Source organism: Rothia sp. HMSC076D04, from assembly GCF_001814645.1.
Classification (GTDB): Bacteria; Actinomycetota; Actinomycetes; order Actinomycetales; family Micrococcaceae; genus Rothia; species Rothia mucilaginosa.
In genome coordinates, this window is the sequence record NZ_KV817365.1 from 295,324 (window position 1) to 410,666 (window position 115,343).

78 protein-coding genes, 1 pseudogene and 1 riboswitch (1 of these 80 running past the window's edge) are annotated in these 115,343 nt (G+C 60.1%); of the genes and pseudogenes, 47 read left to right on the forward strand and 32 right to left on the reverse strand.

Annotated features, from left to right (window positions below; genetic code table 11):
* Positions 1–583 precede the first annotated feature (583 nt).
* A complete protein-coding gene (locus HMPREF2980_RS03585; RefSeq protein WP_070690194.1) occupies positions 584–2,005 on the forward strand; it encodes a hypothetical protein in 1,422 nt (473 codons plus the stop codon).
* Between the two features lie 310 nt (positions 2,006–2,315).
* Positions 2,316–3,749, forward strand: a complete 1,434-nt coding sequence (locus HMPREF2980_RS03590) for a hypothetical protein (protein WP_168165849.1) — start codon at positions 2,316–2,318, stop codon at positions 3,747–3,749.
* An 83-nt stretch (positions 3,750–3,832) separates the two neighbouring features.
* Here the strand turns inward: HMPREF2980_RS03590 and HMPREF2980_RS03595 are convergent, their stop codons facing one another.
* Positions 3,833–5,251 carry an MFS transporter gene (locus HMPREF2980_RS03595; protein ID WP_049357068.1) on the reverse strand — a complete coding sequence of 473 codons (1,419 nt, stop codon included), beginning with the start codon at positions 5,249–5,251 and terminating at the stop codon, positions 3,833–3,835.
* Positions 5,252–5,431: 180 nt separating this feature from the next.
* Here HMPREF2980_RS03595 and ftsY point away from each other — a divergent pair, with 180 nt between their 5' ends.
* A complete protein-coding gene (gene ftsY / locus HMPREF2980_RS03600) occupies positions 5,432–6,541 on the forward strand; it encodes a signal recognition particle-docking protein FtsY (RefSeq protein WP_070688822.1) in 1,110 nt (369 codons plus the stop codon).
* Positions 6,542–6,679: 138 nt separating this feature from the next.
* Here ftsY and HMPREF2980_RS03605 read toward each other — a convergent pair whose 3' ends face one another.
* The 3 genes and pseudogenes from HMPREF2980_RS03605 to HMPREF2980_RS03610 form a co-directional block, all read right to left on the reverse strand.
* Complete coding sequence (locus tag HMPREF2980_RS03605; RefSeq protein ID WP_246823662.1) at positions 6,680–7,438, reverse strand: ImmA/IrrE family metallo-endopeptidase; 759 nt, start codon at positions 7,436–7,438, stop codon at positions 6,680–6,682.
* A 141-nt stretch (positions 7,439–7,579) separates the two neighbouring features.
* Positions 7,580–7,780 (reverse strand): annotated as a pseudogene (locus HMPREF2980_RS09720) (helix-turn-helix domain-containing protein); the annotation flags it as partial.
* Positions 7,781–7,826: 46 nt separating this feature from the next.
* Complete coding sequence (locus HMPREF2980_RS03610) at positions 7,827–8,618, reverse strand: hypothetical protein (RefSeq protein WP_070634355.1); 792 nt, start codon at positions 8,616–8,618, stop codon at positions 7,827–7,829.
* A gap of 284 nt (positions 8,619–8,902) precedes the next feature.
* Here HMPREF2980_RS03610 and HMPREF2980_RS03615 point away from each other — a divergent pair, with 284 nt between their 5' ends.
* Entirely contained in the window at positions 8,903–9,952 is a 1,050-nt protein-coding gene (locus tag HMPREF2980_RS03615; RefSeq protein ID WP_070690197.1) for a glycosyltransferase, read from the forward strand.
* Positions 9,953–10,090: 138 nt separating this feature from the next.
* Here HMPREF2980_RS03615 and HMPREF2980_RS03620 read toward each other — a convergent pair whose 3' ends face one another.
* A complete protein-coding gene (locus HMPREF2980_RS03620) occupies positions 10,091–10,993 on the reverse strand; it encodes a PIN-like domain-containing protein (protein ID WP_070688819.1) in 903 nt (300 codons plus the stop codon).
* A gap of 439 nt (positions 10,994–11,432) precedes the next feature.
* Here HMPREF2980_RS03620 and HMPREF2980_RS03625 point away from each other — a divergent pair, with 439 nt between their 5' ends.
* On the forward strand, positions 11,433–12,044 hold the full coding sequence (locus HMPREF2980_RS03625) for an ANTAR domain-containing response regulator (protein WP_005509159.1): 612 nt from the start codon (positions 11,433–11,435) through the stop codon (positions 12,042–12,044).
* Positions 12,045–12,282: 238 nt separating this feature from the next.
* Here the strand turns inward: HMPREF2980_RS03625 and HMPREF2980_RS03630 are convergent, their stop codons facing one another.
* The 3 genes from HMPREF2980_RS03630 to HMPREF2980_RS03640 form a co-directional block, all read right to left on the reverse strand.
* Positions 12,283–12,531 carry a hypothetical protein gene (locus HMPREF2980_RS03630; protein WP_005506231.1) on the reverse strand — a complete coding sequence of 83 codons (249 nt, stop codon included), beginning with the start codon at positions 12,529–12,531 and terminating at the stop codon, positions 12,283–12,285.
* Between the two features lie 113 nt (positions 12,532–12,644).
* Positions 12,645–13,151, reverse strand: a complete 507-nt coding sequence (locus HMPREF2980_RS03635; protein WP_070543074.1) for a PaaI family thioesterase — start codon at positions 13,149–13,151, stop codon at positions 12,645–12,647.
* A gap of 132 nt (positions 13,152–13,283) precedes the next feature.
* Entirely contained in the window at positions 13,284–14,561 is a 1,278-nt protein-coding gene (locus HMPREF2980_RS03640) for a dicarboxylate/amino acid:cation symporter (RefSeq protein WP_070690200.1), read from the reverse strand.
* A gap of 440 nt (positions 14,562–15,001) precedes the next feature.
* On the opposite strand from HMPREF2980_RS03640, the gene polA reads away from it, so the two are divergent.
* Together polA and rpsA are read left to right on the forward strand one after the other, a co-directional pair.
* Positions 15,002–18,013 carry a DNA polymerase I gene (gene polA, locus HMPREF2980_RS03645; protein ID WP_070690203.1) on the forward strand — a complete coding sequence of 1,004 codons (3,012 nt, stop codon included), beginning with the start codon at positions 15,002–15,004 and terminating at the stop codon, positions 18,011–18,013.
* A gap of 777 nt (positions 18,014–18,790) precedes the next feature.
* Entirely contained in the window at positions 18,791–20,245 is a 1,455-nt protein-coding gene (gene rpsA, locus HMPREF2980_RS03650; protein ID WP_005506223.1) for a 30S ribosomal protein S1, read from the forward strand.
* A gap of 224 nt (positions 20,246–20,469) precedes the next feature.
* On the opposite strand, the gene coaE is transcribed toward rpsA, so the two are convergent.
* Complete coding sequence (gene coaE / locus HMPREF2980_RS03655; RefSeq protein ID WP_049353143.1) at positions 20,470–21,105, reverse strand: dephospho-CoA kinase; 636 nt, start codon at positions 21,103–21,105, stop codon at positions 20,470–20,472.
* A gap of 58 nt (positions 21,106–21,163) precedes the next feature.
* Between coaE and HMPREF2980_RS03660 the strand changes: the two genes are divergently transcribed.
* Together HMPREF2980_RS03660 and HMPREF2980_RS03665 are read left to right on the forward strand one after the other, a co-directional pair.
* The gene (locus tag HMPREF2980_RS03660) at positions 21,164–21,850 is read left to right on the forward strand and encodes an IMPACT family protein (RefSeq protein ID WP_070690205.1); all 687 of its coding nucleotides are present in this window, start codon (positions 21,164–21,166) and stop codon (positions 21,848–21,850) included.
* Positions 21,851–22,361: 511 nt separating this feature from the next.
* Positions 22,362–23,690, forward strand: a complete 1,329-nt coding sequence (locus HMPREF2980_RS03665; protein WP_070690206.1) for a 2-oxoglutarate dehydrogenase — start codon at positions 22,362–22,364, stop codon at positions 23,688–23,690.
* A 193-nt stretch (positions 23,691–23,883) separates the two neighbouring features.
* Here HMPREF2980_RS03665 and HMPREF2980_RS03670 read toward each other — a convergent pair whose 3' ends face one another.
* From HMPREF2980_RS03670 to HMPREF2980_RS03680, 3 genes are all read right to left on the reverse strand, one after another.
* Positions 23,884–25,029 carry an ABC transporter substrate-binding protein gene (locus HMPREF2980_RS03670; protein WP_246823663.1) on the reverse strand — a complete coding sequence of 382 codons (1,146 nt, stop codon included), beginning with the start codon at positions 25,027–25,029 and terminating at the stop codon, positions 23,884–23,886.
* 160 nt (positions 25,030–25,189) lie between these two features.
* Entirely contained in the window at positions 25,190–26,146 is a 957-nt protein-coding gene (locus HMPREF2980_RS03675; protein WP_083313499.1) for an ABC transporter ATP-binding protein, read from the reverse strand.
* On the reverse strand, positions 26,146–27,288 hold the full coding sequence (locus HMPREF2980_RS03680) for a FecCD family ABC transporter permease (protein ID WP_083313500.1): 1,143 nt from the start codon (positions 27,286–27,288) through the stop codon (positions 26,146–26,148). The genes HMPREF2980_RS03675 and HMPREF2980_RS03680 overlap by 1 nt, the downstream gene beginning before the upstream one ends.
* Positions 27,289–27,727: 439 nt before the next feature.
* On the opposite strand from HMPREF2980_RS03680, the gene uvrB reads away from it, so the two are divergent.
* From uvrB to HMPREF2980_RS03695, 3 genes are all read left to right on the forward strand, one after another.
* Entirely contained in the window at positions 27,728–29,896 is a 2,169-nt protein-coding gene (gene uvrB / locus HMPREF2980_RS03685; RefSeq protein ID WP_070690208.1) for an excinuclease ABC subunit UvrB, read from the forward strand.
* A 165-nt stretch (positions 29,897–30,061) separates the two neighbouring features.
* Positions 30,062–30,841: an ornithinee aminotransferase gene (locus tag HMPREF2980_RS03690; RefSeq protein ID WP_246823665.1), complete on the forward strand. Its 780-nt coding sequence runs from the start codon at positions 30,062–30,064 to the stop codon at positions 30,839–30,841.
* Positions 30,842–31,275: 434 nt separating this feature from the next.
* A complete protein-coding gene (locus tag HMPREF2980_RS03695; RefSeq protein ID WP_049346459.1) occupies positions 31,276–32,478 on the forward strand; it encodes a TerC family protein in 1,203 nt (400 codons plus the stop codon).
* A 105-nt stretch (positions 32,479–32,583) separates the two neighbouring features.
* Here HMPREF2980_RS03695 and HMPREF2980_RS03700 read toward each other — a convergent pair whose 3' ends face one another.
* Together HMPREF2980_RS03700 and HMPREF2980_RS03705 are read right to left on the reverse strand one after the other, a co-directional pair.
* A complete protein-coding gene (locus HMPREF2980_RS03700) occupies positions 32,584–34,035 on the reverse strand; it encodes an alpha/beta fold hydrolase (protein WP_049346461.1) in 1,452 nt (483 codons plus the stop codon).
* 81 nt (positions 34,036–34,116) lie between these two features.
* Positions 34,117–36,717, reverse strand: coding sequence for a DEAD/DEAH box helicase (locus HMPREF2980_RS03705; RefSeq protein WP_049346462.1), 2,601 nt, complete (start codon positions 36,715–36,717; stop codon positions 34,117–34,119).
* Between the two features lie 444 nt (positions 36,718–37,161).
* On the opposite strand from HMPREF2980_RS03705, the gene HMPREF2980_RS03710 reads away from it, so the two are divergent.
* The 3 genes from HMPREF2980_RS03710 (at position 37,162) to HMPREF2980_RS03720 (ending at position 43,008) form a co-directional block, all read left to right on the forward strand.
* Positions 37,162–39,072: an ABC transporter transmembrane domain-containing protein gene (locus HMPREF2980_RS03710; RefSeq protein WP_070690212.1), complete on the forward strand. Its 1,911-nt coding sequence runs from the start codon at positions 37,162–37,164 to the stop codon at positions 39,070–39,072.
* 1 nt (position 39,073) lies between these two features.
* On the forward strand, positions 39,074–40,822 hold the full coding sequence (locus tag HMPREF2980_RS03715; RefSeq protein ID WP_070690216.1) for an ABC transporter ATP-binding protein: 1,749 nt from the start codon (positions 39,074–39,076) through the stop codon (positions 40,820–40,822).
* 220 nt (positions 40,823–41,042) lie between these two features.
* Positions 41,043–41,241, forward strand: a riboswitch (TPP riboswitch).
* The gene (locus HMPREF2980_RS03720) at positions 41,233–43,008 is read left to right on the forward strand and encodes a bifunctional hydroxymethylpyrimidine kinase/phosphomethylpyrimidine kinase (RefSeq protein WP_246823667.1); all 1,776 of its coding nucleotides are present in this window, start codon (positions 41,233–41,235) and stop codon (positions 43,006–43,008) included. (Overlaps the previous riboswitch by 9 nt.)
* A gap of 814 nt (positions 43,009–43,822) precedes the next feature.
* On the opposite strand, the gene HMPREF2980_RS03730 is transcribed toward HMPREF2980_RS03720, so the two are convergent.
* From HMPREF2980_RS03730 to HMPREF2980_RS03745, 4 genes are all read right to left on the reverse strand, one after another.
* Positions 43,823–44,290, reverse strand: coding sequence for a DUF1275 family protein (locus HMPREF2980_RS03730; protein ID WP_070690218.1), 468 nt, complete (start codon positions 44,288–44,290; stop codon positions 43,823–43,825).
* 114 nt (positions 44,291–44,404) lie between these two features.
* Complete coding sequence (locus tag HMPREF2980_RS03735; protein ID WP_005506196.1) at positions 44,405–45,178, reverse strand: slipin family protein; 774 nt, start codon at positions 45,176–45,178, stop codon at positions 44,405–44,407.
* 298 nt (positions 45,179–45,476) lie between these two features.
* Positions 45,477–46,319: a transposase gene (locus HMPREF2980_RS03740; protein ID WP_070592957.1), complete on the reverse strand. Its 843-nt coding sequence runs from the start codon at positions 46,317–46,319 to the stop codon at positions 45,477–45,479.
* Between the two features lie 2 nt (positions 46,320–46,321).
* Positions 46,322–48,739: a nitric-oxide reductase large subunit gene (locus HMPREF2980_RS03745; RefSeq protein WP_005509139.1), complete on the reverse strand. Its 2,418-nt coding sequence runs from the start codon at positions 48,737–48,739 to the stop codon at positions 46,322–46,324.
* A gap of 623 nt (positions 48,740–49,362) precedes the next feature.
* Here HMPREF2980_RS03745 and HMPREF2980_RS03750 point away from each other — a divergent pair.
* From HMPREF2980_RS03750 to HMPREF2980_RS03780, 7 genes are all read left to right on the forward strand, one after another.
* A complete protein-coding gene (locus HMPREF2980_RS03750) occupies positions 49,363–50,043 on the forward strand; it encodes a lysophospholipid acyltransferase family protein (RefSeq protein WP_049346304.1) in 681 nt (226 codons plus the stop codon).
* 200 nt (positions 50,044–50,243) lie between these two features.
* Complete coding sequence (uvrC, locus tag HMPREF2980_RS03755) at positions 50,244–52,184, forward strand: excinuclease ABC subunit UvrC (RefSeq protein ID WP_005506184.1); 1,941 nt, start codon at positions 50,244–50,246, stop codon at positions 52,182–52,184.
* A gap of 175 nt (positions 52,185–52,359) precedes the next feature.
* Positions 52,360–53,565, forward strand: a complete 1,206-nt coding sequence (gene metK, locus HMPREF2980_RS03760; protein ID WP_070690219.1) for a methionine adenosyltransferase — start codon at positions 52,360–52,362, stop codon at positions 53,563–53,565.
* A gap of 33 nt (positions 53,566–53,598) precedes the next feature.
* Positions 53,599–55,986: a primosomal protein N' family DNA-binding protein gene (locus tag HMPREF2980_RS03765; RefSeq protein WP_070690221.1), complete on the forward strand. Its 2,388-nt coding sequence runs from the start codon at positions 53,599–53,601 to the stop codon at positions 55,984–55,986.
* A 112-nt stretch (positions 55,987–56,098) separates the two neighbouring features.
* Complete coding sequence (locus HMPREF2980_RS03770) at positions 56,099–58,747, forward strand: aconitase (RefSeq protein WP_246823670.1); 2,649 nt, start codon at positions 56,099–56,101, stop codon at positions 58,745–58,747.
* A gap of 231 nt (positions 58,748–58,978) precedes the next feature.
* Complete coding sequence (locus HMPREF2980_RS03775) at positions 58,979–59,230, forward strand: DNA mismatch repair protein (protein ID WP_070688104.1); 252 nt, start codon at positions 58,979–58,981, stop codon at positions 59,228–59,230.
* Between the two features lie 376 nt (positions 59,231–59,606).
* Positions 59,607–59,858, forward strand: a complete 252-nt coding sequence (locus HMPREF2980_RS03780) for a hypothetical protein (RefSeq protein WP_005509134.1) — start codon at positions 59,607–59,609, stop codon at positions 59,856–59,858.
* A gap of 268 nt (positions 59,859–60,126) precedes the next feature.
* Here HMPREF2980_RS03780 and HMPREF2980_RS03785 read toward each other — a convergent pair whose 3' ends face one another.
* The gene (locus HMPREF2980_RS03785; RefSeq protein ID WP_070690223.1) at positions 60,127–61,254 is read right to left on the reverse strand and encodes a glycosyltransferase family 4 protein; all 1,128 of its coding nucleotides are present in this window, start codon (positions 61,252–61,254) and stop codon (positions 60,127–60,129) included.
* A 24-nt stretch (positions 61,255–61,278) separates the two neighbouring features.
* Positions 61,279–62,304, reverse strand: coding sequence for an alpha/beta fold hydrolase (locus tag HMPREF2980_RS03790; RefSeq protein ID WP_070690225.1), 1,026 nt, complete (start codon positions 62,302–62,304; stop codon positions 61,279–61,281).
* Positions 62,305–62,592: 288 nt separating this feature from the next.
* On the opposite strand from HMPREF2980_RS03790, the gene leuS reads away from it, so the two are divergent.
* The 18 genes from leuS (at position 62,593) to HMPREF2980_RS03880 (ending at position 95,520) form a co-directional block, all read left to right on the forward strand.
* Positions 62,593–65,034 (forward strand): leucine--tRNA ligase, encoded by a 2,442-nt coding sequence (leuS, locus tag HMPREF2980_RS03795; RefSeq protein WP_210399287.1) that lies wholly within the window; start codon positions 62,593–62,595, stop codon positions 65,032–65,034.
* 195 nt (positions 65,035–65,229) lie between these two features.
* Positions 65,230–66,267 carry a DegV family protein gene (locus HMPREF2980_RS03800; RefSeq protein WP_070592968.1) on the forward strand — a complete coding sequence of 346 codons (1,038 nt, stop codon included), beginning with the start codon at positions 65,230–65,232 and terminating at the stop codon, positions 66,265–66,267.
* Positions 66,268–66,864: 597 nt separating this feature from the next.
* The gene (gene gap, locus HMPREF2980_RS03805) at positions 66,865–67,869 is read left to right on the forward strand and encodes a type I glyceraldehyde-3-phosphate dehydrogenase (protein ID WP_070592969.1); all 1,005 of its coding nucleotides are present in this window, start codon (positions 66,865–66,867) and stop codon (positions 67,867–67,869) included.
* A gap of 342 nt (positions 67,870–68,211) precedes the next feature.
* Positions 68,212–69,435, forward strand: a complete 1,224-nt coding sequence (gene pgk, locus HMPREF2980_RS03810; protein WP_005506145.1) for a phosphoglycerate kinase — start codon at positions 68,212–68,214, stop codon at positions 69,433–69,435.
* Positions 69,436–69,874: 439 nt separating this feature from the next.
* Positions 69,875–70,465: a DUF6318 family protein gene (locus HMPREF2980_RS03815; protein ID WP_070690230.1), complete on the forward strand. Its 591-nt coding sequence runs from the start codon at positions 69,875–69,877 to the stop codon at positions 70,463–70,465.
* Between the two features lie 79 nt (positions 70,466–70,544).
* Positions 70,545–71,333 (forward strand): DUF6318 family protein, encoded by a 789-nt coding sequence (locus HMPREF2980_RS03820; protein WP_246823671.1) that lies wholly within the window; start codon positions 70,545–70,547, stop codon positions 71,331–71,333.
* A gap of 281 nt (positions 71,334–71,614) precedes the next feature.
* Positions 71,615–78,478 carry a DUF6531 domain-containing protein gene (locus tag HMPREF2980_RS03825; RefSeq protein ID WP_246823672.1) on the forward strand — a complete coding sequence of 2,288 codons (6,864 nt, stop codon included), beginning with the start codon at positions 71,615–71,617 and terminating at the stop codon, positions 78,476–78,478.
* A 12-nt stretch (positions 78,479–78,490) separates the two neighbouring features.
* A complete protein-coding gene (locus tag HMPREF2980_RS03830; protein ID WP_070690234.1) occupies positions 78,491–79,090 on the forward strand; it encodes a DUF6318 family protein in 600 nt (199 codons plus the stop codon).
* Between the two features lie 2 nt (positions 79,091–79,092).
* Positions 79,093–79,971, forward strand: a complete 879-nt coding sequence (locus HMPREF2980_RS03835; RefSeq protein ID WP_070690236.1) for a DUF6318 family protein — start codon at positions 79,093–79,095, stop codon at positions 79,969–79,971.
* 64 nt (positions 79,972–80,035) lie between these two features.
* Entirely contained in the window at positions 80,036–80,593 is a 558-nt protein-coding gene (locus HMPREF2980_RS03840; RefSeq protein WP_070690237.1) for a hypothetical protein, read from the forward strand.
* A 244-nt stretch (positions 80,594–80,837) separates the two neighbouring features.
* On the forward strand, positions 80,838–81,614 hold the full coding sequence (gene tpiA, locus HMPREF2980_RS03845; RefSeq protein WP_005509126.1) for a triose-phosphate isomerase: 777 nt from the start codon (positions 80,838–80,840) through the stop codon (positions 81,612–81,614).
* A gap of 271 nt (positions 81,615–81,885) precedes the next feature.
* Positions 81,886–82,350, forward strand: a complete 465-nt coding sequence (locus HMPREF2980_RS03850; RefSeq protein ID WP_049342829.1) for a hypothetical protein — start codon at positions 81,886–81,888, stop codon at positions 82,348–82,350.
* A gap of 108 nt (positions 82,351–82,458) precedes the next feature.
* Positions 82,459–82,716 (forward strand): preprotein translocase subunit SecG, encoded by a 258-nt coding sequence (gene secG / locus HMPREF2980_RS03855; RefSeq protein WP_049334137.1) that lies wholly within the window; start codon positions 82,459–82,461, stop codon positions 82,714–82,716.
* 169 nt (positions 82,717–82,885) lie between these two features.
* Positions 82,886–84,295 (forward strand): SWIM zinc finger family protein, encoded by a 1,410-nt coding sequence (locus tag HMPREF2980_RS03860; protein WP_070690240.1) that lies wholly within the window; start codon positions 82,886–82,888, stop codon positions 84,293–84,295.
* Between the two features lie 69 nt (positions 84,296–84,364).
* Positions 84,365–87,136 carry a DUF6493 family protein gene (locus tag HMPREF2980_RS03865; RefSeq protein ID WP_070690242.1) on the forward strand — a complete coding sequence of 924 codons (2,772 nt, stop codon included), beginning with the start codon at positions 84,365–84,367 and terminating at the stop codon, positions 87,134–87,136.
* 59 nt (positions 87,137–87,195) lie between these two features.
* Positions 87,196–90,096, forward strand: coding sequence for an endonuclease (locus tag HMPREF2980_RS03870; RefSeq protein ID WP_070690244.1), 2,901 nt, complete (start codon positions 87,196–87,198; stop codon positions 90,094–90,096).
* Positions 90,089–92,452 carry a DUF7825 domain-containing protein gene (locus HMPREF2980_RS03875; RefSeq protein WP_070690246.1) on the forward strand — a complete coding sequence of 788 codons (2,364 nt, stop codon included), beginning with the start codon at positions 90,089–90,091 and terminating at the stop codon, positions 92,450–92,452. Before HMPREF2980_RS03870 ends, HMPREF2980_RS03875 begins: the two co-directional genes overlap by 8 nt.
* Positions 92,453–92,877: 425 nt before the next feature.
* On the forward strand, positions 92,878–95,520 hold the full coding sequence (locus HMPREF2980_RS03880) for a hypothetical protein (RefSeq protein ID WP_070690247.1): 2,643 nt from the start codon (positions 92,878–92,880) through the stop codon (positions 95,518–95,520).
* A gap of 146 nt (positions 95,521–95,666) precedes the next feature.
* Here the strand turns inward: HMPREF2980_RS03880 and HMPREF2980_RS03885 are convergent, their stop codons facing one another.
* The 8 genes from HMPREF2980_RS03885 to HMPREF2980_RS03920 form a co-directional block, all read right to left on the reverse strand.
* A complete protein-coding gene (locus tag HMPREF2980_RS03885) occupies positions 95,667–96,011 on the reverse strand; it encodes a type II toxin-antitoxin system HicB family antitoxin (RefSeq protein WP_049347012.1) in 345 nt (114 codons plus the stop codon).
* Between the two features lie 362 nt (positions 96,012–96,373).
* Positions 96,374–97,468 carry a 6-phosphogluconolactonase gene (locus tag HMPREF2980_RS03890; protein ID WP_070688269.1) on the reverse strand — a complete coding sequence of 365 codons (1,095 nt, stop codon included), beginning with the start codon at positions 97,466–97,468 and terminating at the stop codon, positions 96,374–96,376.
* Positions 97,461–98,447 carry a glucose-6-phosphate dehydrogenase assembly protein OpcA gene (locus HMPREF2980_RS03895; RefSeq protein ID WP_005506118.1) on the reverse strand — a complete coding sequence of 329 codons (987 nt, stop codon included), beginning with the start codon at positions 98,445–98,447 and terminating at the stop codon, positions 97,461–97,463. The genes HMPREF2980_RS03890 and HMPREF2980_RS03895 overlap by 8 nt, the downstream gene beginning before the upstream one ends.
* The gene (gene zwf / locus HMPREF2980_RS03900; RefSeq protein ID WP_070690249.1) at positions 98,444–99,991 is read right to left on the reverse strand and encodes a glucose-6-phosphate dehydrogenase; all 1,548 of its coding nucleotides are present in this window, start codon (positions 99,989–99,991) and stop codon (positions 98,444–98,446) included. The genes HMPREF2980_RS03895 and zwf overlap by 4 nt, the downstream gene beginning before the upstream one ends.
* A 393-nt stretch (positions 99,992–100,384) precedes the next feature.
* Entirely contained in the window at positions 100,385–101,485 is a 1,101-nt protein-coding gene (gene tal, locus HMPREF2980_RS03905; RefSeq protein ID WP_070506337.1) for a transaldolase, read from the reverse strand.
* A 171-nt stretch (positions 101,486–101,656) separates the two neighbouring features.
* Complete coding sequence (gene tkt / locus HMPREF2980_RS03910) at positions 101,657–103,759, reverse strand: transketolase (RefSeq protein WP_070690251.1); 2,103 nt, start codon at positions 103,757–103,759, stop codon at positions 101,657–101,659.
* A gap of 685 nt (positions 103,760–104,444) precedes the next feature.
* Positions 104,445–105,395, reverse strand: a complete 951-nt coding sequence (locus HMPREF2980_RS03915; protein WP_070688067.1) for an ABC transporter permease — start codon at positions 105,393–105,395, stop codon at positions 104,445–104,447.
* Positions 105,392–106,525 (reverse strand): ABC transporter ATP-binding protein, encoded by a 1,134-nt coding sequence (locus HMPREF2980_RS03920; protein ID WP_070688065.1) that lies wholly within the window; start codon positions 106,523–106,525, stop codon positions 105,392–105,394. Before HMPREF2980_RS03920 ends, HMPREF2980_RS03915 begins: the two co-directional genes overlap by 4 nt.
* A 174-nt stretch (positions 106,526–106,699) precedes the next feature.
* On the opposite strand from HMPREF2980_RS03920, the gene HMPREF2980_RS03925 reads away from it, so the two are divergent.
* From HMPREF2980_RS03925 to HMPREF2980_RS03945, 5 genes are all read left to right on the forward strand, one after another.
* Entirely contained in the window at positions 106,700–107,548 is an 849-nt protein-coding gene (locus tag HMPREF2980_RS03925) for a helix-turn-helix transcriptional regulator (RefSeq protein WP_049327159.1), read from the forward strand.
* A 220-nt stretch (positions 107,549–107,768) separates the two neighbouring features.
* The gene (sufB, locus tag HMPREF2980_RS03930; RefSeq protein ID WP_005506110.1) at positions 107,769–109,226 is read left to right on the forward strand and encodes a Fe-S cluster assembly protein SufB; all 1,458 of its coding nucleotides are present in this window, start codon (positions 107,769–107,771) and stop codon (positions 109,224–109,226) included.
* Positions 109,226–110,500: a Fe-S cluster assembly protein SufD gene (sufD, locus tag HMPREF2980_RS03935; RefSeq protein ID WP_070690253.1), complete on the forward strand. Its 1,275-nt coding sequence runs from the start codon at positions 109,226–109,228 to the stop codon at positions 110,498–110,500. The genes sufB and sufD overlap by 1 nt, the downstream gene beginning before the upstream one ends.
* Before the next feature lie 19 nt (positions 110,501–110,519).
* On the forward strand, positions 110,520–111,278 hold the full coding sequence (gene sufC, locus HMPREF2980_RS03940; protein ID WP_005509109.1) for a Fe-S cluster assembly ATPase SufC: 759 nt from the start codon (positions 110,520–110,522) through the stop codon (positions 111,276–111,278).
* 39 nt (positions 111,279–111,317) lie between these two features.
* Positions 111,318–111,647, forward strand: a complete 330-nt coding sequence (locus HMPREF2980_RS03945) for a metal-sulfur cluster assembly factor (protein WP_005506103.1) — start codon at positions 111,318–111,320, stop codon at positions 111,645–111,647.
* Between the two features lie 96 nt (positions 111,648–111,743).
* Here HMPREF2980_RS03945 and HMPREF2980_RS03950 read toward each other — a convergent pair whose 3' ends face one another.
* Positions 111,744–112,244: an HD domain-containing protein gene (locus HMPREF2980_RS03950; protein WP_070690255.1), complete on the reverse strand. Its 501-nt coding sequence runs from the start codon at positions 112,242–112,244 to the stop codon at positions 111,744–111,746.
* Between the two features lie 186 nt (positions 112,245–112,430).
* Between HMPREF2980_RS03950 and HMPREF2980_RS09415 the strand changes: the two genes are divergently transcribed.
* Both HMPREF2980_RS09415 and HMPREF2980_RS03955 read left to right on the forward strand, forming a co-directional pair.
* The gene (locus tag HMPREF2980_RS09415; protein WP_141755942.1) at positions 112,431–112,646 is read left to right on the forward strand and encodes a hypothetical protein; all 216 of its coding nucleotides are present in this window, start codon (positions 112,431–112,433) and stop codon (positions 112,644–112,646) included.
* Between the two features lie 140 nt (positions 112,647–112,786).
* Positions 112,787–113,641 (forward strand): DUF4253 domain-containing protein, encoded by an 855-nt coding sequence (locus tag HMPREF2980_RS03955; protein WP_070690257.1) that lies wholly within the window; start codon positions 112,787–112,789, stop codon positions 113,639–113,641.
* Positions 113,642–113,720: 79 nt separating this feature from the next.
* Here the strand turns inward: HMPREF2980_RS03955 and HMPREF2980_RS03960 are convergent, their stop codons facing one another.
* The 3 genes in view from HMPREF2980_RS03960 to HMPREF2980_RS03970 are tightly spaced (at most 32 nt apart) and all read right to left on the reverse strand, a layout consistent with a single transcriptional unit that may run on beyond the window.
* Positions 113,721–114,395: an energy-coupling factor transporter transmembrane component T family protein gene (locus HMPREF2980_RS03960; RefSeq protein ID WP_070690259.1), complete on the reverse strand. Its 675-nt coding sequence runs from the start codon at positions 114,393–114,395 to the stop codon at positions 113,721–113,723.
* Positions 114,385–115,272, reverse strand: a complete 888-nt coding sequence (locus HMPREF2980_RS03965) for an energy-coupling factor ABC transporter ATP-binding protein (RefSeq protein WP_070690261.1) — start codon at positions 115,270–115,272, stop codon at positions 114,385–114,387. The genes HMPREF2980_RS03960 and HMPREF2980_RS03965 overlap by 11 nt, the downstream gene beginning before the upstream one ends.
* 32 nt (positions 115,273–115,304) lie before the next feature.
* Positions 115,305–115,343, reverse strand: partial view of a biotin transporter BioY gene (locus tag HMPREF2980_RS03970; RefSeq protein ID WP_070690263.1) — the 3' end only. Its footprint extends 603 nt past the window's final position; only the last 39 of its 642 coding nucleotides appear in the window; the start codon falls outside the window, past its right edge; it ends in the stop codon at positions 115,305–115,307.

Genomic DNA, 115,343 nt, shown 5'->3' on the forward strand with positions numbered 1-115,343 from the left:
GGGAGTGAGGCTTCCGTGGGTTAGTTGTTTGAGAAGGCATAACCGGACGCCGCTCGCGGGGGAGTGAGGCTTCCGTGGGTTAGTTGTTTGAGATGGCGTACCGGACGCCGCTCGCGGGGGAGTGCCCCCTCTGCGGCGCTGGGGCGCCTTGAGGACGGAGCCCCCGCTTCGCGTGTCCGGTACGCCCTCTAGGTCGCCTATCCCACCGGAGGAAGATATAGATGGGTTGGTCTGGGGGTTGGGTGTTGCTGTTAGCTCACCTGGCTCTGGGGTTCCATGTTGTTGGCTTGTTCTGTTAGCTTACCTCTCACACACATAAAGCCGGTGTCTGCTCCCTCGCAGGCACCGGCTTCACTCATCTCTTTCGTCATAATTAGCAGGAATAGCGCGTTCACATTGAGGCGCAGTCAGTTCGTTGATAGTCTACACATGGATATTTCACCAAACTGCACCACCCGCTTTGGACTGGGCAGCACCCGCCACATCTAATAGACACGATTCAACTGATACGGCGCCAGAATGTCCATCATGCGTCCACACTACACTCGCGAGAATACTTATGGCTCAATCCCCAGGAAAACCTGTGTCCTTCATCGAACGCGACCTATCTTCCGGCTCCTCTACCGGTCCCGTGCCTGCCCTTGAAGCGCAGCGCCCCTCCACAAAAACTAAGATGAGTAATACCGAACACGTCGCCAACCCCCAGAAACTGGCCGCCTACCGCACCTGGATCCCCGCCCTCATCATCTGGGCACTAGCCAGCGCAACCCACCTCGGCACCTTCGCATACTCGCTCGCAGAAGACCAGCGAAACCCCCTCAGCCACGAAAACAAAAACCACAACGGCCTCCTCTCCTACCTCAACATCTGGGACGCCGGCTGGTACCAGGGCATCTACAAGGAGTGGTACCCCACCGAACTACCCCTGCGCGCCGACGGGTCCGTATCCTTCAACTCCTGGGCATTCATGCCCCTCCACTCAATGATCAGCGGCAAAGTCGCTGACATTTTCGGTATCGAGTACCGCCTCGCCGCGGTCGGAGTCAGCCTCGCCGCCGGCCTCGCCCTGGCTGTTGTGCTCTACCGTCTCTTCATCGGTAGCCTGAACTGGCGTGACCGCGGCACCTTCGACACCCGCGCACTCGTTGGCGACGAATCCCGAAACCGCATCGCCCTGTGGGCGCTCGCCGTGTACGCATTCAGCCCCGCGAGCCCCATCTTCGTCACCGGTTACGCTGAGGCTCTTTCCACTCTGCTCCTTGCCTTGAGTGTGTGGTGTGTGGTGCGTGGCCGCTACATCCTGCTTCTGCCCGTGGCACTTCTGACGGCGCTGTCCCGCCCGCTGGGTGTACCACTCGGCGCGTTCGTAGGCCTCTGGTGGTTCTGGTGCACCGTTTCTGACTATCTTGCCCGCCGCTCCGATGACTCCTCGCAGTCTGTCCTGTCGGATGCGTGGGCTGCGTTCCGTGGACGCCTCGGTCAGCTCCTCGGCGCGCTACTGGTCTGCAGTTTCGCATTCGTGCACCCCCTGCACGCGGCTCTGCGTACCGGACGTCCCGACGCGTACCTCGCCACGGAACTCGGCTGGAGCTTCCGCAAGGTCGAAGACGGTCACCAGTACTTCGCCCAGTGGGTCCACCAATTCAACCTCTACTATGTGGGCTCCGTACCCGCCATCATCATGTGGGCCGCCCTGGTGCTCCTCATCCTGAGCTTCTACTGGTGGATGTCGCAGAAATTCACCCGCACCCTACTGCACCCCGCCCTGTGGCTGTGGACCGCCTGCTACGCCGGATACCTGTTCATCTTCTGGCTCCCGACATCTTCTACCTTCCGTATTCTGCTGCCGCTGTTCCCCCTGTCGCTGCTGGTCGCCGCCTACCTGCCGAAGAGCCGCATGTACCGCCTCCTGCTGGTGCTGATGGGCTTGCTCGGCTCCGCCCTGTGGATGCGCCTACTCTGGGGCGGCCCGGACGTGATTGGCCCCGTCTGGCTGCTGCCCTAAAAGTGGGTTAGCTTGTTCTGCTGGCTTGCCTCTCGCACATATAAAGCCGGTGCCTGTTCCCTCGCAGGTACCGGCTTTTCTGTAGTCTTTTAACAAGCCACCAGGTGCCCTGTGATATAAATCTATGGGTAGATTACAGGTGGAGAGTTTGTTATACGTGTCTGGTGGGTTAATAACTGATAATCTATGGAGGACATTTCACTAAAATGCACTGCATATCCGGCTGTATAGTGCATGCTGTCCGTCGTGGCGGAGAGCTGAAATGGTTGAGATGCCGATTATCACTCACACTGACACATTGAGAATACTTATGACTAAACATCTTGGATGGATTGCTCCGTCCTCCGTCTTTTCTAAGCTCTTTTCTGGTTTTCTGACTGGTCCTGTGCCTGTTCTTGATGACCGGGGTGCTAAGTCTTCTGGAGCTGACACTTCTTCTGAGCAAAGGTTGTTACCTGCTCGCCGTACGTGGGTTTCTGCACTGCTGATTTGGGCAGCTGCCTGTGTTTTTCATCTTGCCATTTTTCTTGTTGCACATGAGCAACACAAAAATAACCACCTCGTTGGTGCAAGCCGGCGCGGTGATCTCCTCGGGTTCCTGAGTAAATGGGATGCCGACCTCTACGAGCGTATTTATACCAATTGGTATCCTCAGCATTTGCCCATGCGTCCAGATGGCACGGTGGACAACAATACCTGGGCCTTCATGCCATTACAGCCCCTCATTGCTGGTGGTGTTGCCGATACGTTCGGTATCGGATACCGTGTAGCAGCGCTTGCTTTGACCATCGTGGCAGGTTTTACCCTGGCTTATGTTCTGCACCGCCTTTTCATCGGCTGCCTCAACTGGCGTGACCGCGGCATCTTCGACACCCGCGCCCTCGTAGGGGACGAGTCCCGCAACCGCCTCGCACTATGGGCCGTCGCAGTGTACGCCTTCAGCATGGCCAGCCCCGTCTTCATCACCGGCTACGCGGAAGCACTATCCGTCCTACTGATTGCACTGAGCGTATGGTGCGTACTCCGCGGCCGATACCTCATGCTGCTCCCAGTAGCGCTCCTCGCCGCACTATCCCGCCCGGTCGGCGTACCCCTCGGTGCCTTTGTTGGTCTGTGGTGGCTGTGGTGTACGGTGAACGACTACCGTCGCCGTCGTATCGAGGATGCATCGCACTCTGCACTGTCAGATGCGTGGGGCTCCTTCCGGGGCAGGTTCGGGCAGCTTATAAGCGCGTTGTTCGTCTGTTTCTTCGCGTTCGTACACCCTCTACATGCTGCTCTGCGAACAGGGCGTATGGACGCATATTTTGCGACGGAGCTGGGATGGAGTAACCGCAAACCCGGCGAAGGCCACCAGTTCTTCATTCAGTGGATTCTGCGCATCTACTACTACCTTGGTGGTGTGCTTCCCAAGATTGTTGTTGCAATAATCGTTATTATGGCAGTGGTGGGTTTCTATTACTGGATTTCCCGTAAGTTTAGTCGTTCCCTAATCCACCCCGCTCTGTGGCTGTGGACCGGATGCTACATGGGGTATCTTTTTATCTTCTGGCTCCCGATTTCCTCTACCATCCGCATTCTGCTGCCGCTGTTTCCGCTGGCGCTGCTGGTATCGGCATACCTGCCGAAGAGCCGCTGGTACCGTCCCGTGCTGGTTGCATTAGGCATGGCGCTGTCTATTCCCTGGATTTTGATTCTCTGGGGTGATCAGATAATGGCTGGCATCATTGTACTCGTTCCCTAAATCTCATATAGATTAAAAGCTGGTGTCCGGTTCCTGTCACGCAACAGGAACCGGACACCGGCTTTTCACATGTTATAGAGTGCTTAGCGGCCCGTATAGTCCGCGTCCGCAATATCCTTTGGCCAGCGCGCTTTACGGAACGGCGCCCACGTAAACGCCGCCGCCACCAACAACAAACCACTGATAATGAACGCCGGAACAAAACCCCACGCATCCGCAATCATGCCAGCCACCAGCGGGCCCAGGATCATACCAAAATCACTAAACATCTGATACACCGCCAACACCTGGCCACCACTGCGGCGAGTACCAATCACATCAGACACCGCAGCCTGAATCGACGGACCCATAAACGCCGCACCAATACCCAGGCACGCCGTCAACGACACAAACACCCACGCCACCGGCGCGAAACCCATAAACGTCACCGCAGAACCCGCCAACAGCAGACCCGAAAACGCCATCACACGGCGACCAAAACGATCCGAAAAACGACCCGAGAACGTCTGCGTCAACGCATTACCAAACGAGTTCGTCGCCATCGCCAAAGACGCCAACAAAGTACCCGCAACCGAATTCGACATATCGCCACCAGTCGCCAAATACGCCGCCGCCAACGGAATAATCGACGACTGCACACCAAACACCGACCAGCCAATCGCCCAGTTCGACACCAGCGCAGAACGGTAATTCGAGAACTTCAACGCGTCACGAACCGTCATCGCAGGCAGGTCACTCTTACCCGCAGCGCCGCCGGATGCAGCAGGCTTAGCCGCCTTGCCGGATGCGCCAGCCTGAGTGTCAGCAGGGGAAGGCGCCGCCGACGGCAGCACCCCGGTGCCCTTACCCTCAGCCAGTGCCGCCGCCTCCATAATCGCGTCGCGCTCCGCCTCCAGCGCCGCCTGCGACGGCATCAAGAACCACACAATCAGGCCCGCCGCCAGCAGCGAAAAACCATACACAATGAACGGCGCACGCATACCAAACGGCGCCAGCGCGCTCGCAATCACCGGGCCCAGCAGGTTACCCAGCAGGAACGCCGTCGCATAATAACCCGAAATACGGCCGCGCATATGCGCCGGGGACAGGCGTACCAGCAGACCCATCGCAGAGACCGTGAACATGACCGAGCCGATACCCGCCACCGCACGCGAACCCAGCAGAACCCAATAATCCCAGGCAAACGCAATCATGAACGACGTCACCGACACAATCAGCATGCCAATCGTGTACACCGGACGCTCACCCCACCGGGTAATCATCTGACCCGCCGACGGCGCAAAAATCAGGCGCGTAATCGCCAACGCAGAAACCACCATCGTCGCCATAGTGACCGTCGCATTAAAGTTCTGCGCATAGTTCGGCAGCACCGGCGCCACCAAACCAAAACCCACCGCAATCATGAACGAGGCAGCAATCAGAACCTTCAAGCCGGTCGGCACACGATTCGGGTCAATCGTGCGCGGGTCAAAAACAGGCGGTGTTTTGGCAGGGTTCCTCATGTTCATCCTCGAAATCGTGCGGTGCCGTGCGGCAGCCGCGGGCCCCACCCGCAACTGTCAACCATGTGTTCGGCTAAAAAACTTAACAGTGTCCAGTCTACTCCGCCGACAGCCGGGCATGCGCGTCACCTCGACCAGCCAAACCGCCCAAACCGGTAAGCTAGTAGTGTGAACGAAACGATGATGATAATCTGCGCAATCGTGCTGGGTGTACTGGTTATCGCCGGTGTACTTTTCGCCGTTCTGCGCCGACCCAAGAAGACCGCGGACCTGCAGTCTTTGCGTCAGGAGGCGGCTAAGGCCTCCGGCGGATCGGCGGAACAACCCGAAAGCTCGGCACCTCGCGCTATTGAACTTGATATGCCCGACCCGTCCGCGGGTCGCCTGGTGCGCCTGCGTGCCCGCCTGGCACGCTCCAACAACATGCTCGGCAAGGGCCTGCTGGCTCTGCTCTCCCGCGACCGCATCGACCAGGACGTCTGGGACGAAGTGGAAGAGACCCTGTTGCTCGCCGACCTCGGTTCCGAGCCGACTACCCGCCTGGTGGAGGCGCTGCAGCAGCGCGTGCGCGTTGAGGGTACGAGTAACCCCGCCGCCGTGAAGAAGATGCTCCGCGAAGAGCTCGTGAAGATTGTTCGCCCCGACATGGACCGCGAACTGAAGACCGCCGGTAGCGACGGCAACCCCGGCGTGGTGCTGGTCGTTGGCGTGAACGGCGTCGGTAAGACCACGACCGTCGGTAAGATTGCCCGCGTGATGGTTGCTGACGGTCAGACCCTGCTCCTGGGTGCCGCGGATACGTTCCGTGCGGCCGCCTCCGAGCAGCTGACCACCTGGGGTGACCGCGTGGGCGTGAAGACCGTGCGTTCCGAGAAGGAAGGCGCCGACCCCGCATCCGTCGCGTTTGATGCCGTGAAGGCTGGCAAGGAGCAGGGCGTCGACACCGTGCTCGTGGACACTGCTGGCCGCCTGCAGAACAAGTCCGGTCTGATGGATCAGCTCGGCAAGATCAAGCGCGTGATTGAGAAGGAAGCGCCGGTCACCGAGGTTCTGCTCGTGATTGACGCGACCACCGGCCAGAACGGTATGGTTCAGGCGAAGGTCTTCGGCGATATCGTGGACGTCACCGGTATCGTGCTCACCAAGCTTGACGGCACCGCAAAGGGCGGCATCGTGGTCGCTATCCAGGAGGAGCTCGGCGTTCCCGTCAAGCTCATCGGCCTGGGTGAAGGCCCGGACGACCTGGCGCCGTTCGACCCGGAAGCATTCGTGGACGCGCTGCTGGACTAACATCCTCATACTCCGCCGAGAAGCCACATGTGTTTGAAACACATGTGGCTTTTCTGTTGAACTGGCCTGATACATTTTGGGGATGCCCAGAGAAGCCTCGAGAGAGTGCAAGAATTACACTCCCTCGAGGCTTGATTCCTATACATTTACTGGTAGAACAGGACGTCGCGCTGTGATGACTTCAAAATAATGTTGAGGTACGCGCGATTTCTCTCTCAATATCTCAGACGGAACGCCTGACTCCTCGATGAGACTAATCGCATGAGGAATTAGGGACGGTTCTTCGAGAGAAGAAATAAGACCTGGTTCCTTAGCGCGCCATCCGTTACGAGAAACGGTAACCATAGCGTTCCGGTAGGCATCGTCTGAAAGGCGGCCCAGTTCTTTAGCCCTATACAAAAGAGCCTGCATACTGATGCCCCAATATTCCTTAAGCTCCTTCAGCTTCATCCAGCCTTGACCGTTCATGACTGTAGGCAATTCATCCTGAATGCATGCACTTGGTGCCAAAAATTCTGCGGCAAATGCATGAGCCTGAGCCTCAAGAACCTTATGACCAGGATCAGCATCAGCATGCATTACTAGGTGGCCTAGTTCATGGGCGGCATCAAAGCGTTGACGGTAGTAATCACCCTTTGTCGGGTTCAGAACTACTACTGGAGCTTCGCTACCAAAAGTGGAGTATGCATCAATTGCTGCGCTCTGGAAGGGAGCAAAGACAACGACGATACCATGGTTCTCCATAGCGCGGACAACATGTTGGACGGGCTTATTCCCTAAACCCCAATCTTTACGAACCTGCTCAGCTGCTAGACGAGGAATCTCAGAACCGGGAAGGTCAGAATCAGTCAAGATGCTGGGAAGTACCAGGTCCGGGAAATCGACATATTCACTCATTGTATGCACAACATCCTGGACAACTTGCGTATACGCTTGAGCCTGGTTGCGACTAAGCTGAGTTGTCGAGCGTAAGGACCTAAAGTGAGGTGCGCCAGAAATTAATGGGGCTTCTGAGAACTGACTTTCAAGAAAAGATGGAGCAACGCCAAGAGTTAGAGCTAGTGCGTAGACATTATCTTTAGTTGGGTTTCGGTTACCCGATTCCCAATGAGTAATAGTGACAGCGCTAACTCCAAGACTCCTAGCCAAATCGCTCTTGCGGACGCCTTGAAGTTCTCGAGCTAACGTGAGCCTCCTTGGGTCAAAGGAGAGTATGGGGGAAGAATCTTGTACAGACATAATGCTTTCGCGGACAAAGAGTGTGGTGTATGAGTCATAACAGCTCCTACTCGGCTGCCTTCTTCAGCTTAACATGAGCGTCAGGAACTGCCGGGGCCTCAGGATGGGTCGTAGACTGAACTTCTTCCTGCGCGGAATCGATGGCGGCAAGGAATTTCGACGATGCTGCATGATCGAGTACATCAATGGTCCATACCCAAGGGCTCTGGTTGCGACGTTCGACCGGAGCAGGTAGACCAAGGGCAAACTCCTTAAGTTCACCTTCGGGGGAAATATTATACGCTACTACCAAAATGGGGAGACGCAACGGCAAATCTTCGACGAGATCATCCAACCCCGGAATATCGAGAGTGTCCTGAACGTAGTGATTCGTTGCTGAAATAATTCGCTTTTTCGTGCTGCTCTCCCAACGAATCTTGTCAATGCCACCGAAGCGGTTAGCGCTTTGCATTACCAGGGAGCAACAGGTGCTGACCTCCCAATAGGGCATGTTCTTGTACGAATCACTGCGGTAAAGACCACGCCGACGGCTCAATGCAGTGAGAAGCGGATATGCTTCCTGCGGAAGGTCAGTTGCCAAAGCGTTGAGATTCTTAGTGATAGGTTCATTTTGAAATGAGACAAACTTATCACCGGTAAGGGTGACACGATTAAGATTTTCAGCAACAAGCTCGTAGTGGTTCATGCCCTTGCTGGCGTTCCGTGCATGTTCAGGGTAGTCCGGGTTATTCGCTGCAAGCTGGATAATCTTTGCCGCAGTGGCCAGAGTATCCAAAACCCCGAGGTCTTTAAGCCAGTCCTCCATGACCTTCTTGTTGCTATAGGGAGAGTGGGACATTATTAACTCCTTTGAAAAATATTGTTTGAAAATTAACTAAATAATACACTGCGATTCTATCATTAACAACTGATGGGTGCTTATATGTGTCTATGGCGGGTATGGTGAAGGCGATAAAAACACTCCGAAGCCCATAATGACGACGGGCAGCACACGATGCGGGGCTCTGGGATATTCTGAAATTAGAAGATGCGTAGAAAGAAGACGCCCCAACCCCTCAGGCGGCACCGCGCATCGCACACCATACAACCCAGTTCACCCCGAACCTCAGCGAAGGAGCTACCATGGCAGCCACCAACCTCCCCGGAACTCTTCCCGCCCCCAACTACCAGCCCACCTACCGCTCCAACGGCGCGTGCGACGACCTCGGCAAGCTCGTTGCACCGTACAGCCTTTCGCGCGCCCAGCTGGCTGAGGCTACCGGCATCGCTGACGAGGCTACCGTGAACAGCTGGGTTGAGCAGTGCCGCCTCGACCTCGCTGCGGATGCGCCCGCACCCCTCGAACCCGTGCTGCGGTACCTGGACGAAAACTACCTTCCCGACCCCGCAAACTGGCCCGGCAGCAACCCCTACGACGAGTTCGTCCTTGAGAACATTGCCGCCCGCATGCTGGCACGCGTTGTTGCCGAGACCTTCGGTGCTGACCGTTCGGGCAACTACCGCGACCTGCTGTTGCTGATTGCAACCCTCGTGCTGATCGCCCGATGCTGGGCTGGCACCGATGAGGCTTTCCTGACCCTGCTCAACGCCGAGCCCACCGCGGAGGCGGAAGAGTACCTGCAGGAGGCTATCGCGAACGCCCCCGAGTCCCTGCACCCCCTCCTGACTGAGCTTCTGCTGCCCGACCTGCGTGAGGCACGCGGCACCTTCACCGCCGCCGAAGCGCAGCTACTCACCGGCTACGCGCTCGCCGCCGGATACTACGCGGGTGAGCACCCCTACGAGACTCTGAACGGCATCCACGTTGCGTTTGCCGCAGATGACCGTACCCTGCCCGACGATGAGCTGATGAGCCGTGTTGAGGACGTTCTCAAGGCTAACTTTTCCGCCGCCCGAGCGGAATCCGGCGCTGCTGACAAGAACCAGGAGCCGCACCACGTCACCCTGCCCGGCAACCAGGACGGCTACGAAACCGCCGCGCACCTGATCGCCGCCCTGCCGCAGGCACACGACGCTATCGCTTTCAGCACCCCTGAGGGTGATGACGCGGAGGCGCTCGCCGCCGACCGCCGCGCCGCCTTCACCCTGTACTTGTGCTACCTGATGCTCGGTGATGACGATTCCTTGGAGCAGCGCGCCGCTGAGCTGTACCGCGCCAGCCGTGAGAACTAGCTAGACGCTGAAAAGCCACATGTGTTTCGAAAAGCCACGTTTTTGGTGGCTTCTCGAAACACATGTGGCTTCTCGCGGTTAATGGTGGTGGGTGTGGTGTGGTGGGATTATTCTCAACGGTGACTGTACACGGCGAATTTACACAGCTACGGGCTGTTCCGCGCGAATCGCGCTGTAGGTAGCGTCGCTGACGGTCACGCCGTACTGGTTGGAGGCGAGCCGCAGGATCTCCTCAACGGTGTAGATGCGGAACACGCCGCCTCCGGTTGCCTTAGTGTATTCACGCAGCAGCTGACGGTTCGCGAGCTGACGCACGTGTTCGCCGCCCGATGCGGCGCGTACCTGCTGACCGTTGCGCAGCCAGGTGTCGCGCACACCACCGGTGACGAAGACGCAGTCGGTGCCTTTCACGCGGGTGGTTGCTTCGGCAACGCACTGGTTCCAGAGCGCGAAGTCGGCGTCAAAGCTGGCGTTAGCGAGCAGCGGGTGGCCCTGTGCGAGGGCTTCGCGGCACTGCTGTTCGTGGCGTTCGGGGCTGGGCACGGCACCCACGTGTCCGGTGAAGATGCGGTTCAGTCGCGGCAGGATCGTGTCATCTTCGCGGCGTGCCATGTTGATGGATCCGGTGTCGGTGGTGGGTTCAAGGATCCTCATGATCTGCGCGATGGAGTGGTCCAGCTGGTGCGTAACTGAACGCAACGCGCTCCAGGGGGAGTTGCGTTCTTCGGGCAGGGTTTCTTTGAAGGATGCGAGCGCTGAGCGGACGCGGTCTGCAGCGGCGGGTACGGGGGAGGCGCCGTCGAGTGCTGCCCAGAATTCTTTGAGTGCCTGGTGGGGGAGGAAGGCGTGTCCGCGTAGCTGTGAGTAGGCGCGGAGGATTTCGTCGCTAATGTGGGTTGGGTAGTTGTAGAGGCTTGCAAGCGCGGTGGAGTCGAAGGCGATGAGAATTCCGGGGTGAATGGAAGTCAGCGGGGCGCGATCGAGTTCCTTGTACTCGACGAAGTCTGAGTACAAGGTGCGTGCTTGACGGGTGATTGACATGAATCCCCTCCGGGTATCGAGTATGGTCGGTCAAATGCGAGTGCCGGAGAAGTCGAGGAGAATAATCCATTCCAGTGTATCGGCCTTCTTTGGCAGGTGATGGAGTTTCGGTATAAATATTTTGTTTATTACGTTTGTATCTAACCCGACGACGCGTTATTGCATGTCAGAGTCATTTTCGGGTCTATGTTTTAGGTGTGAATTTCGCCGCGTGACCTCTGCGTTGTGCGGGTTTTTCTTTGTGGTCATGAGCAGTATAGAACAAAAACATGCATTAAGATGCAAAATCTGCGTGGTGGCTCAAAAATGACGAAAGAAAACTCCTCCCACCTGCACATAGGACGCATATAACACGCGGGGGACGAGGCGAGAAAGTAGATGAACATTTATTCCCTCCTGTAGACTTTAAGTGATTCAAATTTGATAAAGGAGAAGAGTAATGTCAGAGCTGACCACTCAAAACCAGGCGGAGGAGCAGGGCCCGGCCCGCACCGTCGTCGTGGCTGAAGACGAGGCATTGATTCGCCTCGACATCGTTGAAATTCTGAAGGACCAGGGTTTCGATGTTGTTGCAGAAACCGATAACGGCAAGACCGCCGTCGAGCTAGCGCAGAAGCACCGCCCCGACCTCGTCCTCATGGATGTGAAGATGCCGATCATGGACGGCATCACCGCAGCTGAAGAAATTGCGAAGGAGCAGATTGCTCCCGTCGTTCTGCTGACCGCATTCAGTCAGAAGGAACTCGTAGACCGTGCCGTTGAGGCAGGCGCTATGGCGTACGTCGTCAAGCCGTTCTCCCCGAACGACCTGGTTCCCGCAATCGAGGTGGCAATTAGCCGCTACGAGCAGATTCGCGCTCTCGAGAAGGAAGTGGGCACCATCCGCGACCAGTTCGAGACCCGCAAGCTCGTTGACCGCGCAAAGTCGCTGCTCATCACCAAGATGAACCTGACCGAGCCGGAAGCATTCCGCTGGATTCAGAAGACCTCCATGGACCGCCGCCTGTCCATGCGCGAAGTTTCCGACACCATCATCAAGCAGCTCTCCTAAGCACAAGACGTGCAAAGTACGTGACAGTACAGGTACGAATGCACGCTACGGCGAAGACTAGGATTCGCCCGTATGCGCCTTCAGCTGGCCAGTATCTGATCAGCACCTTTTCATGACACACAAACGCCCCACCCCTCACGATGAAGCTGAGGGACGGGGCGTTCGTGTTTAACGGTTCGCGGGTGTGCGCCGCGAATCGGGTGCCTAACGCGGGCGGGAACCCGGCGCTACACGGAACTTAACGCAGGTAGCGGTTCAAATCATCTTCGTCATTGTTTGGGCCGCTGATGGGGCGGTCCGTGGGGGAGCCAGCCCAGAGCATACCGCCGGTACCGAGCATTACGCCCAGCCACCAGAAGCTGCCGGGGTTGTTGATGGCGGTCACCAGGCACACCAGCATCACGCCGATTGCGATGGGCAGGACAATGCGCTTGGCGCGCACAATCTTCGGGTAACGCTTGAAATAGGGGGTGCGCTCGCGGGCCATGGTGCTCCTTCTGGTCGTACCTTCTGGTGGGGTGTCGGCGGGGTGCCGTGTACCCCGTGCTTCTACGATTTTAGGCTACTTGCTGAGACTGTAGGACTTTATACTGCGGGAGATTATGCAGTGGGGCGGGGAATCAGCATGTTGGTGATGCGTGCGGTGCAGGTGGTGCGGCCGCGCTCATCCACAATGTCGATGGAGTGGATGCACAGGGTGCGTCCGAGCTTGACAGCGGTGCAGGTTGCGGTAACCACGCCGGAGACTGCCGGGCGCACGTGGGTTGCGTTGATGTCCACACCGACTGCTACGAGGTTTTCGCCGCCGTGCACACCCGCGGAGAGCGAGCCGAGGGTCTCGGCGAGAACCACGTTGGCACCGCCGTGCAGCAGACCGATGGGCTGGGTGTTACCGGCGACGGGCATGGTCGCAACGGTGCGTTCTGCGGTGAGTTCCTGGAACTTAATGCCCATGGCGGGGATGAGCTCGCCCAGGCCGCGGGGGAAGTAGGGGTGCAGGTGCTCGGGGATGCCGCTTTCGGTCAGCTGCGCCTTGATTTCTTCTGCGCTGAGGGTGGTGGGTGCTGCCGCGCGGACGGGTGCGTGGTGTGTGTTGTTTTCAGTCATGACTTCCAGTGTACTCCTCGGTTTTTGTTGCTTTAGGCGGGATAGCTTTTCGCGGGTGCTTCCGGGTGCGGGTCAGCCCCGCCTCCTGAACTCAGGAGGCGGGGCTGAAAAACGCTATGGAAGCGGAGAGGATTAGGCGGAAATGGCTTCTGCCTTTTCGATGTCCTCGTCGCGGATTTCCTTATCGGGATTCGCTCCGATTGCCTTGGAGATGCGCTCGGTCAGGGTTGCGATGGTCGCGTCACCGGTCACGTTGGTCGCGGTGCCGAAGGAATCCTGAGCCAGGTACAGAGCAATCATCAGGGCAATCATGGAGGAGTCAAAGCCAAGCATAGACTCCAGCAGACCGATTGCGGTCATCACGCCACCGCCGGGAACGCCGGGAGCGGCAACCATCATCACGCCGAGCACTAGAATCATGGGAACCAGCGAACCGAAGTCGGGGCTCTTACCGGTCATGAACAGCACAGCCACCGCGCAGGAGGTAATGGTGATCATGGAGCCGGAGAGGTGAATGGTTGCGCACAGCGGAATCGCGAAGTCCACCACGCGAGCAGAGATGCCAGCCTTCTTTGCAGAACGCACGGTCACCGGGATGGTCGCAGCCGAAGACTGGGTGCCGATTGCGGTGAAGTACGCGGGCATCATGGTCTTGAGCATCTGGATGGGGCTACGGCGAGACACCGCGCCAGCCACCGAGTACTGCAGGGCCAGGGTGACCCAGTGCAGAATAATCACCATGACGAACACAAGACCGAAAACGGAGAGAATCTTGGCGACCTGACCGGCGAGGGTCATGTTCGCGAACACGCCCACAATGTGTACGGGCAGCAGGGGGATAATCACGTAGCTGAGCATCTTCTCAACGATGACCTGGAAGTCCTCGAAGAGGTTCAGCATTGCGCGGGTCTTCAAAGCGGTAATGCCCAGGCCCAGGATGAAGGAGAGAATCAGGGCGCTCAGCACGCCCATAATCGGGGTCAGCTGAATGGAAACGTAACCGGTGGAGAGGGCGTTCTCGGGGTTATCGAAGGATGCGAGCTGCTGACCCTTCAAGATGATGGGGTAGAGCAGCAGTGCGCAGGTCAGTGCCAGGAAGCCAGCAAGGACGCTGGAGAGGTATGCCAGACCCACGGTGATGCCGAGCATCTTGCCTGCACCCTGCGCGAGAGAACCAATGCCGGGCACGATGAAGCCGATAATAATCAGTGGAATCGCGAAGCTTAGGAAGGCGCTGAACACGGTGGAGAAGGAGACGAAGAGCTGCACAATGAAGTCGGTGGCGATGGATGCGCCGGTTGCGTCATTGATGCCGCTAATCATTCCGGGGGTCAGCAAGCCGATGAGTACACCCGATGCGATCGCGATGAGAATCCACGCGAGGAGGGGTAGTTTTTTGAGTGCCTTCATAGTTTCCTAAATGAGGGTTCGTTGTGTGTTGAGCGCGGGAGGTGCCCTCACGGTCCGGTGGATCCTGCCGGTGAATTCTGGGTAGAGTTCTGCCTATGAATACACGGGGTGTGGGGGTTCCTACGCTGGAGGCGATAATAAGGTTATATATTATCTGGAAACTGTATTATTATCCACCTTATATAGTGGCTTGGGGCACAATTTTTGGGAGAAAACTCATCAAACGCGCCCCACCGGCACCTGCATATGAGGTAAAACTCTTTCCACACACCCCGTTATTCCGCTATATGGCACAGCGCCGGTACCCAACACAGCGCCAGCACCCAACACAGCGCGGGCGCCTCCCCACAGTCCAAACCCGCAATCACCGAAACTGGCCCCCGAACCCAGCCGTCACGAAGCCAACCACCAAGAAAACTCAGACTCGATACACTAGAGGAGTGACTACAGAGAACAAAACCCTCCTGCTCATTGACGGACACTCCCTCGCCCTACGCTCCTTCTTCGGCATCTACACCATGGCCGAAAAGACCGGACAGCACATCTTCGTGCGCAGCGACGGCCAGCACACCGAAGCCGTCCACGCCTTCCTCTCCACCCTGCTGAGCATCATCAAAGACAACCAGCCCAGCCACATCGCCGTAGCCTTTGACCTGCCCGGCGGCACCTTCCGCACCGCCGAATACGGCGAATACAAGGGTGGTCGCAACGCCATCCCCGAAGCCTTCAACGGCCAGATCGACCTCATCAAAAAGATGCTCGGCGCGCTCAACATCCCCGCGCTCACCTACGAAAACTACGAAGCCGACGACATCGTCGCAACCCTCACCCGCCGCGGCACCGAAGCCGGCTACAAGGTCCTCATCCTCTCCGGCGATCGCGACATCTTCCAGCTCGTCACCGACGACGTCACCCTGCTCTACCCGGTCACCACTGGCCCCTCCAAGGGTATTCAGCGCATGGACCCCGCCGCCGTCGAAAAGAAAACCAAAGTACCCCCGCACATGTACCCCGACCTTGCCGCCCTCACCGGCGAACAGGCGGACAACCTGCCCGGCGTACCCGGCGTGGGCCCCGGCTTCGCCGCCAAATGGCTCGGCGAATACGGATCCCTCGACGCCGTCATCGAAAACAGCGACAAGATTGGCGGCAAGAAGGGCGAAGCACTACGCGAAAACATCGACAACGTCGTACGCAACCGCCGCCTCAACCAGCTCGTCAACGACCTCGACCTGAACGTCACCCTCGAAGACACCGCATTCACCCCCGACCTGGACGCTCTGAACGCCTTCTTCGACGAAGTAGAGTTCCGCACCATCCGCAAGCGCGCCGCCGACACCCTCGGCCCCATCGTACGCGCCGCCGGAACCGCAGGCTCTGCAAGCTCCGCCGCAGAAGCAGGGGAGGAGGGCGCCACCAAGAAGGCACCCACCGGCCCCGTCTACGCACCCATTGCCACCAGCGCACCCACCAAAAACGCAGACGCAGCAGCATTCCGAGCCTTCTGCGCCTCCGCAGCCGAAGAAAACTACGGCACCGACAAACAGGGCGCGCCCATCGCCGTACCCGAACGCCTCGAAGGCGCCGTGACCCTCTACCCGGTCACCAACCTGCCCGTAGCGCGCCCCGCCATCGGCGACGCACCCGCCGTCAAGGTCACCAAAACCAAGATCCGCGCTGCCGAAGAAAACCCCGAACTGCTCGGCGTGCTCCTCACCAGCAAGAACACCAGCCTCTGGATCGACACCCGCACCATCGACCCGGAACTCGACGCCGCCCTCGCCGCCTGGCTCTCCGACGAAGCAGCCCGCAAAATCGTCATGGACCTCAAGGTTCAGCGCAAGCTCCTGCGCGCCTACGGCTACGAACTCGCCGGCGCCGTCGAAGACCCCGCCCTGTCCTCCTACATGTGCGGCTTCATCCCCACCGCAACCCGCAAACTCTTCTCCGAACGCATGGAAGACCTCGCTGAACGCTACCTCTGGATCCCCAAGGACCCCTACGCGCAGCTCGTCTTCCAACCCGAAGAAGAAGAGGCAGAACCCTCCCTCTTCAGCATGCCCGGCGAAGCCGAACCCGTCGAAAACCTGCGCTACTTCACGCAGATCAGCCGCATCATCCACGAACTCGCGCGCCTGCTGCACTACGAAATGGAAGAACACGGCCAGCTCAAAGTCTACGAAGAAATCGAACTGCCGCTACTTTACGTCCTCGCAGACATGGAGCAGGCAGGCATCGCCGTCTCCGACGCGCTCCTTGCCGAACTGCACGACACCTTCTCCGCACGCGCTAACCAGGCGCAGGACGCCGCACGCACCATCATCGGCGACACCGTCCAAACCGACGACGGCGAAGAACCCCTCAACCTCGCCTCCGTCAAACAGCTGCAGACCGTGCTCTTCGACAAGCTCGCCCTGCCGCACACCCGCAAAATCAAATCCGGCTACTCCACCGACGCCGAATCCGTCACCGAACTGCTCACCAAAATCTCCCCGGAGTCCGACGGTGCCGCATTCCTCGGTGCGCTCGCCGCCTACCGCGACAACATCAAGCTCGTACAGACCGTCGAAGGCCTGCAGAAAGCAGCCGCCGACGACGGACGCGTGCACACCACCTTCCAGCAGGGTGCCGCCGCCACCGGCCGCCTCTCCTCGACCGCGCCGAACCTGCAGAACATCCCGATCCGCACCGAAGAAGGCCGCCGCATCCGTGGAGCCTTCATCGTCGCGCCCGCACCCGTCGACGGCGTGGAGTACGAGGGTCTGCTCACCGCCGACTACTCGCAGATCGAAATGCGCATCATGGTGCACCTCGCCGCCGACGAGAAGCTCATCGCAGCCTACGAAGCGGGGGAGGACCTGCACCGTTACGTCGGCTCCGAAGTCTTCGGCGTAGCCCCCGAAGAAGTCACCCCCGAACAGCGTTCCAAGGTCAAGGCAATGTCCTACGGCCTGGCATACGGCCTGTCCCGCTTCGGCCTCGCCAAGCAGCTGAACATCAGCTCCGACGAAGCAGGCGAACTGCGCACCAACTACTTCAAGCGCTTCGGACGCGTGGGACGCTTCCTGCGCGGCGTGCTCAAGCAGGCACACCAGGACGGCTACACCGAAACCATTTTCGGTCGCCGCCGCGTGCTGCCCGACCTGGACTCGCCCAACCGTGTACGCCGTGAAGCCGCCGAGCGCGCCGCCCTCAACGCCCCGATTCAGGGCACCGCCGCGGACATCATCAAGATCGCCATGATCAATATTCACCGCCGCCTGCGCGAAGAGGGCCTGAAGACCCGCATGCTGCTGCAGGTGCACGACGAAATCATCCTCGAAGTCGCCACCGGTGAGCGTGAAGCCGCCGAACGCGTGCTCGTCGAGGAGATGAGTGGTGCCGCCTCCCTGCGTGTTCCTCTGGATGTGCAGGTCGGCTGGGGCAAGTCTTGGCAGGAGGCAGGCCACTAGGTTCGTTTCTTCTCTCGGCTCTGCACGGAAAGCGGTATTCGTCCTCGTTCCTACAGGGGCACCCGCCCTCGCTTCGCTTCGGGCACCCTGATGTCACTACGGACGATACCGCCTTTCCGCGCTGGGGGTAGCAGGTCACCGAGCGGGTGCGGCCGCGTTTTCCGGGTAGCTGCTCAGCGAGCCGCTCTTGGCCCCGCTACCGGAGCGTGCCGGTGCACCTTCCGGAAGCGACATCAGGGTACCCTCTCGGGTGCTCTCCGCAGCGAAGCAAGGAGAGAGCGGAGCGCCCGAGAGGGTGGGTTCCCCTGTAGGAGCGTAGGAAGGTGCGCACCGGTCGCATCCTTGGGTGGGGAGAGGAACGAGGACGGGCGCCGTCCCCTCCGCAAACCACAACGTAAACCACAAGTTCAAAACCGCAAATAAGTACGGGAATCCCGGGCGCGTAACCATTGACGACACGCCCGGGATTCCCGTACACTATTAATCGCGTGTACCAACGTACGGGTTTTCTATGCTCTTTTTTCTCCTTAAGAAAACGGGGAGAAAACGGGCACAGACCGCTCGCACACCCTGCTGAGAGCATCTGCTTCCGGTGGGTGGTACACATTGTAAGTATCCGTCAGCTCGACGTTTCCTCACCCCGTTCAAAGGCGTTAGCGGCCCTATGCCGTGCGCGCCGGGGTGAAAAAGTGAGCCGGTCGGCGCCTCCACTCGGGGGTGTTGAACGGCGAACCGGCAGCGTCGACCTATTAGAAATCCAATTGGAGCCCTCACTACATGAGCACCAACATCCCTCAGGTCGCAATCAACGACATCGGCGACGAGCAGGCATTCCTCGAGGCAGTCGAGAAGACCATCAAGGTCTTCAACGACGGCGATCTCGTCTCCGGCCAGGTCGTTAAGATCGACCACGATGAGGTTCTGCTCGACATCGGTTACAAGACCGAAGGCGTCATCCCCTCCCGCGAGCTGTCCATCAAGCACGACATCGACCCCTCTGAGGTTGTCGAGCTCGGCTCCGAGGTTGAGGCACTCGTCCTCACCAAGGAGGACAAGGAAGGTCGCCTGATCCTCTCCAAGAAGCGCGCACAGTACGAGCGTGCATGGGGCGACATCGAGAAGGTCAAGGAAAACGACGGCGTCGTTACCGGTACCGTTATCGAGGTTGTCAAGGGTGGCCTTATCCTCGACATCGGTCTGCGTGGCTTCCTGCCCGCATCCCTCGTTGAGATGCGCCGCGTCCGCGACCTCGCACCTTACATCGGTCAGCAGATCGAAGCTAAGATCATCGAGCTGGACAAGAACCGCAACAACGTTGTTCTGTCCCGCCGTGCATACCTGGAAGAGACTCAGTCCGCTGTTCGCTCCTCCTTCCTCAACGAGCTGGAGAAGGGTCAGGTCCGCGAGGGCGTTGTCTCCTCCATCGTCAACTTCGGTGCATTCGTGGACCTGGGTGGCGTGGACGGTCTGGTTCACGTTTCCGAGCTGTCCTGGAAGCACATCGACCACCCGTCCGAGGTTGTCGAGGTTGGCCAGCCCGTTACCGTCGAGGTTCTCGAGGTGGACCTGGACCGCGAGCGCGTGTCCCTGTCCCTCAAGGCAACCCAGGAAGATCCGTGGCAGGCATTTGCTCGCACCCACGCTCTGGGTCAGATTGTTCCCGGCAAGGTCACCAAGCTCGTTCCCTTCGGTGCATTCGTGCGCGTTGAGGACGGCATCGAGGGCCTCGTCCACATCTCCGAGCTGGCAACCCGCCACGTTGATCTGGCTGAGCAGGTCGTCTCCGTTGGTGAAGAGGTCTTCGTTAAGATCATCGACATCGACATGGACCGCCGCCGCATCTCCCTGTCCCTCAAGCAGGCAAACGAGGGCGTTGACCCCAACGCTACCGAGTTTGACCCCGCTCTGTACGGCATGGCTGCAGAGTACGACGAGGCTGGCAACTACAAGTACCCCGAGGGCTTCGACCCCGAGGCTAACGAGTGGCTGGAAGGCTTCGACGCACAGCGCGAGGCTTGGGAAGCACAGTACGCAGAGGCACAGGCTCGCTTCGAGGCTCACAAGGTTCAGGTTGCTAAGGCTCTCGAGGCTGACGCAGAGGCTGCAGCAGCAGCTCCCGCAGCAGCTGAGCCCGCACCGACCTCTTACTCCTCCGAGGAGCCCGCTTCCGCAGGTACCCTCGCATCGGATGAGGCACTGGCTGAGCTCCGCAAGAAGCTGACCGGCAACTAATCTGCCGCTCAGATGAGCACTCATCAGGCGTAATAGCCGATAGGTAACCCCCGCGTGGGGTGCCTAGAGCAGAGGAACCCCCTCACCTCCCGTTTGGGAGGTGAGGGGGTTCTTTGCGTTATTGGGGGCCGGGTGAGTCGGGGTTGGGGGACGTTGGGAGCCGGGGTACGTGCCCGGTGTTGCTGTGCTCTGTATTGCTGCGCCCCGTGTTGCTGGGGAGGATTTTAGGCGGCGGTCATCTGCTCCCAGACGGCGCGCACCTGCTCGGCGGTTTCCTCCAGCGAGCCGCCATTATCGATAATCCAGGTTGCGACCGCCTCACGCTGCTCGTCGGTTGCCTGCGCGGCGATGCGGGCGCGCGCATCCTCCTCACTCATGCCGCGTGAAGATACGAGGCGCTGCAGGCGAGTCGCCAGGGGAGTGCGCACCACGACCACGCCCTCAAAAGCGGACGGGTCGCCGGTCTCCACGAGCAGAGGAATATCCTCCAGCACCACGCCGCTAAAACCGGGTTCGGACTGCGCCTGCTCCACCAGCTGTGCGGCACGCTCACGAATAGCGGGATGCACAATTGCGTTCAGACGCAGGCGCGCCTGCTCATCATTGAACACGATACGCGCCAGGGCGGGGCGGTTGAGGCGGCCGTCCTCATCGAGCAGATGCTCACCGAACTCCGCGACCGTGCGGGCGAGCACCGCCTCGCCGGGCTCCATGAGGGAGCGGGAGATAGCGTCCGCATCCACCAGGAACGCGCCCTGCTCAACGAAGAGGGAGGCGATGGTGCTCTTGCCGCTGCCGATACCGCCGGTGAGGGCGTAACGGCGCAGGGCAGTGGAGGCGGGGGAAGAAGGCTGGGACATGGACGGTGCTCCTGACGGGCTGTGCCACAATAGATAGGTACTGATTAGAGGAGGACACATGCAGGAAGAAACTCGCGCCAACCGCTACCTTGTGCCGCGCGGCGATGAGCCCTATGAGAGCCTCCTCGAAATTAAGCGTAGCGAATTTATTGGTCACATCAAGCGCGTGAGCACCGTTGAGGAGGCGCGCGCCTACATTGAGTCGGTGCGCAAGACCTACCACGATGCCCGCCACGTGTGCTCGGCGTTCATTATTGGTGCCGACCGCGATATTCAGCGTTCCTCCGATGACGGTGAGCCCGCCGGTACCGCCGGTGTGCCGATGATGCAGGCGCTGCTGGCGCGTCAGACCCGCGAGGATGGCACTACTGACCTGTCGGATGTGGTTGCGGTGGTCGTGCGCTATTTCGGCGGCATTAAGCTCGGCGCGGGCGGTTTGGTGCGCGCCTACACTGATTCGGTGGTGCAGACCCTGGACTCGGCCCAGTTCGATTCGCGTGAGCGTCTGCGCGTGGGTCAGGTGCCCAGTTCGCATGCGGACGCGGGCCGCCTGGAGAACGAGATCCGCGCCGCCGGACTGAACGTGCTGGGTACCGAGTACGGTGCGGAGGGTGCCACGATTTCTCTGGGCGTGTTTGATCGCCCCGAGGAGCTCGAACGTGCCGAGGAGCTGGTGGTGAGCCTGAGTTCCGGTGCAGCGAGCGTGACCTGGGGCGATACTCAGTGGGTGGATTTGCCGGTGTAGGTTACCGCTCCCTATATTCTCGGTCTTAGATTTCCGGTCCCAGATTTTCGGGCTAGAGCGCCTGCCTAAAGCCCCCAAAACCCAAAAGATAGTCCAACCTTAGTTAATAGTTACTCTAACCCTAGTAATTGCCCGCTAAAGCTGATAGCCTAAAAAGCGTTGCGGAACGCACACGCCCCTCCACGGCACGGGCAACGGGTTCGTCACCAGCGGTAACCCAGCCCGGCGCCTCCACGAGGCAACGCGTGCGCCCGCACCGACGGGCAGGGCTCAACGCTGACATCTCAGCGCCGAGAACTGGGTACTATCTCAGCGCTGAGGTCCTGATGCTGACGTCTTGAAGCTATAGCTTAGTTGCTCAAGGAACGAGGCACAGCTGTATGCCGGTACTATACGATCCGGCAGACGGTAGTGTGTGCACGAACCATCTGCCGGTAGGCGCTGAGCCCCGCCCGTCACCTTACGAAGAATCAGCTAACGAACGCTCTGAAGAGCTCAAGGTCGTGAAAACGTGACGCAGTCGGGAACCTACTATCAACAAGTAGACGAACAAGCAGGCAAAAACTCATCAGAGCAGTCCGCGGGCAGCCGCGGCGGCACCGCGACCCTCAACCGCCAGGGAGCGCGCCTCCCCAAGATGGGCACTGCCGAGCAGCTTGAACCCGCCACCGTCGCCCAGCTACTCAACGCCTACCGCCAGCAGAACCTCGGCACCCTCCTGGGCGTGCTCACGCAGCGTCCGGCGGAGTTTGCCCGTCAGCTCGGCAGACTCTGCCGCGTCTTCCCCGAACACGTTCACGCTATCGCTCAGGCGTTCGGCGCCGTGGGCCGCGCCCTGCCCATTGACGAGCTGGTGCGCCTGCACAACCGCTACTCCAACGCCGCCCGCGGAGTTGGCGAACACCTCAGCCTGGACAACTCCGGCGTGGCGCACCTGGTTCAGAGCCCAGCACTGAGCCGTGAAGGTGCGGGCCACCTGCTCATGGCGGTTGAACTCTGCCTCGCCGGCAGGATGCGCGGGCTCACCATCGCCATGCCCTCCACCGAGGCGTTCACTCCGGCTGATCAGGCGCCAAGCCTCGGCTCCTGCAACCCCGCCCTGGACGGTGCCCTCAACGCTTTTGAACCGGCAGGCTGGGAGCCGTTCTCCCTGGACGGCAGCGAAGTGCTGCTCGCGACCGGTGTGCGCGATGTGCCCGATGGCTACGAGCTGTCCCTCTGGCTGCTCGACGACGACTACCAGTGCCGCGCCCGCATTGAGCGCGGCGCCCCGCAGGTATGCGTGGCAAGCTTCTACGATGAAGAAGTCATCACCCGCACCGTGGAAGAAACCGGGTCGGGTGAAGCTGGCCTGGTCGAAAACTACCGTGTGGAGGAGTACGCGGAACTGGACTTCCTCAACGCCATGGACCGGCAGGTACGCTACGTGGCGGTCACCGCCGCGGTGGGGGAGCCGCTGCTGTCTGTACTGAACGAGAAGAGCGCGGTGCCGAATAGTATTCCCGACCCTGCTGCTTTTGCGAACGGTGCGGGCGCCTCCCGGTTTGCGAGGAGTGCCCGCCCGGATATCCGCACCGCTGCCGTGGTCGGTAAGGGCCTGCGCACCGTCAATCACCGCGGCATGCTGCCGGTGTTGGGCGTGCCGAACCGCACCGTGTGCGCGGTGATTGACCTGTATAAGCAGCGCATTTGCGTGCCGGGTGTGGGTATTCCGCGCGGGCTGAGCGTGGAGGATGAAGAGCGCACCATGCAGCTGATTTTGAGCGCCCTGAACGGGTACCTTCCGCTGACGAACCGGGCGCTGATGAGCCTCGCCGGAGCCACCGTGGAGGTGCGCTAACGCTGCGGTCAACTAGCACTGCAGTCATCTAACACTGCGGCACCCCACGGCTACAAACCAATAAAATACCGCCCGGAACCTTGCTGTGAGCACGGTTCCGGGCGGTACGTGTTTAACGAACTAGCCGGTGACTAACCGGTCGCCAGGTGAGCTACCGCCAGGCGAGTTAGTTGCCGGATTAGCTAGTTTCGGATTAGTTAGTTGCGGGACCCTGACCGTTGATGATGCGCTGCGCCTCATCCTCGGTCAGCTGGTAGCCGTAGAAGGTCGAGTAGAACTCGCGGGTCTCCTTCACCAGGTCAACGTCGGAGAACTTCTCGGGGTGGAACAGCTTCGCCGCCCACAGAATCTGCAGAGCCTCCTCAGCCGAGTAGCGGTCCCAGTTGAAAGTGCCGACCGGGTTCTTAATAATCTTGCCGTTCTTCACCGCCAGAACGTCAGCCCACGCGGCGTCCGCCTTAATCGCGTCGACGCCCTTCTGCGCATCTGCGCCGCCAATGATGATGTACTCCGGCTGCGATGCAATAATCTGCTCCAGAGAAATGTTCTTCAGGTTCTCCACGCCGTCCAGGGAGTTCTTCGCACCCGAAAGCTTCATCCATTCGCCAATCAGGGAGTTCGATCCGTCCACCTTCGTCAGGTCGGAACCGCCCGCAATGTGCAGAACCTTCGGGGACTCGGTGACGCCCTGCAGGCGCTCCTTGATGAGGTTCTCGTTCTTCTCCAGGTACGCCAGGTACTTCTCGGCACGCTCAATCGCCTCATCGGTGCCAATCACCTCGGCGGTCAGCTCAACGGTGCGCTTCAGGTCCGCGAAGTTCTGGAACTCAACGTGCACCGCCGGGATACCCGCCTCAGCTGCCTTCGCAATCTGCTCCTTCGAGGAGGCGAGCAGTACCTCCGGCTTGTTGGCGAGCAGCTGCTCCATGTTCACGTCGGTGCCCTTCACGGGCGCGTCAACCTTCTCAATGCCGGGGTACACCTGCTTGAACCATGCCAGAGACTTCACGTTAGTTGTGGTGGACACCAGCTTCTCAGCGCCGCCGAGCAGCAGAACCACCTGGTTGTTTGCGTGCCACAGGTCAGCGATGCGCTCCGGGTTGGTGGGGACGGTGACCTCCTTGCCGTCAATGTCCTTAATGACCTTGGTGCCGTCACCGTTATCCTTCACGAAGAAGCTGGTGTGCTTCTTCGTGGAATTGCTCGAAGCCGAGACTGAGGTCGAGCTCGAAGCCGAACCCGAGGAGGAGGCGGTGTTCGCGGCACCGCAACCGGTCAGCGCAGCCAGCAGCAGGGAAGTGGTCAGGGCAATGCCGGTGTGGAACTTCGTAATCTTCATGATGTGTCTTTCTGTGTCGATAGGGTGGGTGAATAACCCGGCGGCGGCCTGGGTGGGGCAGGCGTGCTAGGGACACGCCTCCCACAAGACAAAGGGCACCTCTACCGTATCTCTTGTGTGCCACCCAAACCACCGCCGGAAATCTAAACGCTGCGGAGCCTCAGATATCGAGGCTCGTCATGTGCACGCTGGAGCGACCCAGCTCGGGGGAGTAGGTCACCGTCAGGTCGGTGTTGAAGGTGCGTGAGAGAACCTCGCTGGTGAGCACCTTGGAGGCGCGGCCCGTCAAAAGTTGAGCCGGCGCATCTGCAGGTACCTCCGGCGTTGCGTTTGGCACGGTATCGGGCATATCGCGCGCACCAAGCAGGGCGACGGTCGCATCCAGCATGAGGGCGTGATCCGGGTTGTGGGTCGTGAAGATGACCCCGTACCCGGCATCGCGCAGCTGCCGAATTTTCCGCAGAACCTTCGCCTGATTCGCAACGTCCAGGGCGCTCGTCGGCTCGTCCAGAACGATGAGCGGGGCGTCTTGCACCAGGGTTCGGGCAATACCCACCTGCTGACGCTGACCGCCGGACAGCTGATCCAGCGGGGAGTGCGCCAGGTCGAGCAGCCCCAGCTCCTCCATCACGGTGTGCACCTGCTCACGGTCACGATGCGAGGGCGAAGAGAACAACCCGATATAGGGTGCGCGACCCATCAGCAGGTACTCGGTCACGGTGTAGGAGATGCCGCGACCCTCCATCTGCGGAAGGTAGGCGATGCGGCGGGCACGCTCAGTCGCGGTCAAAGAATCCAGCGGCTCACCGCCCAGGTGAATGCTGCCCTCGGTGAGCGAATTTAAACCAATCAGGCAGTTCAACAGGGTGGACTTACCCACACCGTTGCGACCCAGAATGGCGAGGACCTCACCGCGTCGCACCTGCAGGTTCACGTTGCGGAAAATCCAGCGGCTGAAGCGGTGCCCGGAACGGTGCAGACCAGCGCGGTGATCCGTTCGGCGGCGCTTGATGTGCCCGCCCCGGTGGCCGTAACGGAAGCCCGCATCGTCCAGGTGCAGCAGAACCTCGGCGCTCGCATCCGTGCGGTGCTGAGTATAGGGAGTGGAAGACGACATTACTTCACCCGAACCTTTCCAAACAGCAGTAGCGCCACGTACAGGGGCGTGCCAATGAAGCCGGTCAGCACGCTCAGAGGAACCTCCGCGCTGGTGAGGCTACGCGCCAGGGTATCGACGAACATCATGAACGAAGCACCCATCAGGATGGATAGTGGCATGAGCTTAGTCGTGTCACTACCGACCAGCAGGCGGCACAGGTGCGGAATGACCAGGCCAACCCAAGAAATCGGGCCGCCAATACACACGCTGGTCGCGGTCACCAGGGTTGCCAGCAGAATGGTGATACCGCGGGTGCGGGTCAGGTTAATGCCGAGGGTGCGCGCTTCATCGTCACCGAGCGAGAGGATATTGATGCGCCAGCGCATCGCCAAGAGCAGCAGGATGCAGGGCACCGCCACCAGCGCAAACTGCGTGAGTGCTTCCGCGCGTACGTCCTGCAGGGAGCCCATCTGCCAGAACACGATTTGCGCCAGCTGAGTTTCGGGGTTCGCAATGAACTTCAACGCACCCAGCGCGGCGGTGCCAAAGCCACCCACAATCACGCCGGAGAGCACCAGCATGAGCGTGGACTGATTCTTGAGCAGGCGCGGAATGCTCACGGTCAGCAGTACTGCCGCGAGGCCGCCGGCGAGGGCGGAACCCTGAATCGCGAGGCTCGTGCCCACACCCAGCAGAATGGCGGAGGCGGCACCCACCGACGCGCCCTGCGAAACACCCAGCAGGTAGGGGGAAACCAACGGGTTACGGAAAACTGCCTGGAAGGTGGCGCCCGCAATGGCGAGGGCGGCACCGATGAGCCTGGCGGCGAGCAGGCGCGGAATGCGCACGGTCAGCAGCATGTTTTCGGCGGGCTTGTAGACCTTCAAATCCATGCCGAACCAGTTCTTGCAGAGGATGCGGAAGAGCTCGTCCAGTTCGACCGGGTACCTGCCGGTGATGAGTGAGAGATAGGTGACGCCCAGCAGAATGGCGAGGGCGATGAGCAGAATCAGCGGGTACGAGGACGCGAAGAGGGTGCTACGATGCTCGGTTTTGGTAGCTAAGGTGGCAACCGGCGCGCCGGTGGGGTTCGCCTCCGGGTTCGCTTCTGTGGATTCGTTCGGGGTTGCCTGTGAAGCTGTCTCCGTGGTCGTGCTCATGGAGTCCTTCCGTGCGCTCTTGTGGTCCCGTTCTGTCTGCGTGTGTGCTCTAAACATATGTGAGCCACATCAAAGAGGCAAAGGGGGTGAGTGCAGAGCGCCCGTCATAAGTCTTTATGTGTTGCCGCTTATCTTCTGCGGTGCGGCACCCGTAAGTGGCGGCGGCTGTGGGGGAGGGCGGCCACCCCTAAGAGCGCTGTTCCTAAGAGCACCGTCATCGTGCGGGAGAATGCTCCCGCTCGCCTCCTGCCCGGTAGCGCAGATGAACCAGTCGAAAGACCCTTATCTTTTGCGTCCCCTCTTTTATGAACTTGGGCACTTTCATGGTGATGGCTTGTTACCTGTCGTGTCTGTACTATTGCGCGTGATTATATTGCGCCAGCAGAAAAGGGTGACCAATCCGGGGGCGCATTGGGCGGCTTTCCCCTAGGATGGATACATGAGTTACGCACCTAAAATTAACCGCGTTGTTGCCCCCTTTGAGGTCATTAGCCCCTTCCAGCCTGCCGGTGATCAGCCGAAGGCTATCGCCGAGCTCACCGAGCGTGTGCAGAACGGTGAGAAGGACATTGTGCTGATGGGCGCTACCGGTACCGGTAAGTCCGCGACTGCAGCCTGGCTGATTGAGGCGGTGCAGCGTCCGACTCTGGTGCTCGTGCAGAATAAGACTCTGGCGGCGCAGCTGGCGAATGAGCTGCGTGAGCTGCTGCCGAATAATGCGGTGGAGTATTTCGTCTCGTACTACGACTACTACCAGCCTGAGGCGTACGTGCCGCAGACCGATACGTTCATTGAGAAGGACTCCTCCATCAATGAGGAGGTGGAGCGTCTGCGCCACTCGGCGACGAACTCCCTGCTGACTCGCCGTGACGTGGTGGTGGTTGCGACCGTGTCCTGCATTTACGGTCTGGGCACGCCCGAGGAGTACATTGCGCAGATGGTGACTTTGCGTCGCGGTGAGGAGGTTGACCGCGACGAGCTGTTGCGCCAGTTCGTGGCGATGCAGTACGCGCGTAACGATATGGACTTTCACCGTGGCACGTTCCGTGTGCGCGGCGATACCGTCGAAATCATCCCCATGTACGAGGAGAACGCGATCCGCATTGAGTTCTTCGGCGATGAGATTGAGGCGATTTACACCCTGCACCCGCTGACCGGCGAGGTGATTCGCGAGGAAGAAGAAATGTATGTCTTCCCCGCAAGCCACTACATCGCCGGTGCCGAGCGTATGGCGAAGGCCATTACCTCCATTGAGGATGAGCTACGCGAGCGCCTGCAGACCCTCGAATCTCAGGGCAAGCTGCTGGAGGCGCAGCGTCTGCGCATGCGCACCACCTACGACCTGGAAATGATGGAGCAGATGGGCTTCTGCAATGGCATTGAGAACTACTCGCGCCATATTGACGGTCGTGCCGCAGGTAGCGCTCCGAACTGTCTGCTGGATTATTTCCCGGATGATTTCCTGCTGATTATTGACGAGTCACACGTGACGGTTCCGCAGATTGGTGCCATGTACGAGGGCGATATGTCCCGTAAGCGCACCCTGGTGGAGCACGGTTTCCGCCTGCCGTCGGCGATGGATAACCGCCCGCTGAAGTGGGAGGAGTTCCTGGAGCGTATCGGTCAGACGATTTACCTTTCGGCGACCCCGGGTAAGTATGAGCTGTCGCAGGCTGATGGTTATGTGGAGCAGATTATTCGCCCGACCGGCCTGATTGACCCGGAGATTGTGGTCAAGCCGACCAAGGGGCAGATTGACGATTTGCTCGAGGAGATTCGCGTGCGCGTTGAGCGTGATGAGCGTGTGCTGGTCACGACCCTCACCAAGCGCATGGCGGAGGATTTGACCGAGTACCTGCTGCAGCACGGCGTGAAGGTGCAGTACCTGCACTCTGACGTTGACACGTTGCGCCGTGTGGAGCTTCTGCGTGAGCTGCGCCTGGGTACCTTTGATGTGCTGGTTGGTATTAACCTGCTGCGTGAGGGCCTGGACCTGCCCGAGGTGTCCCTGGTTGCGATTCTGGATGCCGATAAGGAAGGCTTCCTGCGTTCGACCACTTCGCTGATTCAGACGATTGGTCGTGCAGCGCGTAACGTGTCCGGTCAGGTGCACATGTATGCCGATAAGATTACGGATTCTATGCGCGTGGCGATTGATGAGACGAATCGCCGCCGCGAGATTCAGCAGGCGTACAACCGTGAGCACGGCATTGACCCGCAGCCGCTGCGTAAGAAGATTGCCGATATTACGGATGTTCTCGCCCGCGAGGAAGAGGACACCCGCGAGCTTCTGCAGCAGCGTAAGAGCGGTAAGAAGGGCGCCCGCACGGTGAGCGCGGGTGCGAAGACCGGTTCTGCGACCTCGTCGAAGATTGCCACAAGCACCCCGGAGTCGGAGGAGCTTCTCGCCCGTGCGGAGGCGCGCGTTCGTGCCGACGGCCTGGCGGCGGCACCCGCGGAGGATCTGTTGGATTTGATTGAGCAGATGAACGAGCAGATGCGCGTGGCGGCGGAGAACCTGCAGTTTGAGTTGGCGGCGCGTCTGCGTGATGAGCTTGCCGATTTGAAGAAGGAGCTGCGCCTGATGAAGGAGGCGGGCCACGCCTAAACCCGGTGTTCTAAGCCCGGCGTTTAGGGGCCGACGTGGGTTTTTCGCCATGAGGTAACTCATTGTTCATGAAGTTCTACTGAGTGCAGATACATGCTGTACACTATCAAGGTGTTTTACGTGTCAAATAAAACCTTGATGCTTCCGAACGATAAAGAAAAATCTGTGACTATTTCTCATAACTCTTCAGACGCACACACCGCGGGAGCTCGTTCCGTTACCCGCCGCAACCTCACCCGCGGCGCGCTTTGGGCTGTGCCCGCTATTGCCGCCTCCACGGCGGTACCCGCATTCGCTGCTTCGGCTGATGATTGCAAGACGGTACACGGCCCGGACTTCACCCAGGTCGGTGGCTGGATGATCACCAACCCCGCCAGTGGCGCCCTGCAGTCGCGCACCAAGAACAAGCCCGTGACTGCGCCGGAGACCGGTCAGGCGTGGTGGTCCATGGAGAATGCAACCTCCCCGAACCCCGCAACGATCCGCCTCATGTCCGTGTACGAGGCGACTCACGGCCCCGAGGGCGACCTCAACCTGAACTGCGGTGAGTTCGTGATGACCTACAACGTCTCCGCCCTGGAGGCGACGACCGGCACCACGCACCTGCACCCGTCCATGGACATTTACCTTTTCTCGCCCGAGGGTGAAATCATTGACCGTCAGGTCTTCACGACTGACCCGACCGGCAAGGCAACCGTCATGACCCGCAACGGCAAGACTCAGACCGTTCAGGGTCAGGTCATTCCCTTCGCGTCGAGCGTGAATGATAAGGCGACCGGCATCTCCGCGCGTTTTGCGTTGCGTGGCAATACGCTCATGGAAGGCATGTACCAGTTCGAGGTGGTTATTACCGTCCCGACGATTCGTGAGAACGGCACGCTTGATACGAACAAGCAGGTCAACGCGATTGCTTTCACCCCGCCGACCTTCAACATGGTCTCCTAATTGAATGAAAAGTAGCCCTCCCCGTAATAGTTCACGGGGAGGGCTACTTTGATGTGGGCTTGCTGCGCGGTGTTGATCTGTGCGGTGCCGATCTACACCGTGCCGCTCTACATGTTGTCAAACTCATAGCGTCGCCAGCTAGACCCCCAACTAGACAGCGCGTATTCATCACCCAGAACACCGCATCCGACGGGATAACCCCGCCGGATGCGGCGTTTCGGTGCACCTAGCTCCTGAAAGTCCTCCCGGAGGGGCTCCTGTGCGAAAACCTCAACCTGCTGTATAATCGTTCACCGAGCAAGGGAGTATCCCACCAATCGACTCATCGTCAGCACGTTAGCCGAAGGCGCCTAACCGGTGAATCGAGCCGACCTCCATTTAGGCCGGCGGGAGAGACTTGTGGTCCTGTACGCACACCACAAGAAAGGCTCCCCATGGAAGTTACCGGGTTGCAATGGTTGGTTACTATTCTCATCATCGCGGGTCTGTTGGCCTTCGACTTCGTGTTCCACGTTCGTAAGGCGCACGAACCTTCCGTCAAGGAAGCGGCCATCTGGTCGAGTATTTACATCGGCATCGCGCTGCTGTTCGGTCTGTATATTTTCGTGACGAACGGCCCCTCCGCCGCCACCGAATTCTATGCAGGCTACATCACCGAAGAAGCTCTCTCGGTCGATAACCTCTTCGTCTTCATGATTATTATGGGCACCTTCCGTGTCGCCCGTGAGAATCAGCAGAAGGTCCTGCTCTTCGGCATCGTCTTCGCGATCCTGGCGCGCGGCACCTTCATCTTCGCCGGCGCAGCGATCATCAACTCCTTCGCCTGGGTGTTCTACATCTTCGGCCTGGTCCTGCTCATGACCGCAGGTAACCTGCTCAAGGACGAAATCACCGAAGGCGACGGCGACGACGAAGCAGACAACATCATGGTCCGCCTCGCCAAGAAGTACCTGAAGACCAGCGACCACTTCGACGGCGACAAGCTCTTCACCATCGAAAATGGCAAGCGCGTCATGACCCCCATGATGCTCGTCATGGTCGCTATCGCCGGTTCCGACCTGCTCTTCGCACTCGACTCGATCCCCGCGATCTTCGGCCTCACCCAGTCCGTCTACATTGTGTTCACCGCGACCGCGTTCTCCCTCATGGGTCTGCGCCAGCTGTACTTCCTCATTGACGGCCTGCTGGACCGCCTCGTCTACCTCTCCTACGGCCTGGCGACCATCCTCGCGTTCATTGGCGTGAAGCTCATCCTGCACGCAATGCACGAGAACAACCTGCCGTTCATCAACCACGGCGAGCCCGTGCACGTGGTCGAAATCAGCACCGAAATGTCGCTGATGGTCATCGTGGGCGTTCTGATCATTACCGTGCTTGCCTCGCTGCTCAGCCCCAAGGGCCGCGCGCTGCAGACCATTCAGCGTGTTCAGGCGCTCTCCGAGAAGTACCTGGCACTGCCCGAGGATGCACCTGCCGCCGAGCGTGCGGACATCACCGCCCGCTGGCAGAAGGAAACCGAGAAGCTCAACGCCATTCCCGCCAAGCTGCGTGACGAGCTGATCGAGAAGGAAGACGAATACCATGCCCTCGTGATGCGTGCCCGCACCGCACAGGATGCGCACTCTTCCTCCAAGTAGTTACTGAGCGTGCAGCCTCACCAGGCTGGCGCTAACACTAAAGCCCCTCACACCGGATCAACCGGAGTGAGGGGCTTTAGCTATATCAGAGATATTTCAGAAGAATTACTGGTTGTGAACCTCAGCCAGCATGTTCTTCAGGTGACCCAGAATGGTCAGCGAGTCAGAACCGAAACCGTCGTGGTGGTGGGTCTTCGAGGTCCACACCTGAGTGTTGCCGACCCAGCGAGCGGTCTCCATGGAGTGCTCAAAGTCCACGTACACGTCCGGGTTGTACGCCGCAGCCACCACGGGAACCTCGTTCTTGTGCAGCTGTGCGTGGTCGTACAGGCGACCCCAGTCCTTCTTCTCAGCCAGCAGGTTCGCAACCTCAGCCAGCGGACGTAGCGAGGGATCCTCCTCGTAGTACCAGGGGAAGATGTGCTCGCCGGTGAAGAGTAGACGGTCCGCATCCGGTGCGAACTCGGGGCGGGAAGCCGCCACACGAGCAGCAGACCAGTTGGTCGGCGCGGGGGAGGGGGACAGCTCGTAGCCGGGGATGCCGGGCAGAACGCCGTCAGCGGGGCCGTCAGCGTAAATGGTCTCGTGCATCAGGGCGTACAGCGGGTTCGCCTGGAAGGTCACCTCGGCACCCATGGCGGTCAGGAACTGATCGGAGAGGTGGTCGTTACCCTCAGCGAAAGCGGTCTCCAGGAAGTAGTGCAGGCCGCGCTCGCGCCAGCGGCCACCCAGGAAGTGACCAGCCATCTGGAAGCGGTGATCGGTCAGACGCTCACCGGTGGGCAGGTACTCCTTGTGGGTGCGCAGGTGCTCAGCAATGCGGGTAGCGAGCTCAGCGTCCTCGGGGAACCAGCTGTAGTACTCCTCAACACGTTCCTTCATGCGGTCGAAGGTGTGCTGGTAGACGTTGTCCACGGAGGTACGAATCGGCGCCAGGCCCGCGGTGATGCGCGAATCGCGCAGGGACTGCGGAGCGAAGGACAGGTACGAGAGGGTCAGGAAGCCACCGAAGGACTGACCAATGGTGGACCAGCGCTTGTCGGCACGGTCAGCCAGCAGCACCTCGCGGACAGCCTCCGCGTCAGCGATGATGGAGTCCGCACGGAACAGCTCAGTGTACTCAGCCTGAACCTGCGGGTCACCCACAGCGGTGATGTTGCGGGCAGACAGCGGGGAAGACATGCCGGTACCGCGCTGATCCAGAAGAACCACGCGGTGAGTCTTCGCCAGCTCAGCAATCCAGCCGCCAATGGAGCCGGTCTTCGGCGAACCGAAACCGGGGCCGCCCTGCAGGTACACAATGTAAGGACGCTTATCAGCCGAAACGGTCAGAGTCTCGTTGGTGCTCACAACCTCGCGGGCGAACACGGTGATGGTCTGGTCCGCGAAACGGGAGGAGAGAGCGGCATCCTTGCCCTTGGAGAAAATCAGACCGTGGGTCAGGGGAACCTGGAACCAGTGGTCGGTAATCTCGTAGCCGTCGTGCTTGACGACCGAACCCTTACGGTACTCAACCTTGGGAAGCGAAGAAACGGTCAACGGTGAACCTTCTTTCATTCAAATAGATAGATACTCTGTATTCTAGCCCACTACGGGCAACATCTGGGCAGAGCCTCGGGCGGAGTCTCAATTGGAGCCTTAGAACTCGCCCACGCTCAGAATCTTCAGCACCGGGTAGCCCGCCTCATCGGAGGCCGCCAAATCAACCTCGGCACGAATACCGAAGTCAAAGTTATCTTCGGGGTCGGCGAAGCTCTGCTGAACCTTCCACACGCCCGGGTGAGCGGCGGTGTCCTCATCCATGCTGACCAGGCGAGGCGAGCGCGCGTCGGCGTCCGTGTAGATGTCGTCGTAGGTGTCGAAGTAGTCGTCCATGGCGTCCGCCCAGCGGTCGGCATCCCAGCCGCACCACTCGTCCAGGGCGCCCAGGGCGCGGTCACGCTCGTCAGCGAAGAGCTCCACACGGCGGAAGAGGGCGTTGCGCACCATCACGCGGAAGGCACGCAGGTTCTGCGTCACGGCGGGAGGCTCTTCCTCCTCGATGGAGGCGTGCTCGGCCGCAATGGTCGCGGTGTCTTCGCCGGCAGCCAGCTTCTCCCATTCGTCCACCAGGGAGGAGTCGGTCTGGCGTACCAGCTCGCCGAGCCACTCGATGATGTCGTCGAGCTCGTCGGTCACGGCAGAATCGGGGATGGTGTGGCGCAGCGCCTTGTATGCGTCAGAGAGGTAACGCAGGAGCACGCCCTCGGCACGTTCGAGCGAGTAGTACTGCACGAAGTCGTTGAAGCCCATCGCGCGTTCGTACATGTCACGCACGATTGACTTGGGGCGCGGCTCAAAACGTGCCACCCACGGCGCGGACTGCTTGTAGGTCGTGTACGCCTGATCGATGAGCTCCGCCAGGGGCTGCGGGTAGGTGACCTTGTCCAGCTCGTTCATGCGTTCGGTGTAGTCCACACCGTCCGCCTTCAACTGTGCCGACAGTTCGTTCTTCGCCTTGCGTTCCTGCGCGTACAGCACCTGGTTCGGCGAATCCAGGGTCGCCTCGATGAGGGAGAGCGCGTCTAGCGCGTAGCTGGGCGATTCGGGGTCGAGCAGTTCCAGCGCGGCGACCGCAAAAGCGGACAGCGGCTGGTTCAAGGCAAAGTTATCCTGCAGGTCCTCGGTCAGGCGCAGGTAGGAGCCGTGCTCGTCCGGGGTGTTGGTTCGCTCAATCACGCCGCCGGTCAGAAGCTCCTTGTAGATGCCGATTGCCTTGCGCAGCAGCTCGCGGCGGCGCGCGGGGCTCTCGTGGTTCTCCTGAATGATGCGGTACGCGGCAATGACCGGGTTCTCCGGGCGGTGCATCAGGTTCAGCAGCATCGAGTGGGTGATGTCGAAGGAGGAGGTCAGCGGCTCCGGGGCGGCCTCTACCAGCTGGTCGAAGGTCTTCTCAGACCAGCCAACGAACCCTTCCGGCGCCTTCTTACGCTTGGAGGACAGCGACTGGTTAATGCGCTTGGTGTCGTCACCGAACTTCGCCTGAGCCTTAGCCAGCAGGCGAGCGTTCTCAATATCGTGCTCGGGTGCCTGAACCACCACGGTGCCGGCGGTATCAAAACCGGCGCGGCCGGCGCGTCCAGCAATCTGGTGGAACTCGCGGGCACGCAGACGGCGGCTGCGGGCACCATCAAACTTCGACAGCGCCGTAATCAGCACGGTACGGATGGGCACGTTAATACCCACGCCCAGGGTGTCGGTACCGCAAATCACCTTGAGCAGACCCTCCTGAGCCAGCTGCTCCACGAGGCGGCGGTACTTGGGCAGCATGCCCGCGTGGTGAATACCGATGCCGGCACGCACCAGCTTATTCAGTGCCTTACCGAAGCCCGGACCGAAACGGAACTTCGCAATCAGCTCCGCGATGCGTTCCTTATCCTCCTTCGAGGCGATAGCCACCGACAGCAGCGCATTCGCCTGCTCCAGCGCCGCCTTCTGCGAGAAGTGCACAATGTAGACCGGAGTCTGCTTGGTCTGCACGAGCTCCTGCACCGTCTCCTGAACCGGGGTGGTGGAGTAGTAGAAATGCAGCGGAATAGGGCGCTCAGAATGCGCCACCAGGTCACTCTCGCGGCCGGTCAGCGCCGTCATCTCCTCCTGGAAGCGAGTCGTATCGCCCAGGGTCGCGCTCATCAGCAGGAACTGCGCCTGCGGAAGCTCCAGCAGGGGAAGCTGCCACGCCCAGCCGCGTTGCGGGTCAGAGTAGAAATGGAACTCGTCCATAATGACCTGGCAGAGGTCCGCATCCTTACCCTCGCGCAGGGCAATATTGGCGAGAATTTCCGCGGTGCAGCAGATAATGGGTGCCTCCGTATTAATGGCGGAGTCGCCGGTAATCATGCCCACGTTCTCGGCACCAAAAATATTGATCAGGTCAAAGAACTTCTCAGACACCAGCGCCTTAATGGGGGCGGTGTAGTAGGAACGCTGACCGGTCGCCAGGCCCGTAAAATGCGCGGCAACAGCCACAGTGGACTTACCCGAACCGGTCGGGGTTGCCAGCACCACGTTATGTCCGGCGGCAATGCTCAGAACAGCCTCGTCCTGGGCGGGGTACAGGGTCATACCGCGGGTCGAAATCCACTCGGTGAAGGATTCATAGATTTCTTCGGCGGTGAGGGGGTTGCCCTTAAAATCGCGTCGATTGTAGTCGCCGGGGTTCTCGCCCAGCCCGGGAGAAAGAAAATTCAAAATACTCATGAGGATTCCAGTCTATCGGGAATAGCGCGGGCGCGGGGGCGTTATCGTTACGAGGGAACAAACGGGTACTCGCGGAGTGTTTGCGGGGTGTTCGCTGCATCTTTGCAGGGAGTTCGCGGTTCCTTCGCGGGGCGTTTATAGGGTGTTCGGGAGGCGCGGTGCCGCGCTAACGCGGGAATTCCCCAAATTCGTGTAGTGTAGAACAAAGCACTAAAAGTGCAGTGGTGCAAAAACCTGGTGCTCAGAAGGTCGAAAACGTAGGCCTCCATGCCGCATAGATTACCGCGTAGATGCAGAATCCGCCGATTGATGTCGGTGCATGTTGAGCGGCTGATACAAACTCCAAAATACGTTGCATAAATGACGACACGCCCATCTATGGTGCAAATAGTGTTGCGTGCCACATTGATAAAGGAATAGGGTAAGAGAAAGGAGAGACGTTGAATGACTGAATACAACGCTGACAAGGCACAAGAAAACGCCGCGCGTGAAGAAGCTACGCATGAAGAATCCATGCATAACAAAACCACGCAGGAAAAAGCCGCTCAGAAGAAAACTGCGCAGAAAAAAGCTGCACAGGAAGTAACCGGTAGCGAACAGCGCAAGGCCGAAGAGGAAGCCCTCAAAAAGCGCCTCGCCCTGCGAGTCACCGCACCCGGATACAAATACCCCTGGCACCGCTGGGCAATCCCCGTCGTGGGTGAAACCACCGCGGGTACCGGTGCGATTCTTATCCCCGTCATGGTGGGTCAATTCATCAACCAGCACATCGCCGGCAAAGCCCCCGACGCCTGGCCCATGTTCTGGGTAGTCGTCGCAGCCATCACCTTCATCGTGATCAACGAGTTCTTCGGCTGGGGTACCTCCATGACCCTCAGCGCGGAACTTAGCCGCGACTGGCGCATCTACATCAACCGGCTCATGGGGCGCACCCGCGCTGGCGTAGACTCCGGCGAAGCGGTCACCGTCATGAACAAAGACGTACGCCGCATTACGGACGTCTACTTCTCACTGCCACTATTCGTCAACGCCATGATCATCGCGACCCTCGGTGCCGTGCAGCTCTGGCTGATCAACCCCGTCACAGCGATTGTCACCCTCATCGGCACGATTATCGTGGTTAGCGTTATCGCCTGGTACTCGACCTTCCTCGAATCCAAGATTGGCGAATACCGCGAAAAGGACGGCGAAGCCTCCTCACGCGCCTCCGACATCGCCACCGGTCTGCGCACCATCGCCGGCCTCGGCGCCGAAGAGCAGATGCGTGAACGCTACCACCGCGGCACCGACGAAGTCTTCGACAGCTACATGCGCTACGAAAAGACGCACCGCTGGATGTACCTCATCCGCGCGCTGCTCGGCGGTGCCGTGACCCTGCTCGGCATCGGCTTCGCCCTCACCGGCCACGTTGAAAACGGCCGCTGGGTATCCGACACGCCCGCCGCGTCCCTGGTGACCGTCGCCTCCATTATCGCGATGATGGGCGGCCCCATCTGGATTACCCAGAACTTCCTCACCGCATGGCGATACGCCAAGATTGCGCTCGCCAAGGTCGCCCGCCTCGAAGGTCACGCGGGCGTACGCCAGGGCGTGCTGAAGAGCCCGCGCACCGACGAAGAAATGGCGCAGCTGGCACGCGCCGAACAGGCAGTCGAGGAGAGCACCCTCGAGGTGCCCGTACCCGTCGCCCCCGCCGGTGCAAGCAACCCGCGCATCGTGTACGTCAACCCGCGCGACTACAACCTCACCGCGCAAGACTACGCCGAGGCGCTTGCCCGCACCCTGCGACGCGGGGGAGAGGACCTCAAGGACGCAACCGGTCGCCGCGTGCTGCTGAGCGAACCCAACCCCATGATTTTCGCGGGAACCCTGCAGGAGCACCTGCGCTTGGGCACCGTGCCGAACCCCGACGAGGAGCTGGCACAGGCAAAGGATGAGGAACTGCTGAAGATTACCGACTCCCGCGAAATCGCCTACCGACTGGGCGGACGCAACCCCGAAGACTACTTCGCCGCCCGCATCACCAGCGAAGGCGCGAACCTCTCCGGTGGTCAGCGTCAGCGTCTGGCACTCGCCCGTGCTCTCGCACAGGATGCGCAGGTGCTCATTCTGACCGAGCCGCTGAACTCCGTGGACGAACCCAGCCAGCGTTACATCTACGATGCGATGGAAACCCAGATCGGTAGCGACCGCCTGCCCGTCGGCTACCCCGGCCTGCTGCAGGATTTGGAGCAGGTCTACGTTGTCTCCACGACCGCGGAGACGACCCGCCGCATGGAACGCGACGGCTACCCGGAAACCGCTCAGTCTGAAACTGCTCAGACCGAAACTGCTCAGAATCAGGAGGTGAACTAGCATGGCAAAGCAGCTCCCCATCGAAAACCCCGCCTACGTGGCACGCCGCATGTGGAACTACCTCGCGGCGCATAAGGGGCGAGCCCTCTACACCTTCGTCATCTACATGGTCAGCACCCTCATGGGTGCGGTGGTGCCCCTGCAGATTGGTGCCACCGTGGACGACGTGGTGGCGGGTAAGTTCTCCAGCTACCCGTGGCAGCCGATTCTGATTATTCTGGCGGCATTCATCGTGCAGGCGATAACCCTCATGGTCTCCTCGTACAGTGCGGCGCGACTGGGTGCGCTCGTCACCCGTGACGCCAACCAGGACACCCTCGACGGCACCCTCGACCTGGACGCACGCACCGTGGAAGAAGCCGGTAGCGGTGACCTGCTCACCCGCGTGACCGACGACCTCTCCTCGGCAGCAAAATCCGTCAGTGAGGACCTGCTCGGCGCGATTTACGTGCTGCTGTACTTCATTATCTCCACGCTCTCCCTGGCGTTCGTGAGCCCGGCAATGGGTCTGATCATGCTACCCATGATTGCCGGTCTTGCCCTCATCATGTCGAAGATGCTGCCGCTCATGGCGGCACGCAACCAGACCGCCCAGGAGCGCGTGAGTGACCTCAACAGTGTGCTGACCGAGAACATTCGCGGCACCTCCACGATCCGTGAGCTGGGCGTTCACACCGCCCGCGAAGACGCCTTCGCCGGTGAGAACAAGCGCCAGTTCGCCGCGCAGCTGGGCATGGTGCGCATCCGCCAGCTGTACTTCACCGTGGACGCTATCAACGCCTGGATCCCCACGATTCTGTGTATGCTCTGGGGTGCCGCCTGCGTGGCTCTCGGCTGGGCAAGCTGGGGCGCCGTGGCGACCGCCTCGGTCATGGTTTTCAGCCTGCGAGTCCTCGCCGACATGCTGAACCACCACGTCAGCAGCCTGCGCATCATGCTGGTGAACATGGGTCGTGTGTTCGGTGTGGTCTCCCTGGCGAAGAAGCAGCGTGAGGCGCGTGCACAGCACCGTGCCGAAGCGTTCGCCGCCGTATCTGATGAAGCCGTGAAGAACCCGGAGTACGCCATTGACTGCACCGACGTCTCCTACGGCTACTCGCCGGACGCCCTCGTTCTGGAAGGTATCAACCTGAAGATTCGCCGCGGTGAGGCACTTGCCCTGGTGGGTCGTTCCGGTTCGGGTAAGACCACCCTGGCTCGTCTGATTGGTGGTTCGCTGACCGCCCTGGAAGGCACCATCACCGTGATGGGCCGCCCGGTCGGTCACGGCGACTTCCCGACCGATGCCGCCGCCGATGGCCGCCCGCGCCTGCTGGTCTGCACCCAGGAAGCGCACGTCTTCTTCGGTACTCTCGCCGATAACTTTACGGTGGTCGTGCCGGATGCAACCGTCGAGCAGATGGGCGAGGCACTGGACGCTATCGGTGCCCGCTGGTGGCGCGACCTGCCGCAGGGCATGGATACTGTCGTGAGCGGCGCGGATTCGCCGCTGACCCGCGACCAGATTCAGCAGCTGGCGCTGGCACGTATTGTGCTTGCTGACCCGCACGCCGTGATTCTGGACGAGTCCACCACCCAGCTGGAGCTCGCGGACGCAACCGAGTCCCTGAGCGCCGTGCTGGCGAACCGTGCGGTGCTGATCATTTCGCACGATGCGCGTATCGCCTCGCTGGCTGACCGCGCGGTCCTGCTGCACGAGGGTAGGATCATTGCGGAGGGTTCACCGGCAGAGATTTTCGCCCTGACCTAAGCTCTGAGGATAAGCCCGGCTGATAGTGCCCGGTACCGTCTAAAGCGGTGCCGGGCATTGCCTTTTAACGGGCGAGTTCTGGGGGGGGTGCTGAAGCCTGCGCTGGAAAACCTGAGCCGGAATGGTGGTGCAGTACCGCAATGCTCAAACGAAAATTTCGGAGAGATTCACTTGTCACCCGCAAAACTTTCAGCTACTGAGAATCGTTGTGATAACCTGGCAGAGCGATATGGGGTGCCTTGAGACGCCCGCGACCCGCTAACCCGCCCAACTGACCGCCCAACGAAGGGCTACGGCACAGCGAAGAGCTACAGCACAGCGGGCGCACGAAACGGCGTAATAACACTCAAGGCTGAGAGAATCACCCATTGAACCTGCTCTAGTTCGAACTAGCGAAGGGATTATCGATCATGGCAGAGCAGCCTACCGCGCCCTCGTGCGCACCCACCTCCAACCCCTCGACCCTCTCCAACCCTGCACCCGGCGCGAGCGCCTCCGGAACCCCCCGGGCACCGCAGACAGCTCAGGTACCTCAGGCAGCTCGGGTGCCGAGGGTTCTCTCCATTGCTGGAACCGACCCCTCCGGCGGTGCGGGTATCCAGGCGGACCTCAAGTCCATTGCCGCATCCGGCGGTTACGGCATGTGCGTGACCACCTCACTGGTCGCCCAGAACACGTGCGGGGTTCGTGAAGTATTCACCCCGCCCCTGGAATTTTTGACCGCGCAGCTTGCCGCCGTTTTTGATGACGTCACGGTTGACGCCGTGAAAATCGGCATGCTCGGCGACGCGGACACGATTCGTACCGTCCGCACCTGGCTGAGCGAGCACCCCGTGCCCGTGGTCGTGCTCGACCCGGTCATGATTGCCTCCAGCGGTGACCGCCTGCTGCAGGCTGAAGCGGAGCAGGCGCTACGCGACCTCGTGCCGCTCGTGAATGTGATTACCCCGAACATTCCGGAGCTCGCCGTGCTCTGTGAGAAGGAGCCCGCCCAGACTTTCGATGAGGCGCACGAGCAGGCGGCGAACCTTGCGGCGGCGACCGGAACCACCGTGATTGTGAAGGGCGGCCACCTGTGCGGTCAGGACGCCGGTAACACCGCGGTCTTCCCGGACGGCACCTGCGCGCACGTGCGCACCCCGCGCCTGGACAGCCGCAATACGCACGGCACCGGATGCTCCCTGTCCTCATCGCTGGCAACCCGCCTGGGAGTGGAGCTGCTCCAGCACGCCGAAGTCGCAGGACACGCCGCAGGCCAGCAGAGCGTTCTGACCAGCGAAGACACCCACCGCGCCCTGCAGTGGAGCACCCGCTGGCTCCACGAATCCATCGCCGCAGGTGCCGGTCTGCAGGTCGGCTCCGGTGAGGGCCACGGCCCGGTGGACCACGCCGCCCGTGCCCGCCGTCTGGAGGCTGCCGCCTCCGCGTACCCGTGGCATCACCTGCTCGCCACCACCGACTCTGAGGGCAATACTCTGGACGGCACCAGTCCGGAACGTCTGCTGCCGGTCAGCCCCGTACCTGCCGGTGAAGCCGTCGTAAAGCCCGCCGGTCCCTGGACCGCCGCCCTCTGGGCAGCCGGTGGCGAAACCTGGCACCAGATCCTGGACCTGCCCTTCGTGCGTGCCCTCGGTGACGGAACCCTCGACGAGGACCTGTTCGCCTTCTACCTGGACCAGGACGCCCTCTACCTGCGTGATTATTCGCGTGCGCTCGCGACTCTCTCGGCGCGTGCTGATACCGCTGAGGCGCAGGTGCACTGGGCTGCCGGTGCGCATGAGGCGATTGCCGCCGAATCGCAGCTGCACGAGGGCTGGCTGGCGAACCGTGCGCGTCTGGGTGGACCCTCGCCGATTACGATGGGGTACACGAATTTCCTGCGTGCCTCCGCCGCCGGTGATGATTACGTGGTCGGTGCCGCCGCTATCTTGCCCTGCTACTGGTTGTACGAAGAGGTGGGTGCTGTGCTCTCCTCGCAGAATCACGCGGACCACCCGTACGCGGAGTGGTTGAGCATGTACGGTGGCGAAGAGTTTGCCGCGGAGGTGGCGCGTAGCCTCGCGGAGGTGGAGCGTGCGTTTGAGGCGGCTTCACCGGCTCAGCGTGTGCGTGCGGCGCGGGCGTACCTGTCGGCGTGCGTGTATGAGCGTGAGTTCTTTGATCAGGCGCACCGAGCATTGCGTTAGTTTGCCGGGCGCTGCGCTAGATGATAGGCGCCGATTTTTGGGCTGAATACCGCCCCGGCATGGCGTGAGATGGGTGATTGATGCTTCACTCAAGCTACCGCAGGTTCGGGAGCCTTGCCGGTTATGCTTAAGGCGTCGGTGAAAACCGTTTGCGGCAGGATTCCGGCCCTCACCCAACTGGCTGATGTACCTGCCGCGCCCGCACCTCTACGGCGTGTAACCGACCAGTTTGGCCCGTCGCAACCACCTCATCCAACCCCCGCGGCGGGCCAAACGCCTTCCTTCTCGCTTTCGCGAAGAATGTTCGGCATAGAAATATCCCGTGCAGATACTCTCATCTGCACGGGATATTTCTATATGTCTAACCATTGCGAATCAGCCGCCGCGGCTAGTGCATCAGGCTAGTACATCAGGGAAGGGGAGCTGGATTAGCTCTGAGCCTCAGCTTCGTTATCCGCATCTTCATTTTTCTCGGCCCGGAACCCCACCCAGAACGCTCCAACTGCCAAACACCCGACAAACCACAGAGAGATACTACCTACCAGATGATCTAGGAGAGCCATCGCAATCACACCGGCGACAAATCCCCCGACCACCAGGGAGTAATCTAAAGCCGTCATCAGAGCACGTCTGCGGGTGCGGCGTCCTTCGTCCTCAGGCAGGGCGGGGGAGGTATCCGCTGACGGGTGACGAGCCTCAACACGCCTTCTAACAACACGCTCCCTCCGGGTGCTGCAAGCATTAGCTATAGCACGGGTATAGAGGGCACCGGCCGTGTACCAGGCGCTTAACATTTTGCGCCAATTTCCGCTGGTCATAAACAGGGAAAACGGTTCTCACCAATACGGGTGTCTGCAAGTGCATGAATGAGCAGGCCAATAGTGAACGCTAACGCCCCCACCTGAACCCCGTGCTCGCTCACCCGGTGAATCAGAGGAGTCACAAAACAGACGAGGAGGAAGGGCACCAGAGTAAAAATACGCCAGTGTTTCAGGTGTGCCCTCTGCCCCAAAAGATCGTGCAGAAGATGACCGCCCAGGTACCCCAGGCTAAAGAAAATCACTGAGAGCCAACGCAGGTGAATAGCGTGCTGCGAACTGTGACTCATATCAGCAATGAGAAGGATAAAATTACCGGTCTGCGTGGCAACCAAAGCTTTGTAATGAATATGAGAGAAAACATCTACCGCTCCACCCAGGGATGCTAAGAGAAGCGCCATAATCCGCCCGTAGCGGCGCGGAGTTGGAATCCTGGAAAGAAAAAGTGCAAAGCGGGCAGTCATCGTGGTCCTCGGTGGTGAAAAAAGATCCGGGCATGCAAAAACCTCGAGCACCTATGGTACTCGAGGTTTTTGCGATAGGCACGTAGGTGCCTCAGAAGATGCAAGGTCTACAGTCTACTTGCTTTCACCCTTGAGCGCACCCACAAGCGGACCGATCACGTCCATGGGCAGCGGGAAGACCACGGTCGAGTTCTGGTCGGCACCCAGCTCCAGCAGGGTCTGCAGGTAACGCAGCTGCAGGGAGGCGGGGGACTGGCTCAGAATGTCGGATGCTTCCTTCAGCTCGCTGGAGGCCTCCAGCTCACCGCGTGCCGAAATGATCTTTGCGCGGCGCTCACGCTCAGCCTCAGCCTCGCGAGCCATGGCGCGCTGCATAGCCTCGGGAATCTCAACGTCCTTAATTTCGACGAGCTCCACCTGAATACCCCACGGCTCGGTGCGGGAGCCGATGATGGAGCGCAGGTCCTCGTTCAGGTCTTCGCGGTGTGCGAGCAGGGTGTCCAGGTCAACGCGGCCGAGCAGAGAACGCAGGGTGGTCTGCGCAATCTGGCTGGTGGCAATGGGGTAGTTCTCGACCTCAAGCACGGCATTCTTGGCGTTGGTCACGCGGAAGAGGACCACGGCGTTCACGCGGGCGGGAACGTTGTCCTTAGTGATGACTTCCTGCGGGGGAATGGTCAGGGTGATAACACGCATGTCAACGCGCTGCAGGGAATCAACCAGGGGGAATACGACGTTCAGGCCGGGCTTCAGCTCCGAACGCAGGTGGCCGAAACGGAAGGAGATGCCACGCTCGTATTCGGGGATGACGCGGAACATACGAATCAGAATAAAAAGAACAATGACGGCAACTGGGATGAGGATAGTTGCCAGAGTGACGGGATCCATGGTTTTCCTTCACAAGTATTGGGGGAGGACGGTATGTGTGCCCACCTGCCCGCGCCTCGTACGGTGCAGGTAGTAAGGGTGTAGGTAGTGGGTGTTGCCCGGTACCGGGCTGTGTGGGGAGTTTGGGAGGGGAATTTTCCGTCCCGGCGCACGTCGCGGCGGGTCGGCGCCTCGGCGGTACCCCGCATGGAAACCTCACAAGAGGAATAAAAGAGAATTCCACGCAGGGTAGCCGCCGAAGCTAACAGACGGGACCAGCCAGCCGGTCAGCCGCCGGAACGGAAAAACTTGTGCAGCGCTACTTCTTCGCCATCTGCTCTGCCAGCTTTTCAGCCGCCTCAACCTCAGCCAGGTTCTGCTCCTGCAGGACCTCGTTCGTGGTCTTGTGCAGTCGCTTCACCGAGGTGCCGGTACCGCTCCATGCGGGGCGGTCCGGGTCGAGGACAGAGGTACGAACCGGCAGGGTTGCATCCGCAATCATCTGCTTGCGGGTCTGCTCGGTACGGCGCTTACGCTCATTCGACACGCCACCCCACTTTGCCGCGAAACGGTCCATCTTCACGTTCACCGATTCGTCAGCGGTGGATGCGTGAATATGCTTCGGATCGTTCTCGAAGTTCGCGGGGGAACGCATGAGCTTCACAGCCAGCGGGTAGGTCAGCGACAGGCAGACCACCGCGGCGGCACCCTCCACCAGAAGCTCCAGCGGGGAGTGCCAGACGATGGCGGCACCAATCAGGATGACCACGCCCAGCAGCGAGACAGCAACCGCCAGCCCGCGGTGGAAACGACCCGACTCGGAGTAGGGCCATTCATCCACTTCGCGGGTGAGCTCGCGGCCGTTCGCAGAGACGGTGCAACTGTCCTTAATCGGGCAGGTGTTGCACACGCTGGGCGTGGCGCGGTAACGCATCACTCGGTTATCCGAGTCGAATGCGGTCGCCCACAGCCACTGGTCTTCGGGGCAGAGCCACGCGTCGCTCTCTTGGTGGTAGGTGAACCCGAAGGTTCGCGCCGCCACCATGCGCTGGCTGGTGCGCTTGGCGAGAATATCGAAGCCCCAACCCACGGCGACCAGGCCGAGCGCGTACACGCAGGCCAGCCACACGAGGAAAGAAACTCCAGCAATCTGCTCAGGCATGGTTAGCCTCGACGATCGCTACGGTAGGGGCTGGTCTGCTCGGGCAGCTCCTCGGCAGCCTTAGCGCCGGCGAACTCTGCGATGCGAGCGTCCTCAACCACCTCGTACAGCGGCGGTTCGGGCAGCTCCAGGACGGTTTCCTTAGCGTTCTTGGAGAAGATCTCCTTGATACCCAGCAGCGCCAGCTTAATCAGCGGGATAATGCCGACCAGGAAGATCACGTCACCGGGCATACGCATCCAACCCATCACGGCGGAAGCACCGTCGTGAATGAACGCGAAGGAACGAGCCTCGTAGTAGCCTTCACCCACGGACTTGTACAGCTGAGCAATACCCAGCGGCAGCAGCGAGATGAAGGACATCCACAGCAGACCAATGTTCAGGGTCCAGAAGGAGAACTTCAGACCCTTCTCAGGCCACTTGTCCTCAGGGATCAGGTAGCGCAGACCAAACACCGCGAACGCGATTGCGAGCATACCGTACACACCCATCATGGATGCGTGTGCGTGGTTTGCGGTCAGCGCGGTACCAATCTCGAAGTAGGACACGATCGGCAGGTTAATCAGGAAGCCGAACACACCCGCGCCGAGGAAGTTCCAGAAGCCCACAGCAATCAGGAACATAACAGCCCAACGGTGCGGGAAAGGCTTGGTGCGGTTGGAGTACTGGCGAGCACCCAGCTGCATGAAACCCCACGCCTCAACGGTCAGGAAGGTCAGCGGGATAACCTCAGCAGCCGAGAAGAACGCACCGAATGCCATCTGCTCGGAGGGGGTACCGACGAAGTAGGTGTGGTGCAGAGTACCGATCACACCACCGGCGGAGTAGAGCACGGCGTCCATCATGATGATGGAGATCGCGATGCGCTCGCGGACCACGCCGAGCAGCACGAAGATGTACGCCACCATGACGGTGGTGAACAGTTCGAGGAAGTCCTCCACCCAGAGGTGAACCACCCAGAATCGCCAGAATTCGGCGACGGTCACGTGAGTACGCTGACCTGCGAGCAGGCCGACCGCGTAGAACATGGGGATGGCGAGGCCGGAGAAGAGGAACAGCCACGGCAGGGAGGTCTTCTTCGAGCCCTTCAGGCGAGCGGAGAGGGTACGCCAGACGATGACAATCCAGATGAACATACCCGCGGTGAGCAGGATCTGGAAGAATCGCGGCAGGTCCAGGAACTCCCACTGCTGCGAGAAGAAGCCGGTGAATTCCTTGGGGATGAGGCCCTTCTGAGAGAACCATTCGTTCAGCAGCGAGCCGAGGACCACGAAGACCACGGCGCCGATGAGAACGTAGGTAAGCAGGCCCTGCTTCTTGGGTTCGCGGCGGGTAATCAGCGGGGCGATGAAGATACCGCCCGCCAGGAACGCGCCTGCGGTCCAGAAGAGGGAGAGCTGAAGGTGCCAGGTTCGAGATACCGTGTAGGGCAACAGCTGGCCCATGTCGATACCGAAGAAGCCGGTGAGTTCTTCACGGTAGTGCTCGGTGAGTGCACCCACCAGAGCCTGCAGCAGGAACAGCACCAGGATCGTTGCGAAGAGCAGGCAGGCTGCCTTCTGCGAGGGGGTCAGGCGAACTTCGTCGGGCTGACGGAAGTCGAGGACGGGTGCCTCTTCCGCGTGCCAGCCGATAGCGCGGGACCAGCGGCCGTAGATGGCGAACATCAGACCGGTACCACCGATGAGGGCAATCAGGGAGAGTGCCGACCAGACCATCAGATCCGCGGTGGGCTTGTTGTCCACGTTGGGTTCGGAAGGCCAGTTGTTGGTGTAGGAGTAGGGCTGGTCGGGGCGGTCTGCCGCCGATGCCCATGCGGTCCAGCCGAAGAATGCGACGATGTCGTGCAGTTCTTCGTCGTTCTTAATGGCGTTGGGGAACAGGCCCTGCGAGGTGTCACCCTTCATCAGGGTTTCGCGGTAGTGCTTGAGCATGAGCTGGTAGCCCTTGGTCTCACCAGCGGACCAGGTGATGGTCTTAGTCTGCTCGTCGTACTTGTTCTCCTTGCGCCACTCGTTCTTGACGAGTTCGCGGGGGTCCTGCTTGCCCTGTTCACGGTACTCCTTGACGGCAGCATCGGTGGTCAGGCGCAGGTATTCTGCAGTGTAGTCGGGGCCGAGGTAGGCACCGTGGCCGAGGACGGATCCGTACTGCTGCAGGCCGCGTCCCTGGAACAGTTCCTGACCGTGCAGGATCTGTTCTTGGGTTGCGATAGTTTTGCCGTCGTTGCCGACGATTTTATCGGGGAGCGGCATGGAGAGTGCGTAGGTGCGCATTGCAAGGACTGCCATGATGGTGAAGCCCAGGAGCATCACAAACGCAACAGCCTGTACCCAGCCTTTTCCGGCATAGGCACCGACCGTGTCTGAGCGGCGGGCAATCTTTGCTGCCTGCGCACGCGAGACGGGTTTTGTAGCCATAGTGTATGTCTCCAGTGTGCGTGGAATTTGTAGGTGGAGTGGTCCCGACGCACATCCGCTGGAGGGGCGGCTCACTATGTTCAGGGTGAATCGTCCTTGAGGGAGGTGCGACAGCCCACCCTGCTCTCATTTTTGCATATTAAATGCGTATTTACGAAACTTTGCTGACGTATCGTCACAATATGACAGGCGTATTCAGGCATAAAAGCCACAGTTACAAGGCAAAAAAGTTCGAATGTTACGTTGAGGTTGAATCCTTAGCTTCCGTGACTACTTACCAGCCTGCAACGGGGGAACATAGGGCGGAAGCTATGCAGGCTCCCTCAATCAGGACTCTTACTCGGGTTCCTACTCGGGCTTCTACTTGAGCTTCTACCGGAAATCTTGCCGAAATTATTGGTGGGAGGCGCATCCCAGCATGTGGAAGGGGAATGCGGCACCCCTCACGTTCCTACACTCGGGTGTGGAATAATAAAACTCGGTACTACTAAACACAGTACAAATTTTTTCAGTACAGATTCTGTGCACCCACACGGTGTACCCTCAGAAGGGGCCACTTACCCCGCATCCACGGCGGACCGCCGCCACAGCCCGCAATCTATCGGCACCTCAGGAGAGTTCACGTGCTTCTCTACAAATCCACCCAGAAAGCAGTCACCGGAATCCTGCGCACCGTCTTCCGCGCCCGCGTGACCGGACTCGAAAACTTCCCCGCCACCGGCCCGGTGATTGTCGCCTCCAACCACCTGTCCTTCCTGGACTCCATCATTATTTCCGCCATGATGCCGCGCCGCGTGGCGTTCCTCGCCAAGGCTGAGTACGTGAACACCCCCGGCCCGCGCGGCAAGATGATGAAGGCATTCTTCGAAGCCGTGGACATCATTCCCGTGAACCGCTCCGACCGTTCCGAATCGCTCAAGGCACTCGATATTGCCCTGGAGAAGCTGCAGGAGGGTAAGGTCTTCGGCATTTACCCCGAGGGCACCCGCTCCCGCGACGGCTACCTGTACCGCGGCAAGATTGGTGTGGCGTGGCTGGCGCACATGACCGGCGCGCCCGTGGTTCCGGTTGGTCTGATTGGCACCGACCGCCTGCAGAAGCCCGGCTCGAACATGATTTACCCGCGCCGCTTCACGATTCGTGTGGGCAAGCCACTCTACTTTGAGAAGACCGGTGAGAAGATGACCGGCAAGCAGCGCCGCGTCACCGCCGACACGATCATGGACGAGATTGCTCAGCTGTCCGGTCAGGCGCGCAAGCATGAGTACAACGTTTCGCCCTCAGCCGCACGTGACGCAGGCTAGGGCACGCGCCGCCTATACCGCGTAGACTTAAACCGCGCATTCACGCACCGACCCCCGCGTTATGGGGGAGATGGGTGTAGGATGCGCGGTTTGTCGTATGCGCGAGCCTGGGATGACCCCGGTAGCCCAGCAGTGGCAACCCCGCACCGACCCCCGTAGAGAAGCACCGTCAAGCCCAGTAGAGCGAGGAGAAAGTACCCATGGCAGAGCCTTCCAGCTACCGCCCCGCCCCCGGCGAAATCCCCACCGACCCGGGCGTTTACCGTTTCCGCGATGCCGACGGCCGCGTCATCTACGTGGGCAAGGCGAAGAACCTGCGCAACCGCCTCAACAGCTATTTTGCGTCCCCGCAGACGCTGAGCCCGAAGACCTACGCGATGGTGCATACAGCGGCGAGCGTGGAGTGGACCGTGGTGGCGAGCGAGATGGAATCGCTGCAGCTTGAATACACCTGGATTAAGGAGTTTTCGCCGCGCTTCAACATTGCGTTCCGCGACGATAAGTCGTACCCGTACCTGGCGATTACCGTCAATGACGTGTACCCGCGCGCGATGGTCACTCGCGGCGAGCGCCGTAAGGGCGTGCGCTATTTTGGGCCGTACTCGCAGGCGTGGGCGATTCGTGAAACCCTGGATGCGCTACTGCGCGTTTTCCCGGTGCGTACCTGCACGAACGGCGTGTTTAACCGCGCGAAGAATAGTGGCCGGCCCTGCCTGCTCGGCTATATCGATAAGTGCGCGGCGCCGTGCGTGGGCAAGATTAGCGCCGAGGAGCATCGCGAGTTGGCGCGCGGGCTGACCCGGTTTATGGGTGGTGGCGCTGAGAAGCATATCGCCCAGTTGACCGCAGAAATGAAGGCCGCCGCCGCTGATATGGACTTTGAGCGCGCCGCGATTCTTCGTGACGATATTGCCGCGCTGACTAAGGCGTTTGAGCGTAACGCCGTGGTGCTCGGCGCGACCGTGGATGCCGACCTGTTCGCCTACGCTGAGGACGACCTGGAGGCGTCCGTTCAGGTGTTCTTCGTGCGCGGCGGCAGGATCCGCGGCCAGCGCGGCTGGATCGTGGAGAAGGTCAACGACAGCACCGACGCACAGCTCATCGAGCAGCTCATCGCGCAGGTGTACAGCGATATTGCGGCGAGCCTCGCCTCCCAGAAGGACGCCGAGAAGAGCCTGAACAGCTACGATATTCCGCGTTCCGTGCTCGTGCCGGTGGAGCCCGAGAATAAGGAGCAACTGGCGTCTTGGCTGGCGGAGGTGCGCGGCGGCCCCGTGGAGATTAGCGTCCCGCAGCGCGGCGACAAGGCAGAGCTCATGAAGACGGTCGCCGAGAACGCGCGCCAGTCGCTGACCCTGCACAAGAGCCGCCGTGCCGGCGATTTGACCACCCGCAGCGCCTCCCTCGTGGAGCTGCAGGAAGCGCTGGAACTGCCCGACCCGCTGCTGCGCATCGAGTGCTACGACATTTCGCATGTGCAGGGCACGAACGTGGTCGCCTCCATGGTTGTCTTTGAGGACGGCATGCCCGCAAAGAACGCCTACCGCACCTACAGCATTACCGGCGACGCCGCGCGTGACGATACCGCCAGTATGTACGACGTCATCACGCGCCGCTTCAAGAGGCACCTGGCGCAGCAGGCGGAACGTGAAGCTGCGCCCGTGCACTCCGGTGAGATTGACGCCTCCACGCCCGAGCCTGCGAAGTTCGCCTATCCTCCGAACCTGGTGCTCGTGGACGGCGGCCCGCCGCAGGTGGCTGCCGCCTCCGCCGCGTTGAGCGATTTGGGCATTACGGATGTGTACGTTGCCGGCATCGCTAAGCGCCTGGAGGAACTGTGGCTACCGGACGACGACTACCCGGTCGTGCTGCCGCGCACCTCGCAGGCGCTGTACCTGGTGCAGCGCATCCGCGATGAGGCGCACCGTTTCGCGATCACCTTCCACCGTTCCAAGCGTGGTAAGGCGATGGTTGCCTCCGCCCTGGATGAGGTGCCCGGTCTGGGCGAGGTGAAGCGTTCCGCGCTGATTAAGCACTTTGGGTCGGTGGCTCAGATTAAGCAGGCGAGCGCCGAGGAACTGACGGCGGTGCCGGGTATTGGTCCGGCGTTGGCTCAGAAGATTCTGGCGGCGCTGACCTAATCCTCTGGCTGGCGCTGGCCTAAGTGCCTGCTGGCGCTGGGTGAAGGCCCGCCCGGGGTGTGAATGTAACACCCCGCCTCGTAATAGCGCTTAACAAACGTGTCATAATTGAAGGAAACCGTCATCATTACGAGCGCGCTATCTTCGCGCGCCCTCAACCAGTAGAGTGGAAACCGTGAGTAATAACCATCTGCGCCTATTCACCAGCGAGTCGGTGACTGAAGGCCACCCCGATAAGATTTGTGACCAGATTTCTGACGCCATCCTTGACGGCATCATCGCCCAGGATCCCGCAGCGAACGTTGCTGTGGAGACCATGGTGACCACCGGTCAGGTGCATGTTGCTGGTGAGGTGACCACCTCCAGCTACGTCGAAATCCCCTCCATCGTGCGCGAGACCATTCTGGGTATCGGCTACGATTCCTCTACCCGCGGCTTCGACGGCGAGTTCTGCGGCGTGTCCGTGTCCATTGGTGAGCAGTCCCCGGACATTAACGCCGGCGTGTACGAGTCCCTCGAGGTTCGTCAGGGTATTGCTGCTGACGAGTACGACCGCCAGGGTGCGGGCGACCAGGGCATCATGTTCGGTTACGCTTCGAACGAGACGAACGTGCTGATGCCCGCCCCGATTTGGCTGGCGCACCGCCTCTCTGAGCGTCTGACCAAGGTCCGTAAGGACGGCCTGCTGACCGAGCTGCGCCCCGACGGCAAGACTCAGGTGACCCTCGGCTACGATTCGAACAACGTGCCTGTCTCCGTGGACACCGTCGTTGTTTCGAGCCAGCACACCGCAAGCTACGACCTGGCTGACCTGCGTGCAGACATTGAGAAGCACGTTATCGCACCGGTTCTGGGCAGCGTCGATCTGGATTCCTCCAACGCTAAGTTCATTGTGAACCCCGCTGGCCGCTTCGTTCAGGGTGGCCCCGTAGGTGACGCGGGCCTGACCGGCCGCAAGATTATTGTGGACACCTACGGCGGTTCGGCTCGTCACGGTGGTGGCGCGTTCTCCGGTAAGGACCCGTCGAAGGTGGACCGTTCCGCAGCGTACGCAATGCGTTGGGTTGCGAAGAACATTGTGGGTGCCGGTCTTGCTGACCGCGCCGAGGTTCAGGTTGCGTACGCTATCGGCCAGGCAGCGCCGGTCGGTCTGTACGTTGAAACCTTCGGCACCGAGAAGGTCGACCCGATCAAGATTGAGAAGGCTGTGCGTGAGGTCTTCGACCTGCGCCCGCTGGCAATCATTAACGAACTGGATCTGCGCCGCCCGATTTACAAGAAGACCGCAGCTCACGGCCACTTCGGCCGCACCGAGCCGGAATTCACCTGGGAGCGCCTGAACCGCGTGGATGCACTGCGTTCGGCAGTGTCCTCCTCCTAATATCTGTCAGGGTAGAGGAGCACGCTGATTCGGGTGACTCAGAGCAGTTCTGAATCGAACTCTTCGGCACCGTTGGGTGCTCAGCAGGAATCCCTGCAACAGCTTGACCTGTTGCAGGGATTTCCTGCTCTTCGTGATGCCCTGATTCCGGCCGCCCCGGAGCCGGTAAACGTTGCCGCCGAGTTGGAGGCGAGCGGCGTGCCGAACCCTGTGGCGCGTGTGCGCGTGGATAGCACCCTGCCGCAGGTGGACCGCACGTTTGATTACCGCGTGCCCGCCGAGCTGAGTGAGGATGCGGTGCCCGGCGCCCGCGTGCGCGTGCTGTTCAACGGCCACGAGATGACCGGCTACATTGAGGAGCGCACCGCCACGACTGATTGGACGCGCACCTCGCTGCTGCCGCTCAAGTCGGTGCTGTCGCGTGTGCCCTCTGTTGCGCCCGAAATTTTTGCGCTTGCCGAGGCGCTTGCTGACCGTTACGCCTCCACGGTGGCGAACGTGCTACGCCTGGCGGTGCCGCCGCGCATTGCCGCGCTGGATAAGAAGTACGCGCCTCTTCTGCCGGGGTACGAGTCGGCGTATTTGGGTGATTCTGCCCCGGTAAGCACTTCCGATGCTCCCGAGAACGCGGCTCCGGAGCACGCGGAATCTGAGCCTTCTACCGCCTCCAGTGCCGCTGTCTCCAGCGCTACCGACCCGTACGCGTGGCTTGCCACCCCCGGCGCGCCCGCACCCTTCGTGCTGGACCCGCCGGCGCTGAACCCGGACGCGCCGGATGCCGCCTCCGTCTTCTCTGATTACGAGAACGGCGCGGAGTTCATTGAAGATGTTGCTGCCGGTGCTGCGACTCGCGCCGTGATGACGGTTCTTCCCGGCCACCTGGAGCATACGTGGGCGGATGTTTTGGCGACCGCACTCGCGGCTGCTGCTGCGAGTGGTCGCGGCGCTATTGCGGTGGTTCCGACCGCTAAGAACCTGGATCTTCTGGAGGCGGCGCTCGCCGAGCGTCTGCCGGCTGACTCGTTTGTGCGTTTGAGTTCTGATTCGACTCCGCATACTCGCTATCACGGTTTTGTGAAGGCGCGTTTGGGCCGGGTGCCGGTGGTGATTGGTACCCGCGCGGCAGCCTACGCACCGGTGGCGAACCTGGGCCTGGTGGTGTGCTGGGATGACGGCGATTCTTCGCTGGTGGAGCAGCGCGCCCCGTATTGTCATGCCCGTGATGTGTTGCTTCTGCGTGCTTCTGCTGAAAATACTGCGGCGCTGTTTGCCGGGTTCAGCATGAGTAGTGAGGCGGCGCGTCTGGTGCGTACCCGTTGGGCGTCTCATGTGCGTGCGCCGCGTGCGTTGGTGCGTGATTATTCGCCGCGTATTTTTTCGACGGGTTCGGAGTTTGAGTTGGCGCGTGACCCGTTAGCGGCGATGGCGCGTATTCCGCACCTGGCGTTTGAGCATGCTCGTCGGGCGTTGGCGCGTGGTCCTGTGTTGGTGCAGGTGGCGCGTAGCGGTTATATTCCGTCGTTTTCGTGTGAGCGTTGCCGCATGCCGGCGCGTTGTGGCGAGTGTAGTGGGCCTTTGTCGGTGGCTTCGGGTTCGTCGGTTCCGTCGTGTTCGTGGTGCGGTCATTTGGCGCAGCAGTGGCGTTGTTCTGAGTGTGGTTTTACGCATTGGCGTTATTCGGCGGCGGGTGCGACTCGTACTGCTGAGGAGCTGGGTCGTGCGTTCCCGAATGTTCCGGTGATTTCTTCGGCGGGTGATCATGTGCGGGCGTCGGTTGGTCCTGAGCCTGCGTTGGTGGTGGCGACTCCGGGTGCTGAGCCGGTGGCTTTTGGCGGCTATGCGGCGGCGCTTCTTCTGGATGCCGATAAGATGCTTCGTTTTGATTCGTTGCGTGCTCCGGAGGCGGCGTTGCGTCGCTGGTTGAATGCGGCGGCGTTGGTTCGTCCGGCGGCTCTTGAGGGTACGGTGGTGACGACTGCTTCGCCGTCGCCGGTGGAGCAGGCGCTGGTGCGTTGGGATCCGGCGTGGTTTGCTCGTCAGGAGCTGGAGGAGCGCGCTCAGACGGGTCTGCCGCCGGCGGTTCGTACGGCTGCGGTGACTGGTGCGGAGGTGGATGTTCGCGCCTTTATGGAGGAGTTCTTGGAATCTTCTGCGTTGCTGGAGCGGGTGCGTGAGCAGTTGCGTATTGTGGGTCCGGTTCCTCTGGATCAGGGGTATTTTGCCTGGTCGGAGTCTCTTGAGGAGGATTCTGAGGAGGCGCCGGTTCAGGGCGATTGGCGTACCCTGATGTTTTTCTCGTATGGCATTGCGCAGCAGGTGACCCGTGAGTTGCGTGCTACGCGTGCCACGATTGCGGCGTTGAAGAAGAACGTGGGGGAGCGGCCGGTTCAGATTCGCTGTGACGGCCTGGACGTGCTGTGATTTTCTAGTCGTGCTGTAGTGTTCTAGTGAGGGGCGGTTTTTTGCCCCGGGTTGGGCGTTGAGCACGCGGGTTTGCAGGCGCGCTGTGCGCAGAGGCGAGGAGGTGAGAGGCGTGTCGAAGGTGCCTCATCTGCTGAAGGGTAGTGCGCTGCCTGATGGTGAGCAGCGGCGGCTGGCTGAGTATGCTTCTGCGCATCCGAAGAGTGCTCTGCACCGCAAGGGACAGCACCATGATGCGGCGGTGCTGCTGCTGGTTCACGGTATCGGCTACCAGAATCACGGCGAGACGCTCGCGTATTTTGGCAAGCCGGTGGCGCATAGTGTGCAGACTCTGCTGGCGCTGAACACGGATTCTGTCGCGCTCTCCGAAGAGAACCCCGCCGCGGAGGATTCTGCGCGGGTTCGTGTTGAGGTGATTCCTGACGGCGATACCCTCCCGCTTGCCGCCGAGGTGAACCCGCTGAGCCACCACAGCGAGTTGACGTATTCGTTGACGATTGAACGCACGGAGTACCCTGCTGACCCGGTTGAGGAAAGCCCGCAGGTTGAAGAGAATTCCGTGCAGGAAGAACCCGCCGAAGCCTCCGGGCCCAAAGAATCTACAAGAATCAGTCTGCCGAAAATTGAACTTCCGAAGGTGGAGCTGCCCAAAGTGGAGTTACCCAAGGTAGAGCTACCCAAGGTAGAGCTGCCCAAGGTGGAACTTCCCAAGGTGGAGCTCCCTAAGATTGAGCTGCCGAAAATTGAGCTTCCCAAGGTAGAGCTCCCGAACATCGATTTCTCGAACATCGAGCTGCCTAATCTTGAGCTTCCGCGCCTGCCTCAGCCGAAGCCGCGCCCGGTTCGCACGGTCACTCGCCGCAGCCTCCTTTTTCAGGAGGGCTTCTGGCGGCCCAGACATTACCGCCCGTTGAAGGAGCATTTGCCCTGGTTGGCGTCGGTTTTGCCGCTGTTTTTGATGTTCTGCTTCTACTATGAGCGCCCCGGCGCGACCTGGCGTGAGCGTGCCGGGCACCTGCTGCGTTCTACTGCTCGATTCGTGAACGTGGCGCTGTGGCTGGTGCTGGCGGCTATGGCGCTCATGACTTTCCGTGATGCTTTTGTGGCGTCTCTGGGTACTCCGCAGGGTGCGTTTACGGGTCTGGCGGCGGTGCTCGGCCTGGGTATTGTGGGCTGGATTTTGGCTCGTCGTGCCCGTGAGCTGTGGGCGCTGATGAAGGCTATTCCGACGCAACTGATTCAGACGGCGACCAGCCCGGAGTCGCGCGATTTAGAGCGTATTTATGCGCGTCTGGATCGTCAGCTGGACGAGTTGAGTTCCCGTAGCGATGCGGTGGGTATTCTTGCCCATTCGCAGGGCGGCTATTTGAGCTATGAGCTTCTGCGTCGTCGTGCGGCGGCGGGTAAGAAGCCGATTCGTTTCTTCTACGGTCTGGGTAGTGGCGTGGTCCCGATTAGCATTATCGCTAGTGACCGTAACGACACTCCGGGGCACCTGGATGCTGCGGGCGGCTACCGTAACCGCGCCATGCTTCTGTGGGTGAGCGCGGTTGCGGCGTTCTGCTGGCTGGTAGAGGCGTCCCTGCTGTTTGGTCCGTACCGTTCGCTGCTGCACTATACGATGCTGGTGCCCCTGGCGTTGAGTGTGGTGCCGCTGGTTGTGAGCGTGCCGGGTACCTTCAAGGGTAGGGCGCGTATTGTCCACAAGAGTGCCCGGGAAAGCGCCTCCGCAAAAACCTCCGCAACTCCTTCCGCGAAGAGCCCGGCGGATGTGCGCCTGGTCAACCCGTACGGCACGCGCGCCTACGTGAAGTGGCTGATCCCGCTGCTCTTCGTGCACGGCGTTTTCATGCTGTACGCGGTGTTCATGCTACTGCTGGCGCAGTTGCGTGTTGAGGGCGCGGTCCCTGAGCTAACGCCCGCCTCCGTGGCGTTTTGGGGAGCGCTGATCCTGGTACTCATGATGTCGGTGCGTAGCGCCTGCCACCTGTATGTGCGCGCCTACGCGCCGATGTTGCAGGATCTTGATGTGGCTGACCGGTGCGAGATTTCCGCTCGTGGTGACAGCATTGGCAGGTCGAATATTACTCAGCCCGCTGATGTGGACGTCAGCTTTGTGACTCTGCCGGGCCCGTCGGTGAATAGTCACATGCAGTATTTTGATGCGTGCTCGCCGGTGCCGTTGATGCTTGCGCACCGCCTGGTGCCGCACATGATGCCGGAGGGTGAGCAGACGCAGAAGGCGGCGGCTTTCACCGATATTGGTGCGGAACTGAACTGCGGTTTTGCGCGCGTGAAGAAGCTGATGCGCACCATGCATTACGGGCTGTATGCGGTGCTTCTGCTGATGCTGTCGGTGCTGCTGAATGTGGCGTCGCCGGTGAGCCTGTCCGCGTTGACGGGGCTTGATACCTCGCGCCTGCATTCGGAGGGATTTGACCGTCTGGTGGCGGATGCTCAGCAGCTGCGCGAGCAGGCGGGTTCTTCGGATCTGCTGCTGTGGATTCTGGTCAGCATTTTTGTGGTGGAGGCGCTGCTGATGATGGTGCTTTCGCCGTGGACTCAGCGGCGTTTGCAGCGTGCGTTCATGATGCGCAAGGTGGACCGTACGGGTCAGCTGAGCGAGTTCAATCCTTTGCCGATGGTGACTGCTCTTCTGGGTCTTGACGGTGAGGATGAAGACGCTGAGGATGCAGAGGAACATAACCCCGCAGGGGAGAAAAAGCAGGAGAATAAAGCAGGGCAGAGCGCTGTAGTTTAGGGTGCTTAGGTGGTGCCGCTGGAAGGGCACCCCAGAATTTTTATGCATTCGTGTGCACCTAAGATTTGCTGGGGTTTGGGTGATTCTAATTGGCGTAGTCTCCGTATCCACGGTAATATATTCAGCACTGCGGATACTATTTCGGCGCTTGTCGAGGTGGTATTGGCGGTATCTATCACTCAACTCCGCGTGCGCTTCACAACCGCACGCACCTAAGAAAGATAAATACTGATGACTCAGACTCTCATCACCCCCGCCTACGAAAAAGCAGGCGGAGGTTCTGTTGTTGCACGCGCTAACCGCATTAGCCACCCCAATGTTGAACTACTCGCGGACATGACCGTGGCTCAGCGTAATGCAGTGTTCCGTTACCTGGCGCGTTTCCCCGACCTGGATGACGCCCAGATTTTCTACGCGTACGGTCACGCTTACGAGCTGGCTCGTAAGGATGCTGAACGCGGTCTCTACGCAACTATGGCGTAGCCTGCATCGTTAGTTTTTAGAAATGCTGTTGCACTCTTTGTGAGTGCGGCAGCATTTCTGCTTTTCGGGCTGGCTTTCACACTGGCTTTCACATTGGCTTTCGGATGGGCTTTAGTTCGGTGGGGAACTCGGCGGTCGTATGCCGCTATGATGCCCCTGATTTCTTCCTGACAACCGGGGACGTGTCCACTATGGGGGCGTTCCCTGATGGTTCTTGAACATTGATTAGCTCTTGGGTAGTTTAGAGATATCACAACCACTACTGCGAAGAGACTTCCGATGATCTCCGTAGGTTCTTTTCGCGGTGTTACCTCCGGTAGCGTCTGCATTGTTGCGGTGCTGCCCTAAGAAACGCCCTAAGGAAAGGTTCTCGCCGATGAGCTTCACCAATATTGCCTATGATTACGAGCCGGAACTTGGCGATTCGGCACCGAGCCGCGACAACGGTATTACTCACCCGGACCCTGTTCTGCTGTCCTCGATGACGAAGGCTCAGCGTGGCGCGGTGTGCCGCTACCTGGCTCGTTTTGCTGAGCTGGATGACGCGAAGATTTTCTACGCGTACGGTCATGCGGATGAGCTGGCCGCGAAGGAAGCGGCTCGTACTGGTAGCTTTGCTACGGTCTAAGGATTTCTGCTCCGGTGTGATGCGGTGAGGCTGCACCTTCCGGATGCGCCCTCAGGGTGCCCGAGCTCTGCGAGGGCGGGTTCCCTGCCTAGGCGCGGAGGAAGTGTGTAGCGAACCGCCGCTGTACATCGTTTGCTGTACGCCGCATGTGCCGCCCGGCAACCACAAACTAAATATGAGAAAGCCGCCGCACCCTCCCGAGTTTCGGGGGAGTGTGGCGGCATTTCTGTATCTTATCTAGTAGCTCGTCGTATAAGCTGCGCAAGCCCTAGAGCCCGCGCACGACCTCCAGTAGCTTGAGTGCCGAGTTGCGCCAGGAGTAGCGGCGCACATCCGAGAGTCCATCAATAATGACGCGCTCGCGAACGGCGGAATCCTCCAGGGAACGGATCGCCTTGACCCAGTCGGCGGCGTGCGCCTCCGGGGCACCGTCAACCGGGGCGAACACGGCGTGCGGCGCAATCTCACGGAAAATCGGGATGTCACTAATCACCGCGGGGCAACCGGCAGCCTGAGCCTCGACCACGGGCAGGCCGTAACCCTCCTCGCGGGAGGCAGTCACCAGGGCGTGCGCCTGGCGGAGCAGCTGCTGGTACTCCTCGTCGCTCACGCCGTTGTGCACCTCCACGTTCTCACCGATGAGGCGTTCGTCGGTGAGCTGCACCAGGCGCTGCGGCGGCATCTTCGACAGCAGGTGCAGGCGGTAATCCGGCAGGGAACGCATCGCCAGTAGTAGCGTTTCTACGTTCTTGTACGGCATGAACGAACCCATGTACACCAGGTGCTTGACGGGCTGCTCTTCGCGGGTGGTGGCGCGTTCCAGCGCGGTCTGGCGGGAGACCACACTGCCGGGCTGCGGGGCGTTGGGCACCACGAACAGCGGCTTGGTGGTCAGCTCGTGCTCACGAATCAGCGAGGCGGTCGACTCAGAAACCGTCACGACCGCGTCGCCGTGGTTGAGCAGGAAGCGCTGCGGGGTGTAGGTCTTGTGGAAGAGTCGCCAGCCCACGCGCACCGGTGCGGGCAGGAACCCGGGCGGGGTCGGGTGCGAGTAATAGATCAGGTCGTGCAGGGTGAGAATCAGCTTGAATTTGCGTCCGGTGGAGCCGATGGTTTGCATGGGGGAGAACACCACGTCCGGCGCGTACTTGTTCAACTGCAGGGCGGCGGTCGGTTCGAGCGGGCCGGTGGGCGAGCAGATCTTCACGTGCGGCAAATCCGGCAGCATGTCCAGCTGACGCTCGTCGCTAATGATCATGGTCAGGTCGAGGTCGGCGGCAGCTTCGTCACCGGTGTCGATGAGGGTTTTGAGTGCGCCCAGCAGGGAGGCGGTGTAGCGGCTGATGCCGTCGTGGAAGCCGATACGGGTGTATCGGGCGTCAACCATGAGTTTCATGTTGGTTCCTTACTTCTCGTTCCCTTAGCGTTCGGCGGCGAAATCGGCGATGAGTTCCGCGGCCAGATGCGGGGTTTCGTAGTGGATGAGGTGCCCGACTTCAGGGATCATGTCCAGGCGCTCGCGGGCGCCGGACGAAGACGCGGGTAGATTGCGGGAGGTCAGCGTCGCGTACATGGCGCGAGCCGTTTCGGGGGTGCCCAGGTCGTCGTCTTCGGCAACGAGCATTTGCACGGGTACCCGGATGGCGGCGGCGTATTCGGCGGCGGTGTGCGTAATGGACGCTTCGTAGGCGCTGAGCACTCCGCGGCGGGAGCCGAAGGAGCCGAAGTAGGCGGCGTGCTGGCCGTTGATGAAGCGGCGCATTGCCTTGTCTTTGGTGCGCATCATGACTTCGCTGGAGGCGCGGGTAATCAGCTGCGAGCGCAGGAGCGGGTAGCCGATTTTTTCGGGGAGTGCCGCGCCGGCGCGGTAGTAGAGGGAGGCGAGGCGGGAGGCGACGCGCTGGCTACCTTCGAGGGCGGGTTCGCTAATCGGGTTGATGAGCGAGAGCAGTGCGAGTGAGTTCGGGTGTGCGGCGGCGAAGGCGCTGGTGACGATGGAGCCGAAGGAGTGGCCGACCAGGTGCAGCGGTAGGGGCTGTGCATTCTCGCGGGCGGGGTTAGTGTGTTCCACGAAGTCGTTCAGCCACGCCACGTACGCGTTGATGTTGTCTTCGCCCTGAGCATTTTCGGGCAGGTCTGCGGAGCGGCCAAAGCCGGGCAGGTCGGGGCTGATGATGCTGACGTTTGGGATGAGCTTCAGCAGGTAGTTCGCGATGATTTCCAGGCCGTGGTGGTCGCCGCGAAAGCCGTGCACGAGCAGCACGGGGTAGGAGCCTTCGGGGAAGAGCCCAGCGTTCATGCCTTTGCCGTACTGCCAGTAGCGGGTCATAACCGCCTGCGCGCCGTCACCAATGAGGGCGTCGTGGCGGGTGCCGGGGATGAGCGGTCCGGGCACACCCTCAAGAACTGAGGTGTTGGGAGAGTCCGGGGTAACGGTGGAGGTCATGGGTACCTTTCGCGGGTTGGGTACTGGGACGGCTAAGTCCCGTTCTTAATTCTAGGGGAGAAGCCTGAAAGGGCTCTGAAACTTGCGCCCCGCATCGTCAGCTGGGCGGGTGGTCGGGCGGGCGGTGCCGTCCATTTGGTAGTCGAGGCGGCCTCAACTCTGGCTCGGTGCGGGTTTCGCGTTACACTTGGAGGGTTAAGTTTTTATCAACCTGTCTTTATTTAAGGAATCGCTGTGTCTGCTCAGGTAGAGACCGAACGCAACGAAAATGCGTACGACTTCCGCGCTATGGAAGCCAAGTGGCGCCCCTACTGGGACGAAACGAAGGTTTTCCAGCCCACCGGTGACGCCCCCAAGGGCCGCAAGTATGTGCTGGATATGTTCCCGTACCCCTCCGGTGACCTTCACATGGGTCACGCGGAGGCATTCGCTATTGGTGACATGAACGCCCGCTACTTCAAGCAGTGCGGCTACGATGTTCTGCACCCGATTGGCTGGGACTCCTTCGGCCTGCCCGCTGAGAACGCAGCCATTAAGAACGACACTCACCCCAAGGAGTGGACGTACAAGAACATTGAGACTCAGGCTGAGTCCTTCAAGCGTTACGCTATTGCCGCTGACTGGAGCCGCCGCTTGCACACCTCGGACCCCGAGTACTACAAGTGGACTCAGTGGCTGTTCGAGCAGTTCTACAAGAAGGGCCTGGCGTACCGTAAGGACTCCATGGTCAACTGGTGTCCCAAGGACCAGACCGTGCTCGCGAACGAGCAGGTTGTGAACGGTGCGTGTGAGCGTTGCGGTACTACCGTGACTAAGAAGTCCCTGAACCAGTGGTACTTCAAGATCACTGATTACGCACAGCAGCTGCTGGATGACATGGAGCAGCTGGAGGGCAAGTGGCCTGAGCGTGTTCTGCTCATGCAGCGCAACTGGATTGGTCGTTCTGAGGGTGCTGAGGTGCGCTTCGAGATTGAGGCGACCGAGGACCAGCCTGCTGAGTCCTTCACCGTGTTCACCACCCGCCCGGACACCCTGTACGGTGCAACCTTCATCGTGGTTGCTGCGGATGCGGCGTTCGCCGAGCAGATTGTGGCACCCGAGCACAAGGCTGCCCTGGAGCAGTACCGCGAAGACATTAAGGCACTGAGCGATATTGACCGCCAGTCCTCTGACCGCGAGAAGACCGGCGTGTTCACCGGCCGCTACGCGATTAACCCGCTGACCGGCGCGAAGCTGCCCGTCTGGGCTTCTGACTACGTGCTCGCTGACTACGGTACCGGCGCGATTATGGCTGTGCCCGCGCACGACCAGCGTGACCTTGAGTTCGCCCTGAAGTTCGACCTGCCCATCGTGAAGGTCCTGGACGTTGAGGGTGCTGAGGACCCGGCTACCAGCGGTGTTGCCGCAACCGGTGACGGCGTGCTCATCAACTCCGGTGAGCTGACCGGCCTGCCGAAGGCTGAGGCGCTCGCTAAGGCTATTGAGCTGGTTGAGGCTGCGGGCACCGGTGAGGGTAAGGTCATTTACCGTCTGCGTGACTGGTTGCTGTCCCGCCAGCGTTTCTGGGGTACCCCCATCCCCGTGATTCACTGTGAGGATTGTGGCGAGGTTCTGGTTCCTGAGGATCAGCTGCCGGTGCTGCTGCCCGATAACCTGCGCGGTGAGCAGCTGGCTCCTAAGGGCCAGTCGCCTCTTGCCGCTGCCGATGATTGGGCGATTGTGCCTTGCCCTGAGTGTGGCAAGCAGGCTCGCCGTGACTCGGACACCATGGACACCTTCGTGGATTCCTCCTGGTACTTCCTGCGTTACGTTTCCCCGAACTACGACAAGGCTCCTTTCGACCCGCAGGCTATGAGCGAGTGGGGTGCCGTCGACATGTACGTTGGCGGTGTGGAGCACGCTATTCTGCACCTGCTGTACGCACGCTTCTTCACCAAGGTTGTTCGCGACCTGGGCCTGATCAAGCACGATGAGCCGTTCAAGGCGCTCATGAACCAGGGTCAGGTGCTCAACGGCGGTAAGGCGATGTCCAAGTCGCTGGGTAACGGCGTGAACCTGGGTGAGCAGCTCGACAAGTTCGGTGTGGACGCTATCCGCACCACCATGATTTTCGCGTCCCCGCCCGAGGATGACGTGGACTGGGCGGATGTTTCCCCGTCCGGTTCGCAGAAGTTCCTGGCTCGCGCATGGCGTGTGGCTCAGGACGTCACCAGCGAACCCGGCGTTGACGCAACCACCGGTGACTTGGAGTTGCAGAAGCTGATTGCTCGTACCGTGCACGAGGTTCAGGGCCTGCTGGAGAACGGCAAGTTCAACGTGGTTGTTGCTAAGACCATGGAGCTTGTGAACGCTACCCGTAAGGCTATTGACTCCGGTGCTGGTGCGGCTGACCCGGTTGTTCGTAAGGCTGCTGAGACTGTCGCTATTCTGCTGTCTCTGTACGCACCGTACACCGCTGAGGACATGTGGCACGCTCTCGGCTACGACACCCCGGTTCTGACCGCGGGCTTCCCCGAGGTTGACCCGGCTCTGCTGGTGGATGACACCGTCACTGCTATCGTGCAGATTAAGGGCAAGGTCAAGGCTCGCCTGGAGGTTGCGAAGGATATTTCCGAGCAGGAGCTTCAGGAGCTGGCTCTGGCGGATGCCGCTGTTCAGCGTTCGATTGGTGACGCCGAGATCCGCAAGGTGATTGTGCGTGCGCCTAAGCTCGTGAACATCGTGATCTAAGCTTTTTAGATAAAGAAGTTTCTTAGATAAAGTACAAGCCCCGCTGTGGCTTCGGTTCGTTCTGTGTAACGAACCCGGAGGCGCGGCGGGGCTTTGCTGTACTGCGGTAGTGATGAGTGCCATAATGTTCAGGGAACGCTAGGAGAGGGTTCGTCATCGAATCATGCACTGACGAACCGGAAGAAGGGCCGGAATATGGAGCGAGAGAACAAAGCAGAGAACCGCATTGCCGTGGTAACCGATAGCGCCGCCGCCCTCGACCCGGAGCTCGTGCAGCGCCTGAGCGCTCGCGGCAATTTTATGCTGGTTCCGATGCCGGTGACCATTCGCACGCCCGGTGAGCCGGATCGTCAGCTGCAGGATTTGACCGCCGCCGAGGTGGATGAGGCGATTATGCTTGCGCACGTGATGGGTCAGACGGTGAGCACTTCCGGGCCCGCACCGGGCGTGTTTGCTGATGTGTATGACGAGCTGGCGTCGCGAGGTTTTACGCATGTGGTGTCTGTGCATCTGTCCGGTGAGCTCTCGGGCACGGTGGAGGCGGCACGCACAGGTGCCCGCCTGAGTCGCCTGGGTTCTAAGGGCGTGAGCGTGGTGGATAGCCGCACGGTCGCCGGTGCCTACGGTCATGCGGTGGTGCGCGCCCTGGAGGTACTGAACTCTGCATCCGCAGGCGCGAGTGTTGAATGTCCGAGTCCCGCGCAGCTGGTGGACTACATTCAGTCCGTCTGCGAGCAGTCCACGCTCTACTTCTATATCCCGACCCTGGATGCGTTGCGCCGCGGTGGCCGTGTTTCCCCGGCGTTGGCGATGGTGGGTCAGATGTTCCAGATTAAGCCGATTGGCACGATCACCGAGGGCAAGCTGGCGTATGTGGAACGCCCCCGCACTGCGGCGCGCGCCCTGGAGCGCCTGGTGGAGGTGACGGTGCAGACTTGCCGTGAGCATCAGCATGCGGCGGCGCTCAGCTCTGCTTCAGTGGGCTCTGCCGCTGCCGACCCCGCTAGTTCTTCGCTTGCCGCATCCCCGCGCGGTGAGGTGGTTGCGGTGCATCATGTGGGCAATGCGGCGCAGGCGGTGCAGCTGTACGAGCAGGTTCAGCAGATGCTGGGGGAGAGCTCCCTCGTTCATGATGCCGCTGCTTCTTCGGCGCCGGAGTTTTTGGTGAGTGCGTTGCCGCCGGTGCTGTCGGCTCATTCGGGGCTGGGTGCTGTGGCGCTGGTCGTTTATTAGGATCGTGTACTAGCCGCCTTTCTGGTGTGCCCGTGTTGACCCTGTGCTGTGTGCTCGTGCTGTGTGTCCGCGCGGTGTTCCCGTGCGATGCGCCGCGGGCGACACGCAACACGACACGAAAACTGTGTGCCGGGAGCGTATTTAACCCGTTTTGAGGCTGTGGTGTGTCTTACGTTGGGCTCGTCTGTTTTCGCGTGAGAAATTGCACTGCGTGCGAGCGCATGGGACGTCATTGAAACCCATTCGCAGGTGAAAGGGTATTTTTTACCCTCAGATTTTGCCTTGATATGGCGCGGTTTTTAGTAAATGTGCGTTTCATGTGTGTTTATGTTGCCGTGACCGTATCGCAACATTTTCTAAGCATGAACACAACGCAAACCAACAGAAAACAACGGGTTTTTGCCGGTTTTTATGGCGCAACTCACAAAAATTTCTCGATATAACACACCAAAACACACACAAACTAGGGTAGGATTATTACCAACAACGGCGGAACGCACCGGGCAACATAGAGCACGGACGAATCCGACTAAACCAGAGCCTACAAGGCATCGGATTTGTACACCGCCACCAACGCACTGACAAGGAGATACTCCAGTGACTGTACGCGTAGCAATCAACGGCTTCGGCCGCATCGGCCGCACCTTCTTCCGCGCAGCTCAGACCGAGGGCGTCGGCTTCGAGATCGTCGCAATCAACGACCTCACCGATGTTGAGACCCTGGCACACCTGCTCAAGTACGACTCCATCATGGGTCGCTTCAACGCAGAGGTTGAGGTCAAGGAAGGCGCACTGGTTGTTGACGGCAAGGAAATCAAGATCCTCGCTGAGCGTGACCCCCAGAACCTCCCCTGGAAGGACCTGGGCGTTGACGTAGTCCTCGAGTCCACCGGTTTCTTCACCGAAGGCAGCAAGGCAAAGGCACACATCGAGGCTGGCGCTAAGAAGGTTATCCTCTCCGCTCCCGGTAAGAACATCGACGGCACCTTCGTCATGGGCGTGAACGACGACCAGTACGATGCAGCTAACCACCACATCGTCTCCAACGCATCCTGCACCACCAACTGCCTCGCTCCGATGGCTAAGGTCCTGAACGACGCATTCGGCATCAAGCAGGGTCTGATGACCACCATCCACGCATACACCGCTGACCAGCGTCTGCAGGATGCTCCCCACCGCGACCTGCGCCGTGCACGCGCAGCAGCTGTGAACATGGTCCCCACCTCCACCGGTGCAGCAGCAGCTGTTGGCCTGGTTCTGCCCGACCTGAAGGGTAAGCTGGACGGCTTCGCAGTCCGCGTTCCCACCATCACCGGCTCCATCACCGACCTGACCTTCACCGCTGAGCGCGAGGTCACCGTTGAGGAAGTCAACGCAGCAGTCAAGGCAGCAGCTGAGGGCCCCATGAAGGGCATCATCAAGTACAACGAGGATCCCATCGTGTCCAAGGACATCGAGGGTGAGCCCATCTCCACCGTCTTCGACGCACCGCTGACCAAGGTCATCGGCGACCAGGTGAAGGTTATCGCTTGGTACGACAACGAGTACGGCTACGTTGCACGCCTCGTGATGTTCACCAACAAGGTTGTGGCATCCCTCTAAGCCCCAATAGGCTTGCGACGCTCATCAAGTGTAAGCGTCACCCCGCGTAACTAACGCATAGTGAACCCCGGCACCACCGCATCAAGCGGGGGAGTCGGGGTTTGCTGTACCAAGACCCTGTGTAAGGGTCTTAATAAAACCCCAAAAACGTATAAACATACTATTTTCCGTCGCCCTTTTTGAGTCAAAAATACCGTAAGAAAATAGCTGATAGAGAGTGCGAATATCCGCGATATTCTGCGGAAAAACACAATATAAAAGCTATTTACTAGGCTGTCAATCACCCTAATGTTCGGTATGATGGAAACGGTATATAAACCCACCTATCCAGGAGGAATTCCTATGGCTAAGGCACTGTCCGAACTGCTCGAAGAAGGCGTCGCAGGCCGCCACGTTCTCGTTCGTTCCGACCTGAACGTACCCCTGAAGGACGGCGTTGTCACCGACGACGGCCGCGTCCGCGCATCCCTGCCCGTCATTGAGAAGCTTGCCAAGGCTGGCGCACGCGTTATCGTGACCGCACACCTGGGCCGCCCCAAGGGCAAGGTTGACCCCCAGTACTCCATCGCACCGGCAGCTGCACGCCTGGCTGAGCTGGCATCCGTGCCCGTGAAGGTTGCAACCGACCTGGTAGGCGAGGACGCAAAGGCTAAGGCAGCAGCCCTGGCTGACGGCGAAGTTCTGGTCGTTGAGAACGTTCGCTACGACGCACGTGAGACCTCCAAGGATGACGCAGAGCGCGGCGAATTCGCTGACGAGCTGGTCGCACTGACCGGCGAGAACGGCGCATACGTGAACGACGCATTCGGTGCAGTTCACCGCAAGCACGCTTCCGTCTACGACGTTGCTAAGCGCCTGCCCGCATACCTGGGTGACCTGGTGAAGAAGGAAGTTGACGTTCTGGCTAAGACCCTGAACGACCCCGAGCGTCCCTTCGTCGTGGTCATGGGTGGCGCTAAGGTTTCCGATAAGCTCGCCGTGATTGACAACCTGATTGGTAAGGCTGACACCATCCTCATTGGTGGCGGTATGGGCTACACCTTCGCATACGCACAGGGCTACGAGGTTGGCCAGTCGCTGCTGGAGAAGGACCAGGTCGACAACGTTCTGCGTTACCTGAAGGAAGCTCCCGAGAAGGGCACCGAGATCATCACCGCAGTGGACGTTGTCTGGTCTGACGCATTCTCCGCTGACGCTAACACCGAGATTCGCCCGATTGAGGACCTGACCGGCGGCAAGCTGGGCGCAGAGGCTGAGGGCCTGGACATTGGCCCCAAGACCCGCGAGATTTTCGCTGAGAAGATCAAGGGTGCAAAGACCATCTTCTGGAACGGCCCCGTTGGCGTGTTCGAGATTGCTCCCTTCGCTGAGGGTACCCGCGCAGTGGCTCAGGCTATCGTCGAGTCTGACTCGTTCTCCATCATTGGTGGTGGCGACTCCGCATCTGCAGTCCGTAACCTGGGCTTCAAGGATGAGCAGTTCGGCCACATCTCCACCGGTGGTGGCGCTTCCCTCGAGTACATTGAGGGTAAGACCCTGCCCGGCCTGGAGGCACTGGGCGCCTAATCTGGGTGCACAGATTTAGTACACGGTTTTAGTGTAAGGAACCCCCGCTGGGGCGGTATTTCGGTACCGTTCCGGCGGGGGTTTCTGCATGCCCGCTCATGCCCGGATAATCCTGCGCGGGCAGATGGGCGGGGCTGTTTCCTGGCTATATGCTGTGGATTCCCTGGGTGTGCGGCTTGTGCTGGGGAGGGTTAGAGGTGCCTCTAATAGACTGGAAATGTAGAGGTTCCCGGCGCTCCCCCACGGTACCCATATGGTTACCGCGGGGGAGCGAAGCAGGGGACGCACGCACCTCCACAGGCAAACAAATACAGACAAGCAAATACAGGCGGGCGAAGACGCCCAACCGTGGAGCCCAGCTACCCGCGAGTAGCCCAGAACCATCTCGGCAGCTCGTGAAAACGGCAACTAGTGAACATTGAATCCAGGGAGGGAAAGAATGCCCATAGACACTCAAGCGCTCTTTGACGAAAAAGACTACACGGGAACATACCCGTACGTTGCCGATGGCGTGATTGGGCCCTACACGCCCGCAAACCGGGACCACCCCGCCTACTCGGCACCCGCCCCGGGCGTGAGGTACAGACCGAGGCACTATGCGGCGAGGAACCTGCGCCCCTACCTGGGCTACTACTACGCCTGCCAAAACTACATGATTCTCGCCTCGGAACCGGCAGTTCTGAGGATGGACAATATCAGCGAAGAAATGTTCTTCCCCGCCATTCAGGACCTCTACGAAGAAGGTAAAGGTTGGGTCATTACCCCTAACCCCCAGATTCTGACCATGAACCTGCTGGAGGGGCAGCCGCGCCTCATCGACGAGACGCTAAAAATTGTGGAATGGAACGTGCGGTTCGATATCCTTCCCGAAGTTCGGGTGTACCGCAAAGACACGAACCAGGTGTACCCCATCACCGATTTTGATACGCGCGGCCTGATCCGTGACGGCGCAATACACGGGACTCTACGCACACAATTCACGAATGAGTGGAGGCCCGTCCAATTCATTCCAGAAAATAGTTTGAGCTAGGGGAGGGGAGAGCAACATGACGAATAACTTTGGCGGGCCCGGATACGGCGGGCCCGGATACAACGAGCAACGAGCACTCATGAGGTCTGTGATCACTCGCGCCAAGTTTATACGAGCTGGCGTGTTCGCAGGTGCCGCCCTCGTCGCGATAGGTTTTGGCTGGGGTACTAAACTGTTCAATGAGATGGGCTCGGAGTCCCAGGCCGATAAGAAGCGTGACCAGGAATTTGTGCGCCTGGAACCCACGGAGAAGTACGATGAGCTCCGCAGCTTGGGGCCCTCCTCCGGGCCGCTCGTCTATACGGCGTTTGAGCGTAAGGGCCGTTTCATTCCTGCCACCGAGACGCAGGCGGCGCAGAACGTGCCGTACCCTATTCAACAGCCCGGAATGGATAACTACGACCGCGCTGGCCTGTACGCGTTCTTGGCGTACTACTTCGCGTCGATGAATTACTTCTACCACACGGGCGATACTGAGCCTCTTTCTAAGGTCACGGACCCGGAAAAGGTGCTGCACCCCGAAATTCTTCGCCTGTACAGGGAGAAGCGAGGGTGGGTTATTTCGGCTGATAAGAATGTGCTGAGCGCCAATATTGCTGATGATCTTATCGCGGGTGAAAAGGTTAAAAATACGAGCCGAAAAATCCTGGTGAGTACCCTGTACACGACTAAGGCTAAGGACCTTGCGTTTTACGTTAAAGAGACGGGTGAGAAGCAGGATATCCGCAAATATTTGAAGTATCTGGGGCGTTTCTCGCTGGCTGTGGAGCATCTGCGTGGGCAGTGGGTGATTGTGGTTGACCGCGACGGCTACAGCAACCGCAACACCTACGAGCCGATCTACCCGCAAGGATTCGGGCAGCTATAGCTTTCTCTATGTGGCTTCTTTCGGAACCCCCGCCGGGCAGCACTTTCGGTACTGTGCTGGCGGGGGTTTCTTGCTGGACTTTTGAGGTGGATGCTTCGCGGCTGGCTATGGGAGGTGGAAGCAAGGGAGGCGGAATCCGTCCTGCTGAGTTCGTGTGCAGAACGTGCGTGTGTTACCTTGAAGGGTGTGTGATTCTCACTGTCACCGAGAGGGAACACACATGCAACGAATGTGGGCGAGGAAGCTCGTTCACTGTCACATCAACTTCCGGAAGTAAATATATGGGTAACGTCCACGCTAATACTGAAGCTGTTCCTTTTGACTTTGAGAGCGCTGAGGCTCTCAAAACGCATTTGACGCATCTAACTCAGGTAATTGAGCATCAGCTCCCTGCCCGCTATGGCGCCGATGGTACTTGTGGTGCCGCTCAGCTCGCTCTGGAGGGGTTCACCGGTGGCTATGCACGAGTGTATAGAGCAAAGCTTGCTTCGTCATTTGCGCTGTTGCGAGAGTTTAAGGAATGCTTTAGCAACGCAGCTCGTAATATGGAGACTTATATTAAAGCTGCCCGCGAGGAAGAGCGTATTCGCCGAGAGATTACTGAATGGGAGAAGCTCAACGAACGTAAGCAAAGAGCTCGTGATCTTGAGAAGCTTGAGTATGACCTTCGGAATCAAGGTGCGTATAGCGTTGATAACCCTGACCTCAATCTTGAGGTTCCCCCTCGTCCTATGCCTTCCCGACCCCCGCATTTTGAGGTCTACACGCCCCGCCCTGTAGCTGACCCCTTCACCGGTGCTCAGGGCAGCTCAGTTTCTTCAGGAGTTTCTCAAAGTGCTCTCGGACAGTTTGCCGAGGCAAACTCTTCTGCACAGGGTACTCAGCATCTGAATACCCAGATTGCGCTTGCTTCTGGTGGGTCTACGGTTTCTATCGTGCCGCACAATGCCTACCAGCACGGTCAGATTACTTTCTCCCTGAATGCTGAAATTAGCCAGGTACAGCATTATGTTTCCTCTGCTTATTCGCAGTTCCGGTCCAATACTTCTTGGGGAACTTTCGACGCTGGTTCTTTGATTGCAGCATTGCATACCTGGATTGAAGATGTGCATGAAGATGCGACCTGGCTAGGGAAAGTTGCTCAGGTGATGCTTGATGCTGCAACTAATGGCAATCTCACTAATGCATCGGTAGAGTGCCATGCCGATCTTTCAGGGCCTGGGGCAAGGGCTCAAATTAGCCTCGACATGAACCTTCTGAATGAGCTGATGCATGATGATATTCCTATGCATCACCTACTGCAGGTTCCTGGCATGAGCATTACTGGTGTAAATATCTCATCCGGCTACGCAAATGACCCCGTCAACGTTGCAACCGGTAACTTCATTGAAAGTGAAGTTGACCTTCGCTCTCATGTAAACCCTGTGTTGCGTCTTGAGCGCACCTACAACAGTGTTCTCGCTGCCCTCCCGAATACCCCTCACGGTGCTTTTGGTAAGGGTTGGTCAAGCGTGCTGGACAGCCGACTTGAGCAAAACTCCGACAGCATCTCATGGCACACTGCTGACGGTCGTGAACTCGTCTTTGAACGTGATACAAACTCGGCTAGCGGGTATGCCCGGACTCCCAATGCTCCTTACTGGTTGGAGAAGGTATCCGAGTCGGCTCTAGACGCGGCACCTACACATAATGTGAACTCAGTCTCTGCGCCCTTCGAAGAAGATACCGAAGGACAAGAGGCACTTTGTCGTGCCCTATACTCGGCTGTGAATAAAGCGGTCAAGTCCGCCCATCGTCTACTGCCGTCATCCTTTGAAGTAACGGAATCGTCTGAACCCACCTACTACTGGTCTGTTACTAACCATTCTGGTAGCCGTTATTTCTATGCTCCTTCAGGCGAATTGGTTGCTTTCATGGAGGGGCACCCCAGCTCAGCTGTAGTTGCTCTGTACAGCCGTGGCCCGAAGGCTAATGACGATGAGGAGTTCGTAGCGCAGCGACCGAGTGCTTTGATTCAGCCCCTTAGCGCGCAGGGCATTATTTTCAGCTATGACGCACAGGATTTTGTATCTGCTGCATCTCTTGTCAACTTCAATGAAGGCTCCTTTGAAGAACATTCATCAGGACAGGTTGAAAGCCAGCTGAGCGATGTGCGCTATATCTACAATTCTGCTGGCGTACTTTGTGAAGTTCAGCGACCTGATGGTACCCGCCGTTATGAACAGACGGAGGGTAACCTCATCCACCGTGTCTGGAATGAAACGGGATATTGCGAGGTCGAGAATAGCTATGACGCTGACGGCCGCATCGTAGCTCAGAAAACTGAGCACGGTCGAAATATTAGCTACCGCTATGAGCATGGTCTAATGACCGTGATTGAAGATTCCGGAACCGGTGAGCACGCTAATATTTGGCGCTCAAACGAACACGGTCAGCTTGTTTCCCTTGTGGCTGGTGACGGAAGCCGCCAGTCCATGCGATACAACTCCTACGGTTACCGCACCTATATCTGCGAGCGTGACGGATCTGTGACTCATCGTAGCTACGATGAACGCGCTCGCCTTGTCTCGGAAAATACTCCGGAAGGTGCAGTCCACCGTTATACGTGGGATGAGTACGACCGTATGATTGCCCACCGAATTATGAATAAGAATCGGCGTGCAGGCACCCTCACCGAAACGCGCTATACCTACTCCCAGAACCCGCTGGACCCTAATCCCCTGACTATTACCCGTAACGGAGGCAATACAACTTATCTTGAATGGGACAACGCCGGCCATTGCACCGCCGTCGCTGATGAATCAGGATTCAAGCAGCACTTTACCTACAATAACCGTGGGCAGCTTCTGAGCTCCACGGACTCTAGTGGTGCGCAAACGCAGTATTCGTATGATGCTGCTGGTAACCTGAGCTCAGTAACTAATCCTCTCGGCAATACCCAGTATTTTGAGTGGGATGCGAGTGGGCGACTCAGCACGGTGGTCGACGCGATGGGTGCTCGTTGGGGTTTGTCTTATGCAGAAGCAGCTCAGAACGCTACGCCGACCTCCGAGCAGCTCTTGACAGCGCTGACCGACCCTGAAGGTAACGTCACTACTTTTGAATACTCAGCTGGTCACCTAAGCGCTGTGATTGACCCTATGGGTAACCGAACCAGCGTCGAACGCGACACCTGGGGCAACGTTATCTCCATGACTGATGCCGCAGGAGCCAAGACCCATTATGAATACGACGAACTTTCGCAGCTCGTCGCTATCATTGACCCCTGTGGGGCTCGTACTGAGTACGAATATTCTCTAACTGGCGACCTGAGTCGCATGGTGGACGCTACTGGTGTAGCTTTGAGCATCACCCACTCGCGCTCTCACGGTGAGTATTCAGTGCGAGTTGAGGGCGCGCCCGGTAACTACGCCGTTGTAACCGACGCCCTGGGACGAGTTGTGTCTGCATCAAATTCTCTGATGAGTATGGTGCCGGGCCTGGGTCCCGCTGGGTCTTTGCACTCTGATTCTTCTCTTGCAGGGCTTGCTTCAGTAGGTAAGCAGCCTTCTGAGCGTCCTGCGGGTCCTTGGGCGTCGTGGAGCTTGGTGCAGCCGGAACTTCGTGTTCCCACTATTTTGGGTTCCCGCGATAACGTATCGCGAGGCGATAGCGCCCTTATTGCTGCTCATCTTCCGTCTGTTATGACGATGTTTGAGAACCGCCAGGATATGGCGGCTCTCTTTGGGGTGCCCATTCCTAAGTTGAACATTCCGGATGCCTCCGCCCTTCTCAATTCTTCCTCTGATAGCTCTGCGCAGGCTGGATATAACACTCACGGTCAGATTGCTCAGATTAGCTCTGCCGTTGGCGGGGCAATTAGCTTCGAGTACGATGCTCAGGGACGTATGAGTCGTAGCATCAGTGCAGCTGGTCGAGAGACTTTCTTTGAATATGACGCGGCGGGCCGTTGTACCAGCCAGAAAACCCTCAAGAAAACGAGCGAGCTCGATGCTGATGAGGGTTACCTGGAGACTATCTTTACTTACGATCTCGCAGGTCGTTTGTTGGAGAAGACCATTCGGGATTCTGCAGATGCTTCAACTGCCTCGTTGCGTCTTGTGCAGTACACCTACGACGCTACTGGTCGACGCATTAAAGAAGATATGGGGGAGAAGGTCACCTGTTACAGCTACACTTCACGTGGACTTATTGCACGTATTGAAGATAGCGTTGAAGGTACTCGTTCTTTCTCATACGATGCGGCAGGTCGCCTTGTTAGCGTTGATGACGCTTTGGGCGGCACCTCCCGCTGTGAGTATGATGCCCTTGCGCGTCCTCTGCGCTGGATTACGCCTGCGGGTATCGTAACGAGCTACGGATGGGATGCGGCAGGACGTCTTCTGCGTGAAGAACGTTCGGGTACAAGTTTTACGGTTGAAAATGCGGCAGACTCTCTCGTACGTACTTTCTCTTACGATGCTGCAGGGCGTCTTCTTACGGTGAATGACGGTGAACGTATCCGTTCGTTTGAGTACGACTATGCTCGCGGTGGTGTGCTCCGTTCGGTCACTGTTAATGGTGAACTCCAGGGAACTTTTGAATATTCCTTGATGAATGGACGTGGCTCTCAGCAGGGCATGTTGAAGATTTCGGTAAATGATGCAAAGGCAGAGCACATTTATGAGTACTCTGCATCTGGCAGGTTGCTGAGCCGTACTCGCGTACCCCATGGTGATATGAACATGATGCGCATCTCAAGTACGGTGTCTATTGCTGATCACATCACGGGTATTCTTCGCGCCCCAGACGTGAACCAGCGTACTCTCCATGCCTTGCAAGCGTTTAAGCAGCGTGGTGAATATACGCTGAACTATACCTACGATGCAGATGGTGTTCTGGTAATGAGTAGCAACCCGTACGGCTCAGTGCGCTGGATGCGTGATGGTGCGGGTCGAGTGCGCCATACTCAGTCTAAGGACGTTTTTGCTCGCACCAGGGAGATGGAATTTACCCATGCTTCATGTGGTGCTTTGACCTCGATGAGTACAGAAGACACTCGCGCCGTGTGGAAACTCAATCCTGTTAAGAATGTTCCCGTGGGCTACAAGGTAGAGCGTACCGGTACCCGTGAGTTGGGAACTGGGACTGCACCTGTCAGTACGTTTGCTGCTCATGTGGAACGTGATACTTCTTCTCGGGTTGCTGTCTGCACTCTTGAAGATGCAGAAAATAACTCTGAGGCGCGCACTATGAAGTATCGTTATGATGCTTCTGGTGCTCTTATCTCTGTATCTGATGGTATTCAGGAACGAACTTGGACCTACGAAAACGGCATGATGGTCGCCGAGGCATTGTATAAGCGCAATTGTGAGCAGGGAGATAACGCCCTGCTGCTGGAACGCGCCTTCAGCCACAATTCAATTGGCCTTCTCAGCGCTGTTTCTGAGGTGCAGTATGGTGCCGATGGTACTGTCCAGAATCGTTCTCGAACTGAGTATTTCTATAACGCTGCCGGTGAGCGCGTCCGTGAGGTGACTACGGATGAGCTGACTGGACAGCATCGTGAGCGTACCCTTGGGTGGGGCAACATGGGGCAGGTGAACGCTATTCGCCAGGATGGTGAAGAATGGTCATTGCACCATGACATGACTGGTGAGCTTGCCTCCGTGCATACTAGCACCACGGTGGATGCCCCCGGTTCGTCTATGCCTTTGGTATGGGATGCTGTCTCATCCGTACCTATGGTGCTGGGCGCGGGCGGGATGAGTGCAGGTTCTGTGCTGGAGAATATCTCTTCTGAAGAGGAACTGGGCTATGGCTTGGGCTGGTCTATGTCTTCTAACCCGTGGGAAAGCGATGTAGCTGCTGTTCCTACTGTTCCTGGTCTTGGCGTGGTTAGTGCTGGTCCGGCGGCTTCTTCTGTCAATATTGCTGGTCTTGATTTCATGGGTTTCCGTGTGGCTGATGCTGGCGTGCGCCGTTTCGTGTCCACTGACGCTTTGAGCTCGGTGCCGGGTATCGTGCACGGTGCGGACGTAAATTCGTTTGTGGGCTGGAATCCTATGTCTCTGGTAGACCCGTGGGGTTTGCGCCCGATGTCGGTGAGGGATTTTAGGGACTATCAGGTTCGAGAAACAGAGAAGAAAAATTATCTTACCTCTATTTTTGTTAATGAGTTAAAAAATTCTCCATTCATGCTTATCTTGGCCGCAAGTTACTATACTTCATATTCACCGTTTGAATATGAAGAGTATATGGATAATGTTAAGCCAAAAATTGAGGACCTAAATGTTCAACGACAGCATGGATATAGTGGGGATATTCCTCCCGTGCCTCCGCGAAAGATTAACGAAGTGGCGCAACGCATGAATTCAGTTAATGACAATCAGCATGTTAAAGATATGGAGAAATCTCAAGGAAATGCTGGTTATTCCTCCATTCAGATTGATGTATATGAGGGGAAAAAATCAGATGGATCAAAAGAGAAGGTGGCATACGTATATATTCCCGGCACTGATTTTGATTTTTCGATGAAAGATGGTGAGCTTGGGTCCATCGGAAATAATCTTGGTCTGGCTGGTAACACCTCTGATAAATCCGTTGATGATTTGTCGCCCTATCACCGTATGGTTGAGGCAGCAATGGATCGAGCTCGTTTGCAAGGTGTAGACCGAGTCGTGATGGTTGGCCACTCTCAGGGTGGGGCAGTAGCGTATTCGCTTGCTAATAATAAGGAGTTTAATAGTAAATATAAGGTGTCTAATGTTGTAACTTATGGTGCGCCGACCAGTAATCTTGAGGGACAACGAGATGACCTTGACCATCACTTTAACTACGTGGCTGTTGTGAATGAGAATGACGTGGTTCCTGGTCTAACACCTGGAAAGCAATACGGTGAGCCTGCTAATCGTGTACATGTCGTTGAGAGCGATAAAGCTAGTGGAGGCATGGATTCTCACGGTATGAATATTTACGTCGATGCTACCCAGCGGTACGTTGGTAGCGGCTACGGTGATGATGAAGGTGTCGATATCGATGCACAGGCATACGGCGCACAACAAGAAACCCAAGGTGTAGAAGAAGGAACCGGTATGTATACCGGTAGGAATACCTCAAAGAGTAGCCCTTACGGTCGTGCATTGAGAGAAAGCCTTCGACGTTAGAAAGGAGAAGAAATGACTGTCGACCCGGAGTGGACTAAAAAATTCTTCAACCAAGAGGACTATAGGGGAGCATACCATCTTGTCGATACTGACATGATTGGAATTTATACCCCAGCAGACCAGCAGCACCCTGCATATTCTGCGCCGCCGCCAGACTACACCTACACGTTTACTAAATTTCTAACGTCCGCTGATTTGAAATTCTATAATAGCTACTATTATCAATGCCAAAACTATATGCTTTTGGCATCCGATTCGCGCCGCCTCGAATATGCAATGACCGCCGAAGAACTATTCTTCCCCGCCATCCAAGATATCTTTGACGACGGAAAAGGGTGGGTCATCACCCCCAACCAACAAATCTTGACCATGCACATTCTCGAAGCACAACCGCGCATCCACAACGAAGAACAAAAAATCTTCGACTGGAACGTCAAATTCGACATCCTTCCCGAAGCAAAAGTCTTCCGGAAAGACACCGGGCAGCTACAGCCCATCACCGAATTCGACACGCGCGGACTCCTTCGCGACGGAGCAATCTACGGTACCCTGCGCTCGCGTTTCCTCGATCCCGGATGGGATATTCACTTCATCCCCGAAAAGGAGGTATAACCATGGGACCCCAACGTAAGGAACAGGAGACGAGCATCCAGCAGAACTCCTCCCAGGAAGCTCATCCGGTATCTTCTGGTCAGCTACTTGCTCACCAGCAAGAGTCGCGAAAGCCCCGTTTTTCTCGTCGTGCCCTCGCAATAGCAGGCGTGGGCACCCTCGGCGCTCTCATCGTCGGTCGACAGACCGGTATCCTCGCCACCAATGAGGAAAAGCACGAAGCGCGCCTTTTCAAGCGGGATAAGGTACTGGCTTCCCTTGAGCCGACTGAGAAGTTTGATGGGCTTGCCAAACAGGGTGATTCAACTGGTCTGCTTGTCTACACCGCCTACGAGCGCAACGGCAGGTACGTGCCTGCTACCGAAGAGCGCGCCGCTCAGAATGTGCCGTACCCCGTTCTGCAGCCGGGAATGAATGAGTATAACCGCGGTGGTTTCTATATTTTTCAGGCGTACTTTTATGCCGCCCTGAACTATTTCTACTACACCGGAGATACCAAGCCGCTCTCTGAAGTGATCAACCCCGAAGAGATCATTTCTCCTGAGCTTCTTCGGCTGTACCGGGAAAACCGCGGCTGGCTTATTGCTAATCAGGACGTGTACCGCGTACAGGTCACGATTCCCGGTATCGGTAGACGCCAAAAGAACAGCCGTAATATCAGCGAATATCAGGCAAGGCGACGTATTCGCGATGAGGCTGTCTTCTACGTGCCCCAAACGGGGGAGAAGTTACCCATCGATAAGTTCTTGAAGACCGGTGAGGAAGAGTACGCTTTCCTCTGTGCGGAGCACCTGCGCGGCCGCTGGGTGCTGGTGGAAGACGATAAAGATGCCACGCCGCTGTACCCTCCGGGATTCTCCCTCGAAGGGCTAGAGGTATAAGAACCCACCTTCCCGGTAACCGCACGACATCACCGATAACCACACCAACCACCCTAGGAGACATATGGAACAGTCACCCCAGAACCCCAGCGCGCCCGCGCAGGCTAGCACCATGCAGGGCAGCCCCTTGCCGGAGAATACTGCGCAGAACAATGCCACAGAAAGCACCACGGTAGAAGCTACTGCAGTACCTACCGCAACCGCCCTCCAAAGCCCCGAGCATGACCCGGCTCTAGCAAGCACCGCATCCGCAGCTCCCGCCGAGGCGGTAGCACCCACGCCCGCAGAGCCTAAGCGCATGGGCCTCTACTCGCTTATCTGCCTCCTGGTTGCGGTTCCCCTTGGAGTGTCTATCGGCGGGATACCTCTAATGTCGCTATACCTGACGTACACGACAGGGCCTAACGCGCCCCTGCTGATTATTGCGAGCATCATTATCTGGGTGTGTATCGCCTTCGCATACTGTGCACTCGTCACCTGGATTACCGAAGCAATCGCCACCCGTAAGATGCCCTGGGCACAGTCCCTCGGCTTATGCGCACGAGTGATGGCACTCGAAGCAATCATTATCGCCATTACCTTTTCTTTTCTGCTGTCCGCTCTCAACGGCGGCAGGTACTAACACACCGTAGACAAACACCACCGGCAGAATACCGGCAGGGTAGAGCCCCCTAAGCTCCACCCTGCCGGTACTTCGTATCCGGGGTTCCACACGATCAGCGAGCGCGGGGTGAGAATAGTCAACGCAAAGCATAAAACCACGCCGAACCAGTGAAAATATGCCGCCAACCCTCTAAAATAGAAAAGGAAAATTCCGAACAACAACCCCGCCCGGTATACCGCGCGGGAAAGCTAAGGAGCGAACTATGTCGCGTAAGCCCCTCATCGCAGGCAACTGGAAGATGAACCTCAACCACGCAGAGGCAGTCACCCTCGTCCAGAAGCTCGCATGGACCCTCGACGACGCAAACTTCAACTTCTCCGCAACCGAAGTAGCCGTCTTCCCGCCCTTCACCGACATCCGCTCCGTGCAGACCCTCGTCGAGGGCGATAAGCTGGACATCCTCTACGGCGGCCAGGACCTCTCCGTCCACGACTCCGGCGCATACACCGGCGAAATCTCCGGCGCATTCCTCTCCAAGCTCGGCGCAACCTTCGTGCTCGTCGGCCACTCTGAGCGCCGCACCTACCACCACGAAAGCGACGAGCTGTGCGCAGCAAAGGTCCAGGCAGCATACAAGCACGGCCTGACCCCCGTCCTCTGCGTCGGTGAGCCCCTCGAAATCCGTGAAGCAGGCACCCACGTCGAGTACACCCTCGAGCAGCTGCGCGGCTCCATCGCAGGTCTGACCGCAGAGCAGGCAGAAACCCTCGTCATCGCATACGAGCCCGTCTGGGCAATCGGCACCGGCAAGGTCGCAACCGCAGACGACGCACAGGAAATGTCCGCAGCAATCCGCGCAGAAATCGCTAAGCTCTACTCCGCAGACGTTGCAGAGAAGGTCCGCGTTCTCTACGGCGGCTCCGTCAAGTCCTCCTCCGCACCCTCCATCATGGGCAAGGAAGATGTGGACGGCGTGCTCGTCGGCGGCGCATCCCTGCAGGCTGACGAATTCGCAGCAATCGCACGCTTCGACGCATAAAACCCCGACGCACCACAGCGTCTCATAGCGTTACAGCGCCCGGCGGGTACCCACCCGACCGGGCGCCGCGCCTTTTAACCGCGCTTCTTTACGGGTGCGTCTCCGTAAGTCTGTAAGCTTCGGTAGCAAAGTGGCGGGGAGTTGCGCTCAGGGGAGTCCCACTAACCGGCTATGCGCGGCCGGCGGGCAAGATGCCGGGGGTGTTCGCCCCTCGGCGCAAAACCCATCCGGAACGTGCCCGCCGCACGGTTCGCCCCGTACACTTAACGGCATGTTCAGCTTCGGATTCTCCCTCATCATCGCAGGCCTCATCGGCACGATGCTCTTCCTCTACATCCGCAACCGCAGGGTCAGCGCCCCGCGCCTGCCCGGCAATGACGGCGGCAACCTCGGCTACGCGGGCGGCGAAGAGTACAGGGAGCCCTCGCCCGAATACCAGTACTTCGAGAGCCGCCGAGACGAATTCCTTGATTGGCTCTACAGCCGCACCTCCTCTCCCGAAATTCCCGTGACCCTCACCCTGCGCGACTGGGTAGACCAGGGCTTCTACGCCGGAGGAGGCGCCTACTGGGCGGCCGCGCAACAATTCACCTACTACCTCATCGACGGCGGGTACGTGCGCGCCTACGACACTGAAGGCGATGAGCTCACCGCCCAGCGCGTGCTCACCGACCGGCCCGCGGCCCTGCAGCTGACCCCCAGCGAGTACCAGCGCCGCACTAACCGCGCCGCCTAAAAACCTAATCAACGTGACCGGACGGCGACGGTAGCGTATAGTTAAACCGTCTGTCTGCAATGCGAAAGCCGCAGACCCCGCCCGAAGAATGACTACAGGAAGGTCCCCATGGACGTCATCATGAACGTACTCATGGTCATTATTGCCATCACCAGCGTGATTGCAGTGCTGCTCGTGCTGCTCAACCGCGGTCAGGGCGGCGGCCTCTCCGACATGTTCGGTGGCGGTATGACCAACTCCCTGAACTCCTCCGGTATGGCGTCGAAGAACCTGATTCGCCTGACCGTGACCGTAATCGTCATCTGGGTTATCGCAGTGGTCCTGTACGGCCTGGCCCTGCGCTTCAACGGCCAGATCGTCGTCTAGCCTGAACCCACCTTCACGGGTGAACGGATAGAGCTTCTCCCCGGCACTTCTCAACCGAGAATGTCGGGGATTTTTTATGCACCAAACGGCAATGACGAAAGCGGTAGCGGGGTGCGAATCTTTACGGCATGATAGGACGTATACACCACATACGAAAGGCAAAGAAGCCATGAGCGTCTACACCCTCGACTACACGTACACCGCCCCGTCAGCCCTCATCGACGGCGCCGACTCCCGCGCGCTCAGCCTCGCCACCAGCGGCGGTAGCACCCCCGAAGGTGCCGCCGCTCACCCGTACTTCTTCTCCGGGTTCCTCGAACGAGCAGACGTCTACGCCACCGCACTACTGGTCGTCGCCAGGGTCGCCCGCACCCGCTTCTACGTGCCGCCCAGCTCCCTCGCCGGAGCCCTACGCGCCGCAGACCCCGTCGTCACCAGCACCGCCGAAGGCCTACGCTTCGAATCCTTCAGCGCCTGCTGCGGAGTGTACGCGCGCCTCGACGTTGACTCCAGCGCACTCGACGCAAGCCACAGCGCCGTAGGCGTCACCAACGTAGACGTCAACCCGCCCCTGCGTGCCGCGCTTGCCTCCCTCAGAGCAGGGGAGCCCATCCACCTGAACGTCGGCGACGACGGGCTGCTCACCACCACCCTTGACGGCTCCGTCATGGAAGAAAAAGTGCCGCTGCCCATCCGCTGGCTCAAAGGCTTTGCAGAAACGCAGATGCTCTCATCCCGCATGAGCCCGGTGCACAGCCTGGACGCTGCCGCCGCCCGAACCTTCATCCACTCCCTGCCGCGTAACTCCAGCACCAAGGCGGTCCTGTGGGCGACCCGCGCGGTGCGTTCCCTGCGCCTTGCCACCCGCGCCACCGCCGGATCCGTATGCATAGCGGGCCCCGAGCGTCTGCGCGTGCTTGAGCCGCTCATCCGCCACATTCAGCGCCTGGACGCATACAGTGAGCCCGTGACCGCCGGTAACGCGCCCGTGCCCAGCGTGTGGGTGGCGCACCTGCCCGGCGCACGCCTGAGCATTGGTTTGAGCCCCGAAAAGTCACGCGGGTTCTCCGGTGAGGGATCCGTGCTGCAGGCGCTGTCTAACCCGAACACCGCCCAGAACGCTGACATGCTCAGCGTGCTGCTCTCCTTCGAGCCGCGCATTGACGTGCCCGTCATGTCTGCCCGCGCAGGCCTGGACGAGGCGGCAACCCGCGACGCCCTCGCCCTGCTGGCTTCCTCCGGCCAGGTTGGTTTTGACGCGCACGCTGGCGAGTATTTCCACCGCCCGCTACCCGTGCATCCCGAGGCGCTGACCGCCATGCACCCGCGCCTGGTCGGCGCGAAAAAGCTTGCCGATTCCGGCGCTATTGAGCGGGTCGGTGAGGGGGAGCACGGCACCGGTGAGTACAGTGTGCGCAGCGGTGAGAACACGTACACCGTGGTGCTACCCGCCGACCCGTACGCCGTGGAGGGGTACCTCTGCTCCTGCCCCTGGTGGTTGAAGTACCGCGGTACGCGCGGCCCCTGCAAGCACGCGCTGGCGGTCAGTATTCTCTACCGCGAACACGCCGCTAGTTAGACACACCACGCACCGCACTAAAAGACGACGCCCCAAAAGCTCCCCTCAGCTTCCTTCCGAAAGACCATCATGAACGCACGCCCCGAACCGCACACCTTCCCCGAAGGGGTCATCACCGAGCCGCTCCCCGGTGAAGTCATCCACCCGCTCCGCAGGCAACAGAAAACCTGGAGCGGAATCATGCACTTCAACCGCAACCTCGCCAACATTCTGGCGGTCGGCGGTACCCTCGAGCAGATTTACCGCCGCTGGCAGTACTTTGACATTATCAGCACCCCGTTCGGCTCCGAGGTCGGCAAAAATAAGCCCGGAACCGTCACGCAGGACCGCGTCAAAGCCTACGCAGAGTTCGGCTGGTTCACCGGAGGCGTTGCCATGCGACTTGCCGAACTCTACGACGGCGCGCACCTTGAGCACGACGAGGACTACTACACCGCCCTCATCAACTGCGACCGCGAGCTGATCCTCCCGCTACTGCGCGAGGACGAACAGCTCCGTGAAGAACTTATCTGGGGCATGCTCGCCGTCGAAGGTAACCGGAACGTATCCCTCACCCAGCGCGACTCCTACAAGCCCGGGCAGAAGGAGAACAACCCCGGCTGGTCCTGCGCCCTCATCGAAGCCTCCGAAACCGGGCTGATTAGCCGTGACCGCCTGATTGACGCGCTCCTGAGCTCCCTCATGAGCGACTTCCCGGCGTACCGGGTCGGCTGGTTCTCACGCCTGGTCACCGGGCTCAAACTCACCGCCGAAGAAATTGCGGTACGTCAGAGCGAATTTCTGACGCTTTTCTCCTCGCCCATCGGCCCGAGTGTGACCCTCGGCGTGCAGCATATTCACCGCCTCTGGACCAAAAACCCGCAGGCGCTGGATGCTACCGCATTCGCCTACGCGGCACCCGCCGTATGCGCCGGAACCAAAGCAAACGCGCTCAAAATCCTGACCATGCTCCAAGCGCTGTACCGGGCGGGCACCCTCGACGCTGCCGCCTGCGAAGACGCTGTAGTCATGGCGCTCAGCCACACCCACGCGCAGGTTCAAGCCGCCGCCCTCAACCACCTCGAAGAATGGGTGCAGGCGGGCGCCGCAGACAACGCGAGCGCCGACGCTGTCGTGTTCGCCGAGCGTGCCCGCGAACTCTACCGCGACTACCGACCCCAGCTCGATCCGCTGGTTGTGGCGCAGATTCAGGAAAAGGGCTCGCCGCTCCTCGAAGACGGGTACAGCCCGGAGAATAGCCGGGGGAGCGGCGAGGACAGCACCGCCCTCACTGAAGCTGCTGACATTGAGGCCGCCGCCGCGGAGGCGCTCGCCGCCTCCCGCACCGCAATCCACCGGTACTGGGACACCCCCGTGCGCCCCGTGACCGCATCCGACGTGCAAGAACGCGCCCGCGCGCTCCTGCACCATCAGGTCGCGCCCAGCGCTACCCCCGATACGCTCAATGAAGCGGAACTTCCCGAAACGCACGCCGGATGCGAGCTGGAGCTGGAACTGCTCACCGCCTACCTGCTCAGCGCCGACGGCATCGCGCAGAGCCCCAAACTGCTCGAACAGCTGGTTCCTATCTGCCTGAAAAAGCTGAACCACTGGGGTTTGACATGGTTCGACATGCGCGCGCACTTGACGGTTCTTGCCGCCGCCGGGAAGCTGCGTGAGCGCGCGAAGGCGTCGGAGATGACCCCGAAAGAAGACCCCGGTACGGTGCCGAACCTGCACTACATGTACTCCCGCCACGCCGCGTTCTTCAGCACCGGCTTCAAGGACGCCCTCGGCGTGCTGCAGAGCAGGCAGAGCTACACCCCGCTCGCCACCCCTGAGCTGTTCGGCGGGTGGGTGCATCCGGATACCCTGGTGCGCCGGTACGCCAAGAACCTGGCTGATGGAGCCCCCATCCTGCGCCAGGATTTCACGGCGGCGCTACTGCGTGTGCGCGTGCCGGAGGTGCTGCCTCCATACGCTACCGACGAGCGGCGACAGGATGCTGAGCACCGCCGCGCTGAGGCGCTGACCCTGCTTGAAAGCCTCGAAGAGCAATACGTGAAGAACGCTCAGGAGGACGCTCCGCGCTCTGCTCCTACCCAGATTCGTGTGCTCCGCTCCGCACTCGACGGCACCCTCGCCACCGGGCGCGTCAACCCCTACCTGGAATCCATCACGGTAGCCCGGCGGGAAAAAAGCTGGGGCCTTCAGCTGAACGGAGTGGCGCACGGTGCTTCCACCCCCGAGCTGAACGCTTTCCGCGGACTCGCCACCGCCCACCACGACGAAGAAGGACAGTACGCCCTGCTCTACCCCTCGCGGGCAGAACCGCTGGCTTTCTACTGCGCTAGTAGCAACTGGTACATCTTGGACCACAGCGCCTTTGACCGGAGCCTGTATTTGGCGTTGGCGGCGCACCCCGGCGTGTGGGGCCCCGCATGCGCCTTCGTGTTCGCTGCGGGCTTCTCGGAGCAGCGCGTCGAGATTCGTTCCCTCGCCGTGGAAATCATGCACCGCGTGCTGGACGACCAGCTCAGCCTTGAGGACGCCACGGCAGGGTTCGTGAACTTTGTGCCGCTGGCGATGCTGAACCGTTGGGCGCTCGCCCTCACCGACTTCGCCCAGCTGGATGCGCGGGCGGCGGTGCGCTTCTTCGCGCGCCTCATACCGCACCTGGATACCGGGGCGAACTCGCTCGGTAAGCTGCTGGGCGCCTTCAGCCAGGCGTTGGCGACTCTCGACCCTGCCACCCGTGCGCAGCTGGTGGATGAGCCGCTGCGTGCCTGGTTGGGTACGCTGACCGGTTCTTCGCAGAAGGCGCGGTACGCCCGGAATATCCTCAACCAGGTGCAGGGCTAACCGCCCCGCCCCTCTAACTTGTCACAACCATTCACCATCAACTCCGAAAGCAGGTACCAATGACTGATACCGCCCAGCCGCACAACCCTAACGAGCACAGCGCAGGTGAGCGCACCCTCGAAGAGCGCCGCGCCGCCCTCAAAGCCCTCATGGCGGCAGAATCAACTGACGTGCAGGAATACCACGCCGTCATCACCGGCGCCACCGAGGAGGAACGCGCCTCCCTCGCCCGAACCCTCACCCCCAAGAGCGTCATCGGTAGCGACCACATTAACCGCACCCCGCTCGCCGCATACGTTGCCGGGGCGCTCGTGCGCACCCCCGACGGTGACCCGTGGGAATACCACCGTTCCGCCGGCCGCGCCATGCGCACCCTGCTCTGGGAGGGGCGCCCGGATCAGCAGCTGATTGACGCGTTCCTGCTCGGGGCCACCGAACGCCCCGAGGAGTGGATTCTGCGTTTTATTGAGGGCCTCCCGAACTCTTGGGCGCGTTCGAAGAAAATTTGGGAAACTTGCTATCGTCTGCTTCGCGCCCGAAACCTGAGCTGCGATGCCCCCGAATACCTGGTCCTTTTCCTGCACGAAGCCCTGCCCTGCGTGAAGAAGGGCAGCGCCAGTAATCACGCCCAGCTCAAAACCTTCTTCACCCGTGACATGACCCTGCTCGACCAGGAGTTCTGGGCGGTCTTCCGCACCGAAGGGGTGCTCTTCAAGGGCTACGGCAACTACATGGGTGAAAGCGCGGAACTCTGCCGCCTCATGGGCGAATACTTCGACATTCGCGACGAAATCCTGGACGCCCTGCTACGCGGCCTGACCAGCGATTTCAGTGCCTTCAACTCGGCTGCGTTCCACTCCGTCTACACCGACCTGCAGCCCACCGACGCAGAAAACCGGGCACGCCTCGGGCAGCTCATGGCTGTCCTCACCGCGGAACCCAGCGCCTCCGTCGGATTCGCCCAGACCATGCTGCAGAACGTCCTCAAAGCCTGCGCACCCGCCGCCCTGCAGAAGACCCCCGACCTGCAGCCCCTCGAACAGGTCGACCTGGAACAGCTCATCGACGCACTCGGCGCGAACCTCTACCGCACCGAAAAGAAGATTCAGCGCGGCGCCCTGCGCCTGCTTAAGCTCATCGCCACTCAATACGCTGGTTTGAGTAAAGCCAAGCGTAAGAAGGCGCAAACCGCCGAGCAGCTGGCGCTCGCCAACTATGTTGCTGACCGTGTTCTTGAAGCCTACGAGGTGCTGCCCCTGGAGTTGCGCGGTGCCGCTGAAGCCTGCCTACCCGAAGACCGCCTGCCGCAGGCCGAAGAGGCGGAGGCGGCGGGCGCCTCCGTAGAGGTGCCACCGGTGCTATTGCCCGGCGTTGAGCACCGAGAACCCGTCGCATCCATCGCAAATTTGGAAGAGTTCTGCACCCTGCTGACGGAAGAGTCGAACACCACCTCGGGTCGAATTACCGGGGACGAATCTCCCAGCACCCGAGGAGAGAACCTGGCACGTCTCTACCACTTTGCCGCGACCGACAAGCTGGCGCCGGCGGATCAGCAGCAGCTTCGTACCCTGCGCAAGATCGCCAGCGAATATTACTACAACAACGTCGCGTACATGCCTGTTCTCCGCGCAGTATTGAAAGCTAACGCCGAGGCCGCAGGATACGAGTCCTGGGAGCTACCCGAGCTGACGCCGCTCCTGCAGTATTCCGACCGTAGTGAGATGGTTGCACGAGCTCACCCGGGTAACGCGCTCCTGAGCAAGGAAGAGATGATACGTCTGACTATTCAGAATAAACACCATCTCTGGAATGCTGACTACAAGCCGTTGAAGGGTTACCGTGATCTCTATGAGATCTTCCGCGAGCAGATGCGTGCCGTCGCCGCCGGGGGAGAGTACCGCACGGACGGACGTACCGTTCGTCTGCTTACGGAACCTCTACCGCCCCGCCCCCTCGCTCCGGAGGAGTGGACGTACCGCATGGTCTCCAGCCTGGACATCCCCTGGAGTGGCTACAACCGCGGTCTCGATTTTGATCGAATTGAGGAATACCGGCAAGCCAGCCAGGAAGGTCGTCTTCGCGAGGCAGGTTTTGAAAACTTTGACGCCGAGGAGTTCGTGGAGTACCAGCCCATGTGGCAGGTTAAGGGCGACATCGCGGATACCGTGGATGAGGCGCGCGAGGCACTGAGCCACGCAACCGCTGGTCTGAGCCCTGAGGATGCCATCGCCTACGAAGCTCTTAACACCGCGTTCATTCCCTTCGTATATTTGCTGAATCTCGACAGGGTCGACAGCTGGCTGGGTGATTTCCTCCCGGCACTCACCGAATGGGCGTCCTGGCTGCTTCAGAACAACCCGGACCTGCTCTCGGCATACTTCCTGTTCGCGGGGAGGGCCGCACTCGACTATAAAAATGCGACCCCCGTATTGCCGCTTCTGCGTGCGTTGAGGGAATCCACCGTGCAGGTGGGCGCCCCGACCTGCACCCTGCTCGGCTATGTGGCGAGCGCGAAGAATCCTGAGTACCGTCTGGCGGCGGCAGAGGCCATTGCGGCACTCTTTGAGGCGGGCCTGCTGGATACAGGAACCTTCGCAGAGACCCTAAAGTGGGCTCTGGAGGACGGGATGGTCCTTGCGAACCGCCTGGTGGCGACCCTGCGTGAGGTGTCGGGTATCGGTGTTCTGGCGGGTTGGCGTGTGCTGCAGGTTCTGCGCCTGCTGTTGCCGATGGTCGGTGAGCTGACGAAGGGCGGAGACTATGTGCGCCTGGCGGTTGAGCTTGCCGAACTGTACGGCACGCCGGTTGAGATTCCCGCCGAGCTGGAGCCGAAAATGAAGGGCTCCACGGTGCTGGCGAAAGCACTGCGCGCCCTGGCTGCCATGCCTGCCCGCAAGACGGAGGAGGCGCTTGCCGCCCGCGAGGCAGCGCTCGCGCTACTGGGGGAGAACGGTGCCTAATACTGTGCCTGAAAGCGTGCATCCTGCGGCGCCTGCGTGGAGCGCTGAATACCTGCAGGAGTTCCTGTGGCGCATTGTGCCGGGTCGTTCCATGCGCTCTATGGATGATGAGGTGATTGCCGAGTTTTTCAGGGAGCATCCGGAACACTGGGAAAAAATCTGGGCGCTGTTTACCGTGGAGGGCGCCATGCCCTCGAATGGTCTAGCACTCTGGTTTATTTATGATGCGCAGCTGACTATTTGCGGTCATGATTTGCTGGTGTATTTGGCGGAGCATTTTCCGCAGTATCGAGCCCGGATTGAGCAGGAGTGCGTTCAGGCGTTGCTACGTGATTATGCGCCGCAGAACGCCCGCGTTTTCTCGCGTGCCTTTGAGGCTCTGACGGCAGTTCCGAAGGGGCTGCGCGGTGCTGAACGTAAGCAGGCTTTGGTGGGTCAGGCGCAATCCTATGCTCAGCACGGTGCGCTGATTCCGGCGTTGTTGGCTTCGCCGGTGGCGACCACGGCTGCTGTGGGTGCGCAGATGCTGCAGAGTGTTCTGCAGGTCTGCGCGCCGTCTGGCGGTTCTGCTCCTGCCGGTCTGCTGCCGCTAACTGCTGGTGAGCTTCAAACCCTGGTGGCGGAGGCTCTACCTGCCGCCGCGCAGCTGCTGTTCCGGCGTGAGAAGAAGCTGATGACTGCCGGTTTGAAGGTGCTTGAGTTGAGTGTCCGGGCGGTACCGGAACGTGCCGGGGAGGTGTCTGCTTACGCGCAGGATGCTGTGGAGGTTCTTCCTCTGGAGCTGCGCGATCGCGCGCAGAAGCTGTGCCCTGACACTGCGTCTGCACAGCCTAGTTTGATTCAGCCGAGCTCGACTCAGCCTGTTCCCACTCAGCCTGCAACAGATCAGCGGCCCTGTAGTGTGCAGATCCCGGATGTCCCTGCCATGGGGCTCTCAGCCTCGGAGGTGAACGCCGCCCTCAACGCGGCGCCGCAGGCGGGGCGCGCCTCCGAAGCTACCCGGGATGCTATTCGCAACGACCGGGACTGCGAAGAGCTGCTGTTCGCCCTCTACCACCTCAACGAGAGGGAGCAGTCTGTCCGCCGCATCCCGGCGTTGCTGAGCTACCTGCACCGGGCGCATCAGGAGGGGCGAGTCATTGAGTTCAGTCCCGCTTTTCAGAAGCATCTGCGTCGTTACCTGAGCCGTACCTGGCATGACGTTTGCGACCAATTGCGGTATCTGGCGTACCGTCTGCTGATTCAGCATGTGCACGCCGCAGACCCTGACCCGCAGGCAGCACTCACCGAACACACGGGTCGTTTTCAGGGTGCTGATTTTCACTTCAAGGGGTACCCGCGCAAGGGTAGCGAATATTGGGCGTACCGTTCGCCCACGGCACTATTCCACGAGCAGCTTCGTGTTGCGTTCGGGGATCAGCCCTATAGTAGCGAGGGTGCGGCTGGGCAGGGCTTTGCGCCTCTGCTGGCTGAGCCGCTGCCTGCGGTGGAGCGTTCTTTTGAGCGCACGGTGATTCGTTTCAAGTCGTACCGTGAGGCGTTTCCGAAGGTTCTGCACGGCGAGTATGAGGTGAATGATTCCACCTATGAGCTGTGGCAGGTGCCGGGGGAGGAGCTAGCCACGGAGCGGAGTACGTTCACGGCGGCGGCATACACGGTGGCTGGTGCCTGTGTGGAGTATCCGGGGCGTTCCCTGGAACATGCCGAGGTGCCGTCTGTCGCCCTGGTATGTGGCTGGTACGCCTGGGCGATGCGCCACAACCCGGACCTTCTGGCGGCGCAGTATAAGCCGTTGCTGAGCGTGTATCAGTTCTCTCGTCTTCACGGTTTTGAGGAGGTTCTGCAGGCGCTAGGTGCGGCGGAGCGTGCTCTGGGTGTGCCGTCGTATAACTTCCTGGCGTGGGCTTCTGTAGTGTACGCCCCGGAGCGTCGCGCGTTGACGGCGGAGACGATTGCCTCCCTCATTGACCGCGGCAACTGGGATGCGCACCTTTTCGCCAGTGAGCTCGGGTACCTCCTGGAGCACGGCTGGTTCGGGGCGAATCGTCTGGTGCAGACGTTGAACGATGCCGCTTCGTTGAGTCCCTTGGCGGGGTGGTCTGTCTTCCAGACGGTGCGCTGGATTCTTCCGTTGGCTCCGCAGGTGGGTCAGGGTGCGTCCCTTGTGAAGCTTGCCGTTGAGCTTGCCGAGCTGTACGGTACGCCGGTTGAGATTCCCGCCGTCCTGGAGCCGAAGATGAAGGGCTCTACAGTGCTGGCGAAGAGCCTGCGTGCCCTGGCTGCGGTAATCCCGCGCGTGACGGAGGAGGCGCTTGCCGCCCGCGAAGCCGCGCTTGCGCTATTGGGCGAGTCCTAGCCCGAAAAACCTACCTGCCGGTGAGGCTACTTGCCCCTTAGCTAGAGCCTCACCGGCGGGTAGAAACCCCCGAGCATGCTTCGGTGACGAAACGGCTTGACCACCGTCGCGGGGCGGGAGTACTCTATAAGTAATGGCGGATCATGAAGAGTCCTACTTTCTGAAATATCTTTTTCTTATATTTGTCGGATTCTTCGCTTCCCGCCATTTTTCTTTTAACCCCCGTTCCCACCACGATGACGGGGCGCAGATGACTGGCGAGCCCCGCACGGAATGACGTAACCGCCTGTTGCCCCGCGAATACACACCCCCGCAGGTCACCGATGACCAAACCCAGCGACAACCCGCACCCACGCCGCTACGATAAGAACATAGACACACCACCGACGGTGACAGCCGGGTGAGACCAACGGAAAGGACGACCCGTGACCACTCCCTACGACGCATCCCCCTACCTGCAGGAATCACCCTACTTCGACGAATCCGCCTACCTTCACGGCGAAGCGCCCGAGGGCCTCAGCCCCCTCGTGCGCCTCATCCTGATGCGCCGCTACGGCGTGTACGTCTTCACCGACCTGTACGGCCCCTACTACCGCTCGAACTACTCGAGCATTAATGAGCGGCACCAGGCCGGTGTATTCGACACCGACCTGGGGCGAGTGTCCGCCCTGAGCAATTGCGGTCTGACCCTCAGCGAGGAATCCCTCGCCCAGGCGTTGAAGGTCAGCACCAACGAATTTGCCCTGTTCTTGACCATCTGGTCCTACGAGTACGGGTACCGCCCCGGCCGCGTGTTCCGCCGCGACTTTGATTTGCGCGCCCTGACGCTCACCGAGGAGCAGCGCTACACCGAGCAGATCATGCACTACCTCTCCAACCCGTACTACAACCCGGACGGCACGGAGCGCATCGTTGGCGGTCTGCCCGAGAACTACGTGCCCTACGAGTGGCAGCAGCCGCTGAGCCGCACCAACCTCATCGGTATGGAACGCAACCGCCGACCCCTGCAGATGGTCAGCGGCGTGCAGAACGCCCTAATCATGGCGGGTGCCCTCTACCAGCAGCTGCTCGGCCAGCAGCAGGTATACAACCAGACCGACCAGCGCGACCTGGTGGCGCTGCGCCGCTTCCTCGCCCAGCATGACGCCCTGCCAGCTGCCCGACCGGAGAACACCAGCCGCGAGAACCGCGTGTTCATCGCCGCATGCCTGCACCCCGAAGACGCTGAGCACTTGTACACCATGAAGGAGGCGCTCGCCCTCGCCGCCGCCTACTCGCGCCTGCGTTTCAACGGCACGGTGGGCGACCTGAGCCTGAGCATCGCGCCGCGCCTGAAGCTGCGCCGTAGCGAACGCACCCGCATCGCGCACCTGCTCAACCGGGTGCTGGAAGCTGACCCGGTCGGTGCCCGCTACGACAGCGCGCCCAATGCAGAGATGTACAAGCGCCTCGTCAAGGCGGTTCACCCCGGCGACTACCCGTCACTGACCGCGCTGAGCCGCTGGGCTGACGACCTGTACCGCGGCGAGGTGTACAGCTTCGAGTCGCTGGTGGACCGCGCCTACGCAACCCGGGATGCGCAGAACGTGGCACGTCTGCTCTCGACCCGCCCCGGCGTGTTTGTACGCCAGCTGGTGCGCGCCCTGGATGCTTTCGAAGCGCCTCGCTACGGCATCGATACCGCACCGAGCCCCGGCCAGCAGGTCATCTTTGACGCGTTCGCCGCCGTGGCACCGCGCGTTTCCGCACCCATCCTGGTGCAGATTCGCAACCTGGTGACCCTGCAGCGTAACGCGCTCGCGAACCCGCCGAAGGAGCGCCCCGCCAACCCGGTGGCGGTGCAGGAGGACCGGGAGATGGCTGACTATGCGCGCCGCAACCCGGAGGGCGTCGCGAGGGTTCAGAACCTCATGCAGAACGCGGGTATCCCGAACCCGTTGGGCTCGTTCTTTGGGGATAATTCCGGCCCGGAGAACCCGCTGCCTTCTATCCCGGTCGGTTCCGAACCTGCCGCGAGCCAGCGCGAGGAGCGCCGCGCGGCGTCCGCTCAGAAGACTCAGCCTGCCGCCCCGCAGCGCATGAACCTGTCCAAGACCGGTATCGCCACCATGATTCCGGCGCGCGAGTACAGCCCGGTCGTGCTGGACCTGCTGGAGCGCCTGGTCGAGATTGGCCTGTCCGGCCGTCTTGCCGAGACCAGCATCTACCTGCCCGAGCAGGTGGGTGATACGATTATGCCGCTGAACACACGCAGTGCCCGCCCCTCCCTGGACGGTATGGGCCGCTACAACACCTCGACGGTGCACCTGCCGCCCACCGGCGTGATTCGCCTCTTCTGCTTCTGGGATGAGGGCGTGGACATTGACCTGTCGCTGATGATGTTCGATGCCGAAGGCAACTACATGGACAAGATCAGCTACTGGTCGCAGACCGTGAAAAACAGCCAGGGCGCCATTTACGCGCACCACTCCGGCGACATTACGGACGGTACCGGCGGCGCCTGGGAGTACATCGACATTGAGGCTCGCAAGGCGCTCAAGGCGGAGGTGTGCTACCTCGTGCCGGTGGTGCAGCTGTACTCCGGCTTCGGGGAGGCACACACCCTGGCCGCGGTGAACGACCTGCAGGCGGGCTTCATGGTGGTTCCCGCCGTGGGCGTGGGCGAGGTGCACGAGGTGAGCCAGGTGCACACCAAGTTCACCTTGCGCGCTGAGAGCCGCGGCGTACTGCCGTTCATCGTGGACCTGCAGAACCGCGACCCGTACGACATCCCGGAGGAGACCGACGCCATCGTGAAGGTGACGGATATTGGTCTTGCTCACGGTATTAACGTGCTGCAGTCTGGCGCGAACATTACTGCCGTGCGTGAGCACTTTGACTGGGCGCAGCCTATGACGGTGCGCGAGTACCTGCAGCTGACCGGCGCGAAGCTCGCCCCGACCGCTGAGGAGGCGCAGGAGGTGCTGGAGGCGACGATTCCGTCGCTGGCGGCACTGTACGTGGGCTTCGAGAACGAAGCGGAGCAGGCCCAGGAACAGGAGCCTCAGGAACAGCAGCTGAAGAAATAGAAGCCGCAGAATCCTGCCGCTGCTGAATAGTAGGCGGGCGTAGCAAAGAGTGGAGCCCCGGATAGATTTCTATCCGGGGCTCCACTCTTTTGTCATGTCATAACATTTTGGAATCTTCGTCGGATGATGAAGATGTACTGGCTTACTTAGGCGACTGCTTCGAGCTGTTGGCTCACGTACTGGTTCAGGCTCTGGTGAGAAAGCGCTGCCTGCTGAACCAGACGACGATGCAATTGCGGTGAAACACGCAAGTTGAATCGTCCTGAGAAGGAACGCAGAGAGAACGGTTCGGGTGCCTCGCGGCCGTCTTCTTCAAGAATTTCGAGGGTGTCGGCGACGACTTCTCGGATACCTTCGAATGCCTCGGTAGAAGTTGGGGCCAGGTATGAGAGGCTGGGAAATTCGGCTACGGTTCCGACGAATTCCTGGTCGTCTTCAGACCACTCGACGCGGTAGGTGTAGAGCTCTTGGCGGGGGAGAGTACTAGTCATCGTTATTCTCCAGTTTTCGAATGGCAGTTAGAACCTGCTTGACTTGGTATTTCTTTGCTTTACCGGAGTTTCCCTGTTGAATGTTGACAATAGGGTCACCATGCCAGGGGGTGCTGTAGTAGTGGTGAGATCCGCGGATACGCGGCGCTCCAAAGAAATGGGTGCATACCTTTTGAAGTTGAGTGAAAGTAACGTTTTGAGGGCTGGAGGCCATCTTCGCAACTAAATCTTCAATACTCGGCATACTTTATAGTACCACTTCTAGTACCATTCGGGGTGGTATAAAACCATAGAGAAAAGCCCCGGGTAGTCGAAACTATCCGGGGCTCCACTCTTTTGTTGATGCAGTTCAGAACCGAACCTTACGGGCGGTTCTCAGGAGCCAGCGACTCCTCGGTTGCAAAAATCAGGGTCTGCTTCTTACCGCGTGCACCCACCGCCGGGGTTTCCAGCAGCAGCTCCGCGTTCAGGTCCTCAGCGTCCAGCTTCGCGCCAGCTAGCAGGCGGCTGGTCGCATCCTGCTTATCCTCACCGGTGATGAGGAAGAACACGTGACGCGAATTATTGATAATCGGCAGGGTCACCGACACGCGCTCAGCCGGCGGCTTCGGCGAATCAGAAACCATCACGGTCACAGCCTTACCGCCCTCAACTGGATCCTCCGGCAGACCGGTACCCAGCAGAACCTGCTTACGGCCCGGGAACAGGGAAGCAATATGACCGTCCGGGCCCATGCCCAGCAGGGTGATGTCAAAGACCGGTGCGGGCCACTGGCCGCCACCGCCACCACCGCAGCCTCCGCCGCCGCATCCGCAACCACCTGCGGGCTCAGCAGCCTCAGCGTCAAAGTCTTCGAGAGTGGTCTCTTCGATGGACTGCTCGGGTGCGGAAGAGCCGCAACCGCCGCCACCACAACCACAGCCGCCGGAGCCGCCGTGCTCGTGACCTGCGCCGCCACCGTGACCGCCAGCCAGCGGCAGTTCGGTTGCGCCCTCGGGCATCTGCACGCTCACAGCCGGTGCAGAACCGGCGTAGTCGCGCATCTCAAAGGCGTAGTGCTCAGCCGCAGCCTCAAGACCGGTGAAAATATCGGACGGACCCATGCGGTGCACATTGCCCACGACCAGGCCGTGCGACAGCAGGGGAGCGAGCAGCACCTCAATAGCCTGACCGTCATTACGTTCGGGGCTACGCTCGGGTACGAAACGCTCATCGGAGAACCAGAAGTGCACGCGGGACCAGTCGATATCCTTCACGCGCTCGTTCTCAGCCCACGCCTTCAAAGTGGCGATACCCATCGTGCCGCCGGTCAGCGAAATGTGGGCGATCGTGCGCTCAGAGAGCACGTGCTCAATGATGTCGAGGATGCGGGTCACCGCGTCCGCTGCGAGAGCGTCGCGGGTCGGGTGCGCCACCAGGGTGGGGGTGGATGCGCCCATGTTCTGAATCTTAGGCATCGAAAACCTCCGGGTATTCTTCGAGATCCAGCATGTCTTCAGGCTGGCAGGTATCGTCCACGAGGGTTACGGTGCACAGCGCCTGCTTCAGCACGTCACCGTAGGTGTCGTCCGGGTCGAGGCGGCGCAGCTCCTCAGAGATACACTCGGCGAGGGTACGCACCGGCAGCGCAATCTGCTGATCGGGCGCGTACGGGGTGGAGATGGTCGCCACGGAAATGCCGGGGCGGAACATCGTCACGGAACCGTCTTCACGCTCAATGCTGACGCGGTACAGGCCACGGTTTGCCGCGCCGATGGTGGCGAGGTGTACGGGCGCTTCAAGCTTCCAGCCGAGCCACGTACCGAGTAGCACCACGGACGGGGACTTGCTCGAACCCCACACAACCACGCGGCGTACGGGGGAGGAAGGCATCTGCTCCATGAGCGCCGCCAGCTGGGTGCGCCACAGGGTGAGGCGGGTCCATGCCAGGTCGGTGTCGCCTGCACGGAATACGTCGGTGAGCTTGCGCAGCGCTTCCTTCGGGTCGTCGGCGCGTGCAGAGTCGGTAATGCGACGCTGCGCGATACGACCGATGGAGTGCTGTGCCGGGTTCTCGGGCACCGAGTGCGGCCACCAGACCACAATCGGGGAGTCCGGCAGCAACAGACCGGAGATCAGTGCTTCGGTCGGGCGGGATGCGCTACCCCAGCCGCGCAGAACAATCATCTCGGATGCGCCGGTGTCGCCGCCGAGGTGGATTTCTGCATCCAGCTGGTCCGGGTCGAGCGGGTCGTGAGAGATGTGCACAATAATGCGGCTCGGGTGTTCGTGGGAGGCACGAATTGCGGCGCGCATTGCTTCGCGGGAGTGGCCCTTTTCCGCGAGAACAACGAGGGTGAGTACTCGTCCGCTGCTGAGGCTACCGTTGGCGGCAGTCAGGTGGCTCAGTTCCTTGTTGATGGCGGAAACGGTGGTGTTATGCAGGTGCGAGATCACGGGCGCCTCCAAGCGCGGTTGTCACGCTCAAGCATCTCGTGTGCTGAACGCGGACCCCACGAACCGGACTCGTAGGGTTCAGGCTTAATGCGGTTTTCTTCCCAGTACTCTTCGAAGGGGTCGAGGATCTTCCAGGAGAGCTCAACTTCTTCGTGGCGGGGGAACAGCGGCGGCTCGCCGAGCAGAACGTCCAGGATGAGGCGTTCGTAGGCTTCGGGGGACTCTTCGGTGAAGGAGTGGCCGTAGCCGAAGTCCATGTTGACGTCGCGGATTTCCATCTGTGTGCCGGGCACCTTCGCGGAGAATCGGATGGTCATGCCTTCGTCGGGCTGCACGCGGATGACGATGGCGTTCTGGCCGACCTGCGGGTTTTCACGTTCGCCGAAGAGACGGTCGGAGGACTTCTTGAAGACCACGGCGATTTCGGTGACTCGGCGGCCCAGGCGCTTGCCGGCGCGCAGGTAGAAGGGGGTGCCTTCCCAGCGGCGGTTTGCGATGGACACCTTCAGCGCTGCGAAGGTTTCGGTGCGGGAGTCTGCGGGGATGTCGTTTTCGTCGAAGAAGCCGTTGACGTGCTCGCCGCCCTGGTAGCCTGCGGCGTACTGGCCGAGCGCGAAGGAGTTCGGCAGGTCGTCGATGCGGACTGCTTCGAGGACCTTCGCTTTCTCGGCGCGCAGGTGCTTTGCGTCGAGGCTGAGGGGCTCTTCCATGGCGGTGAGGGCGAGCAGCTGCAGCAGGTGGTTCTGGATGACGTCGCGGGCCGCACCCACGCCGTCGTAGTAGCCTGCGCGGGAGCCGATGCCGATGTCTTCAGCCATGGTGATCTGGACGTGGTCAACGTAGTTGGAGTTCCAGAGCGGTTCGAACATCTGGTTGGAGAAACGCATCGCCAGGATGTTCTGCACGGTTTCCTTGCCCAGGTAGTGGTCGATGCGGAACACGGCGTCGGGCGGGAAGACTGCTTCCACGATGGAGTTCAGTTCGCGTGCGCTTTCAAGGTTGTGACCGAAGGGCTTCTCAATGACCACGCGGCGCCAACCGTCGACGGGGTTGACGGTGTCGTTATCGCGCGATGCGAGGTCGTGTTCGGCGAGCTTGGTGAGGACCTGCTCGAATGCCTTCGGGGGAATCGACAAGTAGAAGGCGTGGTTGCCGTGAGCACCACGCTCGTCGAGTTCGGCAAGGGTGCTCTTGAGCTGTTCATAGGCTGCGTCGTCGTCAAAGGCACCTACGACGAATCGCATGCCCTGCTGGAACTGGTTCCATACGTCTTCGCGGAAGGGGGTACGGGCGTGTGCTTCAACGGATTCGCGTACGTAGGAACGGAAATCGTCATCGCTCCAGGGGCGGCGGCCGAAGCCGACAAGGCCGAAGCTCGGGGGGAGCAAACCGCGGTTCATGAGGTCATACACTGCCGGAAGCAGCTTCTTGCGGGCCAGGTCACCGGTTACGCCAAAGAAGACGAGCGCGGACGGCCCCGCAATGCGGGTAATGCGGCGGTCGCGAGTGTCCCTGAGGGGGTTCGCTTCATGACCGATAGTCACAATATATTCCTTTGATTGCCTTGGTTGGTTCGTGCGGCGCGCGGTTCGTACCTTGTCGCGCGGAGGCGATGCCGCATTCTGGAAGGTGTGTACCCTGTATTGTACCGGTTTTGACGGGATTGTCTCAGTGGCACCCTAATTCGCCGAGATTCCCTGGGACGCCCCGGGCGGTGAAGCCCTGCGGGAACCCTGGCGAAAATCCCGGTCAGAATCTCTACGAGAATCCCGGCGGATTGGTGCTGTGCCCACAATATGTTGGGCGTGCATATCGGTTGGTGTGCGTCGGGTGGTGCACACCGGGAACGCATTGGTCATGCGCTATATTTCAGCGGCTGCTGAACTTCAGTGGCTTCCGAATTTCAGCAGCTGTAGATTCGGCTGTGTCGCCTGGTTTTACTTAGCCTGCTCGAGTGCCTCGCGGACGGTCTGCAGCAGCTCTTCCCAGGAGACGTCGAACTTGGACAGGCCCTCAACCTCGAGCTTTTCCACGACCTCCGGGTAGGAGACGTGAACGGAGATAGCGTCCAGAACGTTGTTGGACTCGGAGTAGTTCGGCACGATGGTGTTGCCGGTAACCTCGCCGTGATCGGCAACAGCGTTCAGGGTTGCCTCGGGCATGGTGTTCACGGTGTTGGGTGCGACCAGGCCGGTGACGTACAGGGTGTCCGGCAGCGAGGGGTCCTTCACACCGGTGGATGCCCACAGCGGGCGCTGTACGTTTGCGCCGTGTGCCTGCAGGCGTGCCCAACGCTCGGAGGAGAACATTTCCTCGAACACCTCGTAGGCGAGGCGTGCGTTTGCCAGGCCTGCCTTGCCCTTGAGCTGCACAGCGTCGCCGCCGGCAGCTTCGAGGCGTGCATCGATTTCGGTGTCTACGCGGGAGACGAAGAAGGATGCGACCGAGTGGATGGTGGACAGGTCCTTACCGTTCTCCAGCGCCTGCTCCAGGCCGAGCATGTAGGCGTTGATGACCTCGCGGTAGCGGGTCAGGGAGAAGATCAGAGTCACGTTCACGCTGATGCCAGCAGCCAGGGTTTCCGCGATGGGGCGCAGGCCTTCCTGGGTTGCGGGGATCTTAATCATGACGTTTTCGCGGCCCACGCGCTCGTAGAGTTCACGTGCCATCTTGGCGGTGCCTTCGGCGTCGCGTGCCAGGCGGGGGTCAACCTCGATGGAGACGCGGCCGTCAAAACCGTTGGATGCCTTGTAGACGGGTGCGAACACGTCGCAGGCTGCGCGCACGTCGTCGCAGGTTGCGGCGAAGACTGCCTCTTCAACGCTTGCGCCGGCGGCGGCAAGCTCACGCATCTGCTCAGCGTATGCGGCGCCCTTGGAGAGCGCACCAGCGAAGATGGTGGGGTTGGTGGTCACACCGACGACGTTGTGGGTCTTGATGAGTTCGGCGAGGTTGCCGCTGGTCAGACGCTCACGGGAGAGGTCGTCAAGCCAGATGGAGACGCCGGCGTCGGAAAGCTTCTGAGTGGACTCAGACATGTGAAAACCTTCGATTCTTTGTCGAAATTGAAATTTGAGATATCAGTGAAATCTTCTGGGCGGCGGGAGGCTCCGGCTGAGCGGTCAGCCGGAGCCTACCCGTTGCGTCCGCACCCCACCCGTACAGGGGGAGCGCAGTGTGCGCGGCAGTTACCGCGGCGTTGTTACTGCCTACTTAGCGGCGTCGATGGAATCCTTAGCGGCGGCCACGACAGCCTCCGCAGTGATACCGAATTCGCGGTACAGGGTCTTCGCATCGGCGGATGCACCGAAGTGCTCGATGGATACGGCGCGGCCGGCGGTGCCGAGCAGGTCGTACCAGCTCATCGCCAGGCCAGCCTCGACGGAGACGCGGGCTACAACCGAGGAGGGCAGAACCGACTCGCGGTACTCTGCGTCCTGCTCAGCGAACCACTCACGCGAGGGCATGGAGACCACGCGAGCCGCGATGCCCTGCTCTGCGAGGGTTGCGCGAGCCTGAACAGCGAGCTCAACCTCGGAGCCGGTAGCGATCAGGATGACGTCCGGGGTGCCCTCGGTGTCAGCCATGATGTAGCCGCCGCGTGCGGTGCCCTCAGCGGAAGCGAACTTCTCACCCTCAGCGTCTGCGTGCACGTCTTCACGAGCCCAGACGGGCAGGTTCTGACGGGAGAGCACGATACCTGCGGGGCGGTCGGACTTCTCCAGGATGGTGCGCCATGCGACGGCGGTTTCGTTAGCGTCCGCGGGGCGAACCACGTCGAAGCCGGGGATAGCGCGCAGAGAGGAGAGGTGCTCGATCGGCTGGTGGGTGGGGCCGTCCTCGCCCACACCAATGGAGTCGTGGGTCCACACGTACAGTGCGGGAACGCCCATCAGCGCGGAGAGACGAACAGCCGGACGCTGGTAGTCGGAGAACACGAAGAAGGTGCCCGAGAACGCGCGGGTCGGGGAGGAGAGCACGATGCCGTTGACGATGGCTGCGGCAGCCTGCTCACGAATACCGAAGTGCAGCACGCGACCGTAGGGGTTCGCGGTCCAGTCTTCGGTGCTGTGCGATGCCGGGTTGAAGGACTCTGCACCCTTGATGGTGGTCAGGTTCGAGCCGGCGAGGTCAGCGGAGCCACCCCACAGTTCGGGGAAGGTGTCAGCAATAGCGTTGATGACGGTGCCGGATGCCGCGCGGGTTGCCACGGAGGTGCCAGCCTCGAACACGGGGAAGGCAGCCTTGTAGTCTGCGGGCAGTTCGCCTGCGACGAGGCGCTTGTACAGTTCGGCGCGCTCGGGGTTAGCCTTAGCCCACGCCTCGAACTTCTCGTCCCATGCCTTGTGTGCCGCTGCGCCGCGCTCAACGAGCTGGCGGGTGTGCGCCAGGACGTTCTCCTCGATGAAGAAGCTCTTGGCGGGGTCGAAGCCGAGCAGTTCCTTGGTTGCGGCAACCTCTTCAGCACCGAGCTTGGAGCCGTGCACTGCGCCGGTGTTCTGCTTGGTGGGGGCGGGGTAGCCGATGATGGTGCGCAGCTCAATGAAGGAGGGCTTGTCGGTGACAGCCTTTGCACGCTCAATAGCGGCGTACAGTTCTGCGACATCCTCAACGTAGTCGCCGGTGCGGGTCCAGTCCACGCGCTGAACATCCCAACCGTAGGACTCGTAGCGCTTTGCTACGTCCTCGGTGAAGGCAACGTCGGTGTCTTCCTCAATGGAGATGTGGTTGCGGTCCCAGACGACGATCAGGTTGCCGAGCTCCTGGTGGCCCGCAAGCGCGCTGGCTTCGGCGGTCACGCCCTCCTGCACGTCACCTTCGGAGGCGATGACGTAGACGTGGTGGTCGAAGGGGGAGGTGCCCGGTGCTGCTTCGGGGTCGAACATGCCGCGCATACGACGCTGTGCGTAGGCGAAACCAACGGCGGAGGCCAGGCCCTGGCCGAGCGGGCCGGTGGTGATTTCTACGCCCTTGGTGTGCTTGTATTCGGGGTGGCCGGGGGTGAGGGCACCCCAGGTGCGCAGGGCTTCCAGGTCGCTCATTTCGAGGCCGTAGCCGCCGAGGAACAGCTGAGTGTACAGGGTGAGGGAGGTGTGGCCGGGGGAGAGGATGAAGCGGTCACGGCCTTCCCAGCGGTCGTCGGAGGGATCCTGGTTCATGACCTTCTGGAAGAGCAGGTAGGCGACCGGCGCCAGGCTCATTGCGGTGCCGGGGTGGCCGGATCCGACCTTTTCTACGGCGTCTGCGGCGAGGATACGTGCGGTATCTACGGCGCGCTGGTCGGTTTCTGTCCACTGGAAGTTCTCTGCCACGTGGGTGTCCTTTCACAACGTGAGTGGATGCGCCAGCAGGCTTGTGCTAGCGCGCTGTCCGTCGGGTGTAACGTGCCTTCGGTGGCGCTTATTCCCGCGCCGGTAGGCACCCGGGTAGGTGCGGGGCACACGGGGTGCTGTGCGCGGGGCGTCCGGAGAGTTGTTTCGACCCTTTCGTTTTAACAGGATAGTTCACTGGGCGGAAGTATCCGGTGTGTGAATGCAGACATTCACAGGGTGATACGGGGCTGAGATGGAGAAAAAGCGACGCTACAACGCGGGCTCCGCGGATTTCGCGGTGCACGTTTGAGCTGTGTTTCTGAGCTATGCGCTGAATATTGTTCAGTAACGTAACAATTTTTGTGTAAGTGGTGAAGCTCATGTTAAGGTTGAGCAGGAAGGTTGCAGACCGAAACAGTGGTTGGGTCGGTCTGCATCTCGGTGATTGAAGCCCCTCCTCCGCGTAAGAACCGTCGATTATCTTACTGTGGTGGTGAGATAAAAGGTTCTGGAGGAGGGTGCTTTCTTTTAGTCTCTGACCGTGCACTTTGTGCGTGATTGAGGCTAAAGGTTTGTGTTATATGAATGGGCGCCGGATATGGTCGGAAACATATCCGGCGCCCGCCTTTTTAACCTGCAGTTGCTTTAGCTGTATGCGCGAAAAGCGCTGCCTGCCAGGTTGATACTAGTCAGACCACTTGAACTTGCGCGAGGCAATAAACCCAATGACCACGGTCCACACGATGAGTACCCAGTGCGGGTCGGCGAGCCACTGATGCTGAATGAAGTTGCCGCGCAACGCGTCACCCAGAGCCGCTGAGGGCGACCACGCCACGATTCCGGCGTACCAGTCGGGGAAGGACTTGAGCGGGAACACCACGCCGCCGGCACCGGCAAGAATCACCCAGGCAATATTCACGATGGCGAGGGTCGCCTCCGCGCGCACCGTACCGGCAATGAGCAGACCCAGCGCCGTAAACGCGCCGGCACCCATGAGCATCGTGATGATGGAGCGCGAGACGGCGATAGCGTCCGGGCGCCAGCCCAGACCGTACCCGAGCGCCGCAACCAGCGTGAACTGAATCGCCACGACCACCAGCACCGCAATGCACTTGCCCATGATCAGACCGTTACGGCCCAGGGGAGTGGTCGCAAGGAACCGCAGCACGCCGTAGCGGCGATCAAAACCGGTGGCAATGCCCTGACCGGACAGCGCCGTAGAAATCACGCAGAGCGCCAGAACGCCGGGGACCGCCGCATCCATGCGGGATACTCCCACCGAGTTCGCGTACTCATCGATCAGGCCGGTGAACCGCAGGGCGATAAGCGCCATGACGGGAAAAATAATGTTGAGCATCAGCTGTTCGCCGTTGCGGAGCATCGCCATCGTCTCGTAGCGGCCCTGCTCAATGACGCGCACGAGCGGGTAGTTCGCGCGCGGGGGAATGTACTCCTCATCTTCGTCAATAGAAGAGACCTTGGGGCGGGTGTCTACGGCGGAACGGGTGTTCGCGGCGCGTTCTTCCATTCGGTTCCCTTCCGCTCGGCTCTCTTCTGCAGGCTTTTCTTTTACTTGGTTTTCTGTTGCCCGGTTGTTGGCCGCCCGGTTGTTGTTAGTGCGTGCGGTGTTGCTCATCGGATATCACGTCCTGAAATGTCGAGGAAGACATCCTCAAGAGTCTTCGGTTCCATGGTGAGAGAAATCGGCATGAGGTAACGTTCGGCGAGCGCTGAGGTGAACGCCGCCAGGTGCTCGGGGCGTAGTGCGCCGACCAGCTCATACGCGCCGGGCACGGAGGGTGCGCCGTCACGAGCCGGGGTGTAGGGCACCTTCTCGATGAGCTCCACACCGGCACGCAGATGTGCGGGCAGCAGTTGCTCACGGGTGGGGGTGGGTGCATCCAGTGTGTACTGCAGGCGGTTCGTGCCGTCGCTGGCGATGAGCTCGGAGACGGTACCTTCCTGAACCGTGGCGCCGTTTTCAATGATGTAGACGTAATCGGCGAGCTTCTGCGCGTCATCAATCAGGTGCGTGGTGAGCACGATTGCGGTGCCAAGTTCACGCTGTTCACGAATGATGTCGAAGACGACGTTGCGGGATTGCGGGTCCAGGCCCGCGGAGGGCTCGTCGAGGAAGAGCACGTCCGGGCGACCGATGAGGGCGGCGGCGAGGGAGACGCGCTGTTTCTGACCACCCGAGAGGCGGCGAATCGTGGTGCCGTTGAAGGCATCAATGCCGAGGCGTTCTGCAAGCTCTTCGACCGGGTACGGGTCGGTGTACATGGTCGAGATGTGCTCGAGTAGCGGAATGGGGTGCATGGCGTTGGGCAGGCCGCCGTCCTGGAGCATAATGCCGACCTTGGCGCGCAGCTCCGGGTCTGCCTGCAGCGGGTTTTCTCCGAGTAGGCGCACGGTACCGCGGGTGGGTTTGAGTAGGCCCTGGGCGCAGGCGAGGGTCGTGGTTTTACCGGCACCGTTAGCTCCGAGGAGGACGACCACCTCACCGGGGAAGACGCGCAGGTTGACCTTGTTGACGGCGCGGTAGAGCCCGCTGGCGGTGAGCCGTTCGGGGTATTTGGTGCGGAAGGCGCGTGAGGGTTTGAACTCTTTGATGAGGTCTTTAATGCTGAGCGCCGGTTCTTCGGTGATGATGCGTCGTCGTGCGGTGGGGGAGGCGCTGGGCTCCGTGTGGTGCTCAGCGTGTGCCGTTGGCGCGGCGGATGCACGCCCAGGGTGGTCCTGCTGGCCCGCGGTGGTGGTCTCCATAGACAGTCACTTTCGATTTTTTCGCTGATGAGCGTGTGTACCCCTTCATCTTATGCCCTAACTCACGTTCAAGGCACGCCCGTTACGACTCAAAAGTTCACTTTAAGGTAGAAAAGTTAGCAAGTAGGGGTACCTAACTAGCCAAAGAAAAACTAATTAGGACATACTTTATTTGTGTATTCCGTGAATAAGACCCCTCAGCGCGCCTCAACGAACGAGGCGCAGACCCGAAACGGCACCCGAACCGCCGCCTCGGGCTCTACTGGTGCTTCCAGTACAAAGTCCTCCGCGGCACGCACATCCAAGCGCAAAGCCGAGGCAGAAGAACGCACCAGGGACCGCGTCCTGCGCGAAGTCCTCAACAACGGCCCCGTATCCGCAGCAACCCTCGGTGAGCTCCTCAGCCTCACCCCCGCAGCAGTACGCCGCCACCTCGACGCCCTCGAATCCAACAACATGATCGAGGTCGCGCCCATCAAAAAGCACGGCGCCGGAGCTGGACGACCCGCCCGCCGCTACGTGATCGCCCCCCAGGGCCACGAACGCCTCGGCAACGACTACCTCATCATCGCCCGCGACGCCCTGCAAATGCTCCGCGACACGGTTGGGCAGGAAGCTCTCGAAGCTTTCGCCTCCGCCCGCGCCGCAGAAATGGAAGCCCGCTACCGACCCGTCGTAGAAGCCGCCGGTGATGACGTGGCAGCCAGAGCGCAGGCGCTCGCAGAGGCAATGAGTAAGGACGGTTTCGTGGCGACCGCTCAGGTCACCGCGCCTCCTGCAGGACGGACCGTTCCCGAGCATTTTCTGGCAAGTATTCAGCTCTGTCAGGGGCACTGCCCGGTACGCGACCTCGCTGGAGACTTCCAAGTGTTCTGCGAGCAGGAAACCGGGATTATTTCTGACCTGCTTGGCGTTGATGTCCGTAGGCTTTCAACCATGGCTTCGGGTGCTCACGTGTGTACCACGCACGTGCCCCTGAACCGCGTCACCGCCGAGGGTGAGAAGAACGCAGAAGAATCCTAGAGAAACCTATTCCTAGAGAAACCTTCCGCGTAATAATCACCGCAGTACCCCGCGGCGCACCCCGATGAACCCCAAAGGGTTGCGACCCGCACGCTGGAACCCGCCCGCCCCACGCTACGTTAAACGCCGTGGTCGAGCGCGGCATCAGCCCCCTAAACTACCGCGCCTGCAACCGGCAGGTGGCGGAGAGAAATGTAATAACCATCGAAGAAAGGCCGTAATGACTGAGAAAGTTGGGCAGAACGCCAACGACACCGTCATTTCAGAGATCCTGGAGATGAACCCCGAACTCGAGGGCATTGGCAACTACGAGTACGGTTGGGCAGACTCCGACGAAGCAGGCCAGGTAGCAAAGCGCGGCCTGGACGAGAACGTCGTGCGCGACATCTCTGCGAAGAAGAACGAACCCCAGTGGATGCTGGATATGCGTCTGAAGGCGCTGAAGTTCTTCGAGCGTAAGCCCATGCCCACCTGGGGTGCGGATCTTTCCGAAATCGACTTCGACAACATCAAGTACTTCGTGCGCTCGACCGAGGGTCAGGCGGCTTCTTGGGAGGAACTGCCCGAGGACATCCGCACCACCTACGAGCGTCTGGGCATTCCCGAGGCGGAGCGTAACTCCCTCGTCGCGGGTGTGGCTGCACAGTACGAGTCTGAGGTCGTGTACCACCAGATCCGTGAGGACCTGGAGAAGCAGGGCGTGATCTTCGTCGACACCGACACCGGTCTGCGCGAATACCCCGAACTGTTCAAGGAATACTTCGGCTCCATCATCCCGATTGGTGACAACAAGTTCTCCGCACTGAACACCGCCGTATGGTCCGGTGGCTCCTTCGTGTACGTTCCCCCGGGAGTTCACGTGGAGATCCCGCTGCAGGCGTACTTCCGTATTAACACCGAGAACATGGGCCAGTTCGAGCGCACCCTGATTATCGCTGACGAGGGCTCCTACGTTCACTACATTGAGGGTTGCACCGCCCCCATCTACAAGTCCGACTCCCTGCACTCCGCAGTGGTTGAGATTGTGCTGAAGAAGAACGCACGCGTTCGCTACACCACCATCCAGAACTGGTCGAACAACGTCTACAACCTGGTGACCAAGCGCGCGGTTGCGCACGAGGGCGCCACCATGGAATGGGTGGACGGCAACATCGGTTCGAAGGTCACCCAGAAGTACCCGGCTGTTTACATGGTCGGCGAGCACGCTAAGGGTGAGACCCTGTCCATCGCATTCGCGGGTGAGGGTCAGCACCAGGACACCGGTTCGAAGATGGTTCACATTGCACCGAACACCTCCTCGACCATTGTGTCCAAGTCCGTGGCACGTAACGGCGGCCGTAGCGCTTACCGCGGCCTGGTTCAGGTGCGTGAGGGTGCTAAGCACTCCAAGTCCTCCGTGGTCTGTGACGCACTGCTGGTGGACACCATCTCCCGCTCCGACACCTACCCCTACGTGGATGTCCGCGAGGACGATGTGACCATGGGTCACGAGGCGACCGTTTCCCGCGTCTCCGAGGACCAGCTGTTCTACCTGATGCAGCGCGGCCTGAGCGAAGAAGAAGCAATGGCGATGATTGTCCGCGGCTTCGTTGAGCCTATCGCCCGTGAGCTGCCGATGGAGTACGCACTCGAACTGAACCGCCTGATCGAACTTCAGATGGAAGGATCTGTGGGCTAATGCCGACCAACGAAGAAACCCTGGGTTACCACTCCCCGATCATCCCCGGCATGGACCAGGAGGGCGAGAAGCTCGCCACCGAGTTCGCCCACGATGACACCCTGATGCGCGCCACCGAGGCACACCACCAGGGCTCCAACCCGAACAACGTCCAGAAGGTACTCGAAGCATCCCGTGCAGAGCGTAAGACCTCCTACAACGTGGAGGACTTCGCGCCCCTGACCGGTCGTGAAGAGGACTGGCGCTTCACCCCGCTGAAGCGTCTGGGTGGCCTGCACCTGGAGAAGCTGACCGGCACCGCACCGGCACCGCAGATCACTACACCCGAGCAGGTTCAGGTTGAGACCGTCTCCCGCGAGGATGCACGCATCGGCTCCGCAGGTATCCCCGAGGACCGCGTGGCAGCGAACGCGTGGTCCAGCTTCACCGAAGCAACCGTGGTGACCATCCCCGCCGAAGCTGAACTGGCTGAGCACGTGGAAATCGACATCACCGGCACCGGCAACGAGGCTGCCGCACAGCACATCGTGATTGAGGCTAAGCCCTTCTCGAAGGCTGTCGTGGTTCTGCGCCACACCGGCTCCACCATCCTGGCACAGAACGTTGAGTTCGTGGTGAACGACGAGGCTGAGCTGAACGTTGTTTCCGTGCAGCAGTGGGCTGACGACGCAATCCACACCTCCGCACACTACGCTAAGCTGGGCCGCAACGCACGCTTCAAGCACGTTGTGGTGTCCCTCGGCGGCGACCTGGTGCGCGTGACCCCCTCCACCAAGTTCACCGCTCCCGGCGCTGAGACTGAAATGTACGGCCTGTACTTCGTAGACGCAGGTCAGCACATTGAGTCCCGCCTGTTCGTGGACCACTCCGTACCCAACTGCAAGTCCCGCGTGACCTACAAGGGCGCGCTGCAGGGCAAGGGTGCGCACTCCGTATGGGTTGGTGACGTTCTGATTGGTAAGGATGCAGAAGGCACCGACACCTACGAGCTGAACCGTAACCTGCTGCTGGAAGTTGGCCCCCGCGCCGACTCCGTGCCGAACCTGGAGATTGAGACCGGCCTGATTGAGGGCGCCGGCCACGCATCCACCACCGGCCAGCTCGATGAGCAGCACCTGTGGTACCTGCAGGCTCGCGGTATTCCGGAGGCTGAGGCACGCCGTCTGGTCGTGCGCGGCTTCCTGAATGAGATCATTCAGCAGATTCGTGTTCCCGAACTTGAAGAGCAGCTCACCGAGGCCCTTGAGGCAGAGCTCGCCCTCAGCAACAACTAAGCTTTACCAGGAGAAATCAATGTCTACTCTTGAAATCAAGGACCTTCACGTCTCGGTTATCCTCGACGACGAAACCACCAAGCCCATCCTGAAGGGCGTTAACCTGACCATCAACTCGGGCGAGATTCACGCAATCATGGGCCCGAACGGTTCCGGTAAGTCCACTCTGGCTTCCACCATTGCTGGCCACCCCAAGTACCAGGTTGACTCCGGTCAGATCCTGCTCGACGGTGAGGACATCACCGAGATGAGCGTGGACGAGCGTGCACGCGCGGGCCTGTTCCTGGCTATGCAGTACCCGGTTGAGATCCCCGGCGTGACCATGTCCAACTTCCTGCGCTCCGCAAAGACCGCTGTGGACGGCAAGGCTCCCTCCCTGCGTACCTGGACCAAGGACGTTAAGGAAGCCATGAAGAACCTGGAGATTGACCCCGACTTCATCGCACGTAACGTGAACGAGGGCTTCTCCGGCGGTGAGAAGAAGCGCCACGAGATCCTTCAGCTGGAGCTGCTCAAGCCCAAGTTCGGCATCCTGGATGAGACCGACTCCGGTCTGGACGTTGACGCACTGAAGATCGTGTCTGAGGGCGTGAACCGTGCGCACGAGGCTAACGACATGGGCGTCATGCTGATTACCCACTACACCCGCATCCTGCGCTACATCAAGCCGCAGTTCGTGCACGTGTTCGTGGACGGCAAGATGGTTGACCAGGGCGGCCCCGAGCTGGCTGACCGCCTGGAAGAAGAGGGCTACGTTTCTTACGTGGGTAAGAAGTAAGCTTCTTCTCCTACCGGATTCTGACAGAAAGATAGAACTATGACTGAGACTGTGCAGGGTCGTGTTCCTCAGGAAGAGATTGAGGAAGCCCTCAAGGAGGTCATTGACCCGGAGCTCGGCGTCAATATTGTTGACCTCGGTCTGCTCTACGGTCTGCGCTGGGATGAGGATGGAACCCTCATTCTGGACCTGACTCTGACCACTGCGGCGTGCCCGCTACAGGAGGTTATTGAGGAGCAGGTTCAGAGCAACCTGGATAACCTGGTTGATTCTTGGCGTGTGAACTGGGTTTGGATGCCGCCGTGGGGTCCGGAGCGTATTACTGAGGACGGCCGCGATATGATGCGCGCGCTGGGCTTCAACATCTAAGCTCCTGACTCGCAGATAAGGTACCCGCCCGGTGCGGAAGGTGTAAGCCTTCGGCACCGGGCGGGTATTTTTGTGTCTTCTGGGTTTTGCGTCTACCTAGTCGTTCAGGTGCAGCAGCTTCAGCGAGTGCTCATACTTGATCATGAGGCAGGTACGAGTCGGTTCCTCCAGAAGCGCCAAACGCTGCGGGTCAGTATTATCCGCAATATCGGCAAGCTTCACCAGACGAGCCAAATCATTCACACGCACCCGGCTCAGATACGACTCACGCGACTCACCCGGGCGGCGGGTCAAGGCATCAATCGCATCCACAATACGCGCCGAGAAGTGACGCGCCAAGAAAGCGAGAGAAACGCCGGTATCCTCCACCGTGTCATGCAGCAGCGCCACAATCTGCGCTTCAGCCTTCAGCTCCTCCAAAGAGATATCAGGGTGAGTTGCGGCAGCCAACTCACCCGCAAGCTTACGTACCCCAAGAGCCACACGGCGAGGGTGGGAGATATAGGGCCAGCCGTTACGATCAGTCTGCCCCTCATGCGCCTTATCAGCGATGCTGTCTGCCAGGCGAACCATCTCTTTGTAGTAGTTATTCGACATGAGAACCTCCGTTGGTTTGAACTCCTGCGAGTTGATGGTCCCAGCGACGTTTTCCGCACCAACGCGGCACGGGTGGTAGCTGGTACCAACACTTTACTCCAGCAGCTACGCGGCGGCGGCAGAACTCGCCCGAGACGCCCCTAATACGTCAAATATGACGCGCAGAAGAAGAAAATAGGGCGTTTTATGTCTGCAAATCATGAACTTGGTGCCTGTTCTACCCGAGTTCTGGCAGCGGATACCGACCCGCAGGAGGCGCCCACCACCTCCGCGAAAGTGTCCGCCGCACCCTTTGGCGCCGCCCAGCGTAACCCGCCCAAAATCTCATATGGTGGCAAAAAAATTTCTAACTTTTTCTGGCGAAAACAGGCGCGCAAACCGCCCAACACAAAGGCAGTTTAAGCGTGTTTAGCACACACCGATACACACTCATCAAACGAAAAAAATGCTCCCCCTCCACGCCCTGATAAAACATCCAAAAACCCGTATTTTTGCGCGAAAATACGCGATAAACTGGGGGCAACCAAACATCGGAGAACACCATGGCAGAGCTCTACGAGCGCTTCGTCGCTTTGTATCCCTACCCACACGAGCGAATCCGCCACGGCGCCCCACGAGCCGAACTTAACCGGCGATACCTCGAACACCTTTACGAGGGCAAGAACCGGGGAACAACCCCCATCGTGGTTGCCCTCGACCCGACCCTGCTCGGGACCATTGAGAATAACGTCTCCCTGCGTACCTCAACCCCAGTGCAGGACATCACCGCCGACACCGTCAAGCGGTACGCACACGAGCTCATCACCGACCAGCATCGTTACCTGGATCAAGTCGGTGTAGAAGTCGCCGCGCACGAGGCGTTCCGGCAGCTGAACGAGAGCGCCTACCTGCAGACCTACCGCCGCCTCATGGAAAACGGCGAACTCGGCGAAGACGATATTGGTACGCCCCTGAAAGCGGAGTACCCCTTCGAACTGACCGCCGGCATCATCAATGAGAAGGTCAAAACCACCGACATTGACAGCGCCGCGGAACTGCTGATTATGGACATGCCGCTGCGGGATGTATCCGGGGTGTTCGCCTACCTGCCCTTCGGCGGGTGGGATTCCAGCCCCAGCCCCGAGGCGATGCTGTCCATTGCCCGCTACTGGTTTGAACGCGATGACGCCTACCCGGCTGTTATCGCCTCGGACTTTATCGAGTTCTACACGCCGGTGCCGGTCACAACCCGCCGCGACGCCGAAATCCTAGCGGTTGAGCACACGATGGTTTCCTCGGCGATGCCGGTGCGTGTCTACCGCGGCTTCGACAAGCTCGTGGAGGCGCTCTACGGTCAGCACGACTGGTACCTGTGGTGGGAGCAGCTCCCGGCGGCGCTCCTCATTGAAACACCCTAAACCAGCCTAGCTAGGCGAGTTAAAGCGAAGGGGCGTGATGAACCTACACGGTTCACCCCGCCCCTCTCGCGTATCTGCGTTATTTCAGCTCGTCCACGTGTCGCGCGCGCAAAGCACGAGCGGTCGCCGTCGCGTAATCAACCGCCTGCACCACCCACGGAATCAGCAGCCGCCAATACATGCGCTTGGGCAGGTTACGCGCCACCGCCGCCCTGCGCAACGCACCCCAACGGTCCATGAGCGCCGGAATCGACCGGACCATTAACGCAATCAGCAGACCCAGACGCTCGGGGGAAAGACCCACGAAACGCAACGGCGAACACAGCCTCACAAAGCCATCAATCAGAACCGGCAGGGGAGTGCTCACCAGCAGAGTACGGGACGCGTAGAAAGCCGTCAGCATGGTCGCGATAGCATCCGCGCCGGAGGCGTACTGACCCGTCAACACGTAATAGCCGACCATAATCAGTAGCAGCAGAGACAGCGTGCGAACCACCAGCCACAGCTGGGAGGCCGGCACACCAGCCCACAACGCGCAGAACGTGGACGCCACCAAAGCCACCAGCGCCACCTGCCAACCGGTCACCGCCAACAGCAGAAACAGCCCAAAGAAGAGCGTGCCCTTGAGCCATAGCGGCACCCGATGCACCGGCGTGTTCAACGGCTGGTAGAAACCCACCAGCAGAGTACCGGGGTTGAAATCCGAGCCCTGAGAGGCGGGGCGAGGATTCACGCGCGGCGTGTTAGCGCCCATGCGCGCCTCCTGCCGAATCCAGACCTTCGGTAGCGCCTTCGTTGGGGAACCCTTCGGCACACCAGGTGCGGTACTGCTGTACCAGCTGCACCGCATCCCCCTGAGCGAGCAAACGGCCATCATGAATAATCACGGCTTCATCGCAGGACGCCGCCAAATCCAGGTCATGCGTGCTGAGCACCAGCATCTGATCCAGCGACTCCAAATGCTTCAGTAGCCGCGCGCGATTGCGCAAATCCAGCAGGGTGGTCGGCTCATCGAGCAGAAGAATCTGCGGGCGCGCCGCCAGCACGCTGGTGAGAGCGACCAGCTGCTTTTCGCCTCCTGAGAGAGTGAAAACGCTCTGGTCCTCCAGGCGTTCGAGGCCGCGCTCGCGGAGCAGTTCACGAATCCGTTCGCGGCGCTGCTCACCGCTGAGGGCACTACCTTCAACGGCGGCGGCACGGCGCAGACTCAGGTCAATATCTTCGGCAACGGTGGGCATAATCAGCTGCGCCTCCGGCTGGGCGAAGAGCATGCCCACACCCTCAAAAGCGCCCTGGGAATGACCGCGAGCGCCCGTCGAGCCGCGGCTCGGCGCATCCAGGGTGTCGACACCGTTCACACGCACAATACCTTCATCCGGGTGGGTGAGCCCATTGAAAAGCCCCAGTAGGGTGGACTTGCCGCTACCGTTCAGACCCAGCACCGCGGTGCGCTTCGCCGTGAACCGCAGGCTCACATCCTTGAGGATACGGCGATGCCCGCCTTCGGGCAGCTCGGTGAAAACACTCACCGATTCAAGCTCAAGGGCGGGCATGCTGGTAGAGGCGCTCACCGCCTGCTCGCCTTGCACCTGCTGCGGTGCAGGCTGGCGCGTGGAGCGGCGAAAAAACATAGCTATCCTCTCGTGCGGCACATCGTGTGCCTTTAACGCTGGGCAGAAGCCAGGGACGGGAAGGCGCGGCG

What these genes read in the sequence shown, in the direction of transcription:
- HMPREF2980_RS03590 (WP_168165849.1), top strand. Translation starts at nt 2,316, where the DNA reads ATGACTAAACATCTTGGATGGATTGCTCCGTCCTCCGTCTTTTCTAAG.
- HMPREF2980_RS03595 (WP_049357068.1), bottom strand. Translation starts at nt 5,251, where the DNA reads ATGAGGAACCCTGCCAAAACACCGCCTGTTTTTGACCCGCGCACGATT.
- ftsY (WP_070688822.1), top strand. Translation starts at nt 5,432, where the DNA reads ATGATGATAATCTGCGCAATCGTGCTGGGTGTACTGGTTATCGCCGGT.
- HMPREF2980_RS03605 (WP_246823662.1), bottom strand. Translation starts at nt 7,438, where the DNA reads ATGAGTGAATATGTCGATTTCCCGGACCTGGTACTTCCCAGCATCTTG.
- HMPREF2980_RS03610 (WP_070634355.1), bottom strand. Translation starts at nt 8,618, where the DNA reads ATGTCCCACTCTCCCTATAGCAACAAGAAGGTCATGGAGGACTGGCTT.
- HMPREF2980_RS03615 (WP_070690197.1), top strand. Translation starts at nt 8,903, where the DNA reads ATGGCAGCCACCAACCTCCCCGGAACTCTTCCCGCCCCCAACTACCAG.
- HMPREF2980_RS03620 (WP_070688819.1), bottom strand. Translation starts at nt 10,993, where the DNA reads ATGTCAATCACCCGTCAAGCACGCACCTTGTACTCAGACTTCGTCGAG.
- HMPREF2980_RS03625 (WP_005509159.1), top strand. Translation starts at nt 11,433, where the DNA reads ATGTCAGAGCTGACCACTCAAAACCAGGCGGAGGAGCAGGGCCCGGCC.
- HMPREF2980_RS03630 (WP_005506231.1), bottom strand. Translation starts at nt 12,531, where the DNA reads ATGGCCCGCGAGCGCACCCCCTATTTCAAGCGTTACCCGAAGATTGTG.
- HMPREF2980_RS03635 (WP_070543074.1), bottom strand. Translation starts at nt 13,151, where the DNA reads ATGACTGAAAACAACACACACCACGCACCCGTCCGCGCGGCAGCACCC.
- HMPREF2980_RS03640 (WP_070690200.1), bottom strand. Translation starts at nt 14,561, where the DNA reads ATGAAGGCACTCAAAAAACTACCCCTCCTCGCGTGGATTCTCATCGCG.
- rpsA (WP_005506223.1), top strand. Translation starts at nt 18,791, where the DNA reads ATGAGCACCAACATCCCTCAGGTCGCAATCAACGACATCGGCGACGAG.
- coaE (WP_049353143.1), bottom strand. Translation starts at nt 21,105, where the DNA reads ATGTCCCAGCCTTCTTCCCCCGCCTCCACTGCCCTGCGCCGTTACGCC.
- HMPREF2980_RS03660 (WP_070690205.1), top strand. Translation starts at nt 21,164, where the DNA reads ATGCAGGAAGAAACTCGCGCCAACCGCTACCTTGTGCCGCGCGGCGAT.
- HMPREF2980_RS03670 (WP_246823663.1), bottom strand. Translation starts at nt 25,029, where the DNA reads ATGAAGATTACGAAGTTCCACACCGGCATTGCCCTGACCACTTCCCTG.
- HMPREF2980_RS03675 (WP_083313499.1), bottom strand. Translation starts at nt 26,146, where the DNA reads ATGTCGTCTTCCACTCCCTATACTCAGCACCGCACGGATGCGAGCGCC.
- HMPREF2980_RS03680 (WP_083313500.1), bottom strand. Translation starts at nt 27,288, where the DNA reads ATGAGCACGACCACGGAGACAGCTTCACAGGCAACCCCGAACGAATCC.
- uvrB (WP_070690208.1), top strand. Translation starts at nt 27,728, where the DNA reads ATGAGTTACGCACCTAAAATTAACCGCGTTGTTGCCCCCTTTGAGGTC.
- HMPREF2980_RS03695 (WP_049346459.1), top strand. Translation starts at nt 31,276, where the DNA reads ATGGAAGTTACCGGGTTGCAATGGTTGGTTACTATTCTCATCATCGCG.
- HMPREF2980_RS03700 (WP_049346461.1), bottom strand. Translation starts at nt 34,035, where the DNA reads ATGAAAGAAGGTTCACCGTTGACCGTTTCTTCGCTTCCCAAGGTTGAG.
- HMPREF2980_RS03705 (WP_049346462.1), bottom strand. Translation starts at nt 36,717, where the DNA reads ATGAGTATTTTGAATTTTCTTTCTCCCGGGCTGGGCGAGAACCCCGGC.
- HMPREF2980_RS03710 (WP_070690212.1), top strand. Translation starts at nt 37,162, where the DNA reads ATGACTGAATACAACGCTGACAAGGCACAAGAAAACGCCGCGCGTGAA.
- HMPREF2980_RS03715 (WP_070690216.1), top strand. Translation starts at nt 39,074, where the DNA reads ATGGCAAAGCAGCTCCCCATCGAAAACCCCGCCTACGTGGCACGCCGC.
- HMPREF2980_RS03720 (WP_246823667.1), top strand. Translation starts at nt 41,233, where the DNA reads ATGGCAGAGCAGCCTACCGCGCCCTCGTGCGCACCCACCTCCAACCCC.
- HMPREF2980_RS03730 (WP_070690218.1), bottom strand. Translation starts at nt 44,290, where the DNA reads ATGACTGCCCGCTTTGCACTTTTTCTTTCCAGGATTCCAACTCCGCGC.
- HMPREF2980_RS03735 (WP_005506196.1), bottom strand. Translation starts at nt 45,178, where the DNA reads ATGGATCCCGTCACTCTGGCAACTATCCTCATCCCAGTTGCCGTCATT.
- HMPREF2980_RS03740 (WP_070592957.1), bottom strand. Translation starts at nt 46,319, where the DNA reads ATGCCTGAGCAGATTGCTGGAGTTTCTTTCCTCGTGTGGCTGGCCTGC.
- HMPREF2980_RS03745 (WP_005509139.1), bottom strand. Translation starts at nt 48,739, where the DNA reads ATGGCTACAAAACCCGTCTCGCGTGCGCAGGCAGCAAAGATTGCCCGC.
- uvrC (WP_005506184.1), top strand. Translation starts at nt 50,244, where the DNA reads ATGGCAGAGCCTTCCAGCTACCGCCCCGCCCCCGGCGAAATCCCCACC.
- HMPREF2980_RS03775 (WP_070688104.1), top strand. Translation starts at nt 58,979, where the DNA reads ATGACTCAGACTCTCATCACCCCCGCCTACGAAAAAGCAGGCGGAGGT.
- HMPREF2980_RS03780 (WP_005509134.1), top strand. Translation starts at nt 59,607, where the DNA reads ATGAGCTTCACCAATATTGCCTATGATTACGAGCCGGAACTTGGCGAT.
- HMPREF2980_RS03785 (WP_070690223.1), bottom strand. Translation starts at nt 61,254, where the DNA reads ATGAAACTCATGGTTGACGCCCGATACACCCGTATCGGCTTCCACGAC.
- HMPREF2980_RS03790 (WP_070690225.1), bottom strand. Translation starts at nt 62,304, where the DNA reads ATGACCTCCACCGTTACCCCGGACTCTCCCAACACCTCAGTTCTTGAG.
- leuS (WP_210399287.1), top strand. Translation starts at nt 62,593, where the DNA reads ATGGAAGCCAAGTGGCGCCCCTACTGGGACGAAACGAAGGTTTTCCAG.
- HMPREF2980_RS03800 (WP_070592968.1), top strand. Translation starts at nt 65,230, where the DNA reads ATGGAGCGAGAGAACAAAGCAGAGAACCGCATTGCCGTGGTAACCGAT.
- pgk (WP_005506145.1), top strand. Translation starts at nt 68,212, where the DNA reads ATGGCTAAGGCACTGTCCGAACTGCTCGAAGAAGGCGTCGCAGGCCGC.
- HMPREF2980_RS03815 (WP_070690230.1), top strand. Translation starts at nt 69,875, where the DNA reads ATGCCCATAGACACTCAAGCGCTCTTTGACGAAAAAGACTACACGGGA.
- HMPREF2980_RS03820 (WP_246823671.1), top strand. Translation starts at nt 70,545, where the DNA reads ATGAGGTCTGTGATCACTCGCGCCAAGTTTATACGAGCTGGCGTGTTC.
- HMPREF2980_RS03825 (WP_246823672.1), top strand. Translation starts at nt 71,615, where the DNA reads ATGGGTAACGTCCACGCTAATACTGAAGCTGTTCCTTTTGACTTTGAG.
- HMPREF2980_RS03830 (WP_070690234.1), top strand. Translation starts at nt 78,491, where the DNA reads ATGACTGTCGACCCGGAGTGGACTAAAAAATTCTTCAACCAAGAGGAC.
- HMPREF2980_RS03835 (WP_070690236.1), top strand. Translation starts at nt 79,093, where the DNA reads ATGGGACCCCAACGTAAGGAACAGGAGACGAGCATCCAGCAGAACTCC.
- HMPREF2980_RS03840 (WP_070690237.1), top strand. Translation starts at nt 80,036, where the DNA reads ATGGAACAGTCACCCCAGAACCCCAGCGCGCCCGCGCAGGCTAGCACC.
- tpiA (WP_005509126.1), top strand. Translation starts at nt 80,838, where the DNA reads ATGTCGCGTAAGCCCCTCATCGCAGGCAACTGGAAGATGAACCTCAAC.
- HMPREF2980_RS03850 (WP_049342829.1), top strand. Translation starts at nt 81,886, where the DNA reads ATGTTCAGCTTCGGATTCTCCCTCATCATCGCAGGCCTCATCGGCACG.
- secG (WP_049334137.1), top strand. Translation starts at nt 82,459, where the DNA reads ATGGACGTCATCATGAACGTACTCATGGTCATTATTGCCATCACCAGC.
- HMPREF2980_RS03860 (WP_070690240.1), top strand. Translation starts at nt 82,886, where the DNA reads ATGAGCGTCTACACCCTCGACTACACGTACACCGCCCCGTCAGCCCTC.
- HMPREF2980_RS03865 (WP_070690242.1), top strand. Translation starts at nt 84,365, where the DNA reads ATGAACGCACGCCCCGAACCGCACACCTTCCCCGAAGGGGTCATCACC.
- HMPREF2980_RS03870 (WP_070690244.1), top strand. Translation starts at nt 87,196, where the DNA reads ATGACTGATACCGCCCAGCCGCACAACCCTAACGAGCACAGCGCAGGT.
- HMPREF2980_RS03885 (WP_049347012.1), bottom strand. Translation starts at nt 96,011, where the DNA reads ATGACTAGTACTCTCCCCCGCCAAGAGCTCTACACCTACCGCGTCGAG.
- HMPREF2980_RS03890 (WP_070688269.1), bottom strand. Translation starts at nt 97,468, where the DNA reads ATGCCTAAGATTCAGAACATGGGCGCATCCACCCCCACCCTGGTGGCG.
- tal (WP_070506337.1), bottom strand. Translation starts at nt 101,485, where the DNA reads ATGTCTGAGTCCACTCAGAAGCTTTCCGACGCCGGCGTCTCCATCTGG.
- HMPREF2980_RS03915 (WP_070688067.1), bottom strand. Translation starts at nt 105,395, where the DNA reads ATGAGCAACACCGCACGCACTAACAACAACCGGGCGGCCAACAACCGG.
- HMPREF2980_RS03920 (WP_070688065.1), bottom strand. Translation starts at nt 106,525, where the DNA reads ATGGAGACCACCACCGCGGGCCAGCAGGACCACCCTGGGCGTGCATCC.
- sufB (WP_005506110.1), top strand. Translation starts at nt 107,769, where the DNA reads ATGACTGAGAAAGTTGGGCAGAACGCCAACGACACCGTCATTTCAGAG.
- sufD (WP_070690253.1), top strand. Translation starts at nt 109,226, where the DNA reads ATGCCGACCAACGAAGAAACCCTGGGTTACCACTCCCCGATCATCCCC.
- sufC (WP_005509109.1), top strand. Translation starts at nt 110,520, where the DNA reads ATGTCTACTCTTGAAATCAAGGACCTTCACGTCTCGGTTATCCTCGAC.
- HMPREF2980_RS03945 (WP_005506103.1), top strand. Translation starts at nt 111,318, where the DNA reads ATGACTGAGACTGTGCAGGGTCGTGTTCCTCAGGAAGAGATTGAGGAA.
- HMPREF2980_RS03950 (WP_070690255.1), bottom strand. Translation starts at nt 112,244, where the DNA reads ATGTCGAATAACTACTACAAAGAGATGGTTCGCCTGGCAGACAGCATC.
- HMPREF2980_RS09415 (WP_141755942.1), top strand. Translation starts at nt 112,431, where the DNA reads ATGTCTGCAAATCATGAACTTGGTGCCTGTTCTACCCGAGTTCTGGCA.
- HMPREF2980_RS03955 (WP_070690257.1), top strand. Translation starts at nt 112,787, where the DNA reads ATGGCAGAGCTCTACGAGCGCTTCGTCGCTTTGTATCCCTACCCACAC.
- HMPREF2980_RS03960 (WP_070690259.1), bottom strand. Translation starts at nt 114,395, where the DNA reads ATGGGCGCTAACACGCCGCGCGTGAATCCTCGCCCCGCCTCTCAGGGC.
- HMPREF2980_RS03965 (WP_070690261.1), bottom strand. Translation starts at nt 115,272, where the DNA reads ATGTTTTTTCGCCGCTCCACGCGCCAGCCTGCACCGCAGCAGGTGCAA.